Annotated in this window: 102 protein-coding genes, 1 tRNA gene and 1 riboswitch (1 of these 104 running past the window's edge); of the genes, 69 read left to right on the top strand and 34 right to left on the bottom strand. The window is 65.1% G+C overall.

Annotation, left to right across the window (positions count from 1 at the left end; genetic code table 11):
* From G474_RS0115185 to G474_RS0115165, 5 genes are all read right to left on the bottom strand, one after another.
* Positions 1-414 carry the 5' portion of a response regulator transcription factor gene (locus tag G474_RS0115185; protein WP_026687718.1) on the bottom strand. Its footprint begins 270 nt before the window's first position, so the window shows 414 of its 684 coding nt (coding positions 1-414); its start codon is at positions 412-414; the stop codon falls past the left edge of the window.
* Positions 415-428: 14 nt separating this feature from the next.
* Positions 429-1211 (bottom strand): MipA/OmpV family protein, encoded by a 783-nt coding sequence (locus tag G474_RS0115180; RefSeq protein WP_051282342.1) that lies wholly within the window; start codon positions 1209-1211, stop codon positions 429-431.
* A 67-nt stretch (positions 1212-1278) separates the two neighbouring features.
* Positions 1279-2826: a DHA2 family efflux MFS transporter permease subunit gene (locus tag G474_RS0115175; RefSeq protein WP_026687716.1), complete on the bottom strand. Its 1548-nt coding sequence runs from the start codon at positions 2824-2826 to the stop codon at positions 1279-1281.
* A gap of 9 nt (positions 2827-2835) precedes the next feature.
* The gene (locus tag G474_RS0115170) at positions 2836-3972 is read right to left on the bottom strand and encodes an HlyD family efflux transporter periplasmic adaptor subunit (protein ID WP_026687715.1); all 1137 of its coding nucleotides are present in this window, start codon (positions 3970-3972) and stop codon (positions 2836-2838) included.
* A gap of 20 nt (positions 3973-3992) precedes the next feature.
* Entirely contained in the window at positions 3993-5441 is a 1449-nt protein-coding gene (locus G474_RS0115165) for an efflux transporter outer membrane subunit (protein ID WP_026687714.1), read from the bottom strand.
* Between the two features lie 98 nt (positions 5442-5539).
* Between G474_RS0115165 and G474_RS21080 the strand changes: the two genes are divergently transcribed.
* Positions 5540-6190 (top strand): TetR/AcrR family transcriptional regulator, encoded by a 651-nt coding sequence (locus G474_RS21080; RefSeq protein ID WP_051282341.1) that lies wholly within the window; start codon positions 5540-5542, stop codon positions 6188-6190.
* Positions 6191-6295: 105 nt separating this feature from the next.
* On the opposite strand, the gene G474_RS0115155 is transcribed toward G474_RS21080, so the two are convergent.
* Genes G474_RS0115155 through G474_RS0115140 form a run of 4 tightly spaced genes read right to left on the bottom strand, consistent with a single transcriptional unit; the run spans position 6296 to position 12835 of the window.
* Entirely contained in the window at positions 6296-8272 is a 1977-nt protein-coding gene (locus tag G474_RS0115155; RefSeq protein WP_026687713.1) for an SWIM zinc finger family protein, read from the bottom strand.
* Entirely contained in the window at positions 8269-9399 is a 1131-nt protein-coding gene (locus tag G474_RS0115150) for a VWA domain-containing protein (protein WP_026687712.1), read from the bottom strand. The genes G474_RS0115155 and G474_RS0115150 overlap by 4 nt, the downstream gene beginning before the upstream one ends.
* Complete coding sequence (locus tag G474_RS21075; RefSeq protein ID WP_043464673.1) at positions 9396-11708, bottom strand: DUF5682 family protein; 2313 nt, start codon at positions 11706-11708, stop codon at positions 9396-9398. Before G474_RS21075 ends, G474_RS0115150 begins: the two co-directional genes overlap by 4 nt.
* Positions 11705-12835: an ATP-binding protein gene (locus tag G474_RS0115140; protein WP_245589381.1), complete on the bottom strand. Its 1131-nt coding sequence runs from the start codon at positions 12833-12835 to the stop codon at positions 11705-11707. Before G474_RS0115140 ends, G474_RS21075 begins: the two co-directional genes overlap by 4 nt.
* A gap of 158 nt (positions 12836-12993) precedes the next feature.
* Between G474_RS0115140 and G474_RS23555 the strand changes: the two genes are divergently transcribed.
* From G474_RS23555 to G474_RS0115120, 7 genes are all read left to right on the top strand, one after another.
* Positions 12994-13236, top strand: coding sequence for a hypothetical protein (locus G474_RS23555; RefSeq protein WP_156919298.1), 243 nt, complete (start codon positions 12994-12996; stop codon positions 13234-13236).
* 82 nt (positions 13237-13318) lie between these two features.
* Positions 13319-13609 carry a hypothetical protein gene (locus tag G474_RS21070; RefSeq protein WP_156919297.1) on the top strand — a complete coding sequence of 97 codons (291 nt, stop codon included), beginning with the start codon at positions 13319-13321 and terminating at the stop codon, positions 13607-13609.
* A gap of 249 nt (positions 13610-13858) precedes the next feature.
* Complete coding sequence (locus tag G474_RS23550; RefSeq protein ID WP_156919296.1) at positions 13859-14788, top strand: hypothetical protein; 930 nt, start codon at positions 13859-13861, stop codon at positions 14786-14788.
* 181 nt (positions 14789-14969) lie between these two features.
* The gene (locus G474_RS23545; protein WP_156919295.1) at positions 14970-15368 is read left to right on the top strand and encodes a hypothetical protein; all 399 of its coding nucleotides are present in this window, start codon (positions 14970-14972) and stop codon (positions 15366-15368) included.
* Positions 15369-15806: 438 nt separating this feature from the next.
* Positions 15807-16229, top strand: coding sequence for a hypothetical protein (locus tag G474_RS23540; RefSeq protein ID WP_156919294.1), 423 nt, complete (start codon positions 15807-15809; stop codon positions 16227-16229).
* Positions 16219-16494 carry a hypothetical protein gene (locus G474_RS22885; protein WP_084513794.1) on the top strand — a complete coding sequence of 92 codons (276 nt, stop codon included), beginning with the start codon at positions 16219-16221 and terminating at the stop codon, positions 16492-16494. The genes G474_RS23540 and G474_RS22885 overlap by 11 nt, the downstream gene beginning before the upstream one ends.
* Positions 16495-16506: 12 nt before the next feature.
* On the top strand, positions 16507-17166 hold the full coding sequence (locus G474_RS0115120; RefSeq protein ID WP_026687709.1) for a hypothetical protein: 660 nt from the start codon (positions 16507-16509) through the stop codon (positions 17164-17166).
* A gap of 71 nt (positions 17167-17237) precedes the next feature.
* Here the strand turns inward: G474_RS0115120 and G474_RS0115115 are convergent, their stop codons facing one another.
* A complete protein-coding gene (locus tag G474_RS0115115; RefSeq protein ID WP_026687708.1) occupies positions 17238-17585 on the bottom strand; it encodes a hypothetical protein in 348 nt (115 codons plus the stop codon).
* 104 nt (positions 17586-17689) lie between these two features.
* Here G474_RS0115115 and G474_RS0115110 point away from each other — a divergent pair, with 104 nt between their 5' ends.
* The 9 genes from G474_RS0115110 to G474_RS0115080 all read left to right on the top strand — a co-directional run bounded on the left by G474_RS0115110 (position 17690) and on the right by G474_RS0115080 (position 23247).
* Positions 17690-18046 (top strand): hypothetical protein, encoded by a 357-nt coding sequence (locus tag G474_RS0115110; protein ID WP_026687707.1) that lies wholly within the window; start codon positions 17690-17692, stop codon positions 18044-18046.
* 246 nt (positions 18047-18292) lie between these two features.
* Positions 18293-18694 carry a hypothetical protein gene (locus G474_RS0115105; protein ID WP_026687706.1) on the top strand — a complete coding sequence of 134 codons (402 nt, stop codon included), beginning with the start codon at positions 18293-18295 and terminating at the stop codon, positions 18692-18694.
* Between the two features lie 63 nt (positions 18695-18757).
* Positions 18758-19177 (top strand): Imm50 family immunity protein, encoded by a 420-nt coding sequence (locus tag G474_RS22880; RefSeq protein WP_169729531.1) that lies wholly within the window; start codon positions 18758-18760, stop codon positions 19175-19177.
* A 115-nt stretch (positions 19178-19292) separates the two neighbouring features.
* The gene (locus G474_RS0115100; RefSeq protein ID WP_026687705.1) at positions 19293-19643 is read left to right on the top strand and encodes a DUF7716 domain-containing protein; all 351 of its coding nucleotides are present in this window, start codon (positions 19293-19295) and stop codon (positions 19641-19643) included.
* Positions 19644-19881: 238 nt separating this feature from the next.
* Positions 19882-20211 (top strand): hypothetical protein, encoded by a 330-nt coding sequence (locus G474_RS0115095; protein WP_156919293.1) that lies wholly within the window; start codon positions 19882-19884, stop codon positions 20209-20211.
* 527 nt (positions 20212-20738) lie between these two features.
* Positions 20739-21416: a hypothetical protein gene (locus G474_RS23535; protein ID WP_156919292.1), complete on the top strand. Its 678-nt coding sequence runs from the start codon at positions 20739-20741 to the stop codon at positions 21414-21416.
* Between the two features lie 125 nt (positions 21417-21541).
* A complete protein-coding gene (locus G474_RS22875) occupies positions 21542-22042 on the top strand; it encodes a hypothetical protein (protein ID WP_156919291.1) in 501 nt (166 codons plus the stop codon).
* Between the two features lie 78 nt (positions 22043-22120).
* Entirely contained in the window at positions 22121-22576 is a 456-nt protein-coding gene (locus G474_RS23530) for an SEL1-like repeat protein (protein ID WP_156919290.1), read from the top strand.
* 494 nt (positions 22577-23070) lie between these two features.
* Positions 23071-23247, top strand: coding sequence for a hypothetical protein (locus G474_RS0115080; RefSeq protein WP_211228125.1), 177 nt, complete (start codon positions 23071-23073; stop codon positions 23245-23247).
* Between the two features lie 113 nt (positions 23248-23360).
* On the opposite strand, the gene G474_RS0115075 is transcribed toward G474_RS0115080, so the two are convergent.
* From G474_RS0115075 to G474_RS22225, 3 genes are all read right to left on the bottom strand, one after another.
* The gene (locus G474_RS0115075; RefSeq protein ID WP_026687702.1) at positions 23361-23963 is read right to left on the bottom strand and encodes a flavin reductase family protein; all 603 of its coding nucleotides are present in this window, start codon (positions 23961-23963) and stop codon (positions 23361-23363) included.
* Positions 23964-24219: 256 nt separating this feature from the next.
* Positions 24220-24732 (bottom strand): hypothetical protein, encoded by a 513-nt coding sequence (locus tag G474_RS0115070; RefSeq protein ID WP_026687701.1) that lies wholly within the window; start codon positions 24730-24732, stop codon positions 24220-24222.
* Between the two features lie 43 nt (positions 24733-24775).
* Complete coding sequence (locus G474_RS22225) at positions 24776-28600, bottom strand: WGR and DUF4132 domain-containing protein (RefSeq protein WP_026687700.1); 3825 nt, start codon at positions 28598-28600, stop codon at positions 24776-24778.
* A gap of 209 nt (positions 28601-28809) precedes the next feature.
* A riboswitch (cobalamin riboswitch) is annotated at positions 28810-28951 on the top strand.
* A gap of 152 nt (positions 28952-29103) precedes the next feature.
* Between G474_RS22225 and G474_RS0115060 the strand changes: the two genes are divergently transcribed.
* The 5 genes from G474_RS0115060 (at position 29104) to G474_RS0115040 (ending at position 37227) form a co-directional block, all read left to right on the top strand.
* Positions 29104-31971, top strand: coding sequence for a ribonucleoside-diphosphate reductase subunit alpha (locus G474_RS0115060; RefSeq protein ID WP_084513791.1), 2868 nt, complete (start codon positions 29104-29106; stop codon positions 31969-31971).
* Positions 31968-33110: a ribonucleotide-diphosphate reductase subunit beta gene (locus G474_RS0115055; protein WP_026687698.1), complete on the top strand. Its 1143-nt coding sequence runs from the start codon at positions 31968-31970 to the stop codon at positions 33108-33110. Before G474_RS0115060 ends, G474_RS0115055 begins: the two co-directional genes overlap by 4 nt.
* A gap of 105 nt (positions 33111-33215) precedes the next feature.
* Positions 33216-35339 carry a TonB-dependent siderophore receptor gene (locus G474_RS0115050; RefSeq protein WP_245589380.1) on the top strand — a complete coding sequence of 708 codons (2124 nt, stop codon included), beginning with the start codon at positions 33216-33218 and terminating at the stop codon, positions 35337-35339.
* Between the two features lie 2 nt (positions 35340-35341).
* Complete coding sequence (locus tag G474_RS0115045) at positions 35342-36478, top strand: acetyltransferase domain-containing protein (protein ID WP_026687696.1); 1137 nt, start codon at positions 35342-35344, stop codon at positions 36476-36478.
* A gap of 14 nt (positions 36479-36492) precedes the next feature.
* On the top strand, positions 36493-37227 hold the full coding sequence (locus tag G474_RS0115040) for a DUF4198 domain-containing protein (RefSeq protein WP_043464668.1): 735 nt from the start codon (positions 36493-36495) through the stop codon (positions 37225-37227).
* A gap of 74 nt (positions 37228-37301) precedes the next feature.
* Here G474_RS0115040 and G474_RS0115035 read toward each other — a convergent pair whose 3' ends face one another.
* Positions 37302-38057, bottom strand: a complete 756-nt coding sequence (locus G474_RS0115035) for a hypothetical protein (protein WP_211228124.1) — start codon at positions 38055-38057, stop codon at positions 37302-37304.
* 289 nt (positions 38058-38346) lie between these two features.
* Positions 38347-38511, bottom strand: coding sequence for a hypothetical protein (locus G474_RS23525; protein WP_156919288.1), 165 nt, complete (start codon positions 38509-38511; stop codon positions 38347-38349).
* A gap of 183 nt (positions 38512-38694) precedes the next feature.
* Here G474_RS23525 and G474_RS0115025 point away from each other — a divergent pair, with 183 nt between their 5' ends.
* The gene (locus G474_RS0115025; protein ID WP_026687693.1) at positions 38695-38892 is read left to right on the top strand and encodes a hypothetical protein; all 198 of its coding nucleotides are present in this window, start codon (positions 38695-38697) and stop codon (positions 38890-38892) included.
* 100 nt (positions 38893-38992) lie between these two features.
* Here G474_RS0115025 and G474_RS0115020 read toward each other — a convergent pair whose 3' ends face one another.
* Complete coding sequence (locus G474_RS0115020; protein ID WP_026687692.1) at positions 38993-40816, bottom strand: DEAD/DEAH box helicase; 1824 nt, start codon at positions 40814-40816, stop codon at positions 38993-38995.
* Positions 40817-41152: 336 nt separating this feature from the next.
* Here G474_RS0115020 and G474_RS0115015 point away from each other — a divergent pair, with 336 nt between their 5' ends.
* Complete coding sequence (locus G474_RS0115015; RefSeq protein WP_169729530.1) at positions 41153-42169, top strand: DUF1266 domain-containing protein; 1017 nt, start codon at positions 41153-41155, stop codon at positions 42167-42169.
* A gap of 53 nt (positions 42170-42222) precedes the next feature.
* On the opposite strand, the gene G474_RS24475 is transcribed toward G474_RS0115015, so the two are convergent.
* From G474_RS24475 to sbcD, 3 genes are read right to left on the bottom strand one after another with little or no spacing between them, the layout of a single operon-like run.
* A complete protein-coding gene (locus G474_RS24475; RefSeq protein ID WP_026687690.1) occupies positions 42223-45735 on the bottom strand; it encodes an AAA family ATPase in 3513 nt (1170 codons plus the stop codon).
* Entirely contained in the window at positions 45732-46322 is a 591-nt protein-coding gene (locus G474_RS0115005; protein WP_156919286.1) for a histidine phosphatase family protein, read from the bottom strand. Before G474_RS0115005 ends, G474_RS24475 begins: the two co-directional genes overlap by 4 nt.
* On the bottom strand, positions 46319-47557 hold the full coding sequence (gene sbcD, locus G474_RS0115000) for an exonuclease subunit SbcD (RefSeq protein WP_026687688.1): 1239 nt from the start codon (positions 47555-47557) through the stop codon (positions 46319-46321). Before sbcD ends, G474_RS0115005 begins: the two co-directional genes overlap by 4 nt.
* Positions 47558-47731: 174 nt before the next feature.
* Between sbcD and G474_RS0114995 the strand changes: the two genes are divergently transcribed.
* The 3 genes from G474_RS0114995 to G474_RS0114985 all read left to right on the top strand — a co-directional run bounded on the left by G474_RS0114995 (position 47732) and on the right by G474_RS0114985 (position 55000).
* Complete coding sequence (locus tag G474_RS0114995; protein ID WP_026687687.1) at positions 47732-48532, top strand: peptidoglycan-binding domain-containing protein; 801 nt, start codon at positions 47732-47734, stop codon at positions 48530-48532.
* Between the two features lie 49 nt (positions 48533-48581).
* Positions 48582-53888, top strand: coding sequence for a DUF7379 domain-containing protein (locus G474_RS24470; RefSeq protein WP_026687686.1), 5307 nt, complete (start codon positions 48582-48584; stop codon positions 53886-53888).
* 185 nt (positions 53889-54073) lie between these two features.
* The gene (locus tag G474_RS0114985; protein WP_026687685.1) at positions 54074-55000 is read left to right on the top strand and encodes a ParB/RepB/Spo0J family partition protein; all 927 of its coding nucleotides are present in this window, start codon (positions 54074-54076) and stop codon (positions 54998-55000) included.
* Between the two features lie 74 nt (positions 55001-55074).
* Here G474_RS0114985 and rtcR read toward each other — a convergent pair whose 3' ends face one another.
* Positions 55075-56661, bottom strand: coding sequence for an RNA repair transcriptional activator RtcR (gene rtcR / locus G474_RS0114980; protein WP_026687684.1), 1587 nt, complete (start codon positions 56659-56661; stop codon positions 55075-55077).
* Between the two features lie 461 nt (positions 56662-57122).
* Between rtcR and G474_RS0114975 the strand changes: the two genes are divergently transcribed.
* The 10 genes from G474_RS0114975 (at position 57123) to G474_RS0114930 (ending at position 66581) form a co-directional block, all read left to right on the top strand.
* Positions 57123-57195: transfer RNA gene (locus G474_RS0114975), tRNA-Met, on the top strand.
* A gap of 263 nt (positions 57196-57458) precedes the next feature.
* Positions 57459-58595 (top strand): slipin family protein, encoded by a 1137-nt coding sequence (locus G474_RS0114970; protein WP_026687683.1) that lies wholly within the window; start codon positions 57459-57461, stop codon positions 58593-58595.
* A gap of 62 nt (positions 58596-58657) precedes the next feature.
* A complete protein-coding gene (locus tag G474_RS21060; protein ID WP_084513790.1) occupies positions 58658-59077 on the top strand; it encodes a zinc-ribbon domain containing protein in 420 nt (139 codons plus the stop codon).
* 276 nt (positions 59078-59353) lie between these two features.
* Positions 59354-60571, top strand: coding sequence for an RtcB family protein (locus tag G474_RS0114960; protein ID WP_026687682.1), 1218 nt, complete (start codon positions 59354-59356; stop codon positions 60569-60571).
* Positions 60572-60575: 4 nt separating this feature from the next.
* Entirely contained in the window at positions 60576-61973 is a 1398-nt protein-coding gene (locus G474_RS0114955) for a HEAT repeat domain-containing protein (protein WP_026687681.1), read from the top strand.
* Between the two features lie 21 nt (positions 61974-61994).
* Complete coding sequence (locus G474_RS0114950) at positions 61995-62828, top strand: nucleotidyltransferase domain-containing protein (RefSeq protein ID WP_026687680.1); 834 nt, start codon at positions 61995-61997, stop codon at positions 62826-62828.
* Positions 62829-62845: 17 nt separating this feature from the next.
* Positions 62846-63673 carry a HEAT repeat domain-containing protein gene (locus tag G474_RS22220; RefSeq protein ID WP_169729529.1) on the top strand — a complete coding sequence of 276 codons (828 nt, stop codon included), beginning with the start codon at positions 62846-62848 and terminating at the stop codon, positions 63671-63673.
* A gap of 30 nt (positions 63674-63703) precedes the next feature.
* A complete protein-coding gene (rtcA, locus tag G474_RS0114940; RefSeq protein ID WP_026687679.1) occupies positions 63704-64717 on the top strand; it encodes an RNA 3'-terminal phosphate cyclase in 1014 nt (337 codons plus the stop codon).
* Between the two features lie 67 nt (positions 64718-64784).
* On the top strand, positions 64785-65834 hold the full coding sequence (locus tag G474_RS21050; RefSeq protein ID WP_156919285.1) for a DUF695 domain-containing protein: 1050 nt from the start codon (positions 64785-64787) through the stop codon (positions 65832-65834).
* Positions 65835-65912: 78 nt separating this feature from the next.
* Entirely contained in the window at positions 65913-66581 is a 669-nt protein-coding gene (locus G474_RS0114930; RefSeq protein ID WP_026687678.1) for an acyl carrier protein, read from the top strand.
* A 153-nt stretch (positions 66582-66734) separates the two neighbouring features.
* Here the strand turns inward: G474_RS0114930 and G474_RS0114925 are convergent, their stop codons facing one another.
* The 5 genes from G474_RS0114925 to G474_RS0114905 form a co-directional block, all read right to left on the bottom strand.
* Positions 66735-67703 carry a hypothetical protein gene (locus G474_RS0114925; protein WP_026687677.1) on the bottom strand — a complete coding sequence of 323 codons (969 nt, stop codon included), beginning with the start codon at positions 67701-67703 and terminating at the stop codon, positions 66735-66737.
* A 75-nt stretch (positions 67704-67778) separates the two neighbouring features.
* Positions 67779-69086, bottom strand: coding sequence for a DEAD/DEAH box helicase (locus G474_RS21045; RefSeq protein ID WP_084513788.1), 1308 nt, complete (start codon positions 69084-69086; stop codon positions 67779-67781).
* Between the two features lie 78 nt (positions 69087-69164).
* Positions 69165-70556 carry a di-heme oxidoreductase family protein gene (locus tag G474_RS0114915; protein ID WP_245589378.1) on the bottom strand — a complete coding sequence of 464 codons (1392 nt, stop codon included), beginning with the start codon at positions 70554-70556 and terminating at the stop codon, positions 69165-69167.
* Positions 70556-71878: an ABC transporter substrate-binding protein gene (locus G474_RS0114910; RefSeq protein WP_051282338.1), complete on the bottom strand. Its 1323-nt coding sequence runs from the start codon at positions 71876-71878 to the stop codon at positions 70556-70558. The genes G474_RS0114915 and G474_RS0114910 overlap by 1 nt, the downstream gene beginning before the upstream one ends.
* Before the next feature lie 33 nt (positions 71879-71911).
* Complete coding sequence (locus G474_RS0114905) at positions 71912-73963, bottom strand: TonB-dependent receptor plug domain-containing protein (RefSeq protein ID WP_026687674.1); 2052 nt, start codon at positions 73961-73963, stop codon at positions 71912-71914.
* Positions 73964-74262: 299 nt separating this feature from the next.
* Between G474_RS0114905 and G474_RS0114900 the strand changes: the two genes are divergently transcribed.
* From G474_RS0114900 to G474_RS0114850, 11 genes are all read left to right on the top strand, one after another.
* On the top strand, positions 74263-75792 hold the full coding sequence (locus G474_RS0114900) for an NYN domain-containing protein (RefSeq protein ID WP_026687673.1): 1530 nt from the start codon (positions 74263-74265) through the stop codon (positions 75790-75792).
* Positions 75793-75989: 197 nt separating this feature from the next.
* Positions 75990-77504, top strand: coding sequence for a nitrogenase cofactor biosynthesis protein NifB (gene nifB, locus G474_RS0114895; RefSeq protein WP_026687672.1), 1515 nt, complete (start codon positions 75990-75992; stop codon positions 77502-77504).
* 11 nt (positions 77505-77515) lie between these two features.
* Positions 77516-77803 carry a 4Fe-4S dicluster domain-containing protein gene (locus G474_RS0114890; RefSeq protein WP_026687671.1) on the top strand — a complete coding sequence of 96 codons (288 nt, stop codon included), beginning with the start codon at positions 77516-77518 and terminating at the stop codon, positions 77801-77803.
* A 13-nt stretch (positions 77804-77816) separates the two neighbouring features.
* Positions 77817-78278, top strand: coding sequence for an ArsC/Spx/MgsR family protein (locus G474_RS0114885; RefSeq protein WP_026687670.1), 462 nt, complete (start codon positions 77817-77819; stop codon positions 78276-78278).
* Positions 78250-79530 (top strand): FprA family A-type flavoprotein, encoded by a 1281-nt coding sequence (locus tag G474_RS0114880; RefSeq protein ID WP_051282337.1) that lies wholly within the window; start codon positions 78250-78252, stop codon positions 79528-79530. The genes G474_RS0114885 and G474_RS0114880 overlap by 29 nt, the downstream gene beginning before the upstream one ends.
* A gap of 25 nt (positions 79531-79555) precedes the next feature.
* Entirely contained in the window at positions 79556-79843 is a 288-nt protein-coding gene (locus G474_RS0114875; RefSeq protein WP_026687668.1) for a 2Fe-2S iron-sulfur cluster-binding protein, read from the top strand.
* A 106-nt stretch (positions 79844-79949) separates the two neighbouring features.
* Positions 79950-80312 carry a 2Fe-2S iron-sulfur cluster-binding protein gene (locus G474_RS0114870; RefSeq protein WP_026687667.1) on the top strand — a complete coding sequence of 121 codons (363 nt, stop codon included), beginning with the start codon at positions 79950-79952 and terminating at the stop codon, positions 80310-80312.
* Between the two features lie 55 nt (positions 80313-80367).
* Positions 80368-80940 (top strand): nitrogen fixation protein NifQ, encoded by a 573-nt coding sequence (locus G474_RS0114865; protein ID WP_043464665.1) that lies wholly within the window; start codon positions 80368-80370, stop codon positions 80938-80940.
* Positions 80912-81847 carry an ADP-ribosyl-[dinitrogen reductase] hydrolase gene (draG, locus tag G474_RS0114860; RefSeq protein ID WP_026687665.1) on the top strand — a complete coding sequence of 312 codons (936 nt, stop codon included), beginning with the start codon at positions 80912-80914 and terminating at the stop codon, positions 81845-81847. The genes G474_RS0114865 and draG overlap by 29 nt, the downstream gene beginning before the upstream one ends.
* Positions 81848-81961: 114 nt before the next feature.
* On the top strand, positions 81962-82324 hold the full coding sequence (locus G474_RS0114855) for a hypothetical protein (RefSeq protein ID WP_026687664.1): 363 nt from the start codon (positions 81962-81964) through the stop codon (positions 82322-82324).
* Positions 82325-82438: 114 nt separating this feature from the next.
* Positions 82439-83134: a 2-phosphosulfolactate phosphatase gene (locus G474_RS0114850; protein ID WP_026687663.1), complete on the top strand. Its 696-nt coding sequence runs from the start codon at positions 82439-82441 to the stop codon at positions 83132-83134.
* 16 nt (positions 83135-83150) lie between these two features.
* On the opposite strand, the gene G474_RS21040 is transcribed toward G474_RS0114850, so the two are convergent.
* The 4 genes from G474_RS21040 to G474_RS21030 all read right to left on the bottom strand — a co-directional run bounded on the left by G474_RS21040 (position 83151) and on the right by G474_RS21030 (position 91355).
* Positions 83151-85700, bottom strand: a complete 2550-nt coding sequence (locus G474_RS21040; RefSeq protein WP_051282336.1) for a chemotaxis protein CheW — start codon at positions 85698-85700, stop codon at positions 83151-83153.
* A gap of 635 nt (positions 85701-86335) precedes the next feature.
* Positions 86336-87181 carry an SIR2 family protein gene (locus G474_RS21035; RefSeq protein WP_043464662.1) on the bottom strand — a complete coding sequence of 282 codons (846 nt, stop codon included), beginning with the start codon at positions 87179-87181 and terminating at the stop codon, positions 86336-86338.
* 140 nt (positions 87182-87321) lie between these two features.
* The gene (locus G474_RS0114835; RefSeq protein ID WP_026687662.1) at positions 87322-90315 is read right to left on the bottom strand and encodes a bifunctional diguanylate cyclase/phosphodiesterase; all 2994 of its coding nucleotides are present in this window, start codon (positions 90313-90315) and stop codon (positions 87322-87324) included.
* 149 nt (positions 90316-90464) lie between these two features.
* Positions 90465-91355, bottom strand: coding sequence for an NAD(+)--dinitrogen-reductase ADP-D-ribosyltransferase (locus tag G474_RS21030; protein ID WP_084513787.1), 891 nt, complete (start codon positions 91353-91355; stop codon positions 90465-90467).
* A gap of 120 nt (positions 91356-91475) precedes the next feature.
* Between G474_RS21030 and nifH the strand changes: the two genes are divergently transcribed.
* From nifH to G474_RS0114785, 9 genes are all read left to right on the top strand, one after another.
* Positions 91476-92366, top strand: a complete 891-nt coding sequence (nifH, locus tag G474_RS0114825; protein WP_026687661.1) for a nitrogenase iron protein — start codon at positions 91476-91478, stop codon at positions 92364-92366.
* Positions 92367-92450: 84 nt separating this feature from the next.
* Entirely contained in the window at positions 92451-93923 is a 1473-nt protein-coding gene (gene nifD / locus G474_RS0114820; protein ID WP_026687660.1) for a nitrogenase molybdenum-iron protein alpha chain, read from the top strand.
* Positions 93924-94023: 100 nt separating this feature from the next.
* Positions 94024-95592: a nitrogenase molybdenum-iron protein subunit beta gene (nifK, locus tag G474_RS0114815; RefSeq protein ID WP_026687659.1), complete on the top strand. Its 1569-nt coding sequence runs from the start codon at positions 94024-94026 to the stop codon at positions 95590-95592.
* Positions 95593-95671: 79 nt separating this feature from the next.
* Positions 95672-95899: a putative nitrogen fixation protein NifT gene (gene nifT / locus G474_RS0114810; protein ID WP_026687658.1), complete on the top strand. Its 228-nt coding sequence runs from the start codon at positions 95672-95674 to the stop codon at positions 95897-95899.
* Entirely contained in the window at positions 95883-96128 is a 246-nt protein-coding gene (locus tag G474_RS0114805; protein ID WP_425386881.1) for a 4Fe-4S binding protein, read from the top strand. Before nifT ends, G474_RS0114805 begins: the two co-directional genes overlap by 17 nt.
* 57 nt (positions 96129-96185) lie before the next feature.
* Complete coding sequence (locus G474_RS0114800) at positions 96186-96914, top strand: dinitrogenase iron-molybdenum cofactor biosynthesis protein (protein ID WP_026687656.1); 729 nt, start codon at positions 96186-96188, stop codon at positions 96912-96914.
* The gene (locus tag G474_RS21025; RefSeq protein ID WP_156919284.1) at positions 96911-97174 is read left to right on the top strand and encodes a DUF6129 family protein; all 264 of its coding nucleotides are present in this window, start codon (positions 96911-96913) and stop codon (positions 97172-97174) included. Before G474_RS0114800 ends, G474_RS21025 begins: the two co-directional genes overlap by 4 nt.
* Entirely contained in the window at positions 97164-97997 is an 834-nt protein-coding gene (locus G474_RS21020) for a 4Fe4S-binding leucine-rich repeat protein (RefSeq protein ID WP_051282334.1), read from the top strand. Before G474_RS21025 ends, G474_RS21020 begins: the two co-directional genes overlap by 11 nt.
* Complete coding sequence (locus G474_RS0114785) at positions 97994-98962, top strand: hypothetical protein (protein ID WP_026687655.1); 969 nt, start codon at positions 97994-97996, stop codon at positions 98960-98962. Before G474_RS21020 ends, G474_RS0114785 begins: the two co-directional genes overlap by 4 nt.
* Positions 98963-99303: 341 nt before the next feature.
* Here G474_RS0114785 and G474_RS23520 read toward each other — a convergent pair whose 3' ends face one another.
* From G474_RS23520 to G474_RS0114775, 4 genes are all read right to left on the bottom strand, one after another.
* Entirely contained in the window at positions 99304-100194 is an 891-nt protein-coding gene (locus G474_RS23520; RefSeq protein WP_156919283.1) for a hypothetical protein, read from the bottom strand.
* 89 nt (positions 100195-100283) lie between these two features.
* On the bottom strand, positions 100284-100475 hold the full coding sequence (locus G474_RS23515) for a hypothetical protein (RefSeq protein ID WP_169729527.1): 192 nt from the start codon (positions 100473-100475) through the stop codon (positions 100284-100286).
* A 486-nt stretch (positions 100476-100961) separates the two neighbouring features.
* Entirely contained in the window at positions 100962-101969 is a 1008-nt protein-coding gene (locus tag G474_RS22215; RefSeq protein WP_051282333.1) for a beta propeller repeat protein, read from the bottom strand.
* Between the two features lie 153 nt (positions 101970-102122).
* Positions 102123-102590 (bottom strand): GNAT family N-acetyltransferase, encoded by a 468-nt coding sequence (locus tag G474_RS0114775; RefSeq protein ID WP_026687654.1) that lies wholly within the window; start codon positions 102588-102590, stop codon positions 102123-102125.
* Positions 102591-102756: 166 nt separating this feature from the next.
* Between G474_RS0114775 and nifE the strand changes: the two genes are divergently transcribed.
* From nifE to nifS, 12 genes are all read left to right on the top strand, one after another.
* Positions 102757-104157, top strand: a complete 1401-nt coding sequence (gene nifE, locus G474_RS0114770) for a nitrogenase iron-molybdenum cofactor biosynthesis protein NifE (RefSeq protein ID WP_026687653.1) — start codon at positions 102757-102759, stop codon at positions 104155-104157.
* Between the two features lie 14 nt (positions 104158-104171).
* Positions 104172-105566: a nitrogenase iron-molybdenum cofactor biosynthesis protein NifN gene (nifN, locus tag G474_RS0114765; RefSeq protein ID WP_026687652.1), complete on the top strand. Its 1395-nt coding sequence runs from the start codon at positions 104172-104174 to the stop codon at positions 105564-105566.
* Positions 105567-105582: 16 nt separating this feature from the next.
* A complete protein-coding gene (locus G474_RS0114760; protein WP_051282332.1) occupies positions 105583-106008 on the top strand; it encodes a NifB/NifX family molybdenum-iron cluster-binding protein in 426 nt (141 codons plus the stop codon).
* Positions 106008-106484: a SoxR reducing system RseC family protein gene (locus G474_RS21010; RefSeq protein ID WP_043464660.1), complete on the top strand. Its 477-nt coding sequence runs from the start codon at positions 106008-106010 to the stop codon at positions 106482-106484. The genes G474_RS0114760 and G474_RS21010 overlap by 1 nt, the downstream gene beginning before the upstream one ends.
* Complete coding sequence (locus G474_RS0114750; RefSeq protein WP_026687650.1) at positions 106474-106941, top strand: NifX-associated nitrogen fixation protein; 468 nt, start codon at positions 106474-106476, stop codon at positions 106939-106941. Before G474_RS21010 ends, G474_RS0114750 begins: the two co-directional genes overlap by 11 nt.
* 36 nt (positions 106942-106977) lie before the next feature.
* Positions 106978-107187, top strand: a complete 210-nt coding sequence (locus G474_RS0114745) for a CCE_0567 family metalloprotein (RefSeq protein ID WP_026687649.1) — start codon at positions 106978-106980, stop codon at positions 107185-107187.
* Positions 107188-107212: 25 nt separating this feature from the next.
* Complete coding sequence (fdxB, locus tag G474_RS0114740; RefSeq protein WP_026687648.1) at positions 107213-107500, top strand: ferredoxin III, nif-specific; 288 nt, start codon at positions 107213-107215, stop codon at positions 107498-107500.
* Between the two features lie 8 nt (positions 107501-107508).
* A complete protein-coding gene (locus tag G474_RS21005) occupies positions 107509-107895 on the top strand; it encodes a hypothetical protein (protein ID WP_051282331.1) in 387 nt (128 codons plus the stop codon).
* A 4-nt stretch (positions 107896-107899) separates the two neighbouring features.
* On the top strand, positions 107900-108322 hold the full coding sequence (locus G474_RS0114730; protein WP_043464657.1) for a hypothetical protein: 423 nt from the start codon (positions 107900-107902) through the stop codon (positions 108320-108322).
* A 230-nt stretch (positions 108323-108552) separates the two neighbouring features.
* Entirely contained in the window at positions 108553-108876 is a 324-nt protein-coding gene (locus G474_RS0114725) for a HesB/IscA family protein (RefSeq protein ID WP_026687646.1), read from the top strand.
* A gap of 13 nt (positions 108877-108889) precedes the next feature.
* Positions 108890-109810 carry a Fe-S cluster assembly protein NifU gene (gene nifU / locus G474_RS0114720; RefSeq protein ID WP_026687645.1) on the top strand — a complete coding sequence of 307 codons (921 nt, stop codon included), beginning with the start codon at positions 108890-108892 and terminating at the stop codon, positions 109808-109810.
* A gap of 34 nt (positions 109811-109844) precedes the next feature.
* A complete protein-coding gene (gene nifS / locus G474_RS0114715; protein WP_026687644.1) occupies positions 109845-111053 on the top strand; it encodes a cysteine desulfurase NifS in 1209 nt (402 codons plus the stop codon).
* A 363-nt stretch (positions 111054-111416) separates the two neighbouring features.
* Here nifS and G474_RS22210 read toward each other — a convergent pair.
* A partial coding sequence (locus tag G474_RS22210) for a beta strand repeat-containing protein (protein WP_026687643.1) occupies positions 111417-115343 on the bottom strand: 3927 nt, incomplete at its 5' end.

Raw genomic sequence — 115343 nt, 5'->3', positions numbered from 1 at the left:
GGCGGGGTCGAGCCGGACGTCGCCGAAGTGCGGCACCAGCTCGGTACGGATGGGCGGACGCCGCAGCAGGGCACGGGTACGCGCGACCAGTTCGTCCATCGAGAAGGGTTTGCAGAGATAGTCGTCGGCACCGGATTCGAGGCCCTCCACACGGTCATGGAGGGCGTCTCGCGCCGTCAGCAACAGACAGGGCACATGGTTGCCGACCTGGCGCAGCCGCCTGACCAGCTGCAAGCCGTCGCCATCGGGCAGGCCGCGATCGACCAGAATCGCCGAATACTCCTGGCCCTGCAGGGCCCACCATGCGGGCCCCAAACGTTCCAGCCAGTCGCACTCGATGCCGGCTGCAGCAACGGCCTGCATGATCAGGGCTGCCAGTCGCGGATGGTCTTCGAGCAGGAGGATACGCTGCATGGAAATTAGCGGCATCAGAAGCGGTAGAGGTAACCAGCTCGTATGCCGGGGGTGACGCTTTGATCGACCAGCGGGCTGTCCTTGATGCCCGAGCCATACACGGTCGCATTCACGTCAAAGAAAACAGTTTGTCCAGGCGCCAGTCGGTAGTCGAGCCCGATCCCCAGTTCGCCGTTAACAGTGGCGGAACCTTGGTAAGCATGCCGTCTAGCCGTGGCTTCTGCCGCAGTGACACCGTAGTAGTAATCCACGTACTTCTTGTCCAGCCAGGTTGCCGCCGCATATGGTTTCCATGACCAATCCCCCGCACTGAAACGCCGCTCGATACCGAGTCTGAGTTTCTGGCCCTGGCTGTTACTGGATGCGTCACCCGACCAGGAGGCCGATAGTTTGGCAAGCCCGGCATCCCAGTTGACCTTCGCCCCCAGCCAGGCACTGGACTTGCGATCACTCATACCGGACAGGAAGGAGGAGTCGCTGGAATCGTAGCCATCGTCGGCATAGCTGGCAGTAAGGGCATAGGAGAACTGTCCGGTCTTGCCGAGCTTGAAGTCGACGCCCGGACCAAACACCCGTACCCAACGATTTTCGTAGGTAACCATCGGCAGCAGTTCTGCCTTGTTGTCAAAATCCCGGTAGGGCTTGTTCTTGGCCATACCTATCAGCCCCAGCCCCCAGCTGGATTCATCGCTGCCCTCCATATCTCCAGCGTGAGCAAGGCAAGAAGTCTGGAGCAGCAGCAGGGTGAGCCCTGCCAGGGTGAAACGGGCGGCAGGAGAAGCAAAACAAGCTTTCATGGTGTTTCCTTGGTGATGATGGTCATGCCATGTTGGAACAAGGTTTCTTACCGGACTCTTACCAGGATCAGTGCCCGCCGGAAGCAGCCGGATCGATGACCCGCCGGGGTCTGGGGGCCAGCCAGATGACGAAAGCGGCGACGATGAAACTGACGGCAACGATGGTCATGACCTGATTGGTGGCCAGCATCACGGCCTGGGCATTGATGACCCGGTCGATGTTCTGCAGGGTGGTTTCCCCCGTGCTGCCCATGCCTTCAAAGAGCTTTCCGAGCATCCCGTCCTGGTCACTGATGGCCACCAGTTCAGCGTGATTGACGGTGGTCTGATCGTCCCACAGGGTGGTGATCAAGGAGGTCGCGAAGGCGCCCGACAGGGTCCGCAGGAAGTTCATGAGCCCGGCAGCCGAAGCCATCTCCGACTCCTCGACGCTGGACATGGCCAGCCCGGTGAGGGGGATGAAGAAGAAGGGCAGGCCCAGCCCCATGGCCATCAGGGGCATGGAGACTTCCCAGTAGCCCATGTCGGTGGTGGCCACGGTACGCCACAGACAGACCAGCCCCAGCCACAGGACGCCGCCGAACACCAGCTTGCGCGGGTCCACCCGGGCGGAGAGCCCGGCCGCCAGGGGGGCCACGAAGAGGGCGAAAATGCCGGTCCAGGCGGTGGCGATGCCTGCCAGGGTCGAGGTGTAGCCCATGTAGGTCTGCAGCCATTGGGGAGTCAGCACATTGGCCCCGAAGAAGGCGGCAAAGGCGAGGCTGATCGTGAGCACGCTGGCGGAGAAGCCCCGGTGGCGGAAGACCCGCAGATCGACCACCGGGTGTTCTTCATGCAGTTCCCAGATCAGGAAGGCGACGAAGCCGATGACGGCAATGATGCTCAGGACGACGATCTCGGTGGAGGCAAACCAGTCGAGATTCTTGCCCTCGTCCAGCACCAGCTGCAGGCAGGCGACCCAGACCAGCAGCAGGAGCAGGCCGATACGGTCGATGGGATTGCGCAGCAGGGGTTCCTCGTAGCGCTTCAGCAGCCGCCAGGCGATGAAGGCGCAGATGCCGGCAATGGGCATGTTGATGAAGAAGATCCAGGGCCAGGAATACTCGTCGCAGAGGTAGCCGCCCAGGATCGGCCCCATGACGGGGGCGATCAGGGTGGTCATGGCCCACAGCCCCACTGCGGCAGCGGCTTTTTCCTTGGGGAAGATGCGCAGCAGCAGGGTTTGCGACAGGGGCATCAGGGGACCGCCGGCCAGGCCCTGGCAGATGCGGGCGAACACCAGCAGCCCCAGGGTGTGGGCAAGACCGCACAGGGCCGAGAAGGCGCCGAACATGAGCATGGCCACCGTAAACACACGCACGGCGCCGAAACGGGCCGCCAGCCAGCCGGTCAAGGGCACGGTGATGGCTTCGGCCACGGCATAGGAGGTGATCACCCAGGTGCCCTGGCTGGTGGTGGCGCCCAGGGCGCCGGCGATGGTGGGCACGGAGACGTTGGCGATCGTCATGTCGAGCACGGCGATGAAGTTCGCCGCCGCCAGGATGATGGCGGCGAACCAGAGCATGCCTCCGGTCAGGGGCTGGCCAGCGGCGGGCACGGATGAGGTCTGGCTCATGGGACGTCCTTATTCGGCGACTGTGCCGGTGTCGATGCGCACCGTCATCGACAGCCCGGCCTTCAGGGGATTGGCCTGCAGTTCCACCGGGTCGAGGCGGATGCGGATGGGCAGGCGCTGCACCACCTTGATCCAGTTGCCGGTGGCGTTCTGGGCCGGGATCACGGCGAAGGCAGAGCCGGAACCGGCGGAAAAGCCTTCCACCACCCCGTGGTAGGTCACCGAACTGCCGTAGATGTCGGCCTTGAGGGTGGCCGGCTGACCAACGCGCACCTTCTCCAGCTGGCCTTCCTTGAAGTTGGCGTCCACGTGCATTTCCTGGATGGGAACCACCGACAGCAGGGGCGTGCCGGCCTGGACCCGCTGCCCCAGCTGCACCTGCCGCTTGGCGACGATGCCGTCCACCGGGGCGCGGATCACGGTCCGTTCGAGATCGACGGCGGCCTGGTCCCGCTTGGCGCGGGCCAGGGCCACTTCCGGGTTGTTGTCTTCGTCCACGTCGGCGATCAGGGCGGCGTTGGCATCCTTCGAGCCCTGGGTCGCCAGGCGGTCGGCCTGGGCCCGGCTGGCGCTGGCCCGGGCAGCGTCCAGATTGGCCTTGGCGCTGGCAAAGGCACTTTGCGCGCGGGTCAGCTCGTCGCCCGAAACGGCACCCGAGGCGATCAGGGCTTCCCGGCGCTTGAGGTCCACTGTGGCCTTGTCGAAATCCGCCTCGGCGACGGCGAGCTGGGCCACTGCCCGGCGCTCCTCCGCGACCTTGGCGGCGATCTGGGCGCCCAGCCCCTGATCGTTGGCCACGTAGCCCCTGACGCGGCGCATGGCACGGCTCAGGTCAGCTTCGGCCTCAGCCAGGGCCAGGCGGGCGTCGGTGGGGTCGATGAGCACCAGGACTTCGTCCTTCTTGACGGCCTGGGTGTCCTTGACCCGGATTTCGGCAATGGTGCCGGACACGGAAGGCGTGACCTGGGCCATTTCCACCGCGGCATAGGCGTTGTCGGTAGAGACGAAGCGCGAACCGTAAAAGATCCAGTAGGCGGCGGCGAGGGCGGCAACCAGCGCCAGGGCGCCGGCAAAGACGAGCAGGAGCTTGTTGCGGCGCGCAGTGATGGCAGTTCTGTCGGCTGCGGGTTCGATGGTTTCAGACATTTCGGTTATCTCCGGGGTAATCAGTTGGGGGTCTGGTAGCCGCCGCCCAGTGCCCGCTTGAGGGCGACGTCGAGGCTCAGGGAGCGGGAGCGCAGATCGGTGAGGGAGCGCTGATTGGTGAGCAGGGTGTCCTCGGCGCTCAGCACCTCCAGATAGCTGGAAAGGCCTCCTTCGTAGCGGCTTTTGGCGATCAGGTAGGCCTCGCTGGCGGCCGCCACCGCCTGCTCGCCGCGCCCCAGACGTGCCGCCAGCGCCTGCTGGCTGACGGCGGCGTCGGCCACATCCTGCAGGGCCTTGGCGACGGTCTTGTTGTAGGAGGCGACGGCTTCATCACGGCGGGCTTCGGCACCCTGCAACTCGCCCCGCAGGCGGCCGCCGGAAAATATCGGCAACGAGAAAGCCGGGCCGATGCTGCCTAGGGTCGAACCGCTCTTGGTGAGCAGGTCGAGGCCGAGAGACTGCACACCGATGAAGGCGCTCAGGTTGATGTTGGGGTAGAAGTCCGCCCTCTTCTGGTCCACCCGCTGGGCATAGGCTTCCGCCTGCAGGCGGGCGGCCGCCACGTCCGGACGGCGCCCGAGCAGGTCCACCGCCAACTGGGGCGGCAAGCCAAAGTGATGGGCGAAATTCAGCTGCGGGCGTGCGATCTCCAGGCCCCGGTCGGGACCGGCGCCCAGCAGGGCGGCCAGTTGATTGCGCTGCAGCGCGATCTGTTCGTCCACCTGGAGCAGCTCCCCCTCGGCGTTGGCCTGGCGGGCCTGGGCCTCACGCAGGCTGCCGCGGGTTTCCATGCCGTGCTCGAAACGCTGGGCGAACAGTTGGGCCGTACGGGTGCGTATCCGCAAGGCTTCCGCCAGGGTGTCGCGGGTGGCGTACAGATGCGCCAGTTCGACGTAGCCGCTGGCGATGCTGGTGGCCAGGGTCAGCCGGGCCTGGGCCGCGTCGGCCCGGCTGGCCTGCAGTTCCGAGGTGGCAGCGGCGAGCGCGGCGCGATTCTTGCCCCAGAAATCGATCTCCCAGCTGAAGTCGATGGTGGCCCGGCCATAGTCCTTCCAGCCTTCCGGGGTCATCGCGCGGGGGGTCAGGTAGTTGTAGCTCTGCCGCTGCTCGGTGACGGAACCGTTGGCGGAAACCTGCGGCAGGAGGGGCGCACCAGCCACCTGGCGGCTGGCTTCGGCGGCACGCAGGCGGGCGGCGGCAATCGCCATGTCCGGCGCCGTGGCCAGCCCCTCCTGAATCAGGGCGTCGAGCTGCGGGTCGCCATAGTGCTGCCACCAGCGATCGTCGGGCCAGGTCGTGGCCGGAGCCGCCAGCGCACGCTCACTGGCCAGCTGGTCGGGGTTGCGTGCCTGGAGCTGGAGGGATGGAGCCGGGAGTTCCGCGCATCCGGCCAGCACGGCAGTAACGGCTGCGGCCATGGCGATATGGCGCGTAAACGAGCGGGGTTGGGAAAGGAAGGAATAGGACATGGCGCACCCGATAACTAGACTGTACGGTGCAGTCTAGTTTCGGACAGCCAGTCAGTCAAGCTATAATGAACACATCAGTCTGGTTAAGCGGAGGGAATATGAGGATCAAGAGTGAAGCCAAGCGTCAGAGCATCATCAACGCAGCTTCCGTCGTGTTTGGATCGACCGGATTTGAAGGCAGCTCCATGTCGGACATCTGCAACGAGGCAGGATGTTCGCGCGGGACTCTCTACAGCTATTTCGCATCCAAGGAGGAATTGTTCCTGGAGGTGATGATCCTCGGGAGCCAGGCCTCCATCGACGCCATCAGCGCGGCCCTCGACCCCGCTGCCAGCAACATTGAGGAAGCCCTCGCCCAGTTCGGATGCCGCCTGCTGGCATTGATCTACTCCCCCGAGTTCCTGGCCTTGCGGCGGCTGGCGATGGCTGAGGCAACCCGGTCCGAGTTCGGTCAGCTGTTCTACACCCGCGGCCGCAAGAAGGGGGACGTCATGATCGCCGACTTCCTGCGGCAGGCCGCCGCGGCCGGCAAGCTGCGAGCTGAGGACCCCGACCTGCAGGCGGTGCAGTTGGTCGGCCTGCTGGAATCGGAGCTGAGCGAGATGCTGTTCTCCGCCAACCCCCAGCCCCTGGAACCCGCCCGCATCGAGCGGGTTGTCGCCAACGCCATCAGGGTGTTCATGAGCGCTTACGGTCCAAGCCAGACGCCGACATCCCCTCCCGACACCCGCGCCACCATCCAGAAGTAACAACCGGCCCGGCCTCCGGCACTGGCCAGCAGAAGGCGCGGCGTCCTGCCGGCGCAGGTCACTGGCCATCCCCGGACCCGCAGCCCCCGCAGCACCGGACGCCCCTCAGGCCTCCCCGACCAAGGCCCCCGCTTCTTCGTGCAGCAGGGCCAGGACGGCGAGCTGCAGGTAGGCCTCGGGCAGCTGATGATCGGCGGGGCTGGCCTGGGCCCGGGCCAGTTCCTCCAGCAGGGCGGCCAGCCCCCGGGCCAGGGCGCTGAGGGAGAGGGCCTGGAGGCGGGTGGCCAGGGCGGCGGCGCTGTCCCGCCAGTGCCGGGAAAGACGGACAAAGCCCTGGTGCGGCAGCTCGGCCAGCAATTCCAGCAGGCGCTGCACGGCGCCCACGGGACCTTCCGGCGCCGGGGCCTGCAGTTCCCCCAGGGGCAGCCGGGCCAGGGCGCCGCTGCAGCTGCCCGGCGCTTCCAGGTCGGGCAGCACCAGCCGGTCGCAGGCCAGGGCCCAGGGTTCCAGGCAGGGTGTTCCCCCCTGCCAGGTGAGCACGCCGGCCACCTGCCGCAGGGGGCCCAGGGCTCCGCTCAAGGCGCCGGCCAGGGCGTCCAGCCCGTGCCGCTGCCGGCCCCGGTGGCGGTACTGGAGCAGCAGGGCTTCCCCCGCCTCGTCCCGCAGCAGGGCCACCAGGGTCTGCTGCTGGGGATCGTAGAACAGCTGTTCCGGCGGCCCGGCCTGGAACAGCAGGTAGCGGCCCGCCGCATGGCGGGCTTCGGCCATGGGCAGGGGATGGGCGAGTTTTTCCGCCCGCAGGCCAGCGACGCTGGCGAAGGCCAGGGGCGGCCCCAGGCTGCGCCAGTCCCCGTCCTGGGGCAGCAGGCTGTTCTGGCTGGAACGGGCCCGGGCCAGGAGCAGGGTGCCATCGGCCCGGCGCCGGGCCTGGGTGGCGAGCAGCTGGCCGGAGGCGAGCTGGAGCAGCCGCACCCCGGGGGCCAGACGCTGGCGCCCCAGGTCCGGGGGGCCGCCGCCCGGTTCCTGCCAGCGGTGATGCAGCACGAAGCGGGAGGCGGTATCCATGTCCGCCAGCACCAGCCGGGCGTGGCAGTCCTCCCCCTCCTGGTCCACCCGGCAGCCCAGGGTGATGAGGCGCAGCCGGTCCAGCTCGCTTTCCTCCACCTCCCCCAGCCCCAGGGCTTCCCTGGCCCGGCCGGGGCGGGTGCCGGCCCCCAGGCGCAGGGCCAGCTCCGCCAGCAGCCGCACCCCGTCCTGGAGCCGGAAGCGGGCGCTGCGGGCGGCATAGGCCTGGGACCAGGATTCCAGCTCCGCCAGGAGCAGCTGCAGCCACACGGCGCCCTCGCTTCGGGCCGCCTCCAGGGCGCCGGTGAAGGCTTGGGCATGCAGGGCCGCGCCCTGCTGCACCCCGTGGCGCAGCAGGCTGCCGGCCAGGGCCAGATAGGGCTGCCGTTCCAGGTGCGCGGCGGCCTGGGGGGCGCCCAGCTGTACCTGGCAGAGGGGGGCGGCGCCCTCCCCGGCGGCCCGGAAGGCCCAGACCGCCAGGGCCAGATGTTCGCAGGCGCCCCCGGCGACGCAGTCACACCGGGCGGCCTCGATGCGGGCCCCGGCCCAGAAGCGCACGGTGGCCGTGGGCAGACGGGCGGTGGGACAGGGCTCGCCTGCAGCCGTGTCCCGCAGCTCCACGCTCAGGCCCCGTTCCTGCAGGCTGTGGGCCAGGGCCAGGAGCCGGGGAGGCAGCAGCTGCGCCAGCTCGGCGTCGCTCACTGCGGCGGGAGACACCAGGGGCGGCGGCGCCGCCTCGGCCTGGCTACGGTAGGCCAGGGCGGCCATGATCCGGTGCCGGCAGGCCCCGGCGGCGCCGCAGCTGCAGGCGGCCTCCTGGATGCCCTGACCGGCGGCCCAGCGGACCCGGGTGCCGTCGGCGAAAAGGGCGCTCAGAGTGTCGGCCGCATCGAGTTCCAGTGCCGGCCCCTTGCCCCCTTCCAGCTCCCGCTGGGCCCGCTTCACCAACCCCAGGTTGGCGGCCTGGGCCAGGGCCTCGGGGGAAAGGTGCAGCAGATCCTGACGCGGCCCGCTCATCCGAGCTTCTCCGCCAGCCAGGCCGCCAGCTGGCCCGGGGTCATGGCCGCCACCTGGGCGCCGGCCTCCACCAGCTTTTCCGCCAGCACCCGGTCGTAGTCGGCTTCGGCCTTGTCGTTCAGGGCCGCCAGCCCCAGCACCCGGGTGCCCTGAGCCACCAGAGCCCGGGTCAGGCTCAGGAGCTGGTATTCGGGCATGCCCTCGTAGAAGTCGCTCAGCAGCACCACGATGGCCCGGGTGGGCACCTCGATCTGCTCGGCCCCATAGGCCAGGGCCTTGCCGATGTGGGTGCCGCCCCCGAGCTGCACCTGCATCAGGGTTTCCACCGGGTCGGCGGCATGTTCGCTGAGATCCACCACCTCCGTGTCGAAGGCGATCAGGTGGGTTTTCACCCCGGGCAGGCCCCACAGGCAGGAGGCGGTGACGGCCGCGTGGATCACCGAGGACACCATGCTGCCGCTCTGGTCCACCAGCAGGATCACCTGCCAGCGTTCCAGGGTCTTCCGGGTGTTGTGATAGAACCAGGGCCGGGCCAGCACCAGGCGGCCCCGCTCCGGGTCGTAGTGGCGCAGGTTGCGGCGGATGCTCTCCCGGGCCGCGAACTGGCTGTAGCTGCCCGTGGGTACCAGGCGCTGCTTGCGCCGGGTGCCGCTGAAGGCCCGGCTCACCTCCCGGGCCAGTTTTTCCAGGATTTCCCGCACCACCCGGGCCACCAGTTGCCGGGCCATGGCCAGCACTTCCGGGTTCATCAGGTGCTTGGTGCGCAGCACCGCTTCCAGGAGGGCCGGGTTGGGGGTGGCCCGCTCCAGCACCTCCAGATTGGTCACCAGCTCCTCGATGCCATAGCGGTGGATGGCGTCCCGCTCCAGGCGCTCTATGGTTTCCTGGGGAAAGAGGGTATGGATTTCATTGATCCAGTCGGGCACCGAGAGCACCGAGGCCCCGTCGCCCCCATGCCGGTCCAGGCTGTCCGAACCCTGCTCCTGGCGCCCGTAGAGCCAGGACAGGGCCCGGTCCATGGCGCCCAGGGCGGGATTGCCGCCACACCCGGGCAGGGCGGTCTCGGCCGCCTCCCCCAGGAGCAGGCGCCAGCGTTCCGCGTCGTTCAGGAGGGGCGGGGTGGTCATGGCAGGACTCCATAATCCCGGGCCCAGGCCAGAGCCCTGGCTTCCATCCGTTTGGCTTCGAGCAGGCCGGCCCCGTCGCCGGGCAGGCGCAGCAGGCGGAATTCCTCGCTGCGGGACAGCCCCAGGACCTCCGCCACCCGGGCGGCGATGCCGCCCCGCTCCCGGGGCGGAAACCAGGCGAAGGCGGCGCGCAGGCGCGGCAGCAGCACCAGGAAATCCGCCTCCGTCATGGCCGCCAGGGCCCCCTGGATGGCGGCCACGATGGCGGTGTCGGCCACGGCCAGCTCCCGGGTGCGGGAGAAGAGTCCGTAGAGGAAATCCCCCAGCCGCTCCCGGGCCGGCTGGGCCCGCACCAGGGCCAGCACGGCATCGGCCGTCATCCGGCCCCGGGCATGCAGGGCCCCCAGGGCGGCGCCGGCCAGGGCGGGCGGGCCCTGGCGCTGCCGGGCCAGGCGCATCAGGGTGGCGAGAATGAACTCCGGTTCCAGGAGGGGAACCCCGTCCGTCCCGGGGGCCGGGGCCAGATCCAGGAGGCCGGCCAGGAATTCCACTGCCGCCACATCCGCTTCCTGGGCGTCCCCCTGGGCCTGGTGCCCTTCCAGCAGCCAGAGCAGCCGCTCCCCCAGGAGGGCCAGGGGCGGCTCCAGCAGGCTGCGGGTTTCCTGGCCCCAGAAGCCGGTGCGGGCCAGCTCCAGCAGGCTGAGGCCGGCGGCGGCCAGCTCCCCGTGTTGATGCAGACCGGGCAGCAGCTGTTGCAGTTGCTGCTGCAGCTCCCGGCCCAGCCCCGTGAGGTCTGCCCGCAGGGCAGCCACCAGGGCCTCCGCCAGTTCCCGGGCGCCGGCCCCGGGCAGCAGCCGGCGCAGCAGGGCCGTGCCGGCGGCCTGTTCCAGGGTGGGGCCGAAACGGCTGGCTTCGATCAGGTCCGGCTCCCAGCGCAGCCCCCGCTGCAGCTGCCAGCGCTCCTCATAGCGCAGGGCTTCGGACAGCTGCCGGGCCCCATGCTTAGCCTCCAGGGCCTGCAGCCGCACCCCATCCAGTTCCAGCAGGGAGAGACGCCAGAGCACCCGGGAACGGGCCTGCTCCCCGGGCTGACGCCGGTCCAGGCTGACCTGCCGGGGCTGGCTGCCAGGCAGCAGCTCCAGTTCCGCCAGCAGGGCCTCCACCTGGCGCAGCAGGGGCGGCTGGGGCGTGGCCCCGTCCAGCTGCCCCCGCCCCTCGCCGGTGAGGGCCAGCAGGGCTTCCCGCAGCAGGGGATGGTCGGCGCTACCGAGCCAGTCCCGGCCGCTCCAGGGGGGCGGCTGCTCCAGGGCTTCCTTGACCCCGGCCATGAGCAGGGCATCCAGGAGGTCCACCCGCTGGGGCGGCTGGTGCCCGCGCAACCGGGCCAGGCCCTGGAGGGCGGATTCCAGGGCAACGCAGTCGGCAGTGGAGAAATTCACCTGCCGCCCGCGCAGGCGGCTCAGCACCGTGGCCCGGGCCCGCTCCAGGGCCTGCTCCGGCCCCAGTTCCCAGCACCACTGGTAGAACAGGGGCGAAGGCATGCCGGCACCGTAGCCGGCCAGGGCTTCCACCTGGCGGAATTCGCAGGGCACCAGGTAGGCGCCCGCTTCCTCCCCCTCCGGCAGGCGCGGCCCCTGGGGCTCCGCCACCGGCCCCGCTGCCAGCAGGGCCTGGACCCGGGCTTCCAGCACCGGCCGGTGCCAGCCGCCGCAGATGACCAGCACGGGTCCCGGCTGGCTGCCCAGGGCGGCGGCCACGTGGCGGGCCATGAAGTCTTCCCGGGCCTGGTCCTCGGGGGAGCCGGGATCGTCGCCCCGCAATTCGCCGAAATACTGATCCAGGCGGGCCGCCAGCTCGGCTTCCGGGGCGCCTTCGAAGAGCCGGTCCCAGAGGGCGTCGTCCCCGTCGCAGGCCAGGCGCCGGCACAGGGCGGCACTCACCCGGCCATAGCGGTCCCGGCCGGGCAGGGGCGCCCCCTCCCCTTCCCGGGCCCGGTAGTGCCAGTGGGGCAGGTCGATGAAACGCAGGGGGATGCCCAGGCGCCGAGCCTCCCCCAGGGCCACCCATTCGGGGGAATAGTCGAGGAAGGGAAACCAGCACTGAGCCAGGCGGCTTTCGCCCCGGACATAGCTGTACAGGGCGATGGGCGGGCGATGGGCCAGGCCCAGCTCACCGATGCGGCTGTTGAAGTCGCTGGGTCCCTCCACCAGCACCAGGGCCGGCGGGCTTGCAGCCAGCTCCCGGGCTACCAGGCGGGCGCAGGCGGGGCTGTGGTGGCGGATGCCGATGATCCGCAGCCGAGCCTTCATTCCGGCAGCCGGTGCCGGGCAGCGTAGAAGGCCTGCCAGTGTGCGCCCTGGCGCTTGCCGGCCCGGTGCTCCATGTAGCGGCGCAGCTTCTTGCCGTCCTCCGCGTTGTCCTTGGCGGCGGCCCCGGCCAGGGCTTCGACGATGTCCCCGGGCTCCCCCCCGTCGCCGCGCAGGTAATAACCCCGCAGGGCAACGCTGTAAGCCACGCTCACCGCTTCCGCAGTGCTCACCACGGTGGACAGGCGCTCCCCGGCGGCCCCGTCCCGGCCCACCCCGTCCCGCAGTTCCCGGAACACGGTCACCAGGACTTCCAGCACCTCGTCCGGCGGCAGCACCGGCACCTGGTCTCGGGCCAGAAGCCGCCCCACCTCGGCCCGTACCAGCTCGAATTCCTGCTCGTAGTCGCGGATGGGAAACAGGGTCTCGAAGGAAAAGCGCCGCTTCAGGGCCGCGGACATTTCATTCACCCCCCGGTCCCGGGTGTTGGCGGTGGCGATCAGGTTGAAGCCCGGGGCGGCAAACAGGGTGCCCCCCTCCCCGCTCAGCTCCGGCACCATCAGCAGCCGCTCGGAGAGGATGGAAAGCAGACCGTCCTGGACCTCCGGCGGGCAGCGGGTGATTTCCTCGAAACGCACCAGCTGGCCCGCCTGCATGGCCCGGTACAGGGGCGAAGGCACCAGGGCCTGGGGCGAGGGCCCCTCATTGAGCAGCAGGGCGTAGTTCCAGCCGTACTTGATCTGGTCCTCGGTGGTGGCGGCACTGCCCTGAATGGTCAGGGTGCTGCAGCCGCTGATGGCCGCCGCCAGGAGTTCCGAGAGCAGGGACTTGGCCGTCCCCGGTTCCCCCACCAGCAGCAGGGCCCGGTTGCTGGCCAGGGTCACCAGGGCCCGCTCGATGAGCCCCGGCGCGCAGACGATCTTGGCCGCCGCCTCCCCTTCCCCCAGGATGAAGCGGCGCACCGCCGGCATGGAAAGCTGCCAGCCCGGCGGCCGAGGCAAGCGGTCCGCCGCCCGCAGACGGGCAAGCTCCTCCCCGTACAGGACTTCGGCAGGAGGACGCTGGAGAACAGGGGGCTGGTTCGGGGTCATGGTGTAGGAAAGAGATGGAAAGCCACAGGGCGAGATCATAATTCAGTCCAGGGGCAATTCAGGCGGGATGAAAGGCGGGGCGGGGAATCGGGGCCAGGCTGCGTTCAGGGGCAGGAGCAGAGTGGTCGGTCTGGGCTGCTGATCCCAACTGGGTCACGGGTGATTACAGCGATTAATCCAAAGAGGAAAAATCTAAAATGGCATATTCTGCAATCAACTCCCTGTTAGAGAAATTTATCTCAGGGGAAGATACGAGTCTGAAATTAGCCAATCAAATAGAAGTGCTAATAGACAATGAATTTCCAGATGATGATTTCCTTCAGGAAACGGTAGAAATGCTCGCATGTTATCGTCCAGAAGGTGACGATTCCGTGTTAGGGATTGACCTGATACGTCGTCGCCTTGTAAATACTCATGAATATCTGGCAGGACGTGTTTAGTTCTTGCAAAGGGAGAAGCCGTTTTCTTCCGGCCGCAAAGGCGTGCAGCGGTATCGCTTGTATAAAGTAATGTGAGGTGGTCATGTTGAGTTATTCGTTTGCGTTGCCGTTGGACTTTGCGGATTACGAATGGGAAGTGACGGCGAAGGGGCACTTCTCAGAAGCGCAGTTGACTGTCGCCGGAAAACACTATCGCTTGAACTTCTATGACGCCGCGCGTCTCAGCCAAGAGATCGAAAGCGAGTTCGAGCGCGGTGGGGTGTTCTTTGAACCCAACCTGATAATCGTTCGGTCCGTGACCAGGGCGGAGATGGAACATGCCACGGAACAGCTTATACAATCCAGTTTGATAGCCTCGCTAACACCAGAGTAGGCAAGCTGCGCTCTCTCAAGGCAGTCCATGCAATCACGAGGCACTCGCGAAGCAATCAGTGCCGAATGCCAATAAAAAGAACTGGTACACGATCGATAATATGGGCGTAATTCATAGATTTCAGGGTGCGAACGGAAAAATGCACAGGGCAGGTGACTCGTCACAAAACGGCGGCTTGGAAGGCATTGACCCGTATGCGAAGAAGCGTCTGGAGGAAATACAGAAAGCAGGAAAGGCAGTCAAGACAAAATGCGACTAGATGGTGCTTCAAGTGTCGACATCAGACACTCACTGGCCTATTCAACAGACCGTGACGACTTTGTCTACGTACATGCCTCGGTCGGCAACTTGCAGCTCTGTGACCCAGATCAAATCGCGGTATGCGAAGCCGTTGAAGTGGCGGTCGCTGATCTGTTGAGCAATTTGAGAATGCAGGATTCGCTGCCTGGCAGCTTTTGTGACGAGCTGCGCAATCGAAATGCAGCCGAAGCATATGGCGCTCTATATAGCTGGCAGTTTCGAGATGGCCCCTCCCCCTTTCCGGTCTTGGATGATGATGTGTTGCCTCAGTACTTCACGGCAATTCCGGATGGCCCGGAGCCATTCTTGGGGCATATGTCATATGCCATTCTCGAGCAAGAACACCATCGCTACAGATTGCTTGTCCAGCGCCCAGATACCAACCAAGTTCGTGAGACGCAGGTTGCCGTGTCTGACTATGTAAGCGCTTGGGAAAATCTGCATCAATCTCTGTCCGCCATTCGTTTTGAACGACAAAAGCAACAGTACCAAACAGTGCAGGAAATTCACGGCGAAACTGTTTGCTACTCAATTGACGGCACTGAAGTTGAAAACAAGAAGAACTATGCTCATCGAAAGGCGATTGCTGCAGCCTTGTTTTCCTATCTGGCCACCAGATCGCTTCTTGGCGGCGAAGCTACCGAGAGGGCGAGGCAGGGAACACTTGAGCGAGTACGCTGCGCCGATCTCAACGAGTTGGGATGGCTGCTCAAGAATGTCACTCTGGACAGATGGATAAATTCCAAGAGCGCCCGAATGACGCCTCCCGACATTTCTCCGCTCGATGACGATCTGAATCGGCTACGACAGGCGAATCCCTACCTGAGTGGACTCGGCAGCAACCTGACTAGCCACACCGGATCGAGCCCTGCCGGTTGATAAACACCGAGCCCCACTACCAGATAAAGATGCTCCCCATACTCAAATTGGTCGATCATTACCCAAATACGGATCGAAGCCCCAGGCTAGAGAATGGCATGTTGGCGCCAATGGTAATTTGCAGCCGAAGCGTGATATAGAATTTACTGGGTGGTTATCAGCGCAAGAGAGGAAAGCCACTATGAATAACGCAATGAGAATGTGGATTAGAGACAAAGATGAGACACCTCAAGGATTTCCACTTAAAAAATTATTAAGAGGCGTACGCAGCCTGTTTGGCGATGAACATTTTAAAGTAGAGGTTTTCAGAGCAGATGGCTACGGCTTTCAGATTAACTCTTGGAACTCCACCTTAGAAAAAGAAGAATGTATCGTGGTTGACTTTCTCGTTTTAGAAAAACTAGCCGAAGGAACCGAGGAGTGGTTTTATTGGCTTGACGCTCGAATTTCCTCAGTTTTTTGTAGCGTTCGCTTGGGCCTACATGACAGCTCAGCCTTATACGTAGAAGCAACAAAAACGGTACTGACAAAACTAGAAGGCTTGTTCGTCGACGTATATTACTCAACAGTTTCTGAATAGCAGCCCAGGGATTGCCCGAATCTGCTGCGCGCCACCCGTGCCGACCTGGATGAGCAGTTCGCCTGGGATCCGGCCGGCAATCTGCTCGATTCCGCCCCCGGAACGCCGCCTCCTCGCCAATACCGATGCCAGGGACCATTGCCCACTGGGACGAGGGCCTCGCCCACCTGAAGGCGCTTCCCGCTCCCGAACCAGCCCAGCGGCCCCGGCTCGCCCTCGTCACCCGCAATCTCCTGAAGCAGTATCAGGGCACCCTTTACGAGCCTCAAGCGACCAGACGGGACACGGGGGAAGCGCATTTAAACAATTTGAGCAAAAGGGCAATGCACTTCATCACACGGTTGATTTGGATGAATTTGGTGACCGAATGGAAAAACATAAGGGGGAAGCTGGAAAAACGGTCGACCTCAAATCGCTTAAATGCAAGGATGCGAAACCATGATTAGATCCGCAGAGGAATTTATTAAATTATGTTTGAGCCAAGATCCAGAGGAAATTAACAAAACCCTTTCGGATAGCGCGGCACTCGAAACATGGGTTAAAGTCATCGAAAAGCATCCGGAAAGACGAATCGACGTTGCGCAAAATCGAACAATTTCAGAGGAAGTTATGCAGATTCTCGCTTCTTGTGATGATTCGACTGTGCGTTCGCTAATTGCACAAAAGCGACGGTTAGCTCCCGACTTGTTCCCGCTACTTGCAAGAGACCCAGACGAGACTGTGCGCAGAGCAATTGCTGCTAACCAAAAAACTCCTCTCGAACTTGTAAGGATTTTAACCACTGATTCTATTGAAAGCGTGGCTTCTGTTGCCGAATATAACTTGCGAGAGCGGTTAAAGGACGAACGGTATGGATATTGATGACAGCGCGAATGGCGCGAGACTATGGGGGATCAATCCGTCGCAAACTGCGGCGCCCGGTCACCCTGGCAGTGCGGGCGCGCAGTCTGCAGGAACCTATCACGCTGGATATCATGTTCACGGTGCAGCAAATGACAAGCTGATCTATCAGACGCTCAAGAGCGTTGAGAAGCGTGGAGGCAACGTCGAGAATGCGCTCAGGGACATAGGCCAACGAATGGAAAACGGAACCTGGCAGGCTACCTACCAGTACTGCTGCCCCTGACGGAGAAACATCATGCTGCTTGATATGCCAGAAGTGAATTCGCTCCTCGATGAATTGAGGAAAGAGTTTGAGGCGACCGACTTGAGCAGGCTGTATCAGGCCTATTTGGACCGGTTCAATTCGGTCACCGAATGGAAATTCTCATCCGGAGACTACTATGCGCCGATACCATATGAGTCGGAGCGAATGGGCTTCTCGCCCGATGCTCCGGTCAAGAAGAAATACAAGAGCGTAGATGAGGCTCGCTGGCAGGGAAAGTACAGCGCAGGATTTGTCGATGGCCTGCATGTCATCACGGTGCTTCCGAGTCAGCGCACAGTTAAAGCGCTGCACGCCACCCTCTACGATGAAGTTGGTTCAGTTCTTGAGGTCCGCACCGTCGCATTCAAGTGGATCGGCAAGCCGGAAAAAATGCAGTCCCAGGTGCGTAGTGTCGGCAGAGTGATTTCAAGGCCTGACAACACAAGACTTCACGTGGGTGTCGGCATAGGTGGCGCCTTCGCCGTTAGCTTGTATCAATATTCCGATGAGGGCCGCCCCATTCGAGCAAGGGCAATGTCCAAGGGATACCCAGGTGAGGCTGCGTGGGAGTACCGCTACACGCCGGACGGGCAACTGCACGAAATCACCACAGGGGGCCCCGTTCCGCTGTGGAAGCGGAAGCGAGGCTGAGCCGGCCGAAGTAGGGCTCTTCCGGCTTGTCCTGCGGAAGGCACCCGCCCATCGGCCATGATGCGCGCAAATTAGCATAGAGGAACAATCCTGCCGGCCAGCTGCTGCGCGCCACCCGCGCCGACCTGGATGAGCAGTTCGCCTGGGACCCGGCCGGCAATCTGCTCGATTCCGCCCCGGAACGCCGCCTCCTCGCCAATACCGATGCCAGGGACCATGCCCACTGGGACGAGGGCCTCGCCCACCTGAAGGCGCTTCCCGCTCCCGAACCAGCCCAGCGGCCCCGGCTCGCCCTCGTCACCCGCAATCTCCTGAAGCAGTATCAGGGCACCCTTTACGAGCATGACAGCGACGGCAACACCATCCGCAAGGTCAAAAAGGGCAAGCCCGGCGAAGCCGCTGTCAGTCTCAGTCTGCACTACGACCCGGACAACCGCCTCGTCAAGGTCATCCGCCCCAGGGCAAAGGCCATCTGGAAGCCGAGTATGCCTACGATCCCTTTGGCCGCCGGATCGCCAAGACCGTGCGCATCTGCGTCGCCCAGGCCACCGGCACCCACGACCGGGCGGCCGAGACTTTCGACAGCGAAACCCATACCGCTTTTGTCTGGGACGGCGACACCCTGGTTCAGGAGATTCAGGCGGACCGCAGCATCAGCTATCTCTATGAGCCGGAGAGCTTTGTTCCCCTGGCCCAGGTGGTCTCCGATGTCCCCGCCAGCGCCTATACCCAGGCCACCGCCGATGCCCTATGCCAGGCCCGGGAACAGCGCCGGGCCCAAGCCGAGCAGGAAGCCGAAGCCCTGCAATGGCTGGAACTGACCGACAAGGCCGCCGCCGAACAGCTCAGAAAAGCCCATGCCCACAAGAGCACTCCATGACAAAATACTAAGCCATGAGAATTGGAAGCCAGGCCTCACCAATCCCCTCTCCAGGGCTGCCTTGAGCTCATGGGGAGGGCTACGCGCCGATGTTCCACGCAACCTACCCTGTTGCCATCGCAGCGGCTTCATGCCACTGGCGAACATTGATTTCCCCTTTGGGTACAAATGAACTTCAAAGCGCTCCACCTGATATTTCTCATGCTTCCATGCTTTCCGCCCATCACGGCAGCACAAGGAGTGCCTATGACGAACCTGGAAATCGAGCTTCATACTCGCAAGCAGGAAAAAGCGCTATGGGTTGATATCCGCATCTCCAATCAACGAGAGACTCTCGTTTTGATCAGAAAAAGCGACGAAAGGATTTCTCAGCTTTTTGAGGAGACCTTTGAAATCCGTGAAAGCGGCAATGGTAGCCTGATTCCCTATACCGGCCCCTTGGTAAAGAGGAGAGCCTACACACTGGCTGACTTCGAGCCCCTGAACCCGGGGGAATTCATAAAGAAAACGATCAGAATCGACAACGCCTACGCTCTTTCAGAGGCAAAAACGTCCTATCGAATACGGGGGCACCTACTGCTTTGGGAGCGTGAAAAAAGCGCAGCTGGCGCAGTAACAACGAAGTGGCATGCCTTTACCTGGCCTTGATCGAAACCGTTCCCCTGGGGCAAACCGCGGATACCCCGGCCAATTTTCGAAAGAGAGATGCACATGCCAGACAATATTCTCCAGAACGCCCTCATGTACTGGAATGACCTACCCGGAGCAGAACTACTAAAACGTGTTTTCACACAGCCTGTCCCCATTGAAAAGATAAGCCTATTCTCCATAAATATCGGCAGAGACGGCCCAACCATCATCATCGATTTTGACTTAATCAACAAAATCCCCGACGCCCCCCCACAAAAGTGGACCACCTCCAAATTCAATCGCTGCAGACTTGGAATAAATTGCGGCGGCGTGAAAGAACTTTCCATTACCGGATGGGACGTGGAAAACATTGTTGACGTGAGCATTCAGCATATATTTGCGCAAAAACACAGAGTATGCTTGAAAAACGATAAATTCCACCTTGAATTTATGTGCTCAACTTTGACGATAAGCGGACCTTCTGTGTATTTGAGTCACTGAATCGGCGCCCCGTCATACACGAACCAACACCCAGAACAGCCATTCACTGCACCGCCCAGAACAAAATGGCGCCAGCCTCAAACGAAGATCAAGCCTCTGCCACAGGACACCAGCTATGCCGAATTTAACCGTAAATCATTTTTACAGAATAGAAGACTTAATCGAACTGGTAAGAGACAAAAAGGACAGAGATAGCATTTACATGATCTACATTCCGGCAAGCATTGAGGTGCTAGAGGCCGGAATGATTGTTTACGTGGGGAACGTACCTGACTTTGATGATGACGACAACGAAATCATACCCGCACATATTCTTGAACAGGGCCTTACTCAAGGATATATGCGCGAACAATTCCAGGATGTAGTTGATTTGGCCTATAGACAAAAGAAATCAGCTTCAACGGAAGAAGTAATTCTATGCCTTAACCATTACTCAAAACACGATGACTTCCTAGATTTGCAATAGCCCCAAAGCCACAAGCACGCCCTTCTTGCTTCAGTTTCCATACCAGAAACCTAACACTCTCGTAGCCTTTGGGTTCTAAACTGATACCGGGTAGCATCCATTCAACAAACACTCTTTCGAGCGGCGGACAAAACAGGGAAACAAGAAGATTTTCGGCGCGGACCAAAATATAAATAAAAACGCACCGGCACAAGCTGCATAGACCAACAACACAGTCCGCCGCCCTCAAGGCTAACGCATGGAATATAAAAAAACCATCACCCCATCAGGAAACGTGCAGTTCCGTACTGAAGTGCACATGGACCTTGATGAGTTCAAGTCGCTAATGAGCAAGCTGGCATCAAAATTTGAATTACCGCCTGAGTGGATAGCCATGCCGGAGGCTGAAATTGGAAAAATCACCACAAAATCTATAGAAATTTACGCAAAACTGGACTTCGCCTACGGCCTTGAACTCGACTGCAAGGGACTCTCGACTTATGAGACATCGTTGGTGGAGTCAGTTCTTGCAGAAAACGACCCGGCAAATACTATTAAATTTATCTTTGAAAAAGAACGGCAATCATGAACGGCAGAATGTGGATTAGAGATAGGGACGAAACGCCTCAAGGATTTCCACTGAAAGAACTGCTGAGAGGAGTTCGCAGCTTGTTCGCACGAGAACAGTTTAAAGTGGAAATTTATCGGGCAGAGGGCTACGGACTTCAGATCAACACCTGGAGGACTGCCTAGGAAAGGGAAGACCATATTGTGGTTGATTTTTTCGCTCAGGATGCTCTGACCAAGGGAACAGCAGAGTGGTTATACTCCCTTGACGCCCGCTTCATTTCAACCTCTATGACCGTTGGCCTTGGCTTACATGACAGCTCAGCCTTATACGAGGAAGCAACGAACAATGCGCCAAACCAACTGAAAGCGTTATTCAACGATATTACCTATGAAAAAGTTCGTGAGTAGCGCACATAACCGAGGACCGGATTAAAGACAGGCAATTTAAACTTACTGACTGGCGTACATTTAAAGCTTTTATAACAACCAGGACCCGACCAAAATCTTGCCAGTCTGTTCCAGCATGCATACAAACAGGGAAAAGCAGTGGCTCAACCATCAATTTACAAAGACAAAGACGCCAGACTTGCCGGCAAGGTCCTAGGCTTTGATTTTCAACACAGCACAGATGCAATCTGGTGTCGATACGACACTGCAACCGACCTGTATTGCCACTTCAACAAAGCACTACTACCGCACAGCACCGCAGAGTTATTCTTGCTGACTGAAGTCTTGCCGAGCACCAAGCACTCAAAAATCAGCGAATTTCAAGGAGCCTTTGGTCGGGAAAACATGTTGGGAACAAATAAAATCCGAACATTCCGCCAAAAAATAACAAAACAGGCTACCGATATTTTTCTGGATGCCGCACCTCTTGATTGCGCAGAAGAATTTCCCGCTTACTTCAAGGCAGTTTATAACTCAGCTTCTGGATTTATTTTAGGTGAAAAACTGGGCTCCTGCAGCGGAATAGCGGAAGCCCTGCGCAAAAAAACGCTTGATGGTTTCATTGTAAGTCTTATTGACCACCATAAATTTATTGGTCTATTCACGGAGGACAACTTTGGAGGCAGAAGCATTGTTTATATCGGCAATTCCTTGATCAACACGAGCCGTTTATCTGAACAAAGCCAGCACAAATCCAATGATGAACTTCTCGAACGAATCCGCGCCTACGGAGAGCGGCTCGCCAACCGCAGAGTAGTTGAACGTGCCATCCTGTAACAATCAGGATAATTGACCCGCCACTGCTGACAACTGGTTATTTATTACACAACCGACCGGCAGACCTGAAAAGAAATCCATCAAGCAAAGCCCCATTGAAGAACCAGACATCAGAGCACAAGAAAATGAAGAAGAAGTGGAATGAAATACTTAATGACGCAAAGCCTCTTGTGGATTTTCTTTCGAATGACAACCTATTTGACAAACCTTACAAAGACACAATTGGAGCTTTTGTTGTACGCGACCCAGAAACAGGAATAATGTACGCCACAGACCATTCGAACGACGAATTGATCGACTGGGAATCCATATCAGATTCCGAAGAAACATTTCCAGAGAACTTCGAATGGAACGGAACAATTGATCGCCGAGTACTAATTGACGACTACTTTGGAATAGAGAAAAAAAACCTCAATGGAGCAGACACAAAGTGGACAACGCCAACATCATGCATTCTCAAAGAACTAATGTACAGAGACATACGTATTCTGCTCACCTGCTATGCGAACGATACCTTCCCCCCAATTTGGAAAGACATACTGACCGTATATCTGAACAATGGATTTCCTTGTGGATGGAAGCCTCATCCCCTGGGTGGAAAACTGGTGGTTTTTTCAAATCTATGAGCAACCCCTTAACCCAGCAGACGACTAGAAACCCCTTGACAAGCGACCCCAACCAAAACACCAAGAAAACCAACAATCATGCATAAACGCCAAAAGCGGAAAACCGATAAAAAAGGAACCCCGGCATCCTCAGCATCAACATATTGGCTATGCGACTCAGACCAGAAAAATCTTGCGCGAGATGCAGAAGAAAACAACAAGGATGCCGCGTTCAGGCTTTATTTGCACTATGCCTTTTCAAATCACGACCCAAACAAATCCCGCTATTGGCTACAAAAGGCAGCACAAAATGGCCATGCGATTGCTCAATACAGCATTGCCCATGATCTTATCTACGGAGAGCACACCAACATCCAGGAAGCAGAAATATGGGCAAACGAATCAATAAAAAACGGGAACCAAAGCGCTTTTGAATTAATAGAAAGAATAGAAGCGATAAAAAACCATTCTTTACTAAAATCACCACAGCCTGCTGAACAGCAGCAGTTTACCCCCAAAACAATAGTGCGGAGAAAATACAGCTCATCTGGCTAGAGAGCAAGACCCTAGTGAAAGCAAAGTAGCTCCGCAATCGCAAAGACGGAATAAAAAAATGGGAGCGAACGGAAAGTAGTCACAGCCAAAAAGAAATATACGGAAGCATTTAGCAATGAATTCATTAATAGAGTGGGCAAATATAATTTCTCGCGATCTTGATGCCGCCGGTTTTCATGCAGAAGCAATGGAAGTGCAACATCTATCTCAATTGGCAGCAGATCAGAAGCGACCCAAAGGTAAGCGCGATGAAGCAGTTGCGCAGCTAATCAATCGCTGTCACATGAAATGGCTTGGCGACCTTTACCTTCCTCAGTTATCGCAAAACGCGTGGTGGTCTCGATTAAACAAGCTTGCTCGGGCCGCCCAGCAAGCCAGCAAAATACAATCCAGAACACGAAACAGGTAATCTTTCGCACCCACAAAAACGAAGTCATCATTCACGACATCGTTGACTACCATAAGTGACAAACATGGCATGGGAATACAGGGTAATGACCCGCGAGGACGAATTGGCGATCTATGAGGTCTACTACTATGAAGACGGAAGGATCAAGGGATACAGCGCGACTCCAGTTTTTCCTGTAGGCGAGACCATAGAGGAGCTGAGGGCTAACTGCGATCTATATATAGTGGCGCTCACCAAGCCAGTGCTTGAATATGGCGAATGACGATTTGTTGCCGCAAAGGGCGAAGTAGCGTCCTCCTGAAGATTTCCGCCTTGTGCTAGACGCCTTGGGGCTCAAGGGGATAAGGCAGGCGCTCTCTCCCGCTTGAGCGGCCCTCACGGTCTGGGCAGCGCCCGCAAATCCGTGCTCAGGCTGTAGAACTCCCCGCCCATCCTGCCGACGCTGCCCAGCTGTTGCTGGTCGATCTGCATGTCTTTCCAGAGGGCGTCATCCACGTGGATGAATTTCACATCCAGCAGGGCGACGCTGCCGCCGCCGGGGAGGCTGCTGATGCGCAGGACTTCCCGCAGCCCGCATTCGTACCGGACCGGGGAAGCAGGCACGGAAAGGCTCCCCACCCCGTGGCTGGGACAGGAGGCGATGCCCGCTGCGGCAAATTCACTCTGCTCGGGGGGCAGGCTGGCGCAGGAGCGGTTCATCTGCTCCAGGAGCGCGGGGGTGACGATGTGCACCACGCATTCCCGGGTTTCCTGCAGGTTCCTCAAGGTGTCCTTGTCCCCGCCTTCCCTGGGGTTCATCTGGGCATACCAGAGCACGGGCGGATTGCAGCTGGCCACGTTGAAGAAGGAATAGGGGGCGATGTTCGCCACGCCATCCCGGGACAAGGTGCTGATCCAGGCAATGGGCCGGGGCGTGATGCCGCCCACCAGCAGCCGGTAGATGTCCTGGGTATCCAGGGCCGAGGTATCGAAAAGCATGCTGTTCCTGATAGTCCGGTTCAAGGGTGACGCCTGGGCGCCGGCAGCCTCAAGGGCGGCAGTCCCGGAGTTTAGGGGAAGACACCCCTGGTCCGCATCCCGGCGTGGCCGGCAGGCTCAGCCGCCGCCCCGGCAGAAGGCCGGCATGTCTTTCTCCCGAAAACCCTGGCGGCCACTTCTTCGGAATCCGCCAGCAGGCATCGGCATCACGCGTTTTCTCCATGGCCCCTCCCTGAATCACTGGCTGGCCCCGCGGCTAGCGCCGCTCCAGGTAAATCTGGTAGCCGGTGCCCCCTTCGTAACTGCGTTTCTGCAGCGTCAGCCTCCCCACGGGCAGGTCGCATTCCTGGGATACGCCGCCCCAGATTTCCTCGCGCTTCCCGTTGCGGCAATCGGCCCCCGCCAGAATGTTTTCGTACTCCAGGATATCCGTCGTCCGGTCATTGGCCAGCAGGAAAGCCATCCGCACCCGGGGTTCCGGGGAGCCGGGCTCCAGCCGCTCCGTACCCTGACAGAGCTTGAATTCCGCGTCGGGCTGGCGGGCATAGCAGCGCTCGGCGGTGCCGGCGCTCCGATCCTCCATCTCCACCTCCTGCACCCCCAGCCCCAGCTGCCGGGCCAGGGCGGGGAAGCTGGCCGGAGGCGTTTCCATCACCAAGCGCAAGGTGGCAAAGGGCAGCCGCATGAAGTCCGGGTGGCCGCTGCCGGCGGCTGCCGTGCCCATGCCCAGCAGCAGGAACGCCAGGAAGGCCCCTGACCGCCAACCCATGGCGGATCGCAACGCAGTCAGCGGATACCGTCGCGCCATGTTCCTACTCCTCCACGGCCGCCAGCAGGTCCGCGTCCCGCAGGATTTCGCTCACCACCACCGGGTCCAGGGTGGCGATGCTGACCCGGCCTTCGTTGTCCCAGGTGCCCCGGCGGCGGATGCCGATGCGGGGAATCCGCTGCCGGGGCTCGAAGGAGAGGTCCCCCACCACGGTGCCCGGGTCCATCTCCAGTTCCGCCTCCAGGCCGCCGGGCAGTTCCTTCTGGAACCAGCCGACCCAGCCGCCGTCCTGGGCCTCGCCCCGCTCCCAGCCCCGGTTGGTGAGCCCCATGAGGCTGCCGGTGGCCACGGTCTTGTCCTTGAAGCGGGTGATCTCGCCGCTTTTCTGCTCCGCCTCGGTCAGGGTGTAGGTCTCCCGGCCCAGCTGCCGGAAGGGCTGGAGGATTTCGTAGTCGGCGAAGATCTGGCCGAACTCCCCCTTCAGCACCGGGTCCATCTCCAGCACATGGGCAACGCCGATCTCCACCTCCTGGGGCAGTTCGTAGAGATCGTCCTCCCGGTTGGCCAGGCTCAGGTCCTCGGCCACCCGGAAGGCATCCGCCAGGACCCCGTCCCGATACACGCCCCAGACCAGGCGCCGGGCCAGGTGGCGCATCAGCGGATGCTCCAGGAAGAATTGCCGGAACTGGGCCGGACTCCAGCGCCGCCTACCGCACATGCCCTGCTCCAGGCGGATCAGCTGCAGGCTGGCGATGGCCTTGGCGTCCTTCTTCATGGCCTTGTAGCGCTCCACGGCAGCGGCGGACAGTTCCGGATGGTCTTTCTGGTTCGGCTTGGGCAGGTCCTTGAGACGGCTGCCGTCGGCGTCCTTGACGAAGGGTTTCAGGCTCTCGTCGAAACCCACGAAAAATTGTCGGGGGCCGAAATCCAGCACCAGGGTGCCGTTGTCGTCCAGGCCCAGGTCGGGCACCAGCCGGTCCGCCAGCTCCTCGGGGGTCAGGCCCCGGGCCTCCGCCACCTGGGCGATCTTTTCCCGGGCCCGCTCCTGGAGGGCCTTGAACTTCACCTTGCCGGCGATGCCGTTCAGGTGCATCAGGGCCACGTCGGTGCCGATGGCGGCCAGCAGGTTCAGGCCCGTCACCGCCCGGGCATGCCCGCCTTCCCCGGGCCATTCTCGGATCTTGGGCGCCAGCCGCCGGGCGGTTTCGTCATTGCCCAGCAGCCCCAGAGCGGCAAAGGCCCAGCCTTCCTTGCTGGGCGCGCCCGCCGCCTGCCAGGCTTCGAACAGGTCCCAGGCGAACTCGGCCAGAGATTCCGGAGTGCAGGCGGCGCGCACCACCTCCAGGCCCCCATAGGGTTCCCCCAGAGTGCTGATGCTGAGCATGTTGCCCAGGTATTCCTGCGCCTGGACCGGCAGGGCGCCGCCGCTGCGCAACTGGGGCCGGCGCAGGGCAGCGGGGACGAAGAAGGCGGGCAGCTTGGGCATCCGGGCCGGCACGATCAGGGTGGGATCCACGGCCAGGACCTGGTCCACGGCGGCGGCCGCCGCCGCGCCATAGGCCCCGGCGCCGCTCCGCACCTGGGCCTCCAGGCCGTTCTGGGCCAGCCAGCGCAGGGCGTACTGGGCATTTTCCCGGGCCTTCCGGTCCTGCCCCAGGGCCAGGGGCACCAGGGCCTGGATGGCGGTTTCCGGATGCTGTTTCAGCCAGGCCTGGGCCGGGCCCCTGGCCTTTTTGGTGTTCTTCAGGGCGTGCGCCGCCAGGGGAGCGACTGCGGCGGCACGGCAAGGGAGCAGGAGCGCCAGCCCCTGTTCCGGGAAGATGTTCCCGTAGGCCAGCAGGCCAGGCAGGAAGCGGGCCCCATGACGCAGCAGCAGGGCCTGCACCGGTGTTTCCAGGCTCCAGCTGCTCCAGTGCCGGGGCGGCATGAATTCCCAGACGGCCAGGGCCATCTCGGGGGGCAGTTCCAGGAGCAGATGCACATCCTCGTAGTAGTAGTTCTTGCGTTCCAGGTCCCCCTCCTGCAGGGCTCCGCCCGCCAGTAGACGCTCCCGGCCTGCGGGCAGGATGTCCAGTTCGCCCAGGAGGTAGATTTCCCTGGCCTGGGGCTTACCGGCCTTGACGGACTTGAGCCGATTCTCCAGCCAGGCGGGACGGGTATAGGCGGCAGCCCGGGCTTTATCCGCCTCGGACCAGAGGATGTCCACGGGGGATTCCCGGGGCGTCAGGTCCAGGACGGGGATGGGGGCCGGCCGCTGCTTCAGGGTCCAGGGCGGGGTGCGCAGCAATTCGGGCAGGGACTCGAAGGGCGCTTCCTCGGGCATGGAAAGCTGCTGCAGCAGGCTGGTGAAGGCCTGGCGCTCCCCGTCGTTACTGGCCTCCAGGGCCGCCGGCACGGATTCGGGCAAACGCAGGGCAAGACGCACGGCCCAGGCCTCCAGGTTGCGGGCCGGATGGCGCTGGCAGAGGGCGATGGCCTCCCGGAGCAGGGCCACGGGCCAACGCTCGGTGAGCTTGTCCAGGGTGTCGCGCACATCCCGGTTGTCGATGCGGGCCAGCAGGGCGGGCAGCAGTTCGGGGGTGGCGCAGCGGCTCAGCAGGCGCAGCACCTCCTGACATTCCCCCCGGGTGCCGCATTTATCCAGGAACAGCAGCAGCAGCTCCAGGGCCCCCACGTCGTGCAGCTGCAGCTGTAGCAGGGCCGCAGGCTGGGCATACTGGACGTAGAGCTGGCGGCGCCGGAAATGGCGGCAGGCGGCTGCGACGGACATGCAGCAGGTGTCCAGCCACCAGGTGTCACCTTCGGGGAGAGCCCGGGCAACGCAGTCTTCGGCCCAGGCGGACTGCTCCGGGAAGAGGTAGCAGATAGCGTGATCGAGCAGATCATCCCGCCCCCGGCGCGCCGTGGCGAGCGCCAGGCACTGCTGATGGAGCCCCGCATCCGCCGCCGCAAGGCCGGCCCGCAGGTAAGCGTAGCCCCCCTGCTGGCTGTACCACCAGGAATGCTGGCGGGCCATGGCCGGGCCGCAGTCGAGCAGGACCTCCAGGGCAAAGGGCAGGCCGTGCAGGGCCACGGCCATTTCCAGTTCCCAGGGCGCCTGGTTGCGGTCGTTCCAGTTGCGCCAGCAGCAGCATTGCAGGAACAGCTGCCGCCAGGCCGCCGGGTCCCGCCGCTCCAGACGCCCGGGCTGACAGTGCTCGCGCATGCTGGCCTCGGACCAGAAATCCCCTTCCACGGGGGCGCCGTGTTGTATCAGTTCATCCCAGTAGCGGCGGGCGTACTGCTGCACCTGGTCATCACACTTGAGCGCTTCCTGGATCCGCTCCGGCCGGACCGGGAATTCCCCCAGGCGGATGCCCCGCAGCACCGGCAGGGACTGGCGCAGGCCCTCGGTCCAGGCAAATCCCCCGGTGGGCCAGACCAGGGGCAGAGCCGGGACATCGGTCCGGAAAGCCGGTGAGGCGGCCGGGGCAGGAGGGGAAGCGGGCTGCACCGCCGGCTCCGGGGAAGCTGCGGCCTTGGACGCAACGGCCTGGGACACAAAGGCCTTAGACGCCACAGCCGCAGCCGCCCCGACCGGGGCTGCTTCAGGATGGGTAGCGGCCGGCTGGGACGTGGGCAAGGCTGGCGTTCCGCTGGCCGGGGCCGGCGCCTCCGCCCCGCCGCCCACTTCCTGGTAGCCCTTGCCGGTCTTTTCCCGGATCAGCTTGGCTTCTTCCTGCTGGGCGGCCTGGGCGCTGGCGAAGGTCTTGCTTTTACTCTGCCCCTGGGTGCCGATGCGCCCGAATCTCACCGTCAGTTCCGCATCGGTCACCGAGACTTCCCAGAACTTGCTGGAAGTGCCCTCCACCAGTTCAAAACGCCGCATGCCCTGCCCCTCGAAGCTCGTCAATGGAAGCGGCAAGTATAGCCATAAAGCATAGAGAACCGGGCGCTCAGGCGGCTTTGCCAGGCAAGGCTGCAGCAGGCCAAGAGCACCATATCTAGTAGCAACAACACACCACACAACTACATCTAGTCAAAAACTCCGTTGACACGGCCTCTACCCCCCGCCTAAACTCCGGCCCCAGACGTGTCAGGGAATCCGGTCCCGGCGGAAACATCCGCCCCATTCCGGAGCTGCCCCCGCAACTGTAGTCGGTGAGTTTCACGCCATCGGTGCCACTGGATTTTTCCGGGAAGGCCGGCGCGACGCGATGACCCGAAAGCCAGGATACCTCGCCCGTCCAGATCACTTTGTCGAACGGAGCGGGGTGCCTCCAGGACGATGACGGCCCCTGTCCGCAGGCAGCTGGCGCATCCCGCCTGCCGCTTCCGCAAGACCGGCCACATCCTCCAACACCCCGAGCCACCACCGGGGAGCGTTGGAAAATGCAGAGTTCACACACCGTCACGGGCGGCCAGCAGGTGCTGGAAGCCGCCTACCAACACCACGAGCAGGGTTCCGGCGCCGGGAGTTTCGCGCCGTCCGGTGCCGCCAGCCTCGAAGTCATCCGTCGCAACGGCAACCTGGTGCCCTTCCAGCCCGAGAAGATCGCCGTGGCCCTGGCCAAGGCCTTCACGGCGGTCAAGGGCAGCCAGGGCGCCACCTCCAGCAGTGCCCGGGAAGTGGTGCACCAGCTCACCCAGAACGTGGTGGATGCCCTGCTGCGTCGCCGCCCGGCCGGGGGCACCGTGCATATCGAAACCATCCAGGATCAGGTGGAACTGGCCCTGATGCGGGCCGGTGAACACGACGTGGCCCGGGCCTACGTGCTGTACCGGGAACGGCAGGCGGAAAAGCGCGCCGCCGAACAGCAGGCGCCCCAGGCAGGGACCGGCCTGCAGGTGCTGGACCAGGGCCAGCGCTGCCCCCTGGATACCCGCGCCCTGCTGGCCCGGGTGGAGGCTGCCTGTGCCGGCCTGGGGCCGGTGGTATCGGCCCCCACGGTCCTGGAACAAGCCCTGAAGAACCTCTACGACGGGGTGCCCCTGGAGGATGTGCACCAGGCCCTGATCCTGGCAGCCCGCACCCTGATCGAGCAGGACCCGGCCTACGACAAGGTCACCGCCCGGCTGCAGCTGTTCGCCCTGCAGCGGGAAGTGCTGGGCCATGAAGTGAGCCCGGAAGCCATGGACGGAGAAACCCGGGCCAGCTTCACCCGCTTCGTGAAGCAGGGGGTGGAGGCCGAGCTCCTGGACCCGCGCCTGCTCGAATTCGACCTGCCCCGCCTAGCCGCCGCCCTGGAACCGGGGCGCGACCTGCAGTTCGGCTACCTGGGCCTGCAGACCCTCTACGACCGCTATTTCCTGCACATCGACGAGCGCCGCATCGAACTGCCCCAGTTCTTCTTCATGCGGGTGGCCATGGGCCTGGCTCTGAACGAGATCGACCGGGAAACCCGGGCCATCGAGTTCTACCGGCTCATTTCCAGCTTCGATTTCATGTGTTCCACGCCGACCCTGTTCAACGCCGGCACCCGCCACTCACAACTGTCTTCCTGCTACCTGACCACGGTGAGCGACGACCTGGAAGGCATCTACCAGGGGGTCAAGGAAAACGCCCTGCTGCAGAAGTACGCCGGCGGTCTCGGCAACGACTGGACCCCAGTGCGGGCCCTGGGCAGCCGCATCAAGGGCACCAACGGCAAGAGCCAGGGGGTGATTCCCTTCCTCAAGGTGGTCAACGACACCGCCGTGGCGGTGAACCAGGGGGGCAAGCGCAAGGGCGCCGTGTGCGCCTACCTGGAAACCTGGCACCTGGACATCGAGGAATTCCTGGAGCTGAGGAAGAACACCGGGGACGAGCGGCGCCGCTGCCACGACATGAACACCGCCCACTGGATTCCCGACCTGTTCATGGAACGGGTCATGGAAAACGGGGAATGGACCCTGTTCTCCCCCAACGACGTGCCCGACCTGCACGAAAAATTCGGCCGCGCCTTCGCCGAGGCCTACACGGACTACGAGGCCAGGGCTGCCCGGGGCGAAATCCGGCTGTGCAAGAAGGTCTCCGCCGTGCAGCTGTGGCGCAAGATGCTCACCATGCTGTTCGAGACCGGGCATCCCTGGATCACCTTCAAGGACCCCTGCAACCTGCGCTCGCCCCAGCAGCATGCCGGGGTCGTGCACAGCTCCAACCTGTGCACCGAGATCACCCTTAACACCTCCGACACGGAAACCGCCGTGTGCAACCTGGGCTCGGTGAACCTGCCCGCCCACCTGCAGGACGGCCCCCAGGGCCCGGAACTGGACCTGGAAAAGCTGGCCCGCACCGTGCGCACCGCCATGCGCATGCTCGACAACGTGGTGGACATCAACTTCTACGCCACCCCCAAGGCCAGGAACGCCAACGTGCGGCACCGGCCCGTGGGCCTGGGCATCATGGGCTTCTCCGACTGCCTGCACCAGCTGGGCCTGCCCTATGCCTCGGAACAGGCGGTGGAATTCGCCGACCGCTCCATGGAAGCCGTCTGCTACCTGGCCTACCAGGCCTCCACCGAGCTGGCCGAGGAGCGGGGCCGCTATTCCAGCTTTGCCGGCAGCCTCTGGGACCGGGGCATCCTGCCCCTGGATTCCATCGCCCTGCTCGAAGCAGGCCGGGGTCGGCCGGTGGCCCAGGACCGCAGCAGCACCCTGGACTGGGACGCCCTACGGACCCGCATCCGCCAGGTGGGGATGCGCAACTCCAACTGCATCGCCATTGCCCCCACGGCCACCATCTCCAACATCGTCGGAGTCTCCCAGGGCATAGACCCGGAGTACCAGAACCTCTACGTGAAATCCAACCTCTCCGGCGAATTCACCGTGGTCAGCGAGGCCCTGGTGCGGGACCTGAAGGCCCGGGACCTGTGGGACCCGGTGATGGTCGCCGACCTCAAGTATTTCGACGGCTCCCTCGCCCGCATCGAACGGGTGCCGGCCGACCTGAAGGCCCGCTATGCCACCGCCTTCGAAATCGATCCCAAGTGGCTGGTGGAAGCCGCTTCCCGACGCCAGAAATGGATAGACCAGGCCCAGTCCCTCAACCTCTACCTGGCCACCCCCTCGGGCAAGAAGCTGGACGAGCTCTACAAGCTGGCCTGGGAAAAGGGCCTGAAAACCACCTACTACCTGCGTACCCTGGGCGCCTCCCAGGCCGAGAAGCTGGCCGGAAATCGGAACGAGCCTGGAAACGAGCCCAGGGACGAAGCCCAGGAAGGCGACGCCGCGCCCAGGTTCTGCGCCATCGACGACCCCACCTGCGAGGCCTGCCAATGAGCGCCTATTTCGACGATTGGGACGACGCCCCCGTGCGCTTGGCCCCCCCTCCGCAACCGTCCCAGGCCCCTGCGGCTGCCCCGGGCAGCCTCACCCCCCGGGGCCCCGCTCCCGCCAGCGCCGCCGGCCCTGCCCTGGCGCCCATCCGCGCCGCCGACAAGCGCATCGTGAACGGCCAGGGGGACATCAACCAGCTGGCCCCCTTCAAGTACCCCTGGGCCTGGGAGTTCTTCCTCACCGCCAACAAGAACCACTGGACACCCACCGAGGTGAACATGGCCCAGGACGTACAGGACTATCACCACAAGCTGACCCCGGCGGAACGCCACGTGTTCGAGAACGTGCTCGGCTACCTGACCACCTCGGACATCCTCGCCATGCGCAACATCGGCCTGGCGGTGATGGAAAAGATGACGGCGCCGGAACTGCAGATCTACCAGGCCCGCCAGGTCTTCGAAGAAGCCCTGCACACCTGGACCTACCAGCACTGCATCGAGACCCTGAACCTGGACCAGGGGGAAATCTACAACCGCTACCGGGTGGTGCCCGCCATCCACGGCAAGATCGCCCTCTCCAACCGGCGCCTGGAGCGAGTGCTGCGCTCCGACCTGGACCTCACCGACCGGGACAACCTGCACGAATTCGCCCTCTCCTACCTGTTCTTCGCCGGCATCTTCGAAGGCTGCTGGTTCTACAACGGCTTCTCGCCCATCTTCGCCCTGCAGCGCCGGGGCCTCATGAAGGGCACCGCCGAGCAGCTCCAGTACATCATGCGCGACGAGGTACTGCACTGCGCCTTCGGCATCCGGGTGGTGCGCGAGCTGATCAAGGAAGAGAACCTGAAGCTGGACCCGAAGGCCGTGGCCGAGCTCTGGCAGGAGGCCGAAGCCGCCGAGGACGCCTACGCCCGCTACATCCTGCGGGAACCCATCCTCGGCTACAACGCCGAGCTGCACCTGGGCCAGTTCCGCTTCGTCGCCAACCGCCGGGCCCGGCAGCTGGGCCTGGATGAGCCCTACCCAGGCGCCGAAGCCACCCTGCCCTGGCTGGACGAACAGGCCAACCTGAGGAAGGAAAAGAACTTCTTCGAGACCCGGGTCACCGAGTACCAGAGCGGCGGCAGCCTGGCCTGGGAATGAGGCCCCCCGCCTCTGAAGGCCCCTTTCGGCCCTCGCGGCAAATGATAATGATTTTCACGAATCGCAAATTCTTGTAGCATTCCCCCCATTTTTCTCACAGGAAACATGATGCAAACCCGATTCAAGCCCAAGCCCCTGGCCCTGATGCTGCTGGCCGGTTTCCACTGCAGCGCCTGGGCCCAGGAAAATGATCTGCAACTCACGGAAGTGAACGTGGTGGGCCGTGGCGAAGGCCAGGCCTATTACCAGGAGGAAAGCAGCGTCGCCCGTTCCGGCACGCCGCTGCGGGAACTGCCCCAGTCGGTGCGGGTAATTCCCCGCCAGATCATCGACGACATCGGCGCCGTGCGGCTGGAGGAGGCCTACGACTACGTCAGCGGCGTCACCCGCCAGAACAGCTTCGGGGGCCTGTGGGACAACTTCGCCATCCGCGGTTTCGCCGGCCATGAAAACACCGGCCCCAGCTTCCTGCGCAACGGCTTCATCGGCAACCGGGGCTTCAACGCCCCCCGGGACATGGCCAACGTGGAGCGGGTGGAAGTCCTCAAGGGGCCGGCCGCCGCCCTGTACGGGGCCAGCGAGCCGGGCGGCATCCTCAACGTGGTGACCAAGAAACCCCAGTTCAAGGCCGGCCACTCCCTGGAGGTCTATGCGGGCAGCTACGACAGCTACCGCAGCACCCTGGATTCCACCGGCCCCCTCTCCGAGCGGCTGGCCTACCGCCTGAACCTGGCGGTGGAGGACAAGGGCAGTTTCCGGGACCAGGTGGAGAGCGAACGCTACCTGGTGGCGCCTTCCTTCACCTGGGTGCTGTCTCCCGACACCCTGCTCAACTACGACCTGGAAATCCTGCGCCACAAGGCCCCCCTGGACCGCGGCGTGGTGGCGGTCAACGGCCGCACCGGCAGCATTTCCCGCAAGACCTTCCTGGGAGAACCCGGGGACGGCGACGTCACCATCGACAACAAGACCCACCAGCTGACCCTGGAGCATGAGTTCTCCAGCGACTGGAAGGCCAAGGCCGGCCTAGCCTACCGGACCGGGGAATTCAGCGGCTATTCCACCGAAGCCAGCCCCCGGAGCGCCGGGGTCGTGCGCTGGACCACGGCCGGTGCCCCCATCATCGAACGGGAGCGCCGTTACCGGGATTACGATTCCCACGACATTTCCTTCCAGGGCGAGCTGCAGGGCAAGTTCGCCACCGGCACCATCCGCCACGAGGTGCTGGCCGGCCTCGACAGCTACCGTTTCGAGCTGGATCAGCTGATGACCCGGGGCCGCTCCACCAGCGCCTACGGCATCAACATCCACGACCCGGTCTATGGCCAGACGCCCCTGGCCCTGAACACCACACCCGTGGATACCCTGGAAAAACAGTACGGCACCGGTTTCTTCCTGCAGGACCAGATCGCCCTGGCCGAAAGCTGGCGGCTCCTGGTGGGGCTGCGCCATGACCGCTTCCGCCAGGACATCAGCAATCGCAGCAGCGACACCCGGGTCCAGCAGGATCACCAGGCCACCACACCTCGCATCGGCCTAACCTGGCTCCTCAATCCGACCCTGTCCGTCTACACCCTGGCCAGCGAGTCCTTCCGGCCCAACACCGGCAGCGACGTGAATGGCGGCGCCTTCGCCCCGGAAGAAGGACGCGCCCGGGAAGTGGGGGTCAAGTACGAATCGGCCGACAAGCGCTACGGGGGCACCCTGGCCCTGTTCGATATCGACAAGAAGAACGTGCTCACCAACGACCTGAACAACTCGGGCTTTTCCATCGCCGCTGGCGAGGCCCGCAGCCGGGGCCTGGAAGTGGATTTCTCCGGCCAGCTGACCGACAAGATCCGCGTCACCGCCAATTACGCCTATACCGACGCCAAGATCACCAAGGACAACAACGCCGCCCTGCAAGGCGCCCGCCTGCTCAACGTGCCCAGGCACAGCGGCAGCGTCATGGCCATGTACGAGGACGCTTTCTCCGCCGGCCGCTACGGCATCGGCGCCGGGCTCACCCATGTGGGCGAGCGCTCCGGCAACGCCCTCGACAGCTTCAGCCTGCCCGCCTACACCACGGCCCGCCTGATGACCTACTGGAAGCCCAGCAAGAACCTGCGCCTGTCCCTGGACGTGGAAAACCTGTTCGACAAGACCTACTACGCCAGCTCCTATGACGTGTATTGGGTGACGCCGGGCACGCCGCGCACCCTCACCCTCGGCCTGCAGACGAGGTTCTGAACTTGATCCCCCAAGCTGCCCAACGCATCAGCGCCATCGATACCCTGCGGGGCCTGGTGATGGCCCTGATGCTGGTGGATCACGTGCGCGAGTTCTTCTACCTGCACCAACAGGTCAGCGACCCCATGGACCTGGGCAGCGTGGACCCGGCCCTGTTCTTCACCCGCCTGGCCAGCCACTGGTGCGCCCCGATCTTCGTCTTCCTGACCGGTCTGGGCGCCTGGTGCTACGGCCAGAAATTCGCCGATCCCCGCCCGGCCACCAGCGTCTATCTGCTCAAGCGGGGCCTGTTCCTGGTGCTCCTGGAGCTGACGCTGATCAACTTCGCCTGGACCTTCAGCTGGCCGCCCCGGATCATCTACCTGCAGGTGATCTGGGCCATAGGCCTGAGCATGCTGGCCCTGGCCCTGCTGCTCTGGCTGCCGCGCCTCTGGCAATTCGTCCTCGGCATCGCCATCATCGCCGGGCACCACCTGTTCGACGGCCTGCATCTCAACCCCGGCGACACGGGCCAGGTGCTCTGGGCCATCCTGCACGACCGCTCGCTGATCGAGCTGTTCGGGCTGCAGGCGCGCACTTCCTATCCGGCCCTGCCCTGGTTCGGGGTGATCCTGCTCGGCTACGCCGCCGGCCCCCTGTACGGCCGCAGCGCCAGCCCCGAACTGCGGCGCCGCTGGCTGCTCCCGGCCGGGCTGGGTGCCCTGCTGCTGTTCCTGCTGCTGCGCGCCCTGGACGTCTACGGCGAGCACCCGCGCCAGCCGGCCGATACCCTGCTGGGGCAGCTGATGAGCTGGCTCAACCTGACCAAATACCCGCCCTCGCTACTGTTCCTGCTGCTCACCCTGGGCACCGGGCTGTTGCTGCTGGTACGCCTGGAGCGCCGGCCCCTGCCGCGCTTCTGGTCCGACCTGGGCCGGGTGCCCATGTTCTTCTACGTCCTGCACCTCTACCTGCTGCACGGCCTGTACCTGCTCTGCCTGCAAATCTGGGGCCCCAACCAGGGCAGCCGCTACGGCTTCGAACAGGTCTGGCCGATCTGGCTGACCGCCGCCCTGGTGCTGCTCGCCGTCTATCCCCTGTGCCACAGCTTCGCCGCCTACAAGCGCCAGCATCAGGGGGGCTGGCGCTCCTATTTCTGAACCTGGAGAAAAACATGATCCGTCTGCAAAAACTGGCCAGCGCCCTGCTGCTCCTGGCCTGCCTCAGTCCCGCCGCCAACGCCCACGGCATCTGGTTCGCCCAGCGGGCCGGCAAGCTGGCCCTGGTCTACGGCGATGGCGCCGAAGATGGCCCGATCGTCCCCAAGGCCGACAAGATCAGCCAGCTGCAGGCCCTGGACGCCAACGGCCAGGCCCTGCCGATGCTGCTCACCAAGACCGAATACCTGCTGCTGGTGGACACCCGGGATGCCCCGGCCCTGCTCGGCGCCACCCTGGACAATGGCTACTACAGCCAGCAGCGCGACGGGAAATGGGTGAATGCCGCCAAGAGCGCCACCCCCGACGCCATCAAGAGCGGCCGTTACTACAAGCATGCCATCCACCAGAGCGGCGACCTGAACCAGGCCGCGCAGCCCCTGGCGGACCAGCCCCTGCAGATCCTGCCCGTGGAACCCCGGCTACCCAGGAAGAAGGGGGAGATCATGGCGCTGCGCGTGCTCTTCAACGGCAAACCCCTGCCCGGCCTGCGCCTCGCCCCGGACTTCGCCAACGACCCCGACAACCGCTCGGTCAAGACCGACTCCCAGGGCATCGTCAGGATCAAGGTGCCAAACCAGGGCCTGAACGTCATCTACGCCACCCACGAAGCGCCGGCCAGCACCGAGGACGCCGACATCGTCCAGCACGCCGCCACCTTCTCCTTCCTGCTCAAACCCCTGGATCACTGAGGGACGGCGGGTCGCCGCCGATGTGTCGAGGCCCCGTTCCCGGGGCCTCGACCTTCTCCAAGCAGCGACCTGCCTCAGAACAGCTGAGCCAGTTGCTCCGCCAGTCCCCGTTCGTTGGTGAAGCTCAGGTCATACATGGCGGAAAAAGCCCTGGCTTTTTCATCTTCAAGGCCGGCAATGCACATCAGGAACTGCCTGCGCTCCAGGCCCAGGCGCTTCTTCAGGGCCAGATAAAGATCGATGTTCTGGCGAAACTCCCCGCTTTTGCATTCGATACAGACCGGGGTCTTACCATCGATCAGCATGAACACATCCAGTTCGTGGGTCTCCTTGCCCAGATCCAGCTTCAAGCCACGGGCGCAGGAAAACCGTTGCTTGCGCTCTTTGGCATAGCGCAGGCTGGTCATCAGCGCATGCCACTCCAGCCATTCCCCGCTGAAGAAACAGCGGATGGCCGGGGCGCTCTGCAGAATCAGGCGCACATTGTTTTCAGGCTTGTTGTGAAAGCACTTGGCCACGAAGGAAAAATCGTAAAGTTGCTGACAGAACCGGATGATGGCCTTGGCATCCTCCGGGGATTTCTTGTCCAGATTGATGGTGGCACTGGCATGCTCCTTCTGCTGGGACCAGCGTATCCGCTCCAGCACTTCCTTCAGGACAGGCAGATTGGCGCCGATGGCTTCCGCCACTTCATCGAAGAAGCCGCTCGTATCAACACCGCGCAGATTGGCCTCCACCCTGATCTGTTTCTTGCGAAACCAGTCATAGATCGGACCATGCTGCTGGTCACTGGCCAGGGCGTCGGTATTTCCCAGATCAATGCCTTCCATTCCCCCCCCGGGAAGCGCGGGGGCCGGCTCAGCCACCGGTCCCTTCAACTGGGCAATCTCCTTTTGGGCGGAAAAATAGCGCGCCAGAAGCTTTTCTATGAAAAACAAGGTGGGATACACCTGGGCTGGCGCCCCGCACTTGGAGCAATTCAGAGATTGTCCCGCAAGGGAATCCGCCTGCTCGGCAAGCAGACCGCATTTGTTGCAGCGAAAAATGGCCATGGGACAAAACCCCGGATGAAATGCCGAAAGTATACCTGCAGCACCAGGGACCATGCTGCCCCGGGCATCAGCCCCGGTCCGCCGCCTTGCCCGAACGCTCCCCCAGCAGCAGCGCCAGGCGCAGGGTCACGACGATGCCGAAGGAAGCGCCGAGCAGCGCGGCCCAGGACCATTCGGGGAAAAAATAGCTGCCCAGGGCGGCCAGGCACAGGAAAAGGATGGCGAAGAACATGAATGGAAACTCCCTCTCGGCATCAGGATCGCCAGCATGACGATCACGGCCCGGGATTTTCCCCCCCTGGAACCCTTTCGCCAAACATCAGTCCCAAGCTCATGTCCGGATCACTGCTACATGGGATTCCCGTCCATAGCCAGGATTCGAGGCATTTCCTCCATTTGCCGAGAAAGGTCGATCATGGAACAACCTGCCCTGGGCCGCTGGCAATCCGCCATCAGCCCCCTGACCGTCAATGTTTCCCGCATCACCACCTACCAGGCCGCCCCGGAGTTCTTCCTCCTGGAAGCGGATATCGAAGGCGACAACTGCCAGATGGAACTGGACCCGGAGGAATGGGCCATGTTCGTTCACGCCAACAAGCTGCAACACTCCTGAAGCCCGCCTCCCCATGGCCGTGGGCGTGAACTGAACATGCCCACGGCTGCTTTGCGCAATCCCCTGGCAGCCATGGGCCTGCCGCAAGCGCCTGGATGGCTCAGTCACCCTTGGCCAGGGCTTCACAACGCTGGGTGAACTCGCTTTCCCGATGGTAGGAAACCAACAGGGAGTCAGTGGAACGAGTCAGTGCCACGTAGAGGAGCTTCGCCTCCTCCTCCGGGCTCACCTTGGCATAGGGCATGCAGCCCAGATCAGGAATGGCCACCGTGTTGAACTCAAGTCCCTTGCTGGCATGGATGGTCAGCAGGCGAACCCCGGAGCGCCCCAGCAGTTCCTTGCTGGCAGGCACGCCCTTGCGACTCAGGACACCGTGAAAATCCTCGATCTGCCGGTTGAAACGGCAAAGTACGGCCATGTCCTCATAGGGCACCCCGGTTCTGGCCCTGGCCTGCAGCCATTGGGCCAGATGATCAGCTTCTCCGGACAGTGAATCGAAACGCCTGACAAGCGGTTTGCGTCCATTGCGTCCCCCCGCGTCCGGATGGATCAGGGGAGCCTCCTCCGTACCGCTGCTTTCGTCGATATAGGCTGAAAGGAACTGGTAGGAAAAATCCAGGGCCTCGACGGTATTCCGGTAATTGACCTTGAGGATGGTGCTGCGCCCGCTCGCCTTGATACCCAGGCTGGCCCAGGAGACTGAACGGCGCTTCTTCTTGCCGTAGATGCTCTGGGCATCGTCGTAGAGCAGCAGCAGGGAATTGGTTTCCGGATCGATCATCTGGATCAGCAGCCTGAACCACTCCGGCTCGAAATCGTGGCCTTCATCAATCAGGATCGCCGAATACTGGGCCCGGGGAACCCGGCCGGCCTCGGCCCCCCGGATGACCGCCTCCACCTGCCGCTTGTAGACGGGCCGCTCGGATTTTTCCAGGTCCAGCTGATAGAGGTCGCACATGGCCTTGCACCAGCCATGAAAGTGCCGAATATGAACGTTGTCGCCTACGCCCCGCTGACGCAGCATTTCCGTCAGCTTCGCGGCCAGGGTCTTGTTGTAGCACAACACCAGGATGGGCTTGACCAGGTTCATCTTGTCCAGATGCAGGCAGCGGAAAGCCAGCAAAAGGGTTTTGCCGGAGCCGGCAACGCCATGCACGATGCGGTGCCCCTCTCCCAGATTGCGGGCAATCTTTTCCTGCTGGGTATCCATGACCTTGATCAGCTCCGGCAGGAACTGGTTGATCCGCCCCTCCTGGTCCGGTTCTTCGGCCTCGCCACCGAACAGCCCGAGCTGGTTGATCCGCACCTCAGGAAAAAGATGCCAGCGCACCCGGTCGATGCGCGCCAGAGACAACAAGCCGCCGAACTGGTACTGGAACATGTCCCAGAGTCTTTGTTGAAAGGCTTCCGGATCAGTTCCTTCGGTGATTTCGTCCTGGCAGATGACCCGGTCCGAGGGAATCGCCTGCGCCAGACCACTCGCCTCGAACTGACGGCGGCTGATGTTGGTCAGGACCACACCGAAGCCCCAGGGCAGCAGCAAATGTCCGTGATAACGCCCGGGCTCCTGCTGTACCAAGAGCGGATCGCGCTCCAGGATTTCCTTGATGGCCAGCGCGTAGCCCCTGGCCTGCTCCAGGGGATTGACCAGGGTCTTGGGGCCCCGCTCCGTCATGATTTCGGCGCTGAAACGATCCATGCTGCGGATTGTCGGCAGCTTCCAGTCCTTCACCTCCAGGGTCAGGATGCCGCGCCCTGGATGCAGCACGATGAAGTCAGGCCGAAGCTGCTTGCTGCCGACCGGCACATTGATCCAGCAACAATAATCGTCCTCCAGGGTGCGCAACAGACAGGTTGCAAACCGACGCTCTCCGGGGGTGAGCTTCAGGTTCTTGGAATGAATGTCGGGAAAGAAAAGTGCCATGGGCTAGACCGGGTCCGAGCAGCACTGCAAAGCCTCCACCCTGCAGCGCCCCGCCCCGTATTCATGATTTTGAGGTGCGCCTATTCTCTGACGCTTTTCTTGCAATTGGAATGCCCGGTTGCGGCGCTGGAACCTGCCCCGCCCCTGGATTATGATAATGGGATTTCCAACTCCCTCTCCCGGGGCCAGCAATGGCGCCGCTGCAGGAGGGACTTGCCAATTCCAGGAGGAGACATGAAAGCGCCAGTCCAGTTACCCATGGTGTTACCCCTAGGCCTAGGCCGCAAGATATTGATGGTTCTGCTCGGCCCGCCCTTTTTCATCGGGGGCGGGCTGATGCTGTGGTCCGGACTGTTCACGAAATTCAACATGACCGTGGCCGGGATCGGCGCTGGATTCCTGGCCCTCGGCCTGTTCGCCCTGCTGCGACTGCGCGAGCAGCTGACCCTGGATGAAACGGGGTTCTGCCTGCGTCAGGCGTTCTCCCCCCGGCGGCACGCCTGGACGGAGATCGAGAGCTTCTTTCTGGGCGGCTCCCTCGACTCCCCCGGCAACAAGAGAATCTACGTCCATTTCACCCCCGATTCGGGCAAGGCCCCGGGTGAGAGCGGCGAAATCTCGTTCCAGGCCTATTTCCGGGGTTATGGCCCGACCAAGCTGGTGGAGCTCCTGAACCAGCTCAGGATGGCGTACCAGCCCGTGCCGCCCCTGTCCGAGGATCAGCTGTTCGGGCTGGCTTTGAGCGCCATGCAGACTGCGGCCAACCAGCAGCGCCATGACTGTCTGCACGGGGACATCCCGGGGCGCTTCCACAAGAAGCTCATGGGCGCCCTGCTGGAGGAAAGCTGGGGCATCCGCAACGGGGCCGAGGCCCGCCGGATGCTGCAGTGGCTGGACACGGAAGGGCACCGGGACGAGTACGATCAGATCAGGGAAATGCTCGCGGCCAGGCCGGACGTCATCGATCCCCTGGAATTGCTGGCGCCGGAGGCCCGCCAGCAGTTGAAGCGTAAGGAGAAGGATCATTTCGTCTGCGCCGTGCATTACCTGCGCACCCACGGCGAGCGCCATCCCTCCATCCATGCCTGGGACTACTGCCGCCTGGTGGCCGTGGCCCGCCTGGCCGCCGCCGCCGGCTTCATCCTGGATGAGGAGGCCTGGCACTGGATCAGGCTGGCCAGCACCGCACTGAAAGCCCGCTTTGCCTCCTGGCAGGAGATGAGCGAGAACTACATCATCGGCAGGGGCTTCTGGAGCGGCGGCGGGAACATGGATATCTTCGACGACGCCCGCCAGTTCCTCCTGCAGGACCCTTCCAGCCCCTGGACCCGGCTGGCCTGGAAGCAGGACTGAGCCAGCCTCCCTTTCCAGGGGCGCCGCCGGCCCCCCGGCCCGCCCGGCAATCCCTAGCCCTTCACCCGCAGGCCCGAGTAGCCCACGCCGCTGCTCTTGTCCACATGGACCTGCACCGGTATCCGCTCCTTCAGGCTTTCCACGTGGCTGATGATGCCGATCATCTTGCCGCTGGCGTTGAGGCTGTCCAGGGCATCCAGGGCGGTTTCCAGGGTCTCCCCGTCCAGGGTGCCGAAACCTTCATCCAAGAACAGGGAGTCGATGGAGGTCTTGTGGCTGACCAGGTCCGAAAGAGCCAGGGCCAGGGCCAGGCTGACCAGGAAGCTCTCGCCGCCGGAGAGGGTGCGTGTGTCCCGGGCCACGTCCCCCTGCCAGCTGTCGATGATGTCCAGTTCCAGCTCCCCCAGGTCCTTGCGGCGCAGCAGGTAGCGGCCGTGCAGACGGCCCAGGTGGCGGTTGGCCAGGGCCAGCAGGTGGTCCAGGGTGAGGCCCTGGGCGAACTTGCGGAACTTGTCGCCCCGGGCCGAGCCGATCAGGCTGTCCAGCCGTTGCCAGAGGTCGCTGTCGGCCCGCTGCCGGTCGATTTCGGCGAACAGGGTCTGCTGGTTCTGGCGGGCCCGGGTGTCCCGCTCCAGCAGGGCCCGCTCGGCCCCCAGCTGTTCGCTGTGGCTGCGCAGCTGGCTGTCCTGTTGGGCCAGCAGGGCTTCCAGCTCGATCAGGGCCGGCGGTTCCCCGGCACTGGAGAGCTGCGCCTGCAGCTTCTGTAATTTGTCCCGGGCGGCCTGGAGCACGGCTTCGGCCTGCTGCCGGGCCTGCTGCCGCACCTGACTCAGCTGCCCCAGGCGCTGGCGCTCGTCCTCGGAAAGCAGGGCCGCCTGCCAGGCGGCCTGATCGGGGAAGGGACTGTCGTGCAGGGCGGCCTGCCAGGCGGCGGCGCATGCCTGCTCGGCCAGTTCCTGGCGGGCCAGGTCGGCAGCCAGTTGGCTCTGGCGCCCGGCCAGGGCCGCCAGCTCCCGGTCCAGGCGCTCGCTGTCTTGTTCACAGCGGGCCAGCCGGGCGGCGGCCTCGGCCCCATCGGCCGGATCAAGGTCGGGAGCGGCCGTCGCCCCCTCGGGGGCAAGGGCCAGTTCCCGGCCGCGCTGCTCCCACAGGGCAGCCGCAGCCCGGGCGGCCTCCGCCTGGCTCTGCTGGCGGATCAGGGCGCCGGCCAGCTCCTGGCGGCGGAGCTGCCGCTGCTCCCACAAGCGCCACTCGGCTTCCCGGGCCGCCAGCCAGTCGGCAGCAGCAGTGGGCGACGACAGGTCCGGGGCCCCGTGCCCGGCGGCCTGGATGGCGGCAGTGAGCTGGCCGAGCAGATCGGCCCGGGCCTGCTGGCGGGCGGCCAGGGCCTGCTGCAACTCCCCCTGGCGAACCTCCTGGGCTTGGCCCTGCTGCTGCAGCAAGCCCTGCTGGTGCCGGGCGGCTTCCAGGGCCTGCTGCGCCTGGGCGGTCTGCTGGCGGGCGGCCTGGATGGCCGCCTCCCCCTGTTCGGCAGCTTGCAGGTCCTGGGCCAGGCGCTGCAGTTCCTGTTCAGCCCGCTGGCAGGCCGCGGCCAGGGCGCTTTCATCCTCCCAGGCGGCTGCTGCCACAACATCGGATGAAGATGAAAACCCGTCCCCGGACGCCAACGCCTCCAGGGCTTCCTGCCAGAGCCCGGCGAGGCGGGTCAGTTCCGCCACCAGGGCCAGGGCTTCCTTCTCCCCGGCCTCCAGGGTGGCGCGGCTGGCGGCCTGCTCGGCCCGGGCCTGCTGGCCCTTTTCCGTCAGGGCCTTGAGCTCCGCCTCCTTCTCGCCCAGGGCGTTGGCGGTGGCGGACAGGTCGAGGGCCTGGTAGGCGGCGATGGCTGGATGCCCGGTGGCGCCGCACAGGGGACAGGGCTGGCCCGGCTGGAGCTGGTGGCGGTGGGCCTCCAGGCTCTGGATCAGTTTTTCCTGCTCCAGCAGGCGGCGCTTGTCCAGGACTTGGCTGTTGAGGTTTTCATAGGCCCGGCGCAGTTCGCCCAGGGCCTGCTCCTGGCCGGCCATCCGGGTCTGCAAGCGCTGCTGCTGCTCGAGCCGGGCCCGGTGGCGGGCGCTCAACTCGCGCCGCTGGCGGGCCAGATCGGCAAGCTGCCGCTGCTGCCCGAGGTGGGTCTGGGCCTGCTGCCAGGCGGCCCGCAGCCCGGGCAGGCTTTGCCCGGCCAGGCGCTGCGCCTGCTCCTGCAACAGTTGCTGCAGCCTGGCCTCGGCCCGGGCAGCCAGCTCTCCGGCAGTGCCGACCGCCTGGGCCTGGGCCGTCAGGCGCCCCTGCTGGGCGGCGATTTCGGCAGCCAACTGCTGCAACTGCCGCTGCCCGGCAGCGCTTTCCTCCTCCAGGCGCCGGGCTTCGTCGAGGCGGGATTTCCATTCCCCCAGTTTTTCCCCCAGCTGGGCCTGCTGGGGATGGGCGGCCCGGAATTCGTCCAGGGTCCGGAGCTCCTGCTCCAGCTGCCCCAGGGCGGCCTGCGCCTGCCCGGCCAGGAAGGTCGCCAGGGCCCTGGCTTCCTGGTGGCAGCCGTACTGCTCCGCCTGGAGACGCTGCAGCTCCTGGCGCAGCTGGGCCAGCCCGGCGGCACTCTGGCGGCCCAGGGCGGCCGCCTGCTGCCAGGCCAGATGGGGCGCCTGCAGGGCCTGGGCCGGTTCATCCACCGCCAGGCGCTGGAGCTCAGGGACGATCTCAGCCAGGGCTGCGGCGGCCTCGGCCAGCCGGGTTTCGGCAGCCCTGACCTCCTGCTCGCTCCCGGCTAGGTCCAGGCGCCACTGGCGCTGGGCCTGGAGCGTGGCGATCCGGGCCTGACAGGCCGCCAGCTGGCTTTCCAGACCGGCCATCCGGGCGGCCATTTCCGCCCGCTGGGCTTCGCTCAGCAGTTCCACCCCCTCGGCCCGGGCCTGGAGCTGCTCCAGCACCTGACGGGCCGCCCGGGCCTGCTCGAAGACCCGGCGGGAGATTTCCCCGTAGATCTCGCTGCCGGTGAGCTCCTCCAGGAGCTCGGCCCGCTCGTTGGCGCTGGCGTTCAGGAAGGCGGCAAAACCGCCCTGGGCCAGCAGCATGGACTTGGTGAACCGGGGAAAGTCGAGGCCGGTGATCTCCGCGATGCGCTTCAGCTTGTCCGCGGCCTGGCTGGAAAGGATGGTGCCGCTGCCATCGGGGGCCAGCTCGGCCAGTTCCACCTTGGCGGCCTGCAGGGCGCCATCCGCCTTGTCCCGGGCCCGGCGCTGGCTCCAGAAGGCCCGATAGGCCGACCCTTTCACCTCGAATTCCACCTCGGCCAGACAGTCGGCCGTGTGCCGGGTCATGATGCCGTTGTCGCTGCTGGAAATCCGCTCCAGGCGCGGCGTCTGGTGGTAGAGGGCGAGGCAGATGGCGTCCAGCAGGGTGGACTTGCCCGCCCCGGTGGGCCCGGTGATGGCAAACAGGCCGTTATCCACGAAGGGCGGCCGGGTGAAGTCTATGCTCCACTCCCCCTTGAGGGAGTTGAGGTTCTTCAGGCGCAGACGGAGGATCTTCATCCGGCATGCTCCGGAAAAACGGGTTCGCCCCGGCTGAACACGGCGGCCTCCCAGTGGCGCCGGGCGCCGCCGGAAGACTGCCAGCCCGCCCGGCGCAGGGCCCGGCCGATGAACCAGTTCAGGGCCCCGTGCCCGACAAAAAGCACGCTGCCCTGCTGGCCGGCCAGCTGGATCAGCCCGGCGGCGCAGGCAGCAGCCCGGTCCCGGGCCGCGGCAAAGGATTCGGCCTGACGACGGTAGCCCGCCACCCAGGCCAGCCGGAACAGCAGCAACCAGCAGGCCACGGGCAGAGGGGGAAAACGCCAGTCTGCACGGGGCATGTCCAGCTCCCGGAAAGCGGCATCCCCGGCATCGGGCCGAACCCCCAGGGCGGCCGCCGAGGAAAGGGAACGGGGCAGGCTGCTGCACTGCACCCAAGCGGCCTGCCGGGCCAGCCGGAGGGCTACGGCGGGCGGCGGACAGGCGGGATCGATGGGCGCCGCGTCATAGGCATCCACCCAGGCGCCGAAGGCCCGGGCGCTCAGCCATCTGAGGCCGGGGCCCAGGGGCCGGCCATGGCGCATCAGGATGATCTGCATGGGGCTCATGGACCAGGGGCCGGGTCGGCCATGCCCGCCAGGATGTGCCGGTACAGCCCGGTCAGCGCCTCGCGCTGGGGCTCGTCCAGGTCCTCCTGGGCCAGGCGGCGGGCGAAGACCTCGTCCGGACTCAGTTCTTCCAGGGTGAGGCCCGGACTGGCGGCGAGCCGGGCGGCCTCGTTGCCCCGGGCCCGGCGGATGCGCAGGATGTCCACCGGCCAGCCGGCCGTCAGTTGTTCCAGCCGGGCGGGCAGGTCGGCCAGCCAGTCGTCGCCGTTCACCGTCACCTCCAGCCAGGTGGGCCGTTCCGGCGAGCCCAGGGCGGCGGCGGCGCCGATGGGGCCGGCGAGACTGTCCAGGCTGCCCCGGATCGCCGCCAGCCCCTGGAAGCGGGGCACGGGCAGGGGCGTCACCGCCGCCAGGCCAGCGGCCTCCAGGTCCACCAGCAGCATTTCCTTCTGCTGGCCGGCCTCGTCGAAACTGAGGGGCAGGGGCGAACCGCTGTAGCGGATGAGCTCCAGGCCGCCCACCTTCTGGGGCCGGTGGATATGGCCCAGGGCGATGTAGTCGGCCGGAGGAAAAGCGCTGGTGGGAAAAGCTTCCAGGGCGCCCACGTAGATTTCCCGCACCGATTCGCTGGCGCTGGCGCCCACGGTGGTCAGGTGGCCGGTCAGCACCAAAGGCAGGCGCCGGCCCAGGCTGGTTTCCAGCTCCTGCTGGCGTTCCACCAGGGCCTCGTGGACGGCGGCGTAATGGGCCTGGATGGCGCTCTGCAGGGAGCGCTGCTTGTCTTCGCCGCTCTGCCCGGCCTGGCTCTGGAGCAGGTCCCGGGGGCGAATGAAGGGCACCGCCCCCACCAGGCAGCCAGGATTTCCGTCCCGCCCGGGCAGGAGCACGAGCTGGTCGGCCGGATCGGCGCCCGCCGTGGTGATCACCGTGGCCCCCAGCCGGGCCAGCAGCTCCCGGCTTTCGTTCAGGGTGGCGACGGAATCATGGTTGCCGGCCAGGAGCAGCAGCGGCACCCGGAGGGCGTGCAGGCTCACCACCAGCTGGTTGTAGAGCTCCCGGGCATAGCTGGGGGGCGTGCCGGTATCGAACAGGTCGCCGGCGATCAGCACCGCATCCACCTGCCGGGCTTCCACCTGCTCCAGCAGCCAGCCGATCAGGGCCTGATGTTCGGCCTGACGGGTCTTGCCCATGAAATGCTGGCCCAGGTGCCAGTCGGAGGTGTGCAGGAGGCGCATCCAGTCTTTCCCGTTCCGGGTCTGCCATCGAAGGCCGCCACTTTACCGGAGAAGCCGCCGGGGCTGGAGCCCCCCTGCACGCCGCACCAGGGGACAGCCCCGCAATATTCCATTTGCAAGTGCGCAGCCGAAGCTCTTAAATAGGTGTCTGATTCCCATGGAATGGAGCCCGCCATGCAAGCCCCGGCCCTGCGCACCCTGCAAACCGCCCTGCACCTGCCCGACATCGACGGGTGCCTGGGCCCGCAAACCCGTAACGCCGTGCAGGCCTTCCTGCAACAGGCCGCCCCCGACACGCAAGAAGACTGGCGCAGCTGGCCGGCCGGGCGCCAGGCCCAGCTGGCCCTGCAGCTCCAGTGCCGGGCGGCGGGTTTCGACCCTGGTCCCCTGGACGGCCTCTGGGGGCCCCAGAGCCGTCACGGGGCGGAGCAGCTGGCCTATCTGCAGGCCCACGGCCAGCCGCCCGCCCCCTGGCGCCAGGAGCGCGTGCCCCCCAACCCCAACGGCTGGCCCCTGGAACGTTCCGCCGAGCTGCGCGCCTGCTACGGGGAGCCCGGGGAAGCCGGGCTGGTGTCCTGCCCTCTGCCCTATCCCCTGCGCCTGGCCTGGGACCCGGCCACCCGGGTGGAACGCCTGCGCTGCCACGCCCGGGTGGCCCCCAGCCTGGGCCGGGTGCTGGCCCGGGTGCTGGACCACTACGGCATCGGCCAGCTGGGAGAACTGGGCCTGGACCTGTTCGGCGGCTGCTACCAGATGCGCGACAAGCGGGGCGGCAGCGCCCTTTCCACCCACGCCTGGGGCATCGCCCTGGATTTCGACCCGGATCACAACCAGCTGCGCTGGAACAGCCAGCGGGCCCGCTTCGCCCGCCCCGAGTACGAGCCCTGGTGGCAGTGCTGGGAGGCGGAAGGCTGGGTGAGCCTGGGCCGCAGCCGCAACTACGACTGGATGCACGTCCAGGCCGCCCGCCTGTAAGCCCGGGCCCCCTATCCATTCCCCCCACATCCCCGCCCCGGAGGCTGCCATGACCGATCCCATCCTGCTGCAACTGCCCACCCCGCCCCAGCCCATCCGCGACGGAGACTGGGAGGGCCAGTCGATTCTTACGGGCGCCTATGCCCGGGACGGGGGAACGGCTCCCCCGCCCCTGGAACTGGCGCCGGACACGGTGCTGGAGCTGGAGCTGGAGGACGGCACCCGCATCCTGGTGGCCGCCGCCGACGCGGAACGCTATCTGGGCCGGCAGGCCGACCGGGACGGGGGCCCGGCCCTGCTCCAGGCCGCCCTGGCGCCGGAGCTGCGCGGCCTGCTGGCCGGCGCGGCCCGGGACGGACTGGGCCGCTGGCTCTTGAAATCCCTGCGGGTGTTCCGCCAGGGCCCGGCGGGCATGACGGCCCTGGCCGCCGCTGGCGCCTTCCAGGACTACGCCCTGGAAAACCGCCAGGGCCTGTACCGGCTCGACAACCAGCGCTGGCAGCTCTACCCCCTGACGGCCATGCCGGCCGCCGACGCCCCCTCCCTGCTGTTCATCCACGGCACCGCCTCCTCCACCCGGGGCAGTTTCGGCAAACTCTGGGACAACAGCGCCCGGGCGACCCTGGCTGCCGCCTACGGGGAGCGCATCTACGGCTTCGAGCACCGCAGCCTGAGCGAAAGCCCCATCTGCAACGCCCTGGCCCTGGCCCGCACCCTGCCGGCTGGGGCCCGGCTGCACCTGGTCAGCCACTCCCGGGGCGGCATGGTGGGGGAACTCCTGGCCCGGGCCAACCGGCTCGGGGAGGTCCCCTACTCGAGCAGCGACATCCAGGGCTTCCTGGAACAGGCCCAGCAGACCGGGCGCCCGGGCCACGCGGAAGACGCGGCCCGGCTGGAAGAACTCAGCCGCCTGCTGCAGGACAAGGGGATCCGGGTGGAGCGTTTCGTGCGGGTGGCCGCCACGGCCCGGGGCACCACCCTGGCCTCGGGGCGCCTGGACCGCTGGGCCAGCGTCATGCTCAACCTGCTGGGAGGCGGCCTGGAGCTGGCGGGCAAATCCATCCCCCTGCTGGAGCCCCTGTCCCAGGGTTACCGGCTGCTGAAGAACTTCCTCCTGGCGGTGGTCAAGGAACGCACCGATGCCCGGGTGCTGCCGGGCCTGGAGGCAATGATGCCCGACTCGCCCCTGGTGGCCCTGCTCAACGATCCCCGGGTGGAGCTGGACATGCCCCTGCACGTGATCGCCGGGGATTTCCAGGGCAAGAGCCTGCTCACCTGGCTCGGGGACTGCCTCCTGGAAAGCTTCTACGGCGGCCACACGGACCTGGTGGTGAACACCCCTTCCATGAGCGGCGGCGCCCGCCGCCGCCCGGGCATCTGGCAGAAATCCGTGCGCGGCCCGGATGTCACCCACTTCACCTATTTCGAGCGGCAGGAAAGCTACCAGCCCCTGCTCCAGGCCCTGGCCGGGGACAACCACAGCTTCACCGCCCTGAGCGGCCCCTCCACCGACCCCATCGCCCGGGATGTCCGACGGCCCGCGCCCCGGGCCGACGCCCCCATCGTCCTGATGCTGCCCGGCATCATGGGCAGCCACCTGGCCCTGGCCGACGAGCACATCTGGTTCAACCCGGTGGAACTGATCGCCGGACACATGAACCGTCTCGCCATCGACGCGCCCCAGGTCAGCCCCCGGGGCTGGCTGGACAGGAGCTACGCCGCCCTGGCCGCCTACCTGGGCGCCAGCCATGAGGTCCGCCCCTGGGCCTATGACTGGCGCCTCTCCATTGCCGCGGCGGCGGCGGCATTCACCCCGGTCCTGGAGCAGGCCATGGACGACGCCCGGGCCCGCCGCCAGCCCCTGGGCATCATGGCCCACTCCATGGGCGGGCTGGTGGCCCGGCTGGCCCTGGCCGGCCGCTGGGAGGAATTCAAGGCCATTCCGGGCAGCCGCCTGGTGCAGTTCGGCACCCCCAACCAGGGCTCCCACGGCATGGCCGCCGTGCTCACCGGCCGGGACCGCTTCATCCAGCAGATCGAGCAGTGGCTGGACTGGCGCCACGACATGGGGGAATTCCTGGAGATCGTCAGCCGCTACCCCGGGGTTCTGGAGCTGCTACCCTGGCCCCAGGCCGACGGCAAGGCCCCGGACGGGGTGGATTATTTCGATCCGGCCACCTGGGCCGCCTGGGCCGGGGAAGACCGGGAAAACCGGGAACGGCAGCGGGCGGCAGACTTTGCAACCGCCCCGGGCGCCGGCGACGGCTGGCGCCCGCCCCCGGCAGAAGCCCTGGCCGCCGCCCGGCAGCAGGTGGAACAGCTGGCGGCCGCGCCCCTGGACCCGGCCTGCTGCGCCTACGTGGCCGGCCAGGCCCCCACCCCCGTGGCCCTGCGCTGTCACGACGGCCAGATGGAAATCCGCTGGAGCCAGGCGGGTGACGGCCGGGTGGCCTGGGCCACCGGCATCCCGGCCGGAGTGCCGGTCTGGTATGCCCCGGCCGCCCACGGGGACCTGATGCGGGCCCAGGACTGCTTTGCCGCCTACCTGCAACTGCTGCAGACCGGCCGCTGCCCCCTGCCCGGCACGCCCCCGGCCAGCCGCGCGGCGGGCCCCGGCGGATTCCAGCCTGCCCCCCTGGCGCCGCCGCGCATCTACCCCAGCCCGGAAGAGGTGGAAGCCGCCGCCCTGGGAGGCGCCGCCCCCGGCCAGCCGACAGCGGCGGCAGAAGCCGAACCCGCCCGTATCGGCATCACCCACGGCAGCCTCGCCAACGCCGGCAGCCCGGTGCTGGTGGGCGCCTACAGCCATGAATCCCTGCGCGGCAGCGTCGGCTTCGTAAACAAGCAGCTGGGAGGCGGCCTGGAGCAGGCCCGCAACCTGGGCCGCTTCAACGGCTGGGCCGGAGAGGTGCTGGTGTTCCCGGCCCCGGCGGGCAGCCGCTTTCCCGGGGCCGTGGTGCTGGGGCTGGGCAGCCTGGGTGATCTCACCCCCGGCCGCCTCACCCGGCTGCTGACCCAGGGCCTGCTGGAGTACGTGCGCAATCTCGCCCAGCGCTCGCCCTCCGCCCCCGAACCGGTGTCCCTGGCCACCCTGCTGGTGGGCAGCGGTTACGGGGGCCTGGGACTCAGCCTGGCCCTGCGCAGCCTGGCCGACGCCCTGCGGGAAGCCAACCGGCGCCTGCAGGAGACCCCGGGCCTGGCCCCCATCGCCAGCCTGGAACTGTTCGAGGAGGAGGAAGCCCGGGCCATCGCCGCCGCCCGCAGCCTGCAGGAACTGGTGCGGGAAGAACGCTACCGGGACTGCCTCAGCTACGACGGCAGCCTGGCCCGGGCCGCCGGCGCCTTCCGGGGCCCCGGGGAAGCCCAGGACCAGGACCGCAGCCAGCATTGGCCGCGGGTGCACGTCACCGCCGGCGCCCAGGGCGAGGCCCTGCGCTTCACCCTGATCACCAGCCAGGCCAGGAACGGGGTGGATGAGGAACCCGATCAGCGCCAGGCGGTGGACGGCCTGCTGCGCGCCGCCACCGGCAGCACCCGGGACCAGCCCGGCCTGTCCCGGGCCCTGTTCGAGCTGATGATCCCCAACAGCCTCAAGGCGGCCATCGCCGACCTGCGCGGCCTGATCCTGGGGGTGGACGACAAGGCGGCGGTCTATCCCTGGGAACTGATGCGCCCGGAAGCCGGAGGCCAGCCCCTGGCCTGCCGGGTCGGCCTGATCCGCCAGCTGGCCAGCCCCCACGGGCGCAACAAGGTGCGGGTGGTGCGCAACCGCCGGCTGCTGGTCCTGGGCGACACCCGTTCCGGCCTGGTCGAACTGCCCGGGGCCCAGCGGGAGGCCCGGGCCGTGGCCGGGCTGTACGAAGCCCAGGCCTACAGCTGCATGCCCCTCTACCAGGCCGACAGCCAGGACATCCTGGCGCGCCTGTTCGACGGGGAATACCAGGTCATGCACCTGGCCGCCCACGGCCAGGTGGCGGAGGCCGGCGCCGGCCAGACCGGGCTGGTGATGGAAGCCGGCGTGTATCTCACCACGGCCCAGATCAGCAAGCTGCGCCGGGTGCCGGAACTGGTGTTCATCAACTGCTGCCACCTGGGCAGCATGGCGGGCGACGCCCGGCCCCGCTGGGGCAGGCTGGCGGCCAATCTGGCCACCGAATTCATCGAAATGGGCTGCAAGGCGGTAGTGGCCGCCGGCTGGGCCGTGGATGACCAGGCTGCGGAAACCTTCGCCACCACTTTCCACAGCGCCATGCTGGCCGGTCACCCCCTGGGGGACGCGGTGCTGCAGGCCCGCCAGGCCACCTATGCCCGGCACCCGGACTGCAACACCTGGGGCGCCTACCAGGCCTACGGGGATGAACGTTACCAGCTGGCCCCCGACCCCCGGGCCGAGGAACGCCTGCCCGACTACCTGCACCCGGCCCAGTTCCACACCGACCTGCTGCAGCTGCACGCCCGCAGCCAGCTCACCCTCACCGACGCCCCGGCCCGGGAGCGCTACCAGGCCCGCCTGAACGCCCTGGAAAACGCGGCCCGAGGCCGCTTCCTCCAGTACGGCGCCATCCGTGGCAGCCTGGCCGCTGCCTGGAGCGAACTGGGAGAGCCCGGCTGGGCCCCGGCCATCAGCCATTACCGGGCCGCCCTGCTCCAGGCCGACGGCAGCGCCCGGCTGGACATGGTGGATGCCCTGGCCGCCCTGGAAACCCTCCAGGGCCTGGCTGAACTCCGGCAGGGCAAAGCGGAGGGGCTGGCCCTGGTGGAACAGGGCCTGAAGCGGCTGGAACTCGCCCTGGCCCTGGGAGAAAACGCCGGACGCCGCTACCGGCTGGCCCAGGGGCTGGCCTGCCTCAGCCTGGCCCGGCTGCACAGCCGGCGCAATCCCGAGAAGAGCCTGGAGCAGATGCGCGCCAGCTGCCTGAGCGCCAGCACCCTAGCCCGGGACGGCGGCGAATCCTGCCACGGGCCAGCCCTGCTGGCCGCCCTGGATGCCACCCTGATCCTCGCCGCCCGGGGCCAGGCGGCGGCCCTGGCCGAATGGCAGGCCCAGGGCCAGGTCTGGCTGCAGGAGCTGGCTCAGGACTCCAGTGACGCCCTCCTGATGCTGGAAGCCGAGCGGGTCAGCGCCCTGGGCCACAGCCTGCTGCACCCGGGCAGCCCCGCCGCCCTGGAAGATCCCGCCCTCGGCACCGCCCTGGCCCGCCGTTACCAGGCTCAGGCCGCCGCCCTGCGGGAACGCCAGACCCTGGAAACCCAGGCGGCGCACCTGGACTGGCTGGCCACCCTCTGGCCTTCCGGCCCCACCCAACAGGCCCTGGCCAAACTGACCCAGGCCTGGCGTAGCGGCGGCGGCATCTGAAATCCTGGACAAGCCTGGCCCGAACTGCCCAGCCGCGGCCCTGGAGGGCAAGCCCTCCAGGGCCTGGGCAGGGCCCCCGTCCCGCAACAGGGCCGATCCCGCAGCTTGAAAATCCCCCGGAAAACGGGGAACATCCGGCCCCTTTCCCCGCCGGCGGCGGGGCTGACTGAACTGTTGGAGGGGCCATGGCCGAGCAAATTTCCCAGCGTGAATTCCTGCACATTCCGGTGGAGCGCATCATTCCCGACCCGGCCCATGCCCGGCGGCGGCTGGACGCGGAAGAACTCAAGGGCCTGGTCAACTCCCTGCAGCGCCTGGGGGTGATCCATCCGCTGCTGGTGCAGCCTGCCGACGCCAACGGCCAGTACCGGCTGATCGTCGGGGAGCGGCGCTGGCGGGCCGCCCGGGAAGCCGGGCTGGCGACCGTGCCGGCCCTGGTGCATTCCTGCTCGGCGGAAGAGGCCCTGGAACTCCAGGTGTTCGAGAACATGGGCCAGGGGGTGCGTCAGCCTCTGGAACCCCGGGACATGGCCCGGGCCATCGCGCGCATCGCCCGCCGCTACGAGGACCAGGAGGCCGCCGCCGGACATTTCGGCCGCAAGGGAGCCTGGCTGCAGCAGGCCACGGCCGCCGCCCGCCTCTCCCCGGAAGTGGACGCCCTGCTGGAAACGGGCCGGCTGGGCAGCACCAGCACCGCCCTGCAGCTGGAAAAGCTGGCCCGCAAGGATGAAGGCCAGGCCCGGGAACTGATAGAACGGATCGCCCAGCTGCCGGAAGGGGAAAAGCTGCCTCGCCAGGAGGTGGAACAGGTGCTGGTCCGGGCCGGGGTGAAGCGGGCCCGCAAGCCGCCCCAGGCGGAAGCGGATGCTGAATATGCGGCCCCGGCCCGCCCTGCAGCCCCGACCCCGGCCGACAGCCCGGCGGCGGCCCCCGGGGCCAGCGAGCCCCCGCCCTGGGAAAGCGCCACGCCGGAACCGGCCGTGGTGCGACGCCGGGTGAACCCGGGCAAGGTGCGCCAGGTGGCCCAGCTCCTGGGAGTCAGCGACGGGGATGAAGAGGAAGTCCTGGCCCGGCTGATCGACGAATTCCTGGCCCTCAAGGGCGAAGCCTGAGGCCCGCCTCCGGGATCCCCGGAACTGACAACCCCCTCCAGCGCCCCTCCCCGGGGCGCCTTTCCCGGGCAGCACTAGCCCCGCAGCGCCCCCCAGCTAAGCCCGAAGCGGGCCAGGTATTTGCGCAGCCGGTCGGCGTCGTTGCTCTGTTTCTTTTCCACCCGCGATACCGCAAACAGCCGCCGCCCTGCCTCCGACAGGCTGGGGCTGGCGCGGCAGACGGCGATGACGGCATTCAACTGGCTGCGGTCGAAGAGGTCGAGCTGGTCCGCTTCGCCGCCAAGCACCTGGGCGCAGGCGTCGGCCGTGGGTTCTTCGGCCCAGGTGGCGGTGAGGCGGGCGATTTCGTCGGCGACGTCGCTTTCCGTGATGCGCCCGGCGGTAGCCAGCGTGGCGAGGCGGGTGAGGGAAGCGCCCAATTCGCGGAAGTTGCCGTGCCAACGCGCGGCCTGTGAGGTGGCGAAGGCCAGGTAGCGGCGCCTTGCTTCGACATTGAAACGCACCTGCTGGCCGTGTTCGGCGGCGAAGCGTTCCAGCTCGTAGTCGAGGTTGGGTTCGATGTCCTCCGGGCGGCCGGCGAGGCCGGGCAGGTCGAAGGTCCACAGGTTGATGCGGGCGTAGAGGTCTTCGCGGAACTTGCCCTGGCGCACCCACTGGCGCAGGTCGCGGTGGGTGCCGGCGATGAGCTGGAAGTCGCTGCTTGCCTCCTGGTCGCTGCCGAAGGGGAAGAAGCGTTTTTCCTCGATGGCTTTGAGCAGCATGGCCTGTTCGTCGAGGCCGAGTTCGCCGATTTCGTCGAGAAAGAGCAGGCCGCCATCGGCGGAACGAAGCAAGCCGGGCCGTTCCTGTTGCGCGCCGGTAAAGGCGCCCTTGCTGTGGCCGAAGAGGGTGGACATGGCCGAGTCGCCGCGCAGGGTGGCGCAGTTCACTTCGATGAAACGGCCTTTCAGTTGCTGGCGCTGGCGTTTCAGTTCAAAAACGCGGCGGGCGAGGAAGGACTTGCCGGCGCCGGTCGGGCCGACCAGCAGCATCGGCGCGCGCGAACGGCCGGCGACCTGTTCGATCTGCTCGATCATCCGGTTGAACGCCGGGTTGCGCGTGGCGATGCCGGATTTGAGGAAGGACAGGTTGTCGTCGCGCTCCCGGGCGAAACGCTGGGCGATGCGGTCGTAGCGGGACAGGTCCAGGTCGATGATCTCGTAGCTGCCGACCGAATTGGCGATCTCCTTCTTGCGCGGCGGCGAGGTCTGCAACAGGCGCGCCGGCAGGTAGTGCGCCTCGGCGAGCAGGAACCAGCAGATCTGCGCCACGTGGGTGCCCGTGGTGATGTGGATCAGGTAATCCTCGTTCTCGGTATCGAAGGGATAGCTGCGCGCTAGGTCGTGCAGAGCGGTGTACACCTCCTCGAAATCCCAGGGGTCGCGCAGTTCCATTTCCAGCCGCTTGAACTCGGTCTCCGGCGAAATGCGGGCGACGTCGTTGCCGATGCGCTCGGCCAGGCTGCGGCTGCGCGCGTCGTGGATCACTTCCAGCCTATGCACGACCAGGTCTTCCTGCTGGCACAGGGCGACGGTGGGCCGCCACTTCTCCCAGCGGGCGCTGCCCTTGCCGGCATAGTCGAGCTGGATGCCGACAAAGCCGATGACGACGGTTTTTTTCATGGGGAGGGGAATCTCACGGTCATCCGGAAAAAAGGTGGCCCCCCAGCCCCCTTGTCAGGGGGAAGTGCCATCGCGTGGCGACGGATGCTCCTCCCCTGACAAGGGGAGGCCGGGAGGGGTTGGTTTTTCAGCGGCTCAAAAAAGCAAGCCGCCACTTCAGTGCATAGATAAATTTATAAACAACTATAACAATAAATCGTTAATTAGCAGACCACATCTCCCAGTCCGCCAGCACAAGCCCGTTAATTCAATGACTTGCGCCACAACCGTCTAGCTGGCACGCCTCTCGCAATAGAGTAGCCGTCGCCCACTTGCAGCAAAGCCCACGGGACAGGGGGTCCAACCCCGCCGGTGCGGTGGAATCAGGAAGTTTCCGGTCATTCCGCCGTATGCCGCAGCTGCAGGAAAGCGATGTCGGGGTGCCTGGTGGCTCGCCCGGGTTCGATTCCCGGTCATCCCTCCATTGGATAGCTCAATCGGGTAGAGCAACCGTCTCATCAACGGTGTGTCGCGGGTTCGAATCCCGCTCCAAAACTGTCCTCACACGACAGCCTTACAGCAGTACCCCGCCGGCTGCGGCATGCGCAAGCACCCGCCGCCGGTCCGGCCCGGTGCCCGGGTCTGCCTTGGCGGCAGGGTGAAGCTGCCGGGCGTCAGGCGACGCACAGTCCGGACCACAGGTCCGGGCCGTAGCCAGTGCCGACGCCCGGCAGCCCAAGCCCCCCCACCAGGGCCAATCCGGGCATCCGCCGGACCGGCGTGAGCCGGCAGATTTCATCGACGCAAGGGAGAACAAAATGTTGAAGCGTTTCATCGTGAAGAAGAACGAACGGGCCGCCCTGCTGCGCAACGGGGATTTCGAGCGCATCCTCAATCCGGGCCGCCATTACTTTTTTGATCCGCTCGGCGCCCTGTCGCTGACCGTATGGCACACCGATGCCCCCATGGCTGACACGGAGCTGGTGGACTACCTGCGCCAGAACGATCCGGCCGAGGCCGAGCGCCATTTCGTCTGCATGGACCTGAACGAGGATGAGGTGGGGCTGCGCTACGAGAACGACGTGCTGGTGGAAGTGCTGCCCCCCGCCGCCCGCCGGGTGTTCTGGCGCGGCCTGGTGAGCCAGCGGCTGGAAAAGCTCGACCTGCGGGCCGACGCCGCCCTGCCGGCCGAAATGGTGAAGCGCCTGCTGCAGCCCGCCCTGCGCGGCCGCCCGGTGCTGGGACTGAACGGCGTCTTCATGGTGCAGGTGCCGGCTGCCCACGTGGGTCTGCTGCGCATCGACGGCGTGCAGCAGCCCCTGCTGCAGCCCGGAGTGACGGCCTACTGGCGCTTCAACCGGGACCTGCAGGTGGAGCTGGTGGATACCCGCTGGCAGACCATGGAAGTGACCGGCCAGGAAATCCTCACCCGGGACAAGGTGGGCCTGCGCCTCAACCTGGCCGCCACCTGGCGTTTCGATGACGTGCTCGGCGCCTTCGCCCGGCTGGCCAAGCCGGGCGAACACCTCTACCGGGAACTGCAGTTCGGCCTGCGGGCGGCGGTCGGGACGCGCAACCTGGACGAATTGCTGGAAAACAAGCAGCTCATCGACGAGGTGGTGGCCGAACATGTGACCCGGAAACTGGCCGGCTTCGGCCTGGAAATCGGCGGTGTCGGCGTCAAGGACATCGTGCTGCCGGGCGAGATGAAAGCCATCCTGGCCCAGGTGGTGGAAGCCGGCAAGGCAGCGGAAGCCAACGTGCTGCGCCGGCGCGAGGAAACGGCGGCGACCCGCTCGCTGCTCAACACCGCCAAGGTCATGGAAGACAACCCGGTCGCCCTGCGCCTGAAGGAACTGGAAACCCTGGAGCGGGTGGCCGAACGGATCGACCGCATCTCGGTCTTCGGTGGCCTCGATCAGGTGTTGAACGGGTTGGTGACCCTGGCGAAGTAGCTGCCTGGCTGGAGCGGGCAGCTGAGCGCAGGGCGAACAGCCTATAGCAAGGAGAAACGAACATGGAAGGCTACAAAAGCGGAAAACAGCGCCGCGCCGAGATCAAGGCGGCGCGGCGGCTGCATCGCCTGGCAGCGCGAGCGGCCAACCGGGTTGTTGCACCGCCGCCCGGCCCTGTCGTGCCGGTGGATTACAGCAAGCTGATGGCCAATAACAGCTATGGCCTGAGCCCCTTCGCGCTGCGCGGCTACTACGTCGATAGGCCCTTCACCTGCTGCGATTGCGCTGCGGCCTGCGTGTGGACCGCCGAGCAGCAACGCTGGTGGTACGAAACCATCGGCGGTTCGCAAGACGCCATCGCCAAACGCTGCCGTCCCTGCCGCCAGCGCGAACGGCAACGCAAGGAATTGGCCCGGCAGGTGTCACAGGCCGGGTTGTTGAGAAAACAGGCGCGTCTGGCTGCTTTGGCCAACGGGCATTGAAACGAACAAGGGCACGAACGCGAAACGGCGAGCGGCCGGTAAACGAGTGACGAGACCGGTGAAGGGTAAAACCGAAAGCTTCAGCGGGGAGCGGTATTTGAGGATGCAGTTCCGGGGTCTGCGTAAGGTTCCGCGAATGGCGCGCGTTTAAAGCTTCCCCGCACATCGGAGTAATGCCCGATGGCGGCTTACTGCGGGTTCGAGTCCCGCCGTGTCCACCAGTAGAATGCAAAACGAATAATCCGGCAGGAGCACTGCCCAAGAAAGGAAAGAAAAATGCCCTATCAAGTACAAGACGTGAGCGAAGGCAAGCCGATCAAACTGTGGACCGAAGGCGTCCCGGTCGAGGACGACGCCCGCAAACAGCTGATGAACACTGCGAAGATGCCCTTCATCTTCCGCCACCTGGCGGTGATGCCGGACGTGCATCTGGGTAAGGGTTCGACCATCGGCAGCGTGATCCCGACGCAAGGGGCGATCATCCCGGCGGCGGTCGGCGTCGATATCGGCTGCGGCATGATGGCGGCGCGTACCACGCTGACTGCCAGCGACCTGCCGGATAACCTGCACGGCCTGCGCTCGGCCATCGAAGCTGCCGTGCCGCACGGGCGAACCATGACCCGTAGCGGGCGCGATAAAGGCTCGTGGGAAAACCCGCCGGAAGCCGTCGACGCCATGTGGTCGGCCTTGCTGCCGGGCTTCACGCGCATCACCGAAAAATACCCGCGCCTGAAGAACACCAACAACTACAAACACCTGGGAACCCTGGGAACCGGTAACCACTTCATCGAAGTCTGCCTCGACGAGGCCGATCACGTCTGGTTCATGTTGCATTCCGGTTCGCGCGGAGTGGGTAACGCCATCGGCAGCCATTTCATCGAACTGGCCCAGGCCGATATGCGCCAGCACATCGCCAACCTGCCGGACAAGAATCTCGCCTACTTCGAGGAAGGCGCCGAGCACTTCGCCGATTACGTGGAAGCCGTGGGTTGGGCCCAGGACTTTGCCCGGCGTAACCGCGACGTGATGATGACCAACGTCGTCGCGGCGGCACGCCAGATCATCGCCAAGCCCTTCACCGCCGACGTGGAAGCGGTGAACTGCCACCACAACTACGTGCAGCGCGAAACCCACTTCGGAAGCGAGGTGCTGGTGACGCGAAAAGGCGCCGTGTCGGCCAAGAAGGGCGAGCTCGGGATCATCCCCGGGTCCATGGGCGCCCGCAGCTACATCGTGCGCGGCCTGGGTAACGAAGAGTCCTTTTGCTCCTGCAGCCACGGCGCCGGGCGCACCATGAGCCGCAACGAAGCCAAGCGCCGCTTCACCGTGGACGACCAGATCAAGGCCACCGCCCATGTGGAGTGCCGCAAGGACAGTGACGTGATCGATGAAATCCCGATGGCCTACAAGGACATCGACGCCGTGATGCACGCCCAGCGCGAGCTGGTGGAGGTGGTGCATACCTTGCGGCAGGTGGTTTGTGTGAAAGGATAGGCAGATGCTGAAAAAACTGCGGGAAGTGCTGCGCCGTGCCAGCACACCGGATGGCGCGAATTTGCCCCATCTCGAACGGCGACGCCTGCTCCAGGAGCTGCTTGCCGAAGGCGATCCCGCTGCGGATGATGCACTACGGATATTGGTCACGCTCAGCCGCGACCAAGACGGTTTCGTGCGTGAGGAGGCAACCTGGCGCCTGGCAAAAAGCCCGGCTCCGGTTGCCCTGCAAGCTATCGTCTTGCGCTTGAACGACTGGGTGTATGAAGTTCGGCAGACCGCAAGAGGTGCCGCCGCAACGTATCTGGAAACGGAACGACTACCAGCTGTTCTGGCTGCATTGGAAGCTATCGTCGGTCTGTCCGGGAAATCGCGTACCGACCACAGCACGTTTGTCGATCAAGTCGGCGCTTTTCTCGACCGGCCGGAACATCGCTCGCTGGTGCTTGCCCGCTTCCGCAAAAGCCGTGGCCCGGTTGCCAGCTTCCTGCTGTCGCGGATGCTGCGCTGGCCGGCAGCGGCGCAGGCTGAGGTCGTCCGGCTGAGCGCGCGGCACGCAGATTTTCTCGTCCGTTCACGCCTCCTGTCTGCCTGCGAAGCATCCGGTTCGCTCGCCGAAGCCGCCCTACGCGCCTTACTGACCGACCGCCATCCGCGCAATCGGCAAAAGGCTTTTCTGGCCCTGTGGCAAAGGGCGCCTTCTGACCGGCAGGCGTTGCTCGAGCAGGCTTTGCTCGATCCTTCCGGCGCGGTGCGTGGCGTAGCGCTGTGGGCAGCAAAGCAGATCGGCTTCGATCTGGCTGCGTTTGTCTCCGCTCAGGGCAACGGAGAAGCCCTGGCGCCGCGAACCTACCTTGGCTGGCTGCAACTACTCGGTGTATTGAAAAACCGGGGAAGCCTGCCGCTGGTAGAAAAAGCCTTTGCCGACGTCCGTCCGCAGGTGCGGCAAGCCGCCTTGCTGGCCTGGGTCGCCATTTCGCGGGAGACGGCCGATGTGCCAACTGTGCAGGCGATGCTCGATAGTTCACCAAAAGTGGCGAAACTGGCCGGGCAGTTGCTGCGCAAGGGCAAGGTTCTGCTCTCCGGCGAGCAGTTGCAGCAGATCGGCGAAGCGTTGGAAAGGCACGGCGATCTCAGTCGTCAGTTGGCTTTCGCGCAACGTCTGGCTTACTGGGAACACTTGGCCTGGTTGCTGGAATTGCTGCCGCGTTACCGCAGCAAGCCGGAACAGCAGACGATTCTCCGGGAGCTTGCAAATAGTCTGGCAAGACAACGCTATGCCCTCGCCAGCCAGCCGCCGGCCATGCAGGAACGGTTGCGCCAGGCCATGCGCCAGAGTGGATTGAGAGAAGCATGGGGGAATCACGACCGATTGCTTGTCTCGCTGGAAGAATTTGATTGATTGGGTAGAACGGCCACCATCATGGAAACCGAAAAACAAAAAGTCCTGAGCGCCCACCCCATAGACCCGGAAGTTCGCGACCGGGTCATGCAGGCGCTCGCCGACATCGAGATACAACACGATGTCACGGTGCTCTACGCCTGCGAATCCGGCAGCCGGGGCTGGGGCTTTGCGTCGCCGGACAGCGATTACGACGTGCGTTTCCTCTACGTCCATCGCCTGCCCTGGTATCTCGCCGTCGAGCCGAAGCGCGACGTGATCGAATTGCCGATCAGCGACGAGCTGGATGTCGGCGGCTGGGAGCTGCGCAAGGCGCTGCGTCTGTTGCGCCGGGCCAATCCGGTGCTGCTTGAATGGCTGGATTCGCCGGTGGTTTACCGGGAAGACACGGCCTTGACCGCAGGCATCCGCGAGCTGGCGACACAGTGGTTTTCGCCCAAGCGCGGGCGTTATCACTACCTGGCGATGGCGCACCGCAACTTTCGCGGCTACTTGCAGGGCGACAGCGTGCGGCTGAAGAAGTACCTCTACGTGCTGCGGCCGCTGCTGGCGGCGCAGTGGATCGAACACGGCCTCGGCCAGCCGCCGATGCGCTTTGCTGATCTGGCCGAGCGCCTGGTGACGGACGCGGCGCTGCTCGACGAAATCAACGCCCTGCTGGAAATCAAGATGCGCGCCGGCGAGGCCGAATACAGCCCGCGCTGGCCGCGCATCCACGCTTTTATCGAAAGCGAACTGGCGCGGACGGTGGTCGATGCCGATTACAAGAAGCCGGAGGGCGATGCCGCCGAACTCGATGCGTTTTTGATGCGGACGGTGCTGGCGGTGTCGGCTAATGCGGGACAAAAGGAGTGATGATGGCACGGGACCCCATGAGTCTGGCGTCAAAAACGGCTCGTTCGCTGATTGGCATGGCCTTGCAGCATGACGAGGATGACGATGCCTACTGGGAATGCGTAACGGCACTTCGCCAATACCGGGGTAGGGATCAAGGTAGCTGGCTGCGACGGCATGCGCAAAGCCGTAACTGGCGCATGCGGACGCTGGTCGTCAACATTCTGTGCCAGCTTGCCATGCCGGGCGCCAAGTTGCCCCATCAGGCAGCGGAGGTCGAATTGGCGAAAGAGATGCTGGGGCGAGGACTGCGCGACTCGCACTGGCGGGTCAATGAAGCGAGCCTTTTTGGATTGGGTCACCGGGAATTCCCCGAATATCTGCCGCAGATGCTTGCATTTCTGGACAGTTCGCGTGCAACGCTGCGTCATGGACTGGCCTTTGCCCTGGGCCGTTATCCGCAGCCGGAAGCCGCTGAAGCGCTACTGAGGCTGATGCAGGACGAAGCAAGGGACGTGCGCAACTGGGCGACCTTTGGCCTGGCATCCTTGAGCGAACAGGATGGTCCGGCGATCCGGGACGGCTTGCTGGCGGCGAGCGGCGATGCCGATCCCGAAATACGCGGCGAAGCTTTGATCGGCCTTGCCCGGAGGGGGGATGAGCGGGTTCGGGAGCGGGTGATGCAGGAACTGCAGGGGGAGTTTCACGGTTCCTGGGCGATAGATGCTGCGGCAGCCCTGGCTGACCAAGGTTTTCTTCCTGCCTTGGAGGCGCTGAAAACTCACCCGGAAATTCTCGCCGACGGCTATTTCTCTTCCGTTCTGGCAGACGCTATCGCTGCATGCGCTAGAGGCGGCAACGACTAAATCACAACAACAAGCAACGAGAACAACAACATGGAATGGATAGAACTCGACGGTTCCCGCGGTGAGGGCGGGGGCCAGATTTTGCGGACGGCCTTGAGCCTGTCGATGATCACCGGCATCCCCTTTGCCATCGAGCGCATTCGTGCCGGGCGCAGGAAACCGGGCTTGCTGCGTCAGCATCTGACGGCCGTGCAGGCGGCGGCCGCGGTGTGTGGAGCGCAGGTGGAAGGAGCTGTGCCCGGCTCGCAACGCTTGCGCTTCCAGCCGGGGCCGATCCGGGGTGGGGATTACGCCTTCGCCATCGGCTCCGCCGGCAGCTCCACCCTGGTGCTGCAGACGGTGTTGCCGGCCCTGTGGTACGCCGACGGACCGAGCACCCTGCGCGTCAGCGGCGGCACCCACAACCCGGCGGCGCCGCCGGCCGATTTCCTGATCCGCTGCTGGCAGCCGCTGCTGCAGCGCATGGGGGTGACGCTGGACATCCAGTTGCTGCGTCACGGCTTCTATCCGGCCGGCGGCGGCGAGGTGCTGGCGTCCACGGCGCCGGTCACGGCCTGGCAGCCCTTGCAGCTGGAAAGCCCCGGCCCCCTGCAACGCACCCGCGCCATTGGCGTGGTTTCCGGGGTGCCCGCTGAAATTGCCAAGCGGGAAATGCAGCGGGCCGCCAGTTCCCTGGGGCCCCTGGACGAGGAGCTGCGGGTGCTGCCCGCCAACGAGGGGCCGGGCAATGTGCTGATGGTGGTGCTGGAGTATCCGGAACTGACGGAGCTCTTTTCCGCCTGCGGCGAACGGGGCCTGCCGGCGGAAACCGTGGCCGACCAGGCGGCCAGGGAAGCCAGGCATTATCGGGACAGCGGCGCAGCCGTCGGCGAGCACTTGGCCGACCAGCTGCTACTGCCGATGGCCCTGGCCGGGCAGGGCAGCTTCACCACCCACCGGCTCTCCTCCCACCTGCACAGCAATATGGAAGTGATCGGAAAGTTCCTGGCCGTGGACATGGAAACCCGGGAAATGGCCGGCTGCTACCGGGTGGAACTGGGCTGAGCCCGCTTGCCTGCCGGGCACCGCCCGGTGTTCAATGACGCACGCATCGACATCATCAGGAGCCTCCATGCCCTCTCACCAAGCTGAAGACACTGTTGCCATCGCTCGTTTCTGGCGGGAATTCCAGCAAGGACTGGATGCCTGGAACGCGTTGCCCCCGCACGACAGGGTGCCGGCCTGGAATGACTGGCTGGCGGATTTCCACCCGGAGCTGGCCTTTGAGCTGTCCGGCAGGGAGGAGCAGCCGCCCCTGAAACTGATCCTCACCGCCCACGGCCGGAGTGAGCACTTTCCCCTGCTTTCTGCCCTGGTTGCCCAGGCCCCCGCCCTGCCCGGCTATCAACTGGAAGCTTTCCGCTCCCGTTCCCAGGGCACTGATTTCGGCATCAGCATGGACGGCATGAACCTGGAGACCCGGGATCTGCTGGTCCGGCACTATGCCGATGACGGCCAGGTGGGCCTGGAGATCGGCTTTGCCGAAGCCATTCCCGAAGCGAAGCAGGATCAGGCCGCCGGCATGGCCATGATCATCCTGGACCACGTCCTGGGAGAATACGATTTCGCCGTGAAGGTAGGCTGCGTGGATTTCGTCTTTCCCCCGGAGCCCCTGCCCGCCGGGGCCATCCCCTTGAACGGCTTCCGCCCGGTGTTCGATGCCTTCTGGCAGCAGGACCTGGGCCATACGGGGCTTTTCCCGTCCTCCGAGCAGAGTTGGCGGGGACTGGAAGTGAGCTTCCCCCGCCACGACGGGGCGGACCAGGAAGAAATCAGCCTGGTGAGCGTGAATGAAAGCGCCAATGCCCTGGCCATGCGCGCCGACCTGGCCCACGCCCTCACCTTGAGCCTGCCGGTGCGCTGTGCCGCTACCCTGGAACAGGCCCAGGAGCTCCAGGACAACCTGGCCGGCCAGCTGGAACAGCGCCAGGAAGGCATCCTGGCCTACACCCTGCTGCAGGGGCAGCAGCGCCACGCGGTCTACTACGTCAGCGCCCCCGAGGAGGCCAGCGCCCGGGCCCGACAGATGCTCGCTCGGGAGGGCTTGCAGGAGGGCGCCCTGGACTGGGAGGCGGACTGCCTCTGGTCCTCCTACTTCCAGTTCGCCCGCCTGGGGGCCTGAAACGGGCACAGAGGAAGTCCCGGCCTGGCCCCAACCCCAAAGCCATTTGGCTCTATCTAACCCCCTGAGGGACATTCCATGGGTCTTGATGCCGTCGAACTGCTCCTGGCCGTGGAGGCGGAATTCGGAGTCAGCATCGCCGACGGGGACGCGGCCGATTTGCGTACGCCCCGGCAGTTGGCCGACCATGTGGCTGAGCTGCTGGGCGGGGCGCCGGGGACGGCAGCCCCCTGCCTCTCCCAGGCGGCCTTTTACCGGCTGCGGAGCGTCCTGGTGGATGAGTTTGGCGCCAGGCGCCGGGAGCTGCACCCGGACACGGCTTTGCTTGACTGCCTGGGCCCGGACCTGCGCCGTCAATGGCCCCGCCTGCGCTTAGCCCTGAAGGCCCCCTACCTGCCCCTGCTGTGCAGCAGCAAGCGGCGCACCGCCCTGTGGAGCCTGGGGCTGCCCCTGGCGGGGGGTACAGTCCTGGTGTTCCAGCAGGTTGCCGCAGGCTGGCTTCTGGCGGGCCTGTTCGGGCTGTGGCTGGGCGGACTATATCTGGCTGACTGGCAGGCGGACCGCCTGCCGCCCCAGCTGACCCGGGTCCGGGACCTGCTGCCCTACGTCCCTCTGCCGGAGCACCGGCCCTGGACCCGGGAACACATCCTGGAACGGGTGCTCCAGATTTCTTCCTGGGAACTGGGCATCCCGGTGGAGCAGATTCACCCGGACCACGACTACGTCAGGGACCTGGGTGTGGATTGAAGCAGCCCCCTCGCCACACCGACCTGAAAAAACGAAAACAATCAATGTCTTGCCCCAAGCCCATGGAGAGGCAAGCAGTCCACCCCAGGCCAGGCTTTTCTCTGTGCCGCTGTGCCTCTGTGGTTCAACAAATGAGGTTTTCAGCTTGCCGCCCTACAGCGGTGCGGCAGGCGGCTGGAAGGGCAGCTGGCCGGTGGCCAGGTAGGCCCGGCAGCGTTCCTCGTATTCCCGGGTGCTCTTGGGCATCGGGGTGCGGGCCCGGGTGATATAGAACACCAGGTCCCGCCCCTTCAGGAGCAGCTCCAGGCCATCGGCAAAGCTGTGGACCGGCCCCGCTTCCGGCACTGCCGCCAGGGGCTGGGGCGGGAACTGGGCCAGGCATTCCCCCGCGGCCACCAGGCGGGCCCAGACGTCGAAGATCTGAGGATCGGTGCGCAGGGTCTCGGTCTTGACCCGGGCGGCCGCAGCAAAATCCAGGATCAGCCCCTCCACCCCGGCAAACAGGGGAATCCGCCCGAAGGTGGCCACCATGGTGGCGGCAATCCGGTCGATGTCGCGCAGGGTCTGGCCGATCTTGATGTAGCGGCTTTCGTAGAAATCTTCCACGGGAATGGAGAAAGCCCGGAAGGGCTCGCCCCAGAGCTCGTCTATGCCCTCCTCGCCGCTCCGGTGGCGCACGAAGCGCCCCAGCTCCATGGCTTCCAGCAGGCACTGGCCGCATTCCCGCATCAGGGCATCGTCGCTGTGCACCTCGATGCCGTCGGCCTGGAGCTCCACCAGCTTGCGGAAGATGTCCGTGGCCCGGTTGAACAGGGCACCAGCCAGCATGGCTCCCTTGACCCGGCGCCGGGCCGGGTCGCTTTCCGCGGCAAAGGCGGTCCGGGCTTCCGCCAGCCGGGTGCCGGGAATGTTGAGCCCGTATTCGGTATGGTTGAAGAGCCGCCGGGTCAGGGCCTCGATCAGGCGCTTCTTGGCTTCCAGGGAATCGGCAGGCACCGGGTAGGTCTTGATCCAGTAGCCGTCGTAATAGACCCGCTCCTGCCCGTCGATGATGCGTCGGGTGCCTTCCCGGGGCGGCGCAAGGTGGGCTTCGGGGATATCCAGCTGGTACACGGTGGTCATCATGGGTTCAGTTTCCAGGGACCGGAGGCCCGGATTTCAAGCAAGAGTCATGCAATGCACAGGGCCAGGGGAGGCTCAACGTCCCCGCCCCTTGCCCCGGGGGGTGCCGGAACGGCGGGGAATCACGGCGTCGAAGCCTTCCCACTTGCTCGACACGGGTTTGCCGCCGCGCCGCCCGCCGGCCCCGGCACGACGGCCCGGGCTGGGTTTCTGCACCGGCTTGGCGGCGGACCCCGTGAGGGGCACCCGGTGCTCGGGCTCGAAGCCGTGCATTTCCTGCCGCTCCAGGGTACGGCCGATCAGGGCCTCGATGGCGGCCAGCAGGGTCACCTCGTCAGCGCAGACCAGGGACACCGCCTCGCCGCTGGCCCCGGCCCGGCCGGTGCGGCCGATGCGGTGCACATAGTCCTCGGGCACCTGGGGCAGGTCGAAATTCACCACCTGGGGCAGGTCGTCGATATCCAGGCCCCGGGCCGCCACGTCGGTGGCCACCAGTACCTGCACCGCCCCGGCCTTGAAGGCCTCCAGGGCCCGGAGACGGCTGGCCTGGGGCTTGTCCCCGTGGATGGAATCGGCCTTCACCCCGCGCTCCAGGAGGGTGGTCACCAACTGCTCCACCCCCTTGCGGGTTTTCACGAACACCAGCACCTGGCCCCAGCGCTTCTGCTTGAGCAGGTGGCAGAACAGGGCCGGCTTCTTTTTCTTGTCCACCGGCACCAGCCACTGCTTCACGGTCCGGGCGGCGCTGTTCCTGGGCGCCACTTCAATCTTGAGGGGATCGCGCAGCAGCTGGCCGGCCATGGCCCGGATCTCGTCCGAGAAGGTGGCGGAAAACAGCAGGGTCTGGCGCTGGCGTGGCAGGGCGGCGAAAACCTCCTCCAGCTCCCGGGCAAAACCCAGGTCCAGCATCCGGTCCGCCTCATCCAGCACCAGGGTGGTGACTGCCGCCAGGCTCAGGGCACCTTGACGGTGCAGATCCAGCAGCCGCCCCGGCGTTGCCACCAGGATTTCCACCCCCCGGCCCAGGGCGGTGATCTGGGGATTCAAGGGCACGCCGCCGTAAGCCGCGTAACTGCGCAGGATCAGGAACTGGCCGTAGACCTGGAAGCTCTGCAACACCTGTTCCGCCAGCTCCCGGGTGGGCACCAGGACCAGCACCCGCACCCGGCCGGGTTCCGCCGGCGGTTCCCCCGAGAGCCGCTGCAGCAGGGGCAGGGCGAAGGCGGCGGTCTTGCCGGTGCCGGTCTGGGCCGCTGCCAGCAGGTCCCGACCGGCCAGCACGGCGGGCACGGCCTGGGCCTGGACCGGGGTGGGCTGGGCGTAGCCGGAAAGCTCCAGAGCTTCCAGCAGGGGATCAATCAGGCCTAGGGCAGCAAAGGTCATGGGCAGGCGAGGTACGGGGAAAAGTCCGGCAGTGTACCCGCCAAACGCCTCCGCCGCCTCCCCCCGCCCGGGTAAACCTCACAGGGAAGCAAGAAAAGCCAGCAGCGCCTCCCGCTCGGCGGCCGGCAGGCGGCGCACCGCCTCCCGGGAGCGGCTGGCCTCGCCCCCGTGCCAGAGAATGGCCTCCAGGACATTGCGGGCCCGGCCGTCATGGAGCAGGGTGCCGTGCCCATTCACCGTCGGCAGCAGCCCCAGGCCCCACAGGGGCGGCGTCCGCCACTGGCTGCCGCTGGCCTGGTAGTCGGGCCGGCCATCAGCCAGCTCCGGCCCCATGTCGTGCAGCAGCAGGTCCGTGTAGGGCTGGATGCGCTGCCCCCCCAGGGCCGGAAATCCCGGGAAGGGGCCGGTGCGCAGGCGGGGCTGGTGGCAGCTGGCGCAACCGGCCTCGGCGAACAGGCGGCGGCCCCGGCGCACCTGGGGGCCCCCCTGGTTGCGGGGGGCGGGCACGGCGAGCAGGTAGTGATACAAAGTCATTTCCTCCAGGGCCCCGGGCACCAGCTCCGGGTGCTGATCCGACTGGGCAGCACAGGCCTGCTGGGCCGGAGGGCAGTTGGGCTCGGGAAACAGGACCGAGGTGATACCCATGTCCCCGGCCAGGGCGCCGGCAATCTGCTGGCGCACCGTGGGCTGGTTGGCCTTGAGGCCGAAACGCCCCAATGCCTGGCGCTGCCGGGCCGCATCCCAGACCCGGTTGGGCTGGCCGGCCACGCCTTGACCGGCTTTTTTCTGGGCCCGGGCCAGGGCAAGGATGTCGGCCTCCGGCACGGCTTCGAGCAGGCCCAGACCAAAGATGGGCGGCGCCACCCGCACCGAGGTCATGAGCTCAGGATGCATGGGGCCCTGGATCAGCCCCCGGAAGGCCACCCGGGGAGCCCGCAGCTCCACCCGAGTGCCGTCGGCCAGCTGCTCCTCACGACTCTCCCAGACCAGGTAGGCCTCCCCTTCGCCGGGCACGCCAGGGATGCCGAACTCGTTCAGCTGATCCCCATAGACCGGCTCGGGCAGGGGCCCGCCATGGGCATCGCGACCGGGAATGGAAAGCCGCACCAGCATCGAGTGCATGGGCCGGGCCTGATCATCGGGCGCAGCGCCCCGGCCGTTGCGCGGGTGACAGGAAATGCAGGCGGGCCGGTTGTAGGTGGGGCCCAGGCCGGCGATACGGGGTTCCAGGGAAGGGGAGATCACCCAGGTCTGGCGCACCAGGCCCCGGCCGGCCAGGACCCGCTCCCGCTCGGCTGCAGGCACCAGGTCCCAGAGGATCTGCTGGTAGGCGTCCCGGCCCTGGTCCCGGGTGGTGAAGCGGCCGCCCGCCGCTGCTTCCCCGGCTCCGGCCGGGCCCCAGGCCAGGCTTGCCAGCAGGACCAGAGCGGCCGGGAGCCACCCTCCATTTTTGCGTTCTAGATGCATCATCAACTCCTCCAGGCTTGCAGCAGTTTTCCGGCCCGGGCCTGAGCCGCTTCGACCCGGTTCCGCCACTCGGCCTCCCGGGCCAGGCGGGCCGGGGCCGGCGGTGGCTCGGGCTGGCCCGGCACCCGGTCGGGGAAATCGAACAGGCGGCGCAGCTCCCCATCCGCCTGCTGGGCATCCGGCACCGGACAGGCGCTCAGCAGGGCCCGGGCCTCAGCAGTCACGGCCGGGTCCGCTCCGGCCGCCTCGGCCCGGTGCAGGGCCTGCCACAGGGGAAGGGCCCGCCCGTGGGGCTGCACCAGGGCCTGTTCGAACAGGGCCGCCACCAGCCCCTGGCGGGAGCGGGTCAGCACGTCGCTGTAGGCCAGGTTGCCGGGGGCGAAGGGCTGGGCCGAGAGTTCCGGATGGGCCTCGTACAGGGCCTTGCGCACCGGCAGACGGTGCACGTCCGGGTGCAGCAGCAGTTCCTGTCCCTCGGCGGACAGCAGAAACTCGACGAAATCCCGGGCCGCCGCCGGGTGGGGCGCCCCGGCCAGGATCGCCACCTGGGCCGGGTTGTAGGCGGTGCGGGGCGGGTAGATGAAGGACACGGATGCGCCGCTGGAGCGGGCCGCGGCAGCGAAGAAGTCTATGGTCAGGCGCGCCGCCCGGCGGCCGCTCACCAGATCATCGGTACCCGGGTTGCTGTCGCCGCTACCGAATTCCGCATTGGCGGCGATGGCGGCCAGCACCGCCCAGCCCTCGTCCCAGCCATAGCCCTGGAGGACGGCCTCGATCAATACTGGCGCGAACCCCACCCGGCCGGGGATGGGCAGCTCCACCTGGCCCCGGTAACGGGGATCGGCCAGGTCGCGCCAATCCCGGGGCGGCGTCAGCCCCAGGCGGCCCAGGGCCGTCCGGTTATAGGCGATGCCGTAGCCGGCCAGCTCGAAGGCGGCGAACTGGCCGTCCGGGTCGGAAATGGGATAGCCGGCCACCCGGGACGGCAGGGCTGCCGTATCCAGCAGCAGGGGAGCCAGCCGCCCCTCGGCCTTGAGGAGGGCGAAATTGCGGGGCGCCGGGGTCCAGTACACGTCCACCTCCTGCTGGCCGCCCCGGCGCAGGTAGGCCAGGGCGTCGGCGGACTGGCGCCAGAGGATTTCCACCCGGCGGCCGGGATGGCGGGCCTCGTAGGCCAGCTGGAAACGCCCCACCAGTTCCTCCGGGTAGCTGGTCAGCACCACCACCCGCTCCCCGGCTCCCAGGGCTCCGCGCCAGCCGCCCAGGCCCGCCGCGGCAGCCCCTGCAAGCAGCAGGCCGGTGGCGCGACGGCGCTTGATGTTCATTTGTTGTCCCATGTGCATGACTCCCTTGAAGGTTCAGAACTGCAGGCGGGTGGCCAGGAGGAAGTTGCGGCCTTCCTGGGGATAGCCATCCACCAGCGCGTAGTTCTTGTCGAGCAGGTTGCGCCCCGTGAGGGAGACATCCCAGCTGGGGGTGAGCCGGTATTCGAGCTTCAGGTTGAGGAGCGCGTATTCCCCGGTCTTCACGTAGCTGCTGCTCTTGACCGCGTCGGCGGACCAGCGGGGGCTCCCGTATTCCAGGCTGGGAATCACCCGCAGCCCGCCCGTGGCCTGCCACTTGGCGTACACCAGGGCCTTGTGGCGCGGCGTGGTGGTAAGCCGGGCGGCTGCATCGTTGGGGTTGTCGATGCGGGTGTCGATGTAGGAATAGTTGCCCCCCACTTCCAGCCCCTGGGCCAGGCGGGCCGTGAGCCCCAGCTCCAGGCCCTTGAAGGTGGCGTCGCCCACGTTCTGGCTCTGGCTGTAGTTGCCGCCGTTATAGACGATGGGCACGGCCTGGATGGCGTCCTTGACCCGGTTGTGGAACAGGGCCACCTCGCCGCGCAGGCCGGGCAGCAGCTCGTCAGCCAGGCCCAGCTCCACGTTGCGGGCCCGCTCGGGGTCCAGCCAGGGGTTGGACAGGGCGCCGCCGAAGCGGGAGCTGAAGCGCTCGAACATGGTGGGGAAGCGGGTCCGGTCCGAGTAGGACAGATGCACCTTGCCCGTGCCGCTATAGCGATAGATGGCGGCCGCCTGATAGTTGGTGGCCTGGCTGTCCGCCGTGGGCTGCTCGAAGAAACCGTCCCCGCTCCGGAACTCCTCGGCCTTCCGGGACTTGCGCCAGTCACGGCTGATGCCGCCGATCAGGTCGAGCCGGGAGGTCAGGTGCCAGGTGTCCTCGATGGCCAGGGAGTAGGTGTCCTCGACGGTGCTCTGTTTGGGCTCGGTGAAGCCGCTAGCGTGGGTGAGCTGCCACTCGGTATGGTCGTCCCGGCGGTAGTGGAAGGCCGCCTTCAGGGTCTGCCGGGCAAAATGCTCGGTGCCCAGCTCCAGGCTCACCCCCTTGGCGTTGTCGTCGTAGTAGCTGGTCCAGTTGGGGGTGTTGAGGCTGGTGTTGGTATAAGCCACCAGGTCATTTTCGAACTTGTTGTAATAGGCCTTGGTCTTGAGCCAGCTGGATTCACCCAGCTGGGTGTGGGACAGCCAGTACAGGCTCCAGGTATCCCACTTGGGCCAGTCCCAGGTGCTGATGCTGGACGTGCCGGTGACGGAGCCGATACCGTGCTTCTCGCCGCGCTGCTTGACGAAGTTCAGGGAGTATTCGTCGGTGGCGTTGGGGGTCAGGCCCGCCTTCAGGTTGATACGCCAGTCCTTCTTGCTGGTGTGGTCTCGCTGGCCGCCGTTTTCGGCCTGGGTGGGCTGAAAGTCATCGGAGAGCCGCCAGTGGTCCATGTCCCGCTGTTCGACGCTAGCCTGGAAGTAATAGCTTTCCTGGCGCCCGCCCACGTTGGCATAGACGGTGTTGCCGTTGTACTGGCCCTCGCCCCCCATGGCGATGGAGGCCCGGACCTCGGACTCGAAGGCCTTGACCGGCTTGCGGGTCACCAGGTTGATGGCGCCGCCCATGCCGTCAGGACCGTTCAACACGGAAACATAGCCCTTGGAAACCTGGATCTCGGACAGGTCGGGGGTCAGGAAGCGGTCGAAGTCAATGCGGTTGTCGGCGGGCAGGTAGAGGCGGATGCCGTCCATGAGCAGGGGCACCTGCCAGCGGTCGAAACCGCGCACGCTGATCAGGGCTTCGTTACGGCTGCCGGCGCCGCTGGTGCTCGTCACCCCGGGCACCAGATTCAAGGCCTCGGCCAGGCCGTCCTTGTCGAAATCCCGCAGGGTCTCCCGGTTCAGGCTGTCGGTACCGATGGGGCGTTCGTCCTCCCGGTGGGAAGTGACGGTGATCTGCCCCAGGGTGAACACGCTGCCGTCCCCGGGCACCTGACCGGCGCCGGCATCGGCGGCCTGAGCCGCCTGGAAGGCCAGCCCCAGGGCAACGGTGAGGGCACAGCGGATAAAGGGGGGAGTGGTTTTCATGGCTTTCCTTTCATGGCATGGGTATCGAAGCACTATCCGTCTCGCCCTGGCTTCGCAATATACATGCCAACATAGCGAATGCCAGAAACCCCACACACACAAGGAAAAACAGGAAACAAAGTGCGTCAACAACACGACAAAAGCCATACTCGTTGTGCACTTTAAAACATAACGTAACGGAGAACGGGGCGCGAAAACGAGGCGCCAGCCCCCCTCGCTGATGCGCGCCCGGCCATAGATGGCTATGATGGGCGCCTTTGCAGGCGGGGCCGGACTCCGCGATAACAGGAGAATCCCCTATGGCGTCCGCCCCCGAAAATGTCAGCATGGCCCTCTTCTGCGACTTCGAGAACGTCGCCCTGGGCGTGCGCGACGCCCAGTACGAAAAATTCGACATCAAGCCGGTGCTGGAGCGGCTGCTGGTGAAAGGCTCCATCGTGGTGAAGAAGGCCTACTGCGACTGGGACCGCTACAAGGCCTTCAAGGCCGGCATGCACGAAGCCAACTTCGAACTCATCGAAATTCCCCACGTACGCCAGTCGGGCAAGAACTCCGCCGACATCCGCCTGGTGGTGGATGCCCTGGACCTCTGCTACACCAAGGCCCACGTGGACACCTTCGTGATCATCTCCGGGGATTCCGACTTCTCCCCCCTGGTTTCCAAGCTGCGGGAAAACGCCAAGCAGGTGATCGGCGTCGGGGTGAAGCAATCCACCTCGGACCTGCTCATCGCCAACTGCGACGAATTCATCTTCTACGACGACCTGGTGCGGGACCGGGAGGCCAAACGCGCCACGGTGCGCAAGGATGTCGCCCGGGAAGCCGGCAGCAAGCGGGGCGAGGACGACAGAAAGCGCAAGGAGGAACTGCGCAGCAAGGGCATAGAACTGGCCGTGGCCACCTTCGAAGACCTGATGGCCGAACGCAGCGACACGGAAAAGCTCTGGGCCTCGGTGCTGAAGGAAGCCATCAAGCGGCGCAATCCGGGCTTCAACGAGTCCTACTATGGCTTCAAGGCCTTCGGCAACCTGCTTGAGGAAGCCCAGCACCGGGGCCTAATCGCCTTCGGCCGGGACGAGAAATCCGGCGCCTACGTGTTCCGCAGCGCCGGCGCCCCCCTGCCCGCCAGCCCGGTGGAAACGCCGGCTCCCGCCCCGGTGAGCGCCGCCGAAGCCCCGGCACAGGCCCAGAGCGCCGCCCCGGAAGCCCCCCCGCGCCCCGCCGCCGAGAAGGAACGGAACAACCGCGGCGCCCGGAGCAAAGGCCGCAACCGGAAGGGAGAGGACAGCAGCGCCGCGCCCGAGCCGGCCGCCCCCGTCGCACAGGAAGCTGCGCCAGCCCAGGAGGCTGCTCCGGCAGCAGAGCCCCCCGCCTCGGAGACCCTGCCCCAGGAAGCCCAGGCCCAGCCCGTCAAGAGCACGGCCAGGAAAACCAGCCCCCGCAAGACCCCGGCCCGCAAGAGCGGCGCGGCCAAGGCGAGCGGCACGAAAGAATCCGGCGGCAAGGGCGTTGCCACTACAGACCTTGCCACCAAGGGATCTGGCACCAAAGCATCTGCCACCACAGCGTCTGCCACCAAAGACGCCGGCCTCCAGGATGCAGCCCCCCAGGCCACCGCTACCAGGAGCGGCACCGCCAAGACCGGGAAAGCCGCCAAGGCTGCGGCCCGAAAGCCCGCCGCTGCAGCCTCCAGCGCTGCCGCAGCGCCCCAGGCCGCCGCCGAACCCGCTCCGGTCGCCACCCCCGCCACCGCAAGCACCGCAAGCACCGCCAAAGCACCGCGCAAGAGTTCCCGCAGCAAGAAGGCTGCGGCCAAGACCGAAGGCTGAGCCCCCTTTAAGCACCGGAGCGGGCGGCGCCCCGCCCCGGTGCTTGTCACCTTCCCGACAAGCCCGTCCGACAAGCCGCACCTCCAGGACTGGCACAGCCACCACAACAAAAACACAAACCCTTGTTTAACAAGGAATAAGCAGCCTGGCACAACGATTGCTGTTAGCTCCCCGATGACTTTCAAGGAGCCTCAATCGTGGACCTGCCCGTGATCAGCAATACGGCCCCCGCCTCCGGTGGCGGCTGCTCCTCCAGCGGCTGCGGCACTGCGCCCGACGCCCTTTCCCACCTGCCGGACCACATCCGCGCCAAGGTCCAGGACCATCCCTGCTACTCGGAAGAAGCGCACCACTACTTCGCCCGCATGCACGTGGCCGTGGCCCCGGCCTGCAACATCCAGTGCAACTACTGCAACCGCAAGTACGACTGCGCCAACGAATCCCGCCCCGGGGTGGTGTCCGAGCTCTTGAACCCGGACCAGGCCATCAAGAAAGTGCTGGCCGTAGCCGCCACCATTCCCCAGATGACGGTACTCGGCATCGCCGGACCCGGAGACCCGTTGGCCAACCCGGAGCGCACCTTCGAGACCTTCCGCCAGCTCTCCGAGAAGGCGCCGGACATCAAGCTGTGCGTCTCCACCAACGGGCTCAACCTGCCCAAGTACGTGGACGAGATCGCCAAGCACAACATCGACCACGTCACCATCACCATCAACTGCCTTGATCCCGAGGTCGGCGCCAAAATCTACCCGTGGATTTACTGGGAGAACAAGCGCATCCGCGGCGTCGAGGCGGCCAGGATCCTCATCGAGCAGCAGCAGAAGGGCCTGGAAATGCTCACCGCCCGGGGCATCCTGGTGAAGGTGAACTCGGTGATGATCCCCGGGGTGAACGACGAGCACCTGAAGGAAGTCTCCAAGGTGGTGAAGGCCAAGGGCGCCTTCCTGCACAACGTCATGCCCCTGATCGCCGAAGCCGAGCACGGCACCTACTACGGCATCATGGAGCAGCGCAGCCCCACGGCCGAGGAACTGCAGGCGATTCAGGACGAGTGCGCCGGCGACATGGCCATGATGCGCCACTGCCGCCAGTGCCGGGCCGACGCCGTGGGCCTCCTGGGCGAGGACCGGGGCGCCGAATTCGCCCTGGACAAGCTGGACGCCATGGAGATCGACTACGACTCCGCCATGGCCCGCAGAAAGGAAGTGCACGACGCCATCATCGACCAACTGGAAGCCAAGCGGGCCGGCCTGGGCGCTCCCCTGGCTGCCGAGCCCGCTGCCCCCCTGCCCGCCGACAGCCGCCCGGTGCTGATGGCCGTGGCCACCGCCGGCCAGGGGCTGATCAACCAGCACTTCGGCCATGCCAAGGAGTTCCTGGTGTACGAAGCCTCGCCGGCCGGGGTGCGCTTCATCAGCCACCGCAAGACCGAGCTCTACTGCATCGGCGGCGACACCTGCGGCGACGAGGGCCAGGACGGGCTCAGCGCCGACTCCATCCTGGACCGCACCATCGCCGCCCTGGCGGGTTGCGAGGTGGTGCTCTGCTCCAAGATCGGCTTCGAACCCTGGGGCCTGCTGGAACAGGCGGGCATCCAGCCCAACGGCGAGCACGCCATGGAGTCCATCGAGGCTGCCGTGATGGCCGTGTATCGGGAACTGGCCGAGGCCGGCAAGCTGGCCACCCCCGCCCCTGACCAGAAACGTGCCTGAAGGAGAAGACCATGGCGCTTTCCATCACTGAAGCCTGTGTGAACTGCTGGGCCTGCGTGGATGTGTGTCCCAACACCGCCATCTACGAAGCCGACCCGGTGTTCGCCATCGACAGCGACAAGTGCACCGAGTGCCTCGCGGAATTCCCCGAGGCCCAGTGCGCCGCCATCTGCCCCATCGAATGCGCCATCGTCGATGAACTGGGCACCCCCTTGAACCCCCTGGGCAGCCTGACCGGGATTCCCGTGGAGAAACTCCAGGAAATCCTCAAGGCCGCCGCCCAGGGCCAACCCGCCTGAATCCAGGAGCACCATGGCCCACATCACCTTTTACGAAAAACCCGGCTGCGGCGGCAACGCCAAACAGAAGGGACTGCTCCTTTCCGCCGGCCATACCCTGGACGTGAAGAACCTGCTCGCGGAGCCCTGGACCCGGGAAGGCCTGCTGGCCTTCCTGGAGCCCCTGCCCGTGCCCCACTGGTTCAACCGTTCTGCCCCCATGATCAAGGACGGCCGGATCGACCCGGACAGCATAGACGCGGAGAGCGCCATCGCCCTGATGCTGGAACACCCGATCCTGATCCGCCGCCCCCTGATGCAGGCCGCCGGCCTGCATCACGTGGGCTTCGTCCTGGAAGAGGTGGACGCCTGGGTGGGCCTGGCCGGCCAGAGCGCCAGCGAGGACGAGCTGGGCTGCCAGGGTAACCAGCACCAGTGCAGTGGTCACCACCATGACGACGAGGACCATGAGCACCAGCCCGGCACCTGCCGCTAGGATCCAGCCCGGCCGGGCGGTGGAAATCGCCGACGGGGTGCACTGGGTCGGGGTCCTGGACCCGGCCCTGCGCTCCTTCGACATCGTCCTGTCCACCGCCAACGGCACCACCTACAACAGCTACGTGGTGCGCGGCGAAAAAGGCGTGGCCGTGATCGACACGGTCAAGGAAGCCTTCGCGCCGGAATTCTTCAAGCGCCTGGAATCCGTCTGCAGCTACGACGAGATCACCACCATCGTCATCAACCACCTGGAGCCCGACCATTCCGGCGCCCTGCCCGAGTTGATGAAGCGCGCCCCCCAGGCCCACGTCTATCTTTCCAGCCGGGCGCCGATGATGTTCAAGGCCCTCTTGAAATCCACCGACGTCACCCCTTCCGCCTTCACCCTGGTGAAGACCGGCAGCAGCCTGGACCTGGGCGGCCGTACCCTGGCCTTCTACCAGACCCCCTTCCTGCACTGGCCCGACACCCAATGCACCTACGTGCCGGAACTGGCCCTGCTCTTTTCCGGCGACGTGTTCGGCTGCCACTTCTGCGACAACCGCCTGTTCAACGACAAGGTGGGGGACTTCCGCTTTTCCTTCGAGTACTACTACGCCCACATCATGCGGCCCTTCCGCCAGCATGTGCTGACCGGTCTGGAACTGCTCGAACCCCTGGAGCTGCAACTGATCGCCCCGGCCCATGGCCCGGTGCTGCGCCAGAACCCGCGCCACTACGTGCAGCGTTACCGGGAGCTGGCCGAAGGCCGCCTGGACGACCAGGTGGTGGGGGAAAAGACCCTGCTGATCTTCTACATCTCCGCCTACGGGGCCACCCGGCGCATGGCCGAAGCCATCGCCCAGGGGGCCGAGGAGGAAGAAGGCGTGCGTGTCTCCCTGTACGACCTGGAAGTGGGCGACGTGAGCCCCTTCATCGACCTGATCGAAACCGCCGACGGCATCGCCATCGGCAGCCCCACCATCAACGGCGACGCCACCAAACCCGTCTGGGACCTGCTCTCATCCCTGCACACCATTCACGTGCGCGGCAAGCTGGGCGCCGCCTTCGGCTCCTTCGGCTGGAGCGGCGAAGCCGTGGCCATGATGGAGGACCGCCTCAAGGGCCTGCGCCTGCACCTGCCCTTCGACGGCCTGCGCCTGAAACTCGTGCCCACCGAAGAAGAACTGGCCCAGTGCCAGGAACTGGGCCGTAAGCTGGCCCGCCACCTCACCACCCCGCCCGACGCGCTGTTCGCCGAGGCGGCCTGAACCCACCACCCAGGGAGACCCTCACATGCCCAAGGCAAAAGTCACATTTGAAGACATCGGCGTCACCATCACCGTACCCGCCGGCACCCGCCTGATCGAAGTCTCGGAGCGGGTCGGCGCCGCCATCACCTACGGCTGCCGGGAAGGCGAATGCGGCACCTGCCTGACCCAGGTGGTTTCCGGCGGCGAACATCTGGCCGACCCTTCGGTGCTGGAAGACCAGGTGCTGAAAGACATGTTCGCCCCCCGGGGCCACCGCCTGGCCTGCCAGGCCCAGGTGCTGGACGGGGACGTGGTGGTGAAGCCCGCCTGAATTCTCGCCACTCCCGGCCCCTTCCGGCCCCCGGACCCCAAGCCCGACAGAGAAAAAAACGGGGAACAAACCCCGATCTCACATCAGCAACTACGGAGAAGAAGTCATGCCAAACATCACTTTCAGCAGTCCCATGCACAAGGACAAGACCGTGTATGCCGTCGCCGGCAGCCATCGGGACACGGTCCTCAAGCTGGCCAAGGATAACCACATCCCCATCGATTTCGGCTGCGAAAACGGGGAATGCGGCACCTGCCTGGTCAAGACCCAGCGCATCGACAAGAAGCACGGCCCCATGGGTGCCCCCCTCACCGATGACGAGGTCAAGGTCCTGAAAGGCCTGGGCAAGATCACCCAGGCCCAGATCGACGCAATGCGCGTAGACGACCTGAACCACAGCGAATGGCGCCTGGCCTGCCAGATGGTGCTGCGCGACGAAGACCTGCTGATCGAATACCCGAGCAGGTAATCCTGCGGTGGAGGCCGGCCCGCCGGCCTTCCCGCCCCAACCGGCAGGAGTTCCCATGAACGCCTTTTCCATCGCCAACCAGCGCCGCCTGATCTGGGCCGAACTGCTCTCCCGTCCTGCCGCCGCCGCCGTGGCCGGCGACCCCAACCGCCCGGTGCTGGCCAGCCTGCTGGCCGGCCGCCTGTGCCAGGAAGGCGCCCTGCCCGCCAGCCTGGGCCTGCCCCCGGCGGAGCTGGACTGCCTCTGGAACGCCTACTTTCCCGGCCCCCGTCCGCCCCTGCCCGACCAGGCCGTGGAAGACATCCCCGAGCGCCAGGATCTGGTGGCCCTGCTCCTGGAACACCGGGCCGGCCGCTTTCCCTCCGACATCTGGCTGGCCTTCATCGTCGCCGTGGCCTGCGCCGGCCGCGACCACCTGTGGCAGGACCTGGGCCTGGCCGACCGGGGCGAACTCTCCCACCTGCTGTTCCATGCCTTCCCCGCCCTGGCCCGCCAGAACACCGGGGACATGAAGTGGAAGAAGTTCATCTACCGCCACTACTGCACCCGGGACGGCATCTATGTCTGCCCTGCCCCCTCCTGTGGCGAGTGCGCCGACCATGCCAAGTGCTTTGCCCCGGAAACCTGAGCCCGAACTCCTGGGCGAGCGGGCCCTGGGGGCCTACCTGGGCCTCGCCCTGGGGGACGCCCTGGGCGCCACCGTGGAATTCCTCACCCCCCGGGAAATCCGGCAGCAGTTCAGCCGCCAGGGGGGCCTGCACAAAGACATCACCGGGGGCGGCTGGCTGCACCTGAAGCCCGGCCAGGTCACCGACGACACCACCATGAGCCTGGCCCTGGGAGAAGCCATCCTGGCCAGCGCCGGCCAGGTGGAAGCCCTGGCCTCGGCCCAGGCCTTCGACGCCTGGATGCGCGCCAAACCCGTGGATATCGGCAACACGGTGCGCCGCAACCTGGTGCACTTTCGCCGCACCGGCATCCCCGAAGCCCCGGAAAGCGAACACGATGCGGGCAACGGCGCCATCATGCGCGCCCTGCCCGTGGCCCTGGCCACCCTGGGCCAGGAGGAGGCCCAGGTGGCTGCCGCCTTCCGGACCCAGGCCCACGTGACCCACAACAACCCCCTGTCCGACGCGGGCGGCATCTGCCTCACCCTGATGATCCAGGACGCCATCCTCGGCGCCCCCTGGACCGGGCTGAAAGCCCGGGCCCGGGCCCTGGTCACCCAGTTCCCCGAATACGCCTGGGAAAACACCAGGCCCCAGGAAAATCCCAGCGGCTACGTGGTGCACACCCTGCAGGCCGTGTTCCAGGCCTTCTTCGCCACCGACAGCTTCGAAAGCTGCCTCATCGACGTGGTCAACCGGGGCGGCGACGCGGACACCACCGGCGCCATCCTCGGCGCCCTGGCCGGCGCCTGGTACGGCCACGCCCACATCCCCCCCCGCTGGCTCAAGGCCCTGGACAAGACCGCCGCCACCCGCTGCCGGGACCAGGCCCTATCCCTGCTGGCCGGCTCCCCAGCCGGACGCTGAAGCCCGGCGGGAGGCAAGCCCCCAGCCCCTGCAATCGCCCCTCCAGCTATTCAAGTTGACGGCCGGACACTATGATTCTCGAATATTCCGCCACCGCCCCGAGAAGCCGCCAGGATGAGTTACGACCTTTCCATTTATCACCCGGACGTGAAACAGAAAGTTGATGCGGGATTCGAGCTTGATGCCTTTGCACATACTCCCCTTGCAAAAGCTGACGTGGACAGCTTTGTGGAGCGGCTGGAACTGTATGGCTACCAGCCCCTGGAGACAGTTCCAGCAGCGCGGGTATTTGCCAAAACCGAGGCAGAGAGCCTGATCCGGGTCTCCCTATTCGACACGGAAATCACATTTTCCGTGTCACCCCCGGAAGGCGAAGAAGACGTCCTCTTCGAGATGCTCCAGGATGCCACCGAACTGTCCGACTCGGACGGTCTGGTGCTGTTCAACTGGCAAACCGGAGAATGGACAGTCTGGTAAGGCGCTAACCTTCCACCGCGCCCTCCGATCCTCCAGTTCCTGCCACGCTCCCGCCCCTGGCCGCCCGTCCCTGCAGCCGGTATGCTCGGGGCGTCGCCTCCGGGGCTGTTTGCCATGGAATGTTCCCGCCTCTACCTGAACCGACTGCAGAACCAGGCCGCCGCCCGGGATACGGTGGTGGTCATCGACGTGCTCCGCTCCTTCACCACGGCGGCGGTGGCCCTGGCCCGGGGCGCCCGGGCCATCTATCCGGTGGAGGGAGCGGCGGCGGCCCAGCTGCTGGCGACGGAACTGCCGCAGCCCTTGCGGGTGGGCGCCGTGGGCGGCGGCGCCCCCATGCCCGGTTTCGACCGGGGCAGTTCCCCCGCCGCCCTGCTGCAGGAGGAACTGGCGGGCCGCGAAGTGGTGCTGAGCACGGCCGCCGGGGTGCGGGGACTGCAGCGTTTTCGCCAGGCCCGCCGGCTCTATGCGGCCAGCCTGGTGTGCGCCCGGGCCACGGCGGCGGCGATCCGGGCCGACGGCACCCGGGCCGTGTGTTTCGTGATCACCGGGGAATGGGTGGACCGGGACGGGGACGAGGACCTGGCCTGCGCCGACTACCTGGAGGCCCTGCTCCGGGACCCGGCCACGGACCCGGCTCCCTACATCGCCCGGGTAAGGGCCTCGGACTTTGGCCGCCGCTTCAGCGCCGGCAGCTGGGAACACCTGCCCCCGGCGGACCTGGAGCTGGCCACCCGGGCCGACTGTTACGACTTCCCCATGCCCGTCACCCGAAGCGGTGACCGGCTGGTGATCCGGGCGCCGGGCTGAGCCGGCTTCCCTCGCTTCAGTGGGCCCGGGCGGCCTGGAAGATCTTTTCCGGGTCCAGAACCTGGACCACCTTGCCCTGTTCGTGCAGGTGGATGACGCTGGCAATGTAGCCGGTGTCCTGGCGGATCATCTCGGGGACCTCTTCCACGTCGGCCAGGTCGAATTCCGGCACCTGGTGCAGGTCGCTCACCAGCAGGCCGATGGGGCCGCCGGCCGTGCGCATGATGACGATGTGGTTGCGCGATTCGGCGGCGGGCAGATCGAGGAGGAAGTGCATGTCCAGCACCGGCACGATGCTGTTGCTCTCCTCGCCTCCCAGGGGCAGGGTGAGGATGCCGGCCAGGTAGCGGCGGGCGCCGCCCATGGGGGAGATGGCGTCTGCGTCCACCGAGTCAATCACCGCCGCCGCCGGCAGGGCGTAGAGGCGCCGGCCGATGTAGAAGGTGGCGAAATCCGCCGTCTCCCGCCCCTTGGGCAGGGGGAAGGCCAGGCTTTCCGGGGCCTTCCCCGGGGCGGCCGCCTCCTGCTTGCGGCCGATGGGCACGAACACCGCGGCCAGGATGTCGTTCTGGTAGTCGCCGCTGCGCTTGTATTCCCGGTAGCCCGAGGACATGCGGGCACCGACGATGTAGAGCTGCCCCTCCAGCTCCATCACCGAGGAGCGGCCAGCGCCGTTTTCCAGGCCCAGGTAGCCTTCGTCCAGGGCAAAACGGCGGCCCACGGGCTGGGTCTCGGTGGTGGTGGAGATGATGATGCCGTTACGGTCCAGGAACAGGGCGAAGGCCCCTTCCTTGCCGGGCAGGGCGGCCTTGAGCATGTTGCGGAATTCGGGCCCGGCGTCGAAGACGATGCCGATGCCCCCCACCACCTGGGCCGGATCTTCCACGTGCCGGATGGCGGCGTTGTAGATGTAGGTGGGAAAGCCGCCGTACAGCCAGCTTTTCTCGAAGGCGGAGACGCAGTACTGCTGGGAGGACTGGAGCCGGCAGACCCGGGCCACGTAGTCGGCCTCCACCCTTTTCCCCACCACGGCCAGGCCGTCCTGGTGCAAGTCCGAGGCGGCCACCACGTTGCCGGCCAGGTCATAGACGAACAGCCGGGTATAGACCGTGTACAGCCCGTTGATGTAGGCCAGGATGGCGTTGATCTTGTCTACGGCTTCCGGGGTGAAGTCCGCCTCGCTCATGAGGCGGCGGATGTCCGGCGTCAGGGCCCACCAGCGGCAGTCGTTGGCGCGCTCGTAGAGGTTACGGTCCATGATGTCTATCATCAGGCCGGCGATGAACTGGGCGTCGGCCAGGAGCGACGAGATCACCGTGCCGTACAGGTCGCGGATGGAGTCGGCAAAGAGCTTGCTGGTACGGTCCCCGGTTTCGGAAATCTGCTGCAGGATCACCTTCAGGCGGGACAGGTCGCCGCTGCCGCTGGAGGCCCCGGCCGCCATCACCTGACCGCTCCACACCACCCGGCGCAGGGCCAGGTTGATGGTGTCCGCGTCCCGGGCGATCTCGGCCAGGGCCGGGCAGAACTGTTCGGCATTGCTGAGAATGGCCGCCAGGGTGTCCTTGCCGATGATGTCCAGGGCCTTGCCCTGGATGTCCTTGAAGGCCGAGCTCAGGGGCACCATCACGTGACCACGCCAGCCCATGCCCAGGTAGCCCTGGTAGCCGGCCGTGGCGCATGTCTTGGCCAGGTATTCCCGGCCACCGAAGGCGACGATGCCGTAATCCCCCTCCACCATCTCCAGGCTGCAGCCCAGGGGGATGTGATGGATGTCGCTGGAGGCGATCACCCGCCCGGCCTCATCCAGCAAGAGCAGCACGGAACGGTCGTCCCCCGTGCCCAGGCGCTGGAAGATGCCGGCCATCTCATCGGCGAACTTGAAGGACAGGCAGAGCACGCCGATGGGCTCGCCGCTCTCCGGGTGCTCGATGCGCTGGGAGTAGATCAGGGCCTGGTCCTGGCCCGGGCGCAGGTCCGTGGCCCGGAAGGTCTCCACGTAGCCGCCGGAAGCCAGGGTCTCGGCCAGCAGGGGATCGGCGGAGGCGGTCAGGGGATGTTCGGTGTTCAGGTGAGTCAGCACCCGCCCCTTGGTATTGAGGATGATGATCTCGTCGTAGACCGTGTATTTGTCCCGGTACTCGGCCAGACGGGCCCGCAGGCATTCGCTGTTGGGGGCCCCGGCCTCCTGCAGGATGAACTGGCGGATGTTGTCGTCGGTGGCCAGGAAGCCCACGTCAGCGGTGCGCTCGAACAGGTTGCGGATGACGATGTCCACCACCACCTGGGCCTTGGAGCGCACTTCCAGCACCACCTTCCGGATGGTCTCCAGAATCAGGTTATCCATCAACTGGGCTTCCAGCTTGGCGAATCCGGCCCGGGTGCGGGCCATGGTGGGCAGGATGTTCTTGGCCTCCGCCGGACAGATCATCTTGGCGATGGTCTCGATCATGCGCCAGTTGAAATCCAGCTCGGTGAGCTCCCGCTCGCAACGGGCCACATTGCCCATGTAGGGGATGAAATCCTGCTTCAGGTGCTGCAGTTGATCCCTGGCCTTGCCTTCCATGTCTACCTCCCTTGGTGATGTAAAGAAGCGACCGCCGGCTTCTGGGGCAGGCTGGTCGCTTGATCGAACGTTAAAACCTTAGTTGAACCACAGAGACACAGAGACACGGAGGAAAAGCAGCCTGGATTCCCCTACCCAACCTCTGGGTGAGCGATGCAAACCATGCAAGCATTTTTTAAGACTTTCTCTGTGCTTCTGTGCCTCCATGGTGAAAAATTTTGTTTTAAATTAACAAGTTGGACCAGGCGATCCAGCTTGACCGAACGCTAAAACCTCAGTTGAACCACAGAGACACGGAGACACTGAGGAAAAGCAGCCTGGATTCCCCTACCCAGCCTCTGGGTGAGCGATGCAAACCATGCAAACATCTGTTTTATGACTTTCTCTGCGTCTCTGTGCCTCTGTGGCAAAGGTTTCTGTTCAACATTACCAAGCTGAATCAGGCAGCTAGCTTGATTCAACGTCAAAACCTCAGTTGAACCACAGAGACACAGAGACACGGAGGAAAAGCAGCCTGGATTCCCTACCCAACCTCTGGGAGAGCGATGCAAACCATGCAAGCATCTGTTTCAAGACTTTCTCTGCGTCCCTGTGCCTCTGTGGCAAAGGTTCAAGTTTTAAATCAACAAGTTGGATCAGGCGGTTACCGGGACTTCGCCCACCAGCTCGCTCCAGTCCGCTTCGACCACTTCCAGGCCCAGCTTCTTGCAGAAGCGGCGTTCCTTGTCATTGGGTTCGGGGAGCATCACCCAGCCGGCGGGGCTGCCAGCGCTGTAGATGATGTCGGCCATGACCATGCGTTCCGTGTCCCGGTTGAGGCGCAGGCCCATCAGCAGGTATTGCTTGCCCACCCGGCGCTCCTTGAGGAAGCCGGGGATGGAAAAGCCGCCCATCAGCTCGGTGATGTAATCCACGTAGTCCGCGTCGGAGGCGATGTAACTGGGCTTGGGCACGGGCGAGCCCATGGGCTTGAAGAGGATGGGCAGGGCCGGATTGACCGCTTCCGGGGCGATCTCCCGGTACCCCTCCGCCCCGTACTCGTAGAGCTTGAAGCGGTAGTCGGTGCCCCCCATGCGGGCGATGCCCATGATCAACAGGTGGGGCACCCCGGCGTAGGAATCCTGCAGCTGGGTATCCCGGTTGATGTCTACCACGTAGGGGGGACGGATTTCCTTGAGCCAGTCATGCAGGCGGGCCCGGGTCCAGGCGGTCTGCCCGTAGGTGCGGGTGAGGAATTTCTCCACGGCGCTGCGACCCCGCTTCAGTTCCACGTTCATGGCGGCCCGGGGGAACTCGTACATGAGCTTCGGGGACATGGGCTTGCCGCCGTTCAGGGCGATGATCAGGGAATCGCTGTCGGCGGGGATGGGCTGCCCGCCTTCCACGGCCACCACGTCCCGCAGGACGCCGCAGCCCAGGTAGGGCACGATGGAGCCGTCGTGAAGACCGGCAAGGAGTTTCTGGCGCAGTTCTGGTGTCATGTTGTGTGGCCTCTGTGGGGGAACACAGCACGACAGCAAATTTCACGCCGAGCCCGGAAAACCAGCAGGGACGCGCCCCCGGGCCAGGATGGCGGGGGCTTTGTCGGGTTCCCGACAAGCGCCGCCAGGCCCCGGAGAACTCAGGAAAGCCGTTGCAGCAGGGCGGGCACCTGGGCCGCCGGAACCGGCGGGCTGCACAGGAAACCCTGGTATTCATGGCACTGGTGCGCCAGCAGGAAGCCCAGCTGGGCTTCGCTTTCCACCCCTTCGGCAATGACCGTGCGCTGCAGCTCCCGGGCCATGCCCAGGACCATGCGCACGATGGCGGCGTCGTCGGGGTCGTGGCAGAGGTCGCGGATGAAGGACCGGTCGATCTTGATCTTGTCGATGGGGAAGCGCTTCAGGTAGGCCAGGCTGGAATACCCGGTGCCGAAATCGTCGATGGACAGGCGCACCCCCAGGGCCTTGAGCCGGACCAGGGTGGCGGCCGCCTGCTCCGGCTCCTGCATCAGCACGCTCTCGGTGATTTCCAGCTCCAGCCAGCGGGCCTCCAGGCCCGATCTTTCCAGGGCCCGGGCGACGCTGTCCACCAGGATGTCGCCCTGGAACTGCACGGCGGAGATGTTCACCGCCACCACCATGGGAGGCAGCCCCTGGTCCTGCCAGGCCCGGTTCTGGCGGCAGGACTCCTCCAGCACCCAGTCGCCGATGGGCAGGATCAGGCGGGTTTCCTCGGCCAGGGGAATGAAAGCCAGGGGCGAGATCAGCCCCAGCTCCGGGTGGGCCCAGCGCAGCAGGCTTTCAAAGCCGACAATGTGCCCGTTGCGGATTTCCACCTGGGGCTGGTAATGGAGCCGCAGCTCCCGGCGCTCCAGGGCGCCGCGCAGGTCGCTTTCCAGGCGCAGGCGCTCGGTGAGCCGCTGGTTCATGTCTTCGGAGAAGCAGCGGTAGCTGTTCTGCCCCGCATTCTTGGCGTCGTGCATGGCCGCATCGGCATTGCGCAGCAGCAGGGCCGCCTCCTTGCCGTCCCGGGGCACCAGGCAGATGCCGACGCAGGCGGTGCACACCACGTGATGCCCCTCGATCAGGATGGGCCGGGCCACGGCCTCCAGGAGCTTGCGGGTGACGCTTTCCACCCCGTGCAGGTCCACCCCGGAAAATCCGAACAGGATGCCGAACTGGTCGTCCCCCAGGCGGCCGATCACGTCCCGCTCCCGGAGCAGGCGCCGCAGGCGCCCGCCCATGCGGCGCAGGAGCTTGTCCCCGGCCGCGTGGCCATAGGCGTCATTGACCCGGCTCAGCTGATCCAGATCCAGGACCAGCAGGGCCCCGGCGCCCCCGGCCGCGAGCCAGTCCTCCAGATAGCGGGTGAAGCTGCTGCGGTTGGGCAGGTCCGTGAGGGGATCCATGTTGGTCAGGGTGTCGATGCGGGCCTCGGCGGCCTTGCGCTCGGACAGGTCGCGCATGAACACGGTCCAGTTCACCACCTGGTCCCCATTGACGATGGGCGTGGCCCGGCATTCCAGGGGCCGCTCCAGGCCGTTCTTGCAGCGCACCCAGGCCTCCCCGGACCAGCTGCCCTGCTCGGCCAGCCGCTCCCGGATCATGTCGAAGAAAGCGCCGTCGTGCCGGGGGGCGGCGAACTCCCGGGGGATGTGCCCCAGGACATCCTCCAGCTGGTAGCCGGTGAACTCGGTGAACGCCCGGTTGATCGCCACCGCCTCCATCCGCCCGTCCAGGATCAACAGGGCCTCGGTGCTATGGTCAAAGACCTGGGTGATCAGCCGCTGCCGGGCTTCCGCCTCGAAACGCTCGGACATGTCCCAGGCCACCCCGGCCAGGCCCCGGGGCTGCCCCTGTTCGTCGCACACCGGCACCCGGAGGAACTCGAAGGGGCGCCGCCCCAGGTCCCGGCCCAGGTCCAGCCACACCTCCTGACGCACCGGACCGCCCCGGGCATACACCTCCTGCTGCCCTTGCCGCAGCCGCTCTGCCTCATCGGGGGGAAACAGCTCGTCCACCGTATGCCCCACCACCTCTTCCATGGACTGTCCCTTGTAGCGGCAGAAGGCCTCATTCACTGCCAGGTAGCGACCATCCGTATCCAGCAGCCAGGCCGGGTCGGGGATGGAATCCAGCAGGGCCCGCCCCTCGCGGCTCTTGGCCTTGACCGCCTGGGTCATCTGCTCGGCCAGGGACAGGGCGTGGCGGTAGCGCAGGGTCCATACCCGCACCAGCAGCACCATGGCCAGGGTGGTGACGGCGCCGAGGAAGGCATAGACCTTGACCCGCTGGCGCCACTCCGCCAGGACCTGGACATCGGCCTGACCGACACTGACCACGAAGGGCACCCCCTGCAGCTGGCGGAAGTAGAACAGGCGCTCCACCCCGTCCAGGGCTCCGGCCCGACGGAAGCTGCCCTCGGTCCGGCCTGCTGCCAGGGCATCGAGGATGGGACTGTCGCCCAGGCGCTGTCCCAACTTCCGGGGCAGCTGGGGCCAGCGGGCCACCAGTTCCATGTCGCTGCCCCACAGGGCGATGACGCTGCCCTCCCCCAGGTGCAGGGTCGCGAAGAACTGTTCGAAGAAGTTGCTGCGCACCGCCGCCAGGACGATGCCGAGAAAGCGGCCCTGGCTGTCTTCCAGGCGCCGGGCATAGACGATCACCCAGTCCCCGGTGACCCGGGATTCCATCGGTTCGGAAACCACCAGGCCCACCCCGGGCTGGTCGCGCAGGGTGCGGAAATAGGAGCGGTCGGCGATGTTGACGTTGGCCAGCCGGCCGGTGGCATCGAACAGGTAGTTGCCCTGGGCATCGGCCACCCGGAAGCTGTGGGCCTCGGGAAACAGGGCCAGGGACTGGCTCAGGTTGGCCTGGATGGCGGCATCACCGGACCCGGCGGCGATGTCCTGCTGAAAGCGGGAAGCGAACTCCGAAAGACGCAGGTCCATCTTCTGGGACAGGGCCTCCAGGTGCCCTTCCAGAACCCGGGTCAGGGTGCCGGCGACCCGCTCGGCCACGAAGAGGTCGCGGCTGTGGGTCTGCTGCAGGTCCATGGCGATCCAGGCGCCCATGAGCAGCCAGAGCAGGACCACCAGGGCCACTCCGAAACGCAGACGTTCCTTGGCTGACACACTTCCCTCCCTTCTCGCCCGCCGGAAACCGCTGCTCCCGCGGCCCTGGGCACTCACGACAAGGCGCCGAGTGTAACAGATGTAACATTACTTTTTATGCCATACGACATAAGCAGGGCGACGGCTGGACGCCCCCTGGCGGCAAGTCCCTAGAGAAAAGCGCATTCGGCGCCATAGACGCCGCCGATCACAAGAAATTCCTCTTCCCCCTGCAAGGTGCCGGGCAGCAAGCGGCAGTGGAACAGCACCTTGGTCACCGGCACCTGCAGGGTAAGGATGAAATCCCCGAATTCCCCGGCCCGTTCCCGGTTGCAGGTGAAGGAGTTGAGGCTGTTCAGGAGCAGTACCGGCCGCCCCCCGGGACCGTCGGCGAGCCGCTCGTGTTCCCCCAGGTGGTTCACCCCCCGGTGCAGGGTCAGATGGCTGACGCCCGGTTGCTGCCGGGCGAACTCGTACTGGCAGTAGGCATAGACCAGGTCCAGCTGGGCTTCCAGGGCATTGGTGCCGTACAGGCCCTGGGCCCGCATCTCCACGTAGCGCTGGTAGGCGGTGCCGCCCTGGTCCCGCAGGGGTTCGCCGTGGTAGCGGGGCAGGAGGCCGAAGCGGGATTCCACCCAGCCTTTCATCACCGCCCCCTCGCGGCTGTCGGAATCGAAGCTCCAGCCCCGCAGCATGCGCACGTAATTGGCCTTGGCCCGGCCCTTGGGGCCGCCGCTGAAACCCGCCTCCTCCAGGTGGTCCAGGCAGAAGTGCACGGTCACGTAGTCCTGGAAGATTTCCGCCCGGCGCCCGGGCTCCGGGGTGGCGTCCAGGCGCCGCAGCAGGTCCCGGTGCAGTTCTTCCACCCCGTCCAGCTTCAGGGGCGCCGGGTGCCGCTGGTAGCTGAGGCTGCCCAGGATCACCGCCGGCAGGTTGCAGCGGTTGATGGGCAGACGGGCATCCCGGGGCAGTGTGGGTTCTTTGTCGGCAGCCCTACAAAGCGTAGGGGAATTGTCGCATCCAGGCGCTTCGCCAAAAAACTGACGATCTGTATTTTTCATTTGAAAATCAGCTACTTGATTATTTATTTTGGAGCTGGCACGGTCCGTGCAGTAGGTGTGGTGCGACCCCTTAGATTCCTCGCAATCGAATCACTCGACTGACTCAAAGGAGATTACACCATGGCAAAACTGCGTCAATGCGCCATCTACGGCAAAGGCGGTATCGGCAAGTCCACCACCACCCAGAATCTGGTGGCTGCACTGGCCGAATCCGGCAAGAAGGTAATGATCGTCGGCTGCGACCCCAAGGCCGACTCCACCCGTCTGATCCTGCACAGCAAGGCCCAGAACACCGTGATGCACCTGGCTGCTGAAGCCGGCTCCGTGGAAGACCTGGAACTCGAAGACGTGATGGCCATCGGCTTCGGCGGCGTCAAGTGCGTCGAGTCCGGCGGTCCTGAGCCCGGCGTCGGCTGTGCCGGCCGCGGCGTGATCACCGCCATCAACTTCCTGGAAGAAGAAGGCGCCTACGACGAAGACCTGGACTTCGTGTTCTACGACGTGCTCGGCGACGTGGTGTGCGGCGGTTTCGCCATGCCCATCCGCGAGAACAAGGCCCAGGAAATCTACATCGTCTGCTCCGGCGAAATGATGGCCATGTACGCCGCCAACAACATCGCCAAGGGCATCGTGAAGTACGCCAACTCCGGTGGTGTGCGTCTGGCCGGCCTGATCTGCAACTCCCGCAAGACCGACCGGGAAGACGAACTGATCATGGCCCTGGCTGCCAAGCTGGGTACCCAGATGATCCACTTCGTGCCCCGTGACAACGCCGTGCAGCACGCTGAAATCCGCCGCATGACCGTGATCGAGTACGACCCCACCGCCAAGCAGGCCGACGAATACCGGGCCCTGGCCAACAAGATCAACAACAACACCAAGTTCGTCATCCCGACCCCCATCGAGATGGAAGAGCTGGAAGAGCTGCTGATGGAGTTCGGCATCATGGAAGCCGAGGACGAATCCGTCGTGGGCAAGACCGCTGCCGAACTGGCCGCCGAAGCCGCCTGATTTCCGGCAGGTTGTACCGCATCACCCAATGATCCATTGAGCGCCTGGCACGAATAAGTGCCGGCGCGACGAAAGGAAAACATTATGGCAGCGCTCACTCGTGAAGCCACCGAGGCCCTGATCGCCGAAGTGCTCGAGGTATATCCGGAAAAGGCCAAGAAGGACCGGGCCAAGCACCTGATGATCAACGACAAGACGTTGGAATCCTCGAAGAAGTGCATCACCTCCAACCGCAAGTCCCTGCCTGGCGTCATGACCATGCGGGGCTGCGCCTACGCCGGTTCCAAGGGCGTGGTGTGGGGTCCCATCAAGGACATCATCTCCATCTCCCACGGCCCCATCGGCTGCGGCCAGTACGCCCGTGCCGGCCGTCGTAACTACTACGTGGGCACCACCGGTGTGGATGCTTTCTGCGAACTGAACTTCACCTCCGATTTCCAGGAAAAGGACATCGTGTTCGGTGGCGACAAGAAGCTGGCCAAGCTGATCGAGGAAATCGAACAGCTGTTCCCCCTGAACAAGGGCATCTCCGTGCAGTCCGAATGCCCCATCGGCCTCATCGGTGACGACATCGAAGCCGTCTCCAAGAAGGCTGCTGCCGCCATCGGCAAGCCCGTGGTGCCGGTGCGCTGCGAAGGCTTCCGCGGTGTGTCCCAGTCCCTGGGCCACCACATCGCCAACGACTCCGTGCGCGACTGGATCCTCTCCAACCGCGACGGTCAGGCCTTCGAAACCACCCCCTACGATGTGGCCATCCTCGGTGACTACAACATCGGTGGTGACGCCTGGGCTTCCCGCATCCTGCTCGAACAGATGGGTCTGCGCGTGGTGGCTCAGTGGTCCGGCGACGGCACCCTGGCCGAAATGGAGAACACCCCCAAGGTCAAGCTGAACCTGCTGCACTGCTACCGTTCGATGAACTACATCAGCCGCCACATGGAAGAGAAGTACGGGATTCCATGGCTGGAGTACAACTTCTTTGGTCCCACCAAGATCGCCGAGTCCCTGCGCAAGATCGCCAGCTTCTTCGACGACAAGATCAAGGAAGGTGCCGAGCGCGTCATCGCCCAGCACAAGGAAATGATGGACGCCGTGATCGCCAAGTACCGTCCCCGCCTCGAAGGCAAGAAGGTCATGCTGTACGTGGGCGGCCTGCGCCCCCGTCACGTGGTCGGCGCCTACGAGGACCTGGGCATGGAAGTGGTCGGCACCGGCTACGAGTTTGCCCACAACGACGACTACGACCGGACCATCAAGGACATGGGTGACGCCACCCTGATCTACGACGACGTGACCGGCTACGAGTTCGAAGAGTTCGTGAAGGCCTGCAAGCCCGACCTGATCGGCTCCGGCATCAAGGAAAAGTACGTCTTCCACAAGATGGGCGTGCCCTTCCGTCAGCTGCACTCCTGGGACTACTCCGGCCCCTACCACGGTGTGGATGGCTTCGCCATCTTCGCCCGGGACATGGACATGACCCTGAACAACCCCTGCTGGTCCAAGCTGACCCCGCCCTGGGTCAAGAAGGACGAAGTCGCAGAGAAGAAAGCAGCCTGATGCCTCATCCCCCCTCCTCCGGGAGGGGGATGAAGGACAAGCCCTTATCCCAACTTTCGCGCGTATCCACGGATAGGTGGTGCGAGCAAAGGAGATCAAGATGCAAGACGTAGAGAACATCAAGCCCTGTTACCCCCTGTTCCGTCAGGACGAGTACAAAGCCTCCATCGGCGCCAAGCGGGAACAGTTCGAGGAAAACCCCGGTGCCGCCAAGGTGGCCGAGACCTTCGCCTGGACCACCACCAAGGAATACCAGGACCTCAACTTCCAGCGTGAAGCCCTGACGGTGAACCCCGCCAAGGCCTGCCAGCCCCTGGGCTCCGCCCTGTGCGGCCTGGGCTTCCACAAGAGCCTGGTGTACATCCACGGTTCCCAAGGTTGCGTGGCTTACTTCCGCACCTACTTCAACCGTCACTTCAAGGAACCCATCGCCTTCATCGCCGACTCCATGACGGAAGATGCAGCCGTGTTCGGGGGCCAGAAGAACGTCCATGAAGGTCTGGCCAACGCCACCCGCCTGTACGGCGCCGAGATGATCGCCATGTCCACCACCTGTATCGCGGAAGTGATCGGTGATGACTTGAACGCCTTCATCAACAACGCCAAGAACGAGGGCTACCTGGATAAGGACTTCCCCGTCCCCTTCGCCCACACCCCTTCCTTCGTCGGTTCCCACATCACCGGCTGGGACAACATGGAAGAAGGCATCCTGCGCTATTTCACCCTGAATGAAATGGAAGGCAAGAAGGTCGGCTCCAACGGCAAGATCAACATCGTCCCCGGCTTCGAGACCTACCTGGGCAACTACCGCGTCATCAAGCGGATGCTGAAGGAAATGGACGTGGATTACACCTTCCTGTGTGATCCCGAAGAAGTGCTGGACACCCCCGCCGATGGCGAGTTCCGCATGTACGCCGGCGGCACCACGATCCCCGAGATCAAGGATGCCCCCAACGCCATCACCACCTTCCTGCTGCAACCCCAGCACCTGGAAAAGACCCGCAAGTTCGTGGAAAACACCTGGAACCAGGAAGTGCCCAAGATCACCATCCCCATGGGCGTGAATGGCACCGACGAGTTCCTGATGGCGGTCTCCCAGGCCACCGGCAAGGCCATCCCCGAGTCCCTGACCAAGGAACGCGGCCGCCTGGTGGACATGATGACCGACTCCCACGCCTGGCTGCACGGCAAGAAGATGGCCATCTTCGGTGACCCCGACTTCGTCTATGGCATGGTCGGCTACATGCTGGAACTGGGGATCGAGCCCACCCACATCGTCTGCAACAACGGTTCCAAGCGTTGGGGCAAGGCCGTGGAAAAGCTGCTGGCCGAATCCCCCTACGGCGTGCATGGCAAGGTGTATGTGGGCTGCGACCTGTGGCACCTGCGCAGTCTGTGCTTCACCGACAAGCCTGACTTCCTGATCGGCAACAGCTACGGCAAGTTCATCCAGCGTGACACCCTGTACAAGGGCAAGGAGTTCGAGGTTCCCCTGATCCGTCTGGGCTTCCCCATCTTCGACCGTCACCACCTGCACCGGATGACCACCATGGGCTACGAGGGCGGCATGTACATCCTCACCACCCTGGTCAATGCGGTCCTGGAGCGTCTGGACGACGAAACCCGCGGCATGGGCACCACCGACTACAACCACGACCTGGTTCGTTAAGACGTAGCGGGCGCCCCGGTCGGGAACGGAACTCTCCGCTCCCGACCGGGCACTCCCCCCTCACGACAGGAGAAGCCACATGGCCAACATCATGATTCGCCAGAACGCCGCCGGTGGCCTGGTGTTCTACCTGCCCAAGCGGGACCTGGAAGCCGACATCCAGTCCATCGAATTCGACACTCCGGAAAAATGGGGCGGCGAACTGAAGCTGGAAAACGGCGGCAGCTACTACGTGGACCCCATACCCAAGCCGGCCCGCCTGCCGATCTCGGTGCGCGCCAAACGCCTGGGTGCGGCGGAAGACTAAAAAACACGAGCAACAACGGAAAACAAGGAGTTGCATCATGGCAATGAAGATCAATCCCGATGAATGCACCATGTGCGGTGATTGCGCCCCGGTCTGCCCGACCAAGGCCATCAGCGAAGGCAAGATGACCTTCAAGGTCAATGCCGACCTGTGCACCGAATGCGACGGCCATGCCGATTCGCCCAAGTGCATGGACGTCTGCCCCGCAGGCTGCATCGCCTACGCCTGAGGCATGAGCCGGAAGGGCTGTCCTTCCGGCTCCCCCAACTCTCACCAGGAGCGTCCCATGTCCGAGACTCCCATTGCCTCCCGCGAAGCCGCCCTGCGTATTGCCCACGCGGCCCGCACCCTGAATGGCCTGGATGTAAAAGCCTTTGTGGGCGCCCTGGCCGACCGTTACGACCTGCCCCTGACCGAGACCAAGCTGGCCTGCATCACCGTCGAGGACCTGCGCGAAATCCTGGCCGGCAGCCATGCCGAAGCCGGTTGCGTGGTCGGCGTGGAGATGGAAGAACTGAAGGCCGTCATCAAGCTCTTCAAGGGCGAAGGGGTGGAAGGCAGCGATCTGCCCCCGGTGGAAAGCTACAGCGAAGGGGAAATGCCCCAGTCCATCCGCGTCGCTATCGCCGCCAACCGGGGCGAGAACCTGGACGGCCACTTCGGCTCCTGCGAGCGCTTCCTGATCTACCAGGTCTCCCCCACCGCCATGAAACTGGTGGAAGTGCGCGGCGCCCTGGAAGCCGACCAGGAAGAGGACAAGAACGCCGCTCGGGCCGCCCTGATCAAGGACTGCCAGATCCTCTACCTGCAATCCATCGGCGGTCCCGCCGCTGCCAAGGTGGTGCGCGCCGGGGTGCATCCCATCAAGGTCCCCAAGGGCGGTCCGGCCCGGGAAGTCCTGGCCAAGCTCCAGGAACACCTGCGTACCCCGCCCCCCTGGCTGGCCCGCATCATGGGCGTCCCGGCCGCTTCCCTGGCCAAGTACGAGGAAGACCTGGCCGACGAGGAGGCATGATGATCACCCAGGAAACCCTCCAGGCCGTGGCAGCGGCCGCCCCGGGCAAGACCGCCTTCCAGCTGCGGGAACAGTTTCCCGGGGTGATGTTCACCGAATGCGGCGAGGATGACGTGCCGGCCCGGCTCAATCCCGTCCTGGAAACCCCCGGCCACTACTTCTTCCTGTTTACCAACGCCAGTGGCCACTGCCTGGAATTCACCAGCGATTTCGCCTCGGCCACCGGCGTTGTCGTCGCGGCCCGGGCCGATGGCTGCTGAAGACAGCCGCGCCGTCCCCGCTCCGGAGGCCCTGGCCACCGGGCTCTGCGACGGCTGCATCCACGCCGCCGGGCTCCTGCCCCGGGGCGGCTGCCGCCCGGGGGACACCTGCATCCGCGCCCACAGCGGCCGGCAGATCGACCGCTTCCTGCGGCTGCACCGGGACGAGGCCGAACACTACCTGGGCGACCTGTTCTGGGAACGGCGCGCCATCGCCGCCCGCTACGCCCCGGTGGAACGCATCGGCGCCCTGATGCATGACCCGGACGAAGTGGTGCGCCGGGTGGTGGCCGAGCGGATTCCCGTGGAGCAACTGCTCGGCATGGTGCGCGACCCGGACCGGGAAGTGCGCCTCTCCGTCGCCGCCCGCCTGCCTGCCACCGACCTGGGCGCCCTGCTCAAGGACCCCGACTACCTGATCCGCGTCACCCTGGCCCGACGCCTGCCCCACGGCCAGCTGGCCCGCCTGGCCCGGGACCCGGAACGGGAAGTGCGCAAGGCCGTGGCCCAGCGTCTGCCCCCCTTCGCCCTGTACACCCTGGCCGACGACGCCGAAGCCGAAATCCGCGCCATCGTCGCCGCCCGGGGCCTGCCCGAAACCGCCGCCGACCTGCTCCAGGACCCGGAATGGTGGGTACGGCTGGCCGCCGTGCACAATGCCCCGCCGGAAACCCTGGCGCCCCTGCTGAACGACCCGGAAGCCGAAGTCCGGGAAGCCGTCCGGCACCGGCTCCAGGACCCCGGCCCCAACAGCGGCGGGATGCCTCCCCACGCAATACCCTCCCCCCATTCGACCCAATCCACATCCAAGGACGGATCATGAAGGACACCCTGGCCTGGCAGGAATACTGCAAGAATCTCGCCCCCAGCATTCAGGAATGCTGCAGCCGCACCCCGGTCTCCGGCGGTCCTGCCGCCCTGGTCAAGCAACTGGACCAGGAACTGCCCGAATGGCAGTTCCGGCACCGCTTCAACCGGGGCGGCTGGTACCGCCTGGGCGGCGTCGTCGATGCCGCCGGGCAAGGGGTGGCCGACAACCTGGAAACCTGGGCCGAAACCGCCCTGGAAGCCCGCGACGGGGACCTGGGCCAGCTCCTCGACGATCTGGAAGCCACGCCCCTGTACGCCACCCGCCTGGTGGGCAGCACCCACTACCTGGTAGCCCCGGCCGGCGAAAACCCGGCGGATTTCCTGCAACTGGAAATCGAGGAACTCCAGGAAGTACGCAGCCACCGCCTGGGCGAAGGGGACCCCTCCAGCCTCAACGAACTGGTGGACCCGGCCGCCCTGCCGCCCCGACCCCACCCCCTGGGCCTGCCCGTGTACCGCTTCCGCCGCCTCCTGCACGTGGGCGCCACCCTGCAGCGCATGGCCGCCCAGAGCCCCGAGCCGCCCCCGATCCAGCGCCTCCTTAACGACTGGAACCACAGCAGCGCCGGCCACACCACGGCGCTCAACAACCACTGGGTCATCGCCCTGCGCGAATACCTGGACCGCTACCAGCAGACCCAGTATCGGGCCCAGCCCATCGCCATCCTCTCCGGCAAGCCCCCCGCCTTCGACGTGAGCCAGGGCACCAACGAGCTGAAGCTCCAGGCCGCCCTGCAAGCCTTCGACCGGGAAGTCGGCTACCCCCTGGCCTGGTTCTTCCACATGCTCACCACCAAGGCCGTGCCCCACTGGGTCGCCCAGACCGTGGTGGAAGACGCCCTGGCCGGCTTCGCCTACCTGCCCCAGCGGGACGTGGAAGTGGTGCGCAACTGGCTGCACCGTCCCTACACGGTGTAAATCTGAAACCGTGGTTGAACCACAGAGACACAGAGCCCCAGAGAAAAACAAGACCTGGATGGGGGCACGCTCAAGATGCCCCCAAATTCACAAGCGATTGTTTTCAAGAATTTATCCGTGACGCGGCAGGAGGCTTTCAGGTTGAATCGTTTGATCGGGATAGGGGGTATTGGCTTTATGCTCCGAGGCCGGAGGCCTGCGGGAAGAGGCTGGATTTTAGGGTGGAAAATCGCGTCCCCGATGATTCGCTCTTCATTGAGTGTTCTTGGCTGACCACCCTGGAAGTTTCATCGATGGAGTCCCGTAAAAGCCAAACCTCTACCGCCTCCCCCTGACAGCACCTAATATTTTTTTAAATCCTTGCAACCAAACCATTTAGTAGAATTAAAAGAATCACATGGGCTTAACTCACCTTCAGAGTCATCAATTAACCATGGAACCCCATTGGCATTTCCGGCGCCAACATTTTTTGTATTGTATCTAGGTGTATCATATTTGGTAGCCTCAGTAGGCTGAAGGACTTGTGGTTGATTTTCGAGGAGTGATTCGGCCGCTGATACCCTGGCCTTCGCAACGTCCCAGACACTTGACAAGCCTACCATAAGCGGTATGCCACGATTCAGTCCCCAGATATCAGCTTTTTGGGTCGGGACATTGTAACGGTTAGCGTACCAACTCATGCCTGTCAACTCCAACGGCAATCCTCCTGAGTAAGCAATGTCATTACCCCTACCAGCGAAGAACTTTATGTGCGCTTCCCAGAAAGTGGCTACGTCGGTATAGGCCTCAATGGCTTTCTGATAAAGATCGGCGGCTTCATTTTCGTGAGGGTACTTAATTTTGGACTTGGCGATAGAGACCTCTGTTGCCAACTGTTGTATATATGAAAGATACTGCTGAAACGTAATTCCGACGTCGATTGCACTTTTTATCGCAGTTGCAGCACGGGATGCTCCTCCCCAGCGGGTCTTTATCTCTTGTGTGCGTTCTCGCGCTGTCCCTTCAAGGGATTTCTCAGGGGGGGAGTGCGGACTGACCTGCATTGGCGCCTTTGCAGCCAGCCGAGTGGCTGATTCCAAGCATTCAATCCGTTTCGTAGGGTTCTTGATCGCTCGACAAGCATCTATTATTTTTTCGGCGTCGTTCGTGGAAGCTGACATTGCAGAAAATGACAATCCCCACACAGAAACAGCGCTGACCACCACCACGCAGTTTTTAATTAACTTAAACACAGACACATTCCCCAACTGATAAGATTTATCCTTAATACACTGCATTGTGCCTCAGAAAAATATTCAACATGGAACAAAAAGGGCCAGGCTCACTTTTCACGTTCTCCAGCTAAAGCAAAAACCCAGTGCCGCTTGATAGCTGTCGTCTCAATCAATTCACCTGCAGCAGCATTATCGATCGTGATTAAAGTCTGGCTTCGCCACGACTTATCAAGCGTTGCATTCAATATTTTCAGCTTATCCGCCACATTTACTGCGCCTTGGATTTCAGCCAGATCCACATGAACACTCATTTTTTGCCCCACCAATCATCTCCACGCATCGCACAATTAGCCTGACACCACTACCTCGCATACCGCCTACCAATCACAGAGGTCACACTTACCCCTCCCCAAAAAAATCCGGTTACCCCATGCAAAACACGTATTCACACATCAACAAACCCGGATATACAGCCGCCCAATCCGGCCTGCACTATTTCTTCATAGCTGGCATCCACCAAATGAGGAGAAAAATCAACGAACATCTTCTCTCCATCCCCTACCTCTTCCAGGGACCACCAGGATGCCTCGCATTCGCCACAACAGACAAAAACCCTTCCCGTCTTTCTGCAGATAGCAAAAGCCAAATAATCCTGCTCACAGCGGGGGCAAACCGAGTAAAGATATATTCTGGCCATTCCCGCCATTCACCCTGTTCGCCATAAGCGCAAATAAACCCCGGCTCTGGAGCAGCATTCTTCCAGCATTTCCCCTGGAACCACCGCTTCATTTCCCATAACGCCGGTACAACTCGATGAGGTCCACCAGCATCTGCCATTCCTGACCGTCGTACATGGCCGCTCCATACATGCCGGCCAGCACCATCACCCCGTCGCCTACGGCCAGATGGCCCGCGCAATTGCCTATCGCCAGGGGCAGCCCTGCGTCCTCGAACTTGCCATCCTTGATGGTCCACACCCCATAGTCGTTGGTGCACCAGACCCGGTCCTGATACCACTCCATATCTTCCAGGCGCAGACTCAAGCCGCCATCGTGGATTTTTTCCCAGCGATTCTCCCGGCCTCGGAATACCGCGCCACTCCGCCCGCCGATATAAACCTGTCCATCGCCTCCGCAGCAGACGTTGTATAGATCCATGTGGCTGGGAAAGGGGATCTGCTTCCAGCGCTTTCCGTCGTAGTGCCAGACATCGCCTTCACCCCCCACGGCATAGAGGTCGTTGGCAGAAAACCCGTGAATGTCGTCAAAGCCATAGTCGTTTTCATCGACCTTGCGCTTGACCTTGGGGAGCGGCAGGCTCTTGTCCCACAGGGGAACCCAGTGATTTGGACCTTCACGCCGGCACACACTGCGCCGACCGCCTACACCATAAACATAGCCATCTATGCGGCGTAATTTCCCTATGCCACCTCGTTGCGGGCCGGTTTCGTCATCGAACGGGACCTGGGTTTCCACCTGATCGTAGCCGCTACCCCTTGCATACACCTGAGCTTTGTAATCCACCGCAACGGCATGGGGCTTCGGCACTTCTGAAACCTCGATATTGATAATCCGAAAGCCCGTCAGGTCGGCATATCCGTACCGCTTCTCCTCAGGCCAGTCCAGAATCAGATTCGTGAGCCTTTTGACCACTTCTGATTCGTCCGGATCGCTGTCCCCCTCCTCCAGCTCGTACTCCTGGCGCCCCAGGAGATAGATGATCGAGCGGCTGCGCACAGCGCAATCCACGAAATGAAAATTCCGGAAATACTCATCAAACGACAGCTTGTCCACGCCATTACCCGCACAGTGTTTTGAGACCAAGGGGGATTGTGGCGGCCCCGGCCGCAATTGTCACCCGAATGGCATTTCCGGCAACCCGCCACCGCTCACGAGTCCCGCGGGCCGGTGCGGCCGCTGCCCTCGGGGCCTGCCTGGGGCAAAGCCCTACTGCAGCCCCAGGCGCATGACCCGCATTGCCGAGGGGGCGAAGCCGAAGCTGGCGTAGAAATGCTGGGCGCGCAGGTTGTCGTGGTCGGTGAGCAGGGTGACCCGGGCCAGGCCCTCGCGGCGGGCCCAGGCCAGGACCTCCGTCACCAGCAGCCGGGCCAGGCCGCGGCCCCGGTAGTCGGCCTGGATGATCAGGTCTTCGAGTATGCCCACGGGCGCCCCTTCGGCGGTACTCACGGTGAGCAGCAGGTTCACCATGCCCCGCACTTCCCCCCCCTGACGCAGTACGAACAGGCGCCCGGCAGCCGGGTTGTCGAGCAGCATCTGCAGGCCCCGCTGCTGTTTTTCCGGCTGGGGCCGGAAGTCGTGTTCCTGGGCGAACAGGGCGCCAAGCAGGGCCACCATGGCGGGCAGGTCGGCGTTGCTGGCGGGGCTGACCTGGAATTCCTGGGCAAGGTCGGACATGGGTTTTCTCCAAAAAAGGTGGCGGGGATTATGTCCCAAAGCTGCTCCCCGCCGGGGGATTGTCGCCTTTGCGACAGCGACAACAAGCCGACAATCGCTTATGAATCATTGGTTTATTTAGTGGCACCGCTCTTGCTAGAGCTAGAGCGAACCACTGGAGATGCCCATGAAAGCCAGCGAAATCCAGGCCCTGCTCGACGAGCCCGCCTGCAGCCACAACACCAAGGAGAAGTCCGGTTGTGCCCGGCCCAAACCCGGCGCCACCGCTGGCGGCTGCTCCTTCGACGGAGCCCAGATCGCCCTCCTGCCCATCGCCGACGTGGCCCACATCGTCCATGGTCCCATCGCCTGTTCGGGCAATTCCTGGGACAACCGGGGCACCCGCTCCTCCGGCCCCTCCCTGTTCCGGGTCGGGATGACCACCGACCTGTCGGAAACCGACGTGGTCATGGGCCGGGCCGAAAAGCGCCTGTTCCATGCCATCAAGCAGGCGGTGGAGAACTACAAGCCGGCGGCCGTGTTCGTCTACGCCACCTGCGTCACCGCCCTGGTGGGTGACGACATGGAGGCCGTGTGCAAGGCCGCTGCCGAACGCTGGGGCGTGCCGGTGATCCCGGTGGATGCGGCCGGTTTCTACGGCACCAAGAACCTGGGCAACCGCCTGGCCGGCGAAGCCATGTTCAAGTACGTGATCGGCACCGCCGAGCCCCGCCCGGCCCGGCCCCACCCGGCCGGCATTCCCACCTACGACGTGAATCTGATCGGCGAGTACAACATCGCCGGGGAATTTTGGAAGGTGGCGCCCCTGTTCGACGAGCTGGGCCTGCGCATTCTCGGCACCCTGTCCGGCGACGCCCGTTTCCACGAGGTGCAGACCATGCACCGGGCCCGGGTGACCATGGTGGTGTGCGCCAAGGCGCTCCTGAACGTGGCCCGCAAGATGCAGGAGCAGTTTGGCATTCCCTTCTTCGAAGGCAGCTTCTACGGGGTCAAGGACACCTCCCAGGCCCTGCGGGACTTCGCCCGCATGATCGGCGACCCGGACCTGATGGCCCGCACCGAGGCAGTCATCGCCCGGGAAGAAGCCAAGGCCGATGCCGCCCTGCAGCCCTGGCGCGAACGCCTCAAGGGCAAGCGGGTGCTGCTGTACACGGGCGGGGTGAAATCCTGGTCCATCGTCTCGGCCCTCCAGGATCTGGGCATGACCGTGGTGGCCACCGGCACCAAGAAGTCCACCGAGGAGGACAAGGCCCGCATCCGCGAGCTGATGGGGGAGGACGCCAAGATGATCGACGACGGCAGCCCCAAGGCCCTGCTCTCCACCTACAAGGAATACCGGGCCGACATCCTGATCGCCGGGGGCCGCAACCTGTACACGGCCCTGAAGGCCCGCATCCCCTTCCTGGACATCAACCAGGAGCGGGAATTCGGCTACGCCGGCTACGAGGGCATGGAAGAACTGGCCCGGCAGCTGGCCCTGTCCATCGAGAGCCCGGTCTGGCAGGCCGTGCGCACCCCGGCCCCCTGGGCCAGACAGAACGCCACCGGCACCGTGCTGGCTGCGTAAACAGGAGCAAGGTCATGGCTGAAATCATCAAAACGGTGAAGCCCCTGGCGGTGAATCCCCTCAAGTCCAGCCAGCCCCTGGGGGCTTCCCTGGTGTTCCTGGGCCTGGACAAGGCCATGCCCCTGATGCATGGCTCCCAGGGCTGCACCGCCTTCGGCAAGGTGTTCTTCGTGCGCCACTTCCGGGAGCCGATTCCGCTCCAGACCACGGCCATGGACCAGGTCTCCTCCATCATGGGCGCCGACGAGAACATCGTCGAAGCCCTCGCCACCCTCTCGGAAAAGAGCAAGCCCGAGGTCATCGGCCTGGTGACCACCGGCCTCTCGGAAACCCAGGGCACCGACATCCACCGGGCCATCAAGGAGTTCCGCGCCGCGCACCCGGAGTTCGACCAGGTGACGGTGGTGCCGGTGAATACCCCTGATTTCCTGGGCTGCCTGGAAACCGGTTTCGCCCTGGCCCTGGAATCCCTGATCGAGGTGATGGTGCCGGAAGGCCGCGTCGCCGGCCGCCGTCCCAAGCAGGTGAATGTGCTCGCCTCCAGCATGCTCACCCCGGGGGACGTGGAGGCCATCAAGGAATGGGTGGAGGCCTTCGGCCTGCGCCCGGTGGTGCTGCCCGACATCGCCGATTCCCTGGACGGCCACCTGGTGGAGGCCGAGTTCTCCGCCCTCACCATCGGCGGCACCCCCAGGAGCGAGATTGCCAGCATGGGGGAATCCGCAGCCACCCTGGTGATCGGCCGTTCCCTGGACAAGGCGGCCGACAAGCTCCAGGCCCGCACCGGCGTGCCCGACTACCGCTTCAACGGGCTCATGGGCCTGGCTGCCTGCGATGCCTTCACCCAGGCCCTGGCGGAGATTTCCGGCAAGCCCGTGCCTGAGAAGGTGGAACGGCACCGGGACCAGCTCCAGGATGCCATGGTGGATTCCCACTTCATGCTCGGCTTTGCCCGACTGGCCATTGCCGCCGACCCGGACCTGCTGGTGATGCTGGGCAACTTCGCCCTGGGCATGGGGGCCCAGATCGTCGCCGCCGTCTCCCCGGTACGGGCGGAAACCCTGGCGGAGCTGCCCATCGGCAGCATCACCATCGGCGACCTGGAGGACCTGGAACACCAGGCCCAGCGCCACGGGGCCCAGCTCATGCTGACCAACTCCCACGGGGCCGAGAGCGCCCGCCGCCTGGGGCTGCCGCTGCTGCGCGTGGGTTTCCCCCAATACGATCTGGTGGGCGGCTACGCCCGCGCCTGGGTGGGCTACCGGGGTTCCCGGCAAGCCCTGTTCGACCTCGCCAACCTCCTGCAGGCCCAGCACCATGACACCCGACCCTATCGATCCCTGTACTGGCAGGACAGCCCCAGAGCCCACGAAACCGGGACGGCGGCTGCGCCTGGTCTGGTCCACTGAAACGGAGCCCCCCGTCATGCTCAAGCTCGCCTTCGCCTCCGATGACCGGGTCCGGGTCAACCAGCACTTCGGTGCCGCCACCGCCTTCGTCATCTACCAGGTCAGCCCCCAGGGGGCCAGCGTCCATGGCTTCGGGGAATTCCCCGAGGAAGCCATGGACGGCAACGAGAACAAGCTCCAGGCCAAGGTGGATTTCCTGGCCGGCTGCGACGCGGTATTCGTCCATGCCATCGGCGCTTCCGCCATCAAGCAGCTGCTGGCCAAGGGGGTGCAACCGATCCGGGTCAGCGAGGTGGATGCCATCGAGGACCTGCTCAAGGAAGTGAGCACGGCCATGGTGGAAGGCGGCGTGCCCTGGATCGACCGGGCCCTGGCGGCCCAGGCCAAGGCCAGCGGCCCGGACCGGTTCGCGGCCATGGAAGCGGAAGGCTGGGACGGCTGATGCAGGACCACGAAATTCCTCAGGGCACCATCCTCGCCCTGCACGACGGCAAGGCCACGGTGCGGGTGGATACCGGCGGCTGCAATGGCTGCGGCCACGGCAGCAGCTGCAGCGTCGGGCGCATGGCCTCCGGCCGGGTCACCCGCCTGGAACTGGACGCCCCCCCGGGGTTGAGGGTCGGCGAGCGGGTCAGCCTCGCGCCCCCCGCCACCGGCCTGCCCCTGATGGCTGCCCTGGGCTACCTGCTGCCCGCCTTTGCCCTGGTGCTGGGCGCCGGCCTGGGCCTGAGCCTGAGCGGCAGCGACGGGGGCACGGCCCTGGGCGCCCTGGCCGGTTTTCTCCTCGCCCTGGTCCTGGTGCGGCTGCTGTCCGCCCTGCGCCCCGGCCTGATGCCGGTGCCCCGCATCGAACCCCTGTCCACCCGCAGCATTTCCATCGTCCCCCTTTCTTACACGGAGCCCCACCATGAGCGCTGAAGCCGTCACCGAACGCGATCCGATTCTCGACACCGATTTCATCAAGGAAATGGCCCGCCAGATGCGCGCCCTGGACACCTACGGGGTCTACAACGGCTGCTCCGTGGAGCAGATTCTCGACCCCTTCATCATGACCAAGGAAAAGAAGGCCGAGATTCCCCTGGTGGGCGACCCCGATGAAGAGACCCTGGCCCGGGTCAAGGCCCTCTACAACGCCATCTCGGTGCTCATCGAGAAGGAATGCAAGCTGATGGCCGTGCCCCTGGTGCATCTCACCCACGAAGGTTTCGGCCGGGCCCTGATCACCGTCGGCAAGCTGGTGGTCATCGACAAGACCCTGCGCGACGTGCATCGCTTCGGTTTCCCCAGCCTCTCCAAGATGAAGGACGAGGCGGACAAGCTCCTGGGCGTGGCCCTGGAGCGGGTCGGCATGTATCCGGAGGTCGCCGGCCTCTAAGCGGCCGCACACCTCCGGTTTATCAGGGAGCACACCATGACAGAAGAAGAACTCAAGGCATTGGACCAGGAAGTCAAGAAACTCAAACGCGTCGCGTCGGAGTGGGCCGGCCAGCTTCATGACCTGGTAGAAGACCGCTTGCCGGCCGCCTACCAGGAAATCCCGGGCATTGCCCAATCCACCTTTGACGCTTGCAAGGCCTGGGCAGATGCCAACGCCCAGCTGAAAGCAGCGCAAAAATCTTAACTGCATCGAGAGAAAGGAGCTTCACATGTCCAACATCACCGGCCTGACCCTGGGTGGCGCCGTCTGGATCCCCGAGTTCGTCACCGAGATCAACCAGGAAACCTGCATCGGCTGCGGCCGCTGCTACAAGGTCTGCCCCCGGGACGTCCTCGACCTGATCGAAAAGGATCTGGACGAACTGGACGACGGCGATGACAACAACGCCTCCGTCATGACCTTGAAGAACGCCAAGGACTGCATCGGCTGCGGCGCCTGCAACCGGGTCTGCCCCAAGAAGTGCTACACCTACGCACCTTCTCCGGCCCTGGCCTGAGCCCTGCCATGAGCGCCGCCGCCCGGGAACCGGCACCCCTGGAGCTGGATTCCCGGCGGACGGCCCTCGCCCCCCTGGGGGCAGCCGTCTGCGCCCATCTACGCCAGGCGGCCAGCCGCCTGGGCGTGGACCTGGGTGCCCGGCCCGACTGGTCCGAAGCCAGCTTCGCCCTGCAGACCGACCCCTATTCCGGCGAGCAGAGCCTGGTGGGCACCTGGAAGGATGGCGCCCGGTACGGCACCATCACCTGTTTTCCCGACCAGCGGGTCTTCGCCGAATACCAGATTCTCGCGCCCCATCCCACCCTGGCCGGCCAGTTCATCGAGGCCATCCACGTCTGGGGCACCACCGACAAACTCAAGAGCGAGCCAGTGCTGCTGGCCCTGCCGGACTGAAGCCATGAGCGCCCTGCCCACGCCCCGCATGCTGCTGCTGCACAAACAGAAGACCAGCGGCCGCCTGCGCTATCTGCGCCTGCCGGCCGGCATGCTGCTGCTCACCCCCCTGCCCGAAGGGGCCCGGCTGCAGCCGCCGGACAGCCACCCGGAAACCCACGTGCTGCCCGCCGGCTTCCTGCTGGAAGCCGAAGCCTACCTGGGGCTGCCCCCGGGCAGCATCGAAGGGGCCGCCGAGTTCTCCGCCTGGGTGGCCAGTCCGGAAGGCGACATTCCGGTGCTGCTGGCTTACTTCACCACCATAGACCCGCCCTTTGCCGCCGCCGAGACCCGGGACGGCCGCTTCATCACCATCACCGAAGCCCGGGGCCTGCCCCAGGTGGAGCTGGAGCTGATGCGGCGGGCCTACGAGCACGTCCTGGGCTGAGCCCGCCAGGGCCGGACTCCGGCCCTTCCATTCCCCCTCGCTTTCCCCGCTTGCCCTCCGAGAAACCATGCACCCATCAGGGGCATGGGCACCAGTCCAGCTCACGGGCGCTGTCAGAAAAACGACAAGCCCCCCGCCACAAACATTCAAACCACTGTTTTACAAGAAATTTATTTCTTGGCACGGCACTTGCTGAATAGGCGTACCCCCCTGACACCGGAGAAATAAAAATGATCAACCTGACCCCGAATGCCGTGAAAGCCATCCAGCGCTTCATTCGCGGCTCCGAAACCCCTGTGGCCGGGCTGCGCCTGATGATTTCCGGCGGCGGTTGCTCCGGCTTCCAGTACGGCATGCGCCTGGAGGCGGAAAAGGCCGAGGACGATTGGGAAATCGAGGTGGAAGGCATCAAGATCCTCGTGGATCCCTTCACCCACCCGATGATCGACAACGTCCATATCGATTTCATCGACAGCCTCACCCATACCGGTTTCAAGTTCGACAACCCCAACGCCAGCGCCCAGTGTTCCTGTGGCCAATCTTTCTCGGTCTAAGGAGACTCAAGTCATGTGGGAATATTCTGACAAGGTTCGTGAACACTTCTTCAACCCCCGCAATTCCGGCCCCCTGGAAGAGGCCAACGGTATCGGCGACGTGGGTTCCATCCAGTGCGGCGACGCCCTGCGGCTGATGCTCAAGGTCAACCCGGAAACCGAGGTGATCGAGGATGCGCACTTCCAGACCTTCGGCTGCGGCTCCGCCATCGCCTCCTCCTCGGCCCTGACCGAGATGATCAAGGGCAAGACCCTGGATGAGGCCCTCAAGGTGTCCAACCAGGACATCGCCGACTTCCTCGACGGTCTGCCCCCCGAGAAGATGCACTGCTCGGTGATGGGCCGTGAAGCCCTGCAGGCCGCCGTGGCCAACTACCGGGGCGAGGTCTGGTCCGACGACCACGAGGAAGGCGCCCTGATCTGCAAGTGCTTCGCCATCGACGCGGTCATGATCGAGGACGTGGTCAAGGCCAACAACCTGCACACGGTGGAAGAAGTCACCTTCTACACCAAGGCCGGCGGCGGCTGCGCGGCCTGTCATGAAGGCATCGAGGAAATCCTGGCCAAGGTCAAGGCCGAGCGGGCCGGTCCCGGCGAAGTGTCGCCCCCCCTGGTGCAGATCGAACCCGCCCCCAAGGCTGCGGCAGCGCCGGTCGCCCCGGCCCCCACCGCCCCCATCAAGCTCACCAGCGTGCAGCGGATCAAGAAGATCGAGGAAGTGCTGGAATCCGTGCGCCCCATGCTGCAGCGGGACCACGGGGACGTGGAGCTGGTGGAAGTCCAGGGCAAGCACATCTACGTGAGCCTCAAGGGCGCCTGCTCCGGTTGCATGATGGAAGCGGCCACCCTGGGCGGCATCCAGCAGAAGATGATCGAAACCCTGGGTGAGCTGGTGCAGGTCCTGCCCGTGTCCTACATGCCTACAGAGGCCTGAGCCCCACCCCAACCCCGACCGAACAGGAATCGCCATGGAACCCATCTATCTGGACAACAATGCCACCACCCGGGTGGACCCCGCCACGGTGGAAGCCATGCTTCCCTTCTTCACCGAGCATTTCGGCAACCCCTCCTCCATCCATGCCTTCGGCAGCCAGGTGGGCAAGGCCCTGAAGCAGGCCCGGCAGCAGCTCCAGACCCTGCTGGGGGCCGAGCATGATTCGGAGATCATCTTCACCTCCTGCGGCACCGAATCCGACTCCACCGCCATCCTCTCCGCCCTCAAGGCCCAGCCGGAGCGCAACACGGTGATCACCACCGTGGTCGAGCACCCGGCCATCCTGACCCTGTGCGACTGGCTGGAGAAGGAAGGCTACATCGTGCACAAGCTGAAGGTGGACAAGAAGGGCCGCCTGGACCTGGACGAATACAAGGCCCTGTTGAACGACCGGGTGGCCATCGTCTCGGTGATGTGGGCCAACAACGAGACCGGCACCCTGTTCCCGGTGGAAGAAATGGCGGAACTGGCTGCCGCCAAGGGCATCATGTTCCATACGGACGCGGTGCAGGCCGTGGGCAAGATCCCCATGAACCTGAAGCAGAGCAAGATCGACATGCTCTCCCTCTCCGGCCACAAGCTGCACGCCCCCAAGGGCATCGGCGTCCTCTACCTGCGCCGCGGCTGCCGTTTTAGGCCCCTGCTGCGCGGCGGCCACCAGGAGCGGGGTCGCCGGGCCGGCACCGAGAACGCCCCGGCCATCGTCGCCCTGGGCAAGGCCGCCGAGCTGGCCCTGGAACACATGGGCCATGAAAACACCGAGGTGAAGCGCCTGCGCGACAAGCTGGAGCAGGGCATCCTGGCCCAGGTCACCCACGCCTTCGCCACCGGCGACGTGAGCAACCGCCTGCCCAACACCAGCAACATCGCCTTCGAGTACGTGGAAGGGGAAGCCATCCTGCTGCTCCTGAACAAGGTGGGCATCGCCTGCAGCTCCGGCTCCGCCTGCACTTCCGGCTCCCTGGAGCCCTCCCACGTCATGCGCGCCATGGGCATCCCCTACACGGCAGCCCACGGCACCATCCGCTTCTCCCTGTCCCGCTACACCACCGAGGCGGAAGTGGACCGGGTGATCGAGGCCGTGCCCCCCATCATCGCCCAGCTGCGCAAGCTCTCCCCCTACTGGACCGAAAAGGGCCCCCTCACCAACCCGGAACAGGCTTTCGCCCCGGCCTACGCCTGACCCAGCCAGTTTTCAGCAGCAGTCCTCTCCTCCCCCGGCGGCCGTCGCAAGACGCCCCGGGGATTTTTTTTGTTTCGGGTCTGCCGAGCCCGGGGCAGGGGGCTGGCGACGCGGCAGGAAAACACAGATCGAACCTAAAAACCTCACCACAGAGACACAAAGACACAAAGACACAGAGAAGTTCAAAAAAACAATGGCTTGCATTATCTTCTGCGCTCACCTAGAAAGTGACCTGGCCTTCCAGGACAAGTCTTTGTTTTTCCTCGGCGTCTCTGTGCCTCTGTGGTTTAACTGAGGTTTTAAGGTTGAAAAAAAGCCCCCGGTTTCCCGGGGGCTCTGGGCCTGGCAGGCGCCTGACGGGCCTTAGTCGGCCACGAGCTTGCCCCGGGTCAGCAGGTCCTGAATGATCTGCTGCTGGTCGCCGGCGCCGCTGACCAGATCCACCCCGTTCAGGATGATGCTCTGATCCACGGCAGTCTCGCTGTAGCCGCTGGAGAAGGCGCCGGAGGTGCTGATCTGCACCACGGTGCTGCCCTGGGCATTGACTTCGAAATGCAGGTAGTCCATCAGGTTGCCCACATCGTTGCCAGTGTGCTGCTCGCCCACCAGCAGGTCGCGCAGGTCCAGCTTGTCGGAGTTGCTGGTCGTATCGAAGTCCATGACCGTGTCCACCGCCGGCTTGCCGGGCGTGCCCTGGTCGTGCAGCTCCCAGGCGAAGGTGTCCGCCCCCAGGCCGCCGTACATCAGGTCGTTGCCAGCCCCGCCGGTCAGGTGGTCATTGCCGCCCTGGCCATAGAGGATGTCGTCCCCGGCACCACCATCCAGGGTGTCGTTGCCTCCCCGGGCGTCGCCCGCCACGTTGAACTGCTCGTGGTTGGCGCGGATGTAGTCGTACAGCTCCTGTTCCGTCGGGGCGCTGCCGTTGCGCAGGGTCAGGAAGGTTTCCAGGGCGCTGACGCCGGAACCGTCCAGCAGGTCGGCAGGCCGTGCCGGATTGCCACCCACACCCCAGGGCAGGCTGTCGGTGTTGATCACGTCACCAAAGATGATGTCGTTGCCGTCACCGCCGCTGACCGTGTCATTGCCGACCGGCACCAGTTCCAGCCCGGTGGAGCTGCCTTCCAGAGCCGCGGCGAACTGGCTGGCGTTATTGACGATCTCGGGAGCCCCCACCGTCCCTTCGACGATGTTGGGCACTTCCAGGCGGATGTCGGTGATCCGGGCCTGGGCCGAGCCGCTACCGCTGGAATTGTCGGTCACGCTGAACACGAAGCGGTACTGGCCCGCGCCCACGGCCGCCGTGGTCACATCCGTGGCCCCAGAGCTCAGGGTGGCACTGCTCACGGTTTCCCAACCGTTGTCGCCCAGACGCTGGAGCTGCCAGTTGAGCCGATCGGCATTGTTCCAGGAACTGGTGGCGAAATCGAAGGTGAAGTAGGACTGGCTCTGGGCCTCGGTCACCGTCACCGGGGCGCTGGTGACCACGGTGGCGCCACCACCGTTGGGATCGGTGATGTTGAGCCGGCTGTTGGAGATGGTGGCCGTGCCGGAGCCCGTGGTGGTCCAGGCGGAGATACTGCCCAGCTGGCCGGGGCTGGTACCGGTGAAGCTGGCCAGGACGATGGACTCGGTGCCGGAGAAGGTGGCGCTGGCATTACCCGTCACCGCGCTGTTGTCGAAGAAGCGCAGGTAGTTTTCGTTGACGCCGCTGCCGATGCCGATGCCGTTCACCGTGCTCACGGCGCTCAGGGGGGCGAAGGCCTCCACGGAGTTCAGCAGGGTGGCGTAGGTGGTCGAATTGCCAGGTCCCTGGACGGTACCACTGTCGTCCAGATAGAAGGTCGGGTCTCCGTCCGTCAGGAAGTAGGTGACGTTTTCATAGTCGGCTGCCGCGTTGTACCCGGCCGAGGTCTGGGCATTGAACCAGGCCACGGCCTGGTTGAAGGCGGCCTCGTAGTTGGTGCCGCCGCTGGCCGCCAGGGCGTCGATGGCGTCCAGCAGCGTCTGGATGTTGCTGGCGCTCAGGTTGTTGATGTTCACCGTGGTGCTGGCGCCGCTGGAGAAAGCCACCATCTGCAGGTTGATGATGCCATCGTGATCCAGCAGCTTGTCGGCGAAGTTCTCCAGGGCCTGCTTGGTCAGCGCCATCCGGGTCAGCCCGGGCTCACCGGAAGCATTGGACATGCTGCCGGACACATCCACGATCAGGGAGATGTTGTAGTTGGTGGCGGCCATGGAGGTGGTCAGGGAGCCGCCCACGTCGCCGAGCAGCACGTCACTGCCGCTGGTGCCGCCGATCGTGTTGTCGCCGTTATCCTGGCCACCGCCGCCGCCACCGATGACGATGGTGCCGTCGTTGTCCAGGATGGTGCCGGTGCCGGTGATGCCGCCCACGGTGAGGGAGAAGGTCTGGCTCGGCTCGGGCACGCTGTCGTTCAGGGTCGGCACGCTCACAGTGAAGCTGCTCACCCCGGCCGGCACAGTGATCTTGCCCGTGGCGGCATCGTAGGTGACCCCGTTGCTAAAGCTCAGGTTGGCGTTGTAGTCCTCACCCTGGGTGGCGGTTCCTTCCGCCAGGCTCAGGGCAAAGCTGGTGGGCGTGGGACTGCTGCCGCTCAGATTCACCGTGAATACGGCCGCATTCCCTTCATCCACGGTCACGTTGGTGACCCCGGCAGAGCTGCCGCCCACATGGACGATGCCGATCACCGTGTGGTCTCCCAGCACCGTGACGGAGGCGGAACCCACTTCCGTATCGACACCATCCTGAACCGTGGCCACCGCCGTGATGGTTCCCGCCACCCCGTTGGGTACGGTCAGGCTGAGGCCGCTGATGCTCACGGCCTGGGTGACCGGATCCACTGTCACCGTGTAGGCGCCGCTGCTCACCAGGGGCAGGGTCCAGGTGCCATTGCCGTTGTCGGTACCCGCAGAGAGGGTCGCGCCGGCAGGCACGGAAACGGTGACGGAAAGCACGGACTCGGAATAGTCGATGTCCGTCGGCGTGGCGGTAAGGGTCACCGGGTAGGTGGCCGCCGTGTTGAAGGTGATGGAGTGCACCAGGTAGTCATCGCCGGATCTGGGCGCGCTGAACTCGATGCGGCTGATTTCCGCCCCATTGGCGCCGGTGAGCACGAAGGGGGAGTCGATCACGTCGGTAACGCCCTGGACCTGGCCGGAGCCGATCACGTTGCCACCGGCGTCATAGAGGGTGTAGCTGGCCCGCTCGGTGGCGCTGAGCCAGGCCAGCTGCACGGTGGCGCTGGTGACCGGAGTGGTGAAATTCACCACCAGCTTTTCAGCACTGTTGTTGGCATAGCCGACTTCCCCATCGGCGCCGGAAGCCGCCCCCGCGACACCGAAGCCGCTCACCAAGCCGCCACTGCCCTGACCACTGACCGTACTCACGGTGCCAAGGCTGCCATTGGGGTTGTAGGCAGTCACCGTGTAGCCCTGCCCCACTTGACCGACATTGCTGCTGTCGATGGTGGTGCTGACCGGGACCGGGGTGCCGAGCACCAGGGTCACGTCGGGCACATCCGCCACCGGGGTCACCGAAAGCTCCAGGGTGGAGTCGGTACTGCTGCCACCGTTGCTGACCGTGTAGGTCACGGTGGGCACAGGACCGGCGTAATCCTCGTGCGGCGTGAAGGTGTAGTTGCCCAGGCTGTCCAGGGTAAAGGTGCCGACGCCATTGACCGTGGCCGTCTGACCCGGAGCGTAGCTGCCGGCCAGCCCCGCCACGGAGAAGCCGGTGACCTCCAGGGTGCCCACCGGGGTGCTGGCGTTATCCAGCACATTCCCGGACAGGGGAGTGTCCTCCGGAGTCGCTGCCACTTCACCCAGGTCGGCCACGTCATCGTCCAGGATGGTGCCGGTGCCGGTGACGCCGCCTACGGTGAGGCTGAACTGTTCCGTCGGCTCGGAAGTGCTGTCTTCCACCGTCGGCACCGTCACCGTAAAGCTGGTCACGTTGGCGGGTACGGTCACCAGGCCGGTGGCCGGGTCGTAGCTGACGCCGTTGGTGAAGCTCAGGTTGGCCGTGTAGTCGCCGCCCAGGACGGCAGTGCCGTCGCTCAAGGTCAGGGCGAAGGTGGTGGCCGTGCTGCTGGGGTTGGAGAGATTGACGGTAAAGACCGCTGCGTCGCCTTCATTGACGGTGACCCCGTCAATGGCCGGGTTGGTGTCGCCCACGTGGGTGATGCCAGGGGTGCCGTCATCATCCAGGATGGTGCCGGTGCCAGTGACGCCGCCCACGGTCAGGCTGAACTGTTCGGTCGGTTCGGAGGT

Origin of the sequence: Azovibrio restrictus DSM 23866, assembly GCF_000429665.1 — a bacterium.
Taxonomy (GTDB): domain Bacteria; phylum Pseudomonadota; class Gammaproteobacteria; order Burkholderiales; family Rhodocyclaceae; genus Azovibrio; species Azovibrio restrictus.
The sequence above is the reverse complement of the archived record's forward strand: the minus strand, read 5'-3'. Positions and strand labels throughout refer to the sequence as shown.

Excerpts from the sequence above, each read along its gene's own strand:
- G474_RS0115180 (WP_051282342.1), bottom strand. The coding sequence starts at position 1,211 with ATGAAAGCTTGTTTTGCTTCTCCTGCCGCCCGTTTCACCCTGGCAGGG.
- G474_RS0115175 (WP_026687716.1), bottom strand. The coding sequence starts at position 2,826 with ATGAGCCAGACCTCATCCGTGCCCGCCGCTGGCCAGCCCCTGACCGGA.
- G474_RS0115170 (WP_026687715.1), bottom strand. The coding sequence starts at position 3,972 with ATGTCTGAAACCATCGAACCCGCAGCCGACAGAACTGCCATCACTGCG.
- G474_RS0115165 (WP_026687714.1), bottom strand. The coding sequence starts at position 5,441 with ATGTCCTATTCCTTCCTTTCCCAACCCCGCTCGTTTACGCGCCATATC.
- G474_RS21080 (WP_051282341.1), top strand. The coding sequence starts at position 5,540 with ATGAGGATCAAGAGTGAAGCCAAGCGTCAGAGCATCATCAACGCAGCT.
- G474_RS0115155 (WP_026687713.1), bottom strand. The coding sequence starts at position 8,272 with ATGAGCGGGCCGCGTCAGGATCTGCTGCACCTTTCCCCCGAGGCCCTG.
- G474_RS0115150 (WP_026687712.1), bottom strand. The coding sequence starts at position 9,399 with ATGACCACCCCGCCCCTCCTGAACGACGCGGAACGCTGGCGCCTGCTC.
- G474_RS21075 (WP_043464673.1), bottom strand. The coding sequence starts at position 11,708 with ATGAAGGCTCGGCTGCGGATCATCGGCATCCGCCACCACAGCCCCGCC.
- G474_RS0115140 (WP_245589381.1), bottom strand. The coding sequence starts at position 12,835 with ATGATCTCGCCCTGTGGCTTTCCATCTCTTTCCTACACCATGACCCCG.
- G474_RS23555 (WP_156919298.1), top strand. The coding sequence starts at position 12,994 with ATGGCATATTCTGCAATCAACTCCCTGTTAGAGAAATTTATCTCAGGG.
- G474_RS21070 (WP_156919297.1), top strand. The coding sequence starts at position 13,319 with ATGTTGAGTTATTCGTTTGCGTTGCCGTTGGACTTTGCGGATTACGAA.
- G474_RS23550 (WP_156919296.1), top strand. The coding sequence starts at position 13,859 with ATGCGACTAGATGGTGCTTCAAGTGTCGACATCAGACACTCACTGGCC.
- G474_RS23545 (WP_156919295.1), top strand. The coding sequence starts at position 14,970 with ATGAATAACGCAATGAGAATGTGGATTAGAGACAAAGATGAGACACCT.
- G474_RS23540 (WP_156919294.1), top strand. The coding sequence starts at position 15,807 with ATGATTAGATCCGCAGAGGAATTTATTAAATTATGTTTGAGCCAAGAT.
- G474_RS22885 (WP_084513794.1), top strand. The coding sequence starts at position 16,219 with ATGGATATTGATGACAGCGCGAATGGCGCGAGACTATGGGGGATCAAT.
- G474_RS0115120 (WP_026687709.1), top strand. The coding sequence starts at position 16,507 with ATGCTGCTTGATATGCCAGAAGTGAATTCGCTCCTCGATGAATTGAGG.
- G474_RS0115105 (WP_026687706.1), top strand. The coding sequence starts at position 18,293 with ATGACGAACCTGGAAATCGAGCTTCATACTCGCAAGCAGGAAAAAGCG.
- G474_RS22880 (WP_169729531.1), top strand. The coding sequence starts at position 18,758 with ATGCCAGACAATATTCTCCAGAACGCCCTCATGTACTGGAATGACCTA.
- G474_RS0115100 (WP_026687705.1), top strand. The coding sequence starts at position 19,293 with ATGCCGAATTTAACCGTAAATCATTTTTACAGAATAGAAGACTTAATC.
- G474_RS0115095 (WP_156919293.1), top strand. The coding sequence starts at position 19,882 with ATGGAATATAAAAAAACCATCACCCCATCAGGAAACGTGCAGTTCCGT.
- G474_RS22875 (WP_156919291.1), top strand. The coding sequence starts at position 21,542 with ATGAAGAAGAAGTGGAATGAAATACTTAATGACGCAAAGCCTCTTGTG.
- G474_RS23530 (WP_156919290.1), top strand. The coding sequence starts at position 22,121 with ATGCATAAACGCCAAAAGCGGAAAACCGATAAAAAAGGAACCCCGGCA.
- G474_RS0115080 (WP_211228125.1), top strand. The coding sequence starts at position 23,071 with ATGACCCGCGAGGACGAATTGGCGATCTATGAGGTCTACTACTATGAA.
- G474_RS0115075 (WP_026687702.1), bottom strand. The coding sequence starts at position 23,963 with ATGCTTTTCGATACCTCGGCCCTGGATACCCAGGACATCTACCGGCTG.
- G474_RS0115070 (WP_026687701.1), bottom strand. The coding sequence starts at position 24,732 with ATGGGTTGGCGGTCAGGGGCCTTCCTGGCGTTCCTGCTGCTGGGCATG.
- G474_RS22225 (WP_026687700.1), bottom strand. The coding sequence starts at position 28,600 with ATGCGGCGTTTTGAACTGGTGGAGGGCACTTCCAGCAAGTTCTGGGAA.
- G474_RS0115060 (WP_084513791.1), top strand. The coding sequence starts at position 29,104 with ATGCAGAGTTCACACACCGTCACGGGCGGCCAGCAGGTGCTGGAAGCC.
- G474_RS0115055 (WP_026687698.1), top strand. The coding sequence starts at position 31,968 with ATGAGCGCCTATTTCGACGATTGGGACGACGCCCCCGTGCGCTTGGCC.
- G474_RS0115050 (WP_245589380.1), top strand. The coding sequence starts at position 33,216 with ATGATGCAAACCCGATTCAAGCCCAAGCCCCTGGCCCTGATGCTGCTG.
- G474_RS0115040 (WP_043464668.1), top strand. The coding sequence starts at position 36,493 with ATGATCCGTCTGCAAAAACTGGCCAGCGCCCTGCTGCTCCTGGCCTGC.
- G474_RS0115035 (WP_211228124.1), bottom strand. The coding sequence starts at position 38,057 with ATGGAAGGCATTGATCTGGGAAATACCGACGCCCTGGCCAGTGACCAG.
- G474_RS23525 (WP_156919288.1), bottom strand. The coding sequence starts at position 38,511 with ATGTTCTTCGCCATCCTTTTCCTGTGCCTGGCCGCCCTGGGCAGCTAT.
- G474_RS0115025 (WP_026687693.1), top strand. The coding sequence starts at position 38,695 with ATGGAACAACCTGCCCTGGGCCGCTGGCAATCCGCCATCAGCCCCCTG.
- G474_RS0115020 (WP_026687692.1), bottom strand. The coding sequence starts at position 40,816 with ATGGCACTTTTCTTTCCCGACATTCATTCCAAGAACCTGAAGCTCACC.
- G474_RS0115015 (WP_169729530.1), top strand. The coding sequence starts at position 41,153 with ATGCTGTGGTCCGGACTGTTCACGAAATTCAACATGACCGTGGCCGGG.
- G474_RS24475 (WP_026687690.1), bottom strand. The coding sequence starts at position 45,735 with ATGAAGATCCTCCGTCTGCGCCTGAAGAACCTCAACTCCCTCAAGGGG.
- G474_RS0115005 (WP_156919286.1), bottom strand. The coding sequence starts at position 46,322 with ATGAGCCCCATGCAGATCATCCTGATGCGCCATGGCCGGCCCCTGGGC.
- sbcD (WP_026687688.1), bottom strand. The coding sequence starts at position 47,557 with ATGCGCCTCCTGCACACCTCCGACTGGCACCTGGGCCAGCATTTCATG.
- G474_RS0114995 (WP_026687687.1), top strand. The coding sequence starts at position 47,732 with ATGCAAGCCCCGGCCCTGCGCACCCTGCAAACCGCCCTGCACCTGCCC.
- G474_RS24470 (WP_026687686.1), top strand. The coding sequence starts at position 48,582 with ATGACCGATCCCATCCTGCTGCAACTGCCCACCCCGCCCCAGCCCATC.
- G474_RS0114985 (WP_026687685.1), top strand. The coding sequence starts at position 54,074 with ATGGCCGAGCAAATTTCCCAGCGTGAATTCCTGCACATTCCGGTGGAG.
- rtcR (WP_026687684.1), bottom strand. The coding sequence starts at position 56,661 with ATGAAAAAAACCGTCGTCATCGGCTTTGTCGGCATCCAGCTCGACTAT.
- G474_RS0114970 (WP_026687683.1), top strand. The coding sequence starts at position 57,459 with ATGTTGAAGCGTTTCATCGTGAAGAAGAACGAACGGGCCGCCCTGCTG.
- G474_RS21060 (WP_084513790.1), top strand. The coding sequence starts at position 58,658 with ATGGAAGGCTACAAAAGCGGAAAACAGCGCCGCGCCGAGATCAAGGCG.
- G474_RS0114960 (WP_026687682.1), top strand. The coding sequence starts at position 59,354 with ATGCCCTATCAAGTACAAGACGTGAGCGAAGGCAAGCCGATCAAACTG.
- G474_RS0114955 (WP_026687681.1), top strand. The coding sequence starts at position 60,576 with ATGCTGAAAAAACTGCGGGAAGTGCTGCGCCGTGCCAGCACACCGGAT.
- G474_RS0114950 (WP_026687680.1), top strand. The coding sequence starts at position 61,995 with ATGGAAACCGAAAAACAAAAAGTCCTGAGCGCCCACCCCATAGACCCG.
- G474_RS22220 (WP_169729529.1), top strand. The coding sequence starts at position 62,846 with ATGAGTCTGGCGTCAAAAACGGCTCGTTCGCTGATTGGCATGGCCTTG.
- rtcA (WP_026687679.1), top strand. The coding sequence starts at position 63,704 with ATGGAATGGATAGAACTCGACGGTTCCCGCGGTGAGGGCGGGGGCCAG.
- G474_RS21050 (WP_156919285.1), top strand. The coding sequence starts at position 64,785 with ATGCCCTCTCACCAAGCTGAAGACACTGTTGCCATCGCTCGTTTCTGG.
- G474_RS0114930 (WP_026687678.1), top strand. The coding sequence starts at position 65,913 with ATGGGTCTTGATGCCGTCGAACTGCTCCTGGCCGTGGAGGCGGAATTC.
- G474_RS0114925 (WP_026687677.1), bottom strand. The coding sequence starts at position 67,703 with ATGACCACCGTGTACCAGCTGGATATCCCCGAAGCCCACCTTGCGCCG.
- G474_RS21045 (WP_084513788.1), bottom strand. The coding sequence starts at position 69,086 with ATGACCTTTGCTGCCCTAGGCCTGATTGATCCCCTGCTGGAAGCTCTG.
- G474_RS0114915 (WP_245589378.1), bottom strand. The coding sequence starts at position 70,556 with ATGATGCATCTAGAACGCAAAAATGGAGGGTGGCTCCCGGCCGCTCTG.
- G474_RS0114910 (WP_051282338.1), bottom strand. The coding sequence starts at position 71,878 with ATGAACATCAAGCGCCGTCGCGCCACCGGCCTGCTGCTTGCAGGGGCT.
- G474_RS0114905 (WP_026687674.1), bottom strand. The coding sequence starts at position 73,963 with ATGAAAACCACTCCCCCCTTTATCCGCTGTGCCCTCACCGTTGCCCTG.
- G474_RS0114900 (WP_026687673.1), top strand. The coding sequence starts at position 74,263 with ATGGCGTCCGCCCCCGAAAATGTCAGCATGGCCCTCTTCTGCGACTTC.
- G474_RS0114890 (WP_026687671.1), top strand. The coding sequence starts at position 77,516 with ATGGCGCTTTCCATCACTGAAGCCTGTGTGAACTGCTGGGCCTGCGTG.
- G474_RS0114885 (WP_026687670.1), top strand. The coding sequence starts at position 77,817 with ATGGCCCACATCACCTTTTACGAAAAACCCGGCTGCGGCGGCAACGCC.
- G474_RS0114880 (WP_051282337.1), top strand. The coding sequence starts at position 78,250 with ATGAGCACCAGCCCGGCACCTGCCGCTAGGATCCAGCCCGGCCGGGCG.
- G474_RS0114875 (WP_026687668.1), top strand. The coding sequence starts at position 79,556 with ATGCCCAAGGCAAAAGTCACATTTGAAGACATCGGCGTCACCATCACC.
- G474_RS0114870 (WP_026687667.1), top strand. The coding sequence starts at position 79,950 with ATGCCAAACATCACTTTCAGCAGTCCCATGCACAAGGACAAGACCGTG.
- G474_RS0114865 (WP_043464665.1), top strand. The coding sequence starts at position 80,368 with ATGAACGCCTTTTCCATCGCCAACCAGCGCCGCCTGATCTGGGCCGAA.
- draG (WP_026687665.1), top strand. The coding sequence starts at position 80,912 with ATGCCAAGTGCTTTGCCCCGGAAACCTGAGCCCGAACTCCTGGGCGAG.
- G474_RS0114855 (WP_026687664.1), top strand. The coding sequence starts at position 81,962 with ATGAGTTACGACCTTTCCATTTATCACCCGGACGTGAAACAGAAAGTT.
- G474_RS0114850 (WP_026687663.1), top strand. The coding sequence starts at position 82,439 with ATGGAATGTTCCCGCCTCTACCTGAACCGACTGCAGAACCAGGCCGCC.
- G474_RS21040 (WP_051282336.1), bottom strand. The coding sequence starts at position 85,700 with ATGGAAGGCAAGGCCAGGGATCAACTGCAGCACCTGAAGCAGGATTTC.
- G474_RS21035 (WP_043464662.1), bottom strand. The coding sequence starts at position 87,181 with ATGACACCAGAACTGCGCCAGAAACTCCTTGCCGGTCTTCACGACGGC.
- G474_RS21030 (WP_084513787.1), bottom strand. The coding sequence starts at position 91,355 with ATGAAAAATACAGATCGTCAGTTTTTTGGCGAAGCGCCTGGATGCGAC.
- nifH (WP_026687661.1), top strand. The coding sequence starts at position 91,476 with ATGGCAAAACTGCGTCAATGCGCCATCTACGGCAAAGGCGGTATCGGC.
- nifD (WP_026687660.1), top strand. The coding sequence starts at position 92,451 with ATGGCAGCGCTCACTCGTGAAGCCACCGAGGCCCTGATCGCCGAAGTG.
- nifK (WP_026687659.1), top strand. The coding sequence starts at position 94,024 with ATGCAAGACGTAGAGAACATCAAGCCCTGTTACCCCCTGTTCCGTCAG.
- nifT (WP_026687658.1), top strand. The coding sequence starts at position 95,672 with ATGGCCAACATCATGATTCGCCAGAACGCCGCCGGTGGCCTGGTGTTC.
- G474_RS0114800 (WP_026687656.1), top strand. The coding sequence starts at position 96,186 with ATGTCCGAGACTCCCATTGCCTCCCGCGAAGCCGCCCTGCGTATTGCC.
- G474_RS21025 (WP_156919284.1), top strand. The coding sequence starts at position 96,911 with ATGATGATCACCCAGGAAACCCTCCAGGCCGTGGCAGCGGCCGCCCCG.
- G474_RS21020 (WP_051282334.1), top strand. The coding sequence starts at position 97,164 with ATGGCTGCTGAAGACAGCCGCGCCGTCCCCGCTCCGGAGGCCCTGGCC.
- G474_RS0114785 (WP_026687655.1), top strand. The coding sequence starts at position 97,994 with ATGAAGGACACCCTGGCCTGGCAGGAATACTGCAAGAATCTCGCCCCC.
- G474_RS0114775 (WP_026687654.1), bottom strand. The coding sequence starts at position 102,590 with ATGTCCGACCTTGCCCAGGAATTCCAGGTCAGCCCCGCCAGCAACGCC.
- nifE (WP_026687653.1), top strand. The coding sequence starts at position 102,757 with ATGAAAGCCAGCGAAATCCAGGCCCTGCTCGACGAGCCCGCCTGCAGC.
- nifN (WP_026687652.1), top strand. The coding sequence starts at position 104,172 with ATGGCTGAAATCATCAAAACGGTGAAGCCCCTGGCGGTGAATCCCCTC.
- G474_RS0114760 (WP_051282332.1), top strand. The coding sequence starts at position 105,583 with ATGCTCAAGCTCGCCTTCGCCTCCGATGACCGGGTCCGGGTCAACCAG.
- G474_RS21010 (WP_043464660.1), top strand. The coding sequence starts at position 106,008 with ATGCAGGACCACGAAATTCCTCAGGGCACCATCCTCGCCCTGCACGAC.
- G474_RS0114750 (WP_026687650.1), top strand. The coding sequence starts at position 106,474 with ATGAGCGCTGAAGCCGTCACCGAACGCGATCCGATTCTCGACACCGAT.
- G474_RS0114745 (WP_026687649.1), top strand. The coding sequence starts at position 106,978 with ATGACAGAAGAAGAACTCAAGGCATTGGACCAGGAAGTCAAGAAACTC.
- fdxB (WP_026687648.1), top strand. The coding sequence starts at position 107,213 with ATGTCCAACATCACCGGCCTGACCCTGGGTGGCGCCGTCTGGATCCCC.
- G474_RS21005 (WP_051282331.1), top strand. The coding sequence starts at position 107,509 with ATGAGCGCCGCCGCCCGGGAACCGGCACCCCTGGAGCTGGATTCCCGG.
- G474_RS0114730 (WP_043464657.1), top strand. The coding sequence starts at position 107,900 with ATGAGCGCCCTGCCCACGCCCCGCATGCTGCTGCTGCACAAACAGAAG.
- G474_RS0114725 (WP_026687646.1), top strand. The coding sequence starts at position 108,553 with ATGATCAACCTGACCCCGAATGCCGTGAAAGCCATCCAGCGCTTCATT.
- nifU (WP_026687645.1), top strand. The coding sequence starts at position 108,890 with ATGTGGGAATATTCTGACAAGGTTCGTGAACACTTCTTCAACCCCCGC.
- nifS (WP_026687644.1), top strand. The coding sequence starts at position 109,845 with ATGGAACCCATCTATCTGGACAACAATGCCACCACCCGGGTGGACCCC.